Raw genomic sequence first — 115343 nt, 5'->3', positions numbered from 1 at the left:
AGCCCGATCATCGGGGTGATGCCGACACCCGCTGAGATGAGCACCGTGGACCGATCTTTGGACTCAGGCGCGGGTAGGTCCCCGAACGGCATGGTGATGTCGAGCAAGTCACCCACCCTCACGTTGGCCGCGATCCAGTTGGACACCTCGCCGGCGGGCGCATCACCGGCAGCGTCGACCGGCTTGACGGCGAACACGAGTTCGTCGGCGCCCGGCGCGTTGACAAGGCTGTACTGACGCAGCTGGCGGGCTCCGTCGGGCATCGTCACGCCGACTGAAACATATTGTCCGGGAACGTTGTCCGGGATCACCCCGTCGACGGGGTGAACGGAGAGCAGCACGGCGCCAGACGGATCGTCCACTCGGGACACCACCGTGGCGCGACGGTGAACGTCCCCGTCCGCCACGCCGGCGGCGGCGTAGAGGTCACGCTCCAACGCGATCAGCGTGTTGGCCATGATCCAGTACACCCGGTCCCACGCGGCGGCGACATCGGACGTCACCGTGTCGGCGCCCAGCACCTCGACGATCGCCGCGAAGAGGTTGTCGTACACGACTCCGTACTGGTCGGCGGTGATACCCAATGACGCGTGCTTGTGCCCGATCCTGGACAACAGCTCCGACGGATGCGGCAGTTCCGGGTCGACCAGATGGGTCGCGTAGGTGGCGATCGACGCCGCAAGCGCCCGCTGCTGCGCGCCCTGGGCTTGGTTGCCTCTGTTGAACAGATTGCGAAGCAGCGCAGGATGATTGTCGAACAGCATCCGGTAGAACACCGTGGTGATCTCGTCCACGTTCGCTCCGACCAGCGGCAGCGTCGCTCTGATCACCTCGGCGTGGTGGGCCTCGAGTTCATCGTGGACGACTGGCGGGTCGGGCAGGGTGACGGTCATCGGTGGTTCCTCTCCAGGGTTGTGTGCAAAACGATGGGCAGACTTGGGTTTCCGACGAGATCGGCGACGGTGTGCCGATCGAGTTCGCGGTAGAACGCCTCCTTGGCGTCGGCGAGTGCATGACGCAGTAGGCACGCGGCGACCAGCGGGCACGGGTTGTCGCCGCCACACTCGACGACGTCCCGATCGCCCTCGAGTTGGCGGATCAGCCAGCCGATCGACGCGTAGCGACCAACGTCGGTCAACTCCAGTCCTCCGACGCGTCCGCGTCGGGCATTGACCATGCCGAGCTCCACCAGCCGGGACACCGCCTTGGCGATGTGGGCTTCGGACGCACCCGCACTGGTGGCGATCATGCGGGTCGTGATGCGGCGGTCGTCGGACTCTCCCGCGGCCAGCAGCATCATGGCGCGGAGTCCGAGATCGGTGAAGCGCGTCAGCTGCATGCGTCCGACGGTATTAATTCCGCATGCGAGATGCGAATTTTCTAGCTATGGCGTTGAACACCACGCGATGCGCGGATTTTTGACCTGCACCGACACATCAAGCCGGGGGCCCAGAGGTCCGTCCGCGCACCAACTCGGTCTCCAGCACGTCCACCACCGGCAGCCCCGACCTCGGCGGGTTGTGGAGCAGCCAACCCGCGCGGCGGCCCTTCTCGACGCTGGGTTGAATGACGGTGGTGAGTCCCCGCGCGAGCGCCTCCGGCACCCCGTCGAACCCCGTCACCGTCATCTGGCCAGGAACGTAAATGCCGTGTGCACGTAAGTAATCCATCGCGGATATGGCGAGCACGTCCGCGGTGCACATGAGTGCGGTGATCCGCGGGTTGGCCTCCAGCGCCACTTCCGCCCCGTCGCCACCCGAAGTCGGCAGATGTTCGTAGCTCTCCACCACGGTCAGCGAATCCGGTTCGAGCCCTGCGTCCTTCATCGCGTCGAGCACGCCGCGGATGCGTTCCCGCTGCACGTGGGAGTGTGGCGACCTCACCCGGTCCGAGCTGGCGAGCGCGGGGCCCTCGGTGTCATGCGGCCAGTCCCTTCCCAGTCGCATCGTCAGCATGCCGAGGTGCCGATGGCCAAGTCCCACAACGTGATCGGCGATTGCTCTCATGGCCGCCCGATCGTCTATGCAGACACGCGACGTCCCTGGCACTCCCATCGGCTGGTCGACGACGACGACGGGCAGTCCGCGCTGCGCGACGACCGCAAGGTAGGGGTCGTCATCGGCCGCCGAGTACACGACGAACCCGTCGACGCCTGCGGACAACACCGCTGCGGTGCCGTCGCTGACGCTACGGCCGGGGCCGACCGCCACCAGCAGCAGCCCCTGCCCCGCCTCCTCGCACGATTCCGCAAGCCCCGTCACGAACCCCAGCGCCGCCGGGTCGCTGAACGAATAGTCGAGAGGCTCGGTCAGCACCAAGCCGACAGCGCCCGCCTTGCGGGTGCGCAGCGAGCGTGCGACGGGGTCCGGGCCCGGGTAACCAAGCTCCTTGGCGGTGGCGAGCACCCGTTCGCGGAGGTCGGCCGACAACTGATCCGGCCGGTTGTACGCGTTGGAGATCGTGGTGCGGGACACCTTGAGTTCCGCAGCGAGCGATGCCAGAGTCGCGCGCCGCCTCGGCATCGGACCTCTGGACATGCTTCATGACGTTAGTGGATCAGCCCTCGACTACGGGCGCACCGTGCGATGGCGCTGGCGCGCTACGGTCCTTGGCGCCGCGTTGGGCGACCAGCCAGACCACCAGCCAAATCACCGACACGATGGTGGTGATGACGAAACTCGGTGGCACGTTGAACATCGCCGACACCGCGAGGCCGGCCCACACCGAGACCACGGCCAGCCCGGTGGCCACCGCCATCGCGACGCCGGGTCGCGCGGTCAGCAGAATCGCCGTCGCCGCAGGCGTGACCACCAGCGCGAACAACAGCAAGGTGCCGACGGCCTGCACCGCCATCGTCACCGAAAGGCCCAACAGGGCCATGAAGATGACGGAAAGCACGCGCACCGGGACGCCCTTGGCCTCGGCCACCTCGGGATTGACCGAAGCGAACAGCAGCGGCCGATACACGAACGCCACGACGGCCGCGATCACCGCAAGCGCCACCGCGAACGTCACCAACTGCTCATGAGATACGGCCAGCAGGTTTCCGAAGAGCACGTTGGTGACGGTGCTGCTGCTCTTGGTGGCGAGTGAGCTGAAGAACAACCCAAGCCCCGTTGCGAAGGCCAGCACCGTCCCCGTCGCCACTTCGCGCTCATCGGCACGCTTGCCGAGCGCACCGATGACGAGCGCGCCGCCGACGCAGAACACGGCGAGCCCGACCGTCACCGGAAGCCCGACCAGAACCGCCCCGGTGGCGCCGGGAAAACCGATGTGGGCCAACGCATGCGCGGCAAACGCGCTGCTGCGCACGATGATGAAGTATCCGATCAGCCCAGCGGCCAGCGCGACCAGCGTGCCGCCAAGCAGCGCATTGCGCATGAAGGCAGACGTCAGGATTTGCGCCCAATTGCTTTGGTAGCCAAGGGCTATAACTTCTGCACTCATTACACGCTCCGCATGTAGAGGTCGCCCTGCGGGGTGTGCACCACCTGGATCGACGTGCCGTACAGATGGGTCAGGAGGTGCTCGTCGACCACCTCGTCCATGGTGTCGAAGTGCGCGTGCCCGTCCAATAGATAGATGGCACCGTCGAGGATCCCCAAGAGCGGATTGAGGTCATGGGCGACGACCACGATGGTGACGCCGAACTCCTCCCTGATCCTGGCCAGCAGGCCGACGATCCCCCGCTGGTTCCGGACGTCGAGCGCCGTCAGCGGCTCGTCGAGGATGAGCAGCCGGGGGCGCCCGACGAGTGCCTCGGCGATGGCGACGCGTTGGCGCTGTCCACCGGACAGTTGCGACAGCCGCCTGCATGCGAACTCCGTAGCGTCCACGGCGGCGAGAATCTCGTCGACGCGACGACGTTGATCGCCGTCCGCCCGTCCGAAGCCCCACCGGTTGCCGGTGAGGCCGAGCATCACCGCGTCGCGGGCGCGGATCGCGCTGCCTGCCGCCGCGGCGTAGTTCTGCGGCACGTAGCCGATCAGCCCGGTGGCGGCGCCGGGCGGCTTGCCCAGCACCCGGATCTCCCCCGAGGCCGTCGGGATGGTGCCGAGTACGGCGTGCAGCAGCGTCGTCTTGCCCGACCCGCTGGTTCCGATGACGGCGATGATGCCGCCCGAGGGTACGTCGAAGGTGCCTTCCGACCAGATCAGCCGGCCGCCTCGAACCACGCTGACGTCGTCGAAGGACAGCGCCGGGGGCGTATCGGCCTCCTCGGCCGCCTGATCAGGTTGCGACACCGAGCGCCTTGGCGAGGGCAGTGAGTTGGTCCACCTGCCAAGCCTCGAACGATTTCGCTCCGGGCGCCACCGTTTCGGTGACCTCGACCACCGGAACACCCGCTGATTCCGCCGCGCTGCGAAGCTGCTGCGGCACCGAACCCTCGGTCTGGGTGTTGTAGATCAGCACGTCGACGCCCTTGTTCCGCAGCAGTCCGAGGAAGGCATCGAGGTCGGCAGGCGACGGGTCGGACTCGTTGTTTGTCGCGGTCTGATAGCCCGCCGGAGTCTCGTTCTGCAGCCCCAGCGCGGACGCCATGTAGTCGAAGACCCCCTCGGTCGCGGCATACCGCTTGCCCGTCGCGCCCGTCTTGATCACGGCGATCTGGTCGTCGTAGGGCCGCAGCGTGCTGGTGAATTCGCCGCGCCGCGCAGCGAAGTAGTCGGACGCACCTGGCGCCAGCTTGCTCAGCTGCGCAGTGACGGCGTCGGCCACCTGCGTCACCGCCGTTGGGCTGTACCAGGTGTGGGGGTTGGTGCCGTTCTGATCGAGGCCGCTCACCTGGACGGCGTCGACGACGGGCGCCGCGGGTGCGGAGCCCGCGGCGAGCTTCGCCGCCCACTCGTCGTAGTGACCGCCGTTGACCACCACCAGCTGGGCGCCGGAGAACTTGACGGCGTCAGCGGGCGACGGCTCGTAGTCGTGGGGATCGACCGACGAACTGGCCAACAGGGTCGTGACCTTGGCGCACGCCCCGCCGAGCTCGGAGACGATGCCGCCCCACTGATCCACGCTCACGACGACCTCGACCGGCGTCGTGGGGCATGACGGGGCATTCGTCGACGAGGACGCGACGGACTGGCTTTCACCGCCACTCGAGCACGACGCCAGCGCGAAGGGGGCAGCAAGTAGGACCGTGGCGGCGAGGCCGAGGCGGCAAGAATTCGACATGACGATAATGATAACCGTTTCCATTAAGCGTCGTCACGCGGGACCCACTCCCACGGGACGCGACGGATCCGCACACCACTGCGACCACGACCCAGGGAACAGCGCCACCGGCACCCCCGCCGCGGCCAACGCGACGACCACGACCGATGCCGTGACGCCAGACCCGCAATACGCACCGACGCCGTCGCCCCACCGGGCCCGCAGGTCGTCGTCGGCCAGGAACGTGCCATCGGCGGCCAGCAGCGACGTACTCGGCACGTTGACCGCGCCCGGTACGTGCCCGGCGACCGGGTCCACCGGTTCGACGTCCCCACGGAACCGCTCGGGCGCGCGCGCATCGACCAGGCGGTTGCCCAAAGCCGCGGCCTCATCGGCCGACAGGGTCGGCAGCGCGCCTGCGTACAGGTCTTGGTGAGCGACGGAGACATCGCCGGGTTCGACTGTCGCCGTGCCGGTTTCGAGTTCCCCGCCCGACTCCGTCCAGGCGGCCAGCCCGCCGTCGAGGATCCGCACGCCAGGAATGCCCGCCGCCGTGAGCACCCACCACGCCCGCGCCGACGCGGCGCGGTTCCAGTCGTCGTAGACCACTACCAGCACGCCGGTGCGAATCCCCCACCGGCGGGCCGACGATTCGATGGCGGCCCCCGACGGCAACGGATGGCGACCGCGTCCTTGAAGCCCGTGATCGGTGAGGTCGTCGTCGAGTGAGACGTACACCGCGCCCGGCACGTGGCCGGATGCGTAGTCGTCTCGCCCGTCGGGCTTGGCGAGTTGCCACCGTACGTCGAGCACGGTCGGCGGGGCGCCGCCGGCCAAGACCTCGCGGAGTTCGCTCGCACTGATCAGGACTTCGCTACGGCTCGCAGTCATCTCACCAGGCTGCCACTTAAGCTGACCGACGTGACAGCAGCACACGCATTCAGCGAGCCGGAACGAAGGGCTGTCTACCGCGCGATATCGGAACGCCGCGACATGCGCGAGTTCGTTCCGGACACAACCATTCCCGAGCCCGTACTGGCCCGCTTGCTCGCGGCCGCGCACGCCGCACCGAGCGTCGGGCTGATGCAGCCGTGGCGGTTCGTCAGGATCACCGACACCGGCTTACGCACCCGGCTCCATACACTCGTCGACGAAGAACGCAGGCTCACCGCCGATGCGCTCGGCACGCGTGGCGACGAGTTCCTGGCGCTCAAGGTCGAGGGCATCCTGGACTGTGCCGAGCTGCTCGTCGTCGCACTCGGCGAGGACCGCAGCCGACATGTCTTCGGCCGCCGCACGATGCCCCAGATGGACCTGGCGTCGGTGTCGTGTGCCATTCAGAACCTGTGGCTGGCCGCGCGCGTCGAGGGGCTCGGACTCGGGTGGGTGTCGATATTCGACCCGGACCGGCTCGCGCGGCTCCTGAACATGCCTGCCGACGCCGAGCCGGTCGCGATCCTGTGTCTTGGTCCGGTGCCCGCGTTCCCCGACCGACCCGTCCTCGAACTCGAGGCGTGGACTTCTGCACGTCCGCTGGCGGAGTTCGTGTCTGAGAACTGCTGGGCTCCGACTGCCGCGTCGCCGACGTAGGCTGGCCGACGTGTCCGCCGCGACCATCGACCTCAACGCCGATCTCGGCGAGGGCTTCGGGGTATGGCAGCTCGGCGACGACGACGCCATGCTCGACCTGGTGACCAGCGCCAACGTCGCGTGCGGATTCCACGCGGGCGACCCAGCCGGGCTGGCCCGTGTATGTCGCGCCGCCGCTGCACGGGACGTGCGCATCGGCGCCCAGGTGGGCTATCGCGACCTGGCCGGGTTCGGCCGCCGCTTCATCGACGTCACCGCCGAGGATCTGTTCGCCGACGTCGTGTACCAGCTGGGCGCGCTGCAGGCCCTGGCACATACCGCGGGCTCGACCGTCAGCTATGTGAAACCCCATGGCGCGCTGTACAACACCATCGTCACCGACAGCGGACAGGCGGCTGCCGTCGCTGCGGCCGTGCACGCCGTCGACCCCGGGTTGCCGGTACTCGGGCTGGCAGGTTCTGAGTTCTTCACCGCCGCCGAACGACTCGGCCTTCGCACGGTGCCAGAGGCCTTCGCCGACCGGGCCTATCGCGCTGACGGCCAGCTGGTCTCCCGTCGGGAGCCCGATGCGGTTCTTCACGACGTCGACCAGATCGCCGAGCGGGTGGTTTCGATGATCAACACCGGGCGTGTCACCGCAGTAGACGGATCACGCATCCCGATCAGCGTGGAATCCGTTTGCGTGCACGGTGATTCACCTGGCGCGGTGCAGATCGCGCACACCTTGCGACAACGGCTGGAATCCGAGGGCATCCAATTGGCGGCGTTCGCCTGATGCGGCTCAAACTCGGCAGACCGAAGCTCGACGACTACCGGGACTACTTCGACGCGTCCACCGCAGCCGCGGACGCCCCGCTGGCGGTGACGTGGGCAGGAGTCACCACCCTGCTCGTCGACGACGGCGACTCCGCGCTGATGACCGACGGATTCTTCTCCCGCCCGTCGCTGGCCGCGGTGGCAACGCGCAGGCTGTCGCCGTCGGAACCCCGCATCGACGGCTGTCTGGCCCGGTTGGGCGTCACGTCGCTCGATGCCGTGCTGCCGGTGCACTCCCACTTCGACCACGTCATGGATTCCGCTGTCGTCGCCGCACGCACGGGCGCCAAGGTGGTGGGTGGGACCTCGACCGCGCAGGTCGGTCGTGGGTTCGGCCTGGCCGAGGACCGGCTCGTCACCGCTCACCCCGGCGTGCCAATCACGTTGGGCGCCAAGGATAACTGGGTCGTCACACTGATCGAGGGCGACCACTGCCCACCGGACCGCTTCCCTGGCAAGATCACCGCCCCGGTCGTCCCACCGGTGAAGGCGTCGGCGTACCGATGCGGGGAGTCGTGGTCGACGCTTATCCACCACGTACCCACCGACCGGCGGCTGCTGGTCGTCGGCAGCGCCGGGTACGTGACCGGTGCACTGAGCGGTCAGCGCGCCGACGTGGTGTACCTCGGCATCGGTCAACTCGGGCTACAGCCGGAGCGCTACCTCGTCGACTACTGGACGGAGACCGTGCGGTCGGTTGGGGCCCGCCGCGTGGTGTTGATCCATTGGGACGATTTCTTCCGCCCGCTGCACGCGCCGCTACGCGCGTTGCCCTACGCGGGCGACGACCTCGACGTGTCGATGCGGGTGCTTTCCCGCCTGGCGGCCGAAGACGGCATCCCACTGCAGCTCCCCACGTTGTGGCAGCGCGCTGACCCGTGGAGCTGACGCTGGCGCTCGCCGCGCTGGCCGTGGTGCTCGGGTTCGCAATGGTTCGGCCGCGCGGCTGGCCCGAGGCCGTGGTGGCGGTACCGGCGGCGGCGCTGCTGATCGCCACGGGTGTGGTCACTTGGGCGGACGCCGTCGCCGAGGTCAAGGACCTGCTCCCCGTCGTCGGTTTCCTCGCCGCGGTGCTGGTGCTCGCGAAGCTGTGCGACGACGCGGGCCTGTTTCACGCGGCGGGCGTCGCGATGGCACGACGCAGCGGCGGCCGGCCACGCAAACTGCTCGGCTGGGTGTTCCTCATCGCGGCAGGCACCACGGCCGTGCTCAGCCTCGACGCGACCGTGGTGCTGTTGACGCCGGTCGTGCTCGCGACCGCCCGTACGCTGCAGAGTCCGCCGAAGCCGCACGCATACGCCACCGCACACCTGTCGAACACCGCGTCACTGCTGCTCCCGGTGTCCAACTTGACCAACCTGTTGGCGTTCAGCGCAGCCGGGCTCGCCTTCGTCCACTTCACCGCGTTGATGGCGCTGCCGTGGGTGCTCGCCATCGCCGTCGAATATGCGTTGCTGCGCTTCTACTTTCGCCGTGAGCTCGTCGCTCCGCTGGAGCCGTCGGCACCCCCACCTGCCGAGGTTCCGGTATTCGTGCTTGTGGTGCTTGGCGCGACCCTGTTCGGATTCGCGGCCACGTCGGCCCTCGGCATCGCGCCGGCGTGGGCGGCGTTCGCGGGCGCCGTGGCGTTGGCGATTCACGGATTGGCCCGTGGCCGCAGCTCCGTCCGCGGAATCGTGGAGGCCGTCAATATCCCGTTCCTGGCCTTCGTGCTGTGTCTCGGGGTGGTGGTCACCGCGGTCACCCACCACGGACTGGGCACCGCGATGCAAGCCGTGCTTCCCGACGACACGACGCTGGCCGCGCTGCTCGGCATCGCCGTCATCGCCGCCCTGCTGGCCAATGTCGTCAACAATCTGCCTGCGGTACTGGTATTACTCCCCCTGGTGGCCGGACTGGGTCCGGCGGCGGTGCTCGCCGTGCTGATCGGCGTGAACATCGGCCCGAACCTCACCTATCCGGGCTCGCTGTCGAATCTGCTGTGGCGCAATGTCGTTCGACGTGATGGACTCGACGCCGGGTTCGTCGAATTCAGCAGGGTCGGGCTGGTGACCACCCCGCTGACGTTGGTGGTCGCCGTGCTCGGCCTGTGGGCCGGTGTGCAACTGTTCGGCGTGTGAACTAACTGCGGCGCTGCCGCGCGATCTCCGCGAGCACCACGCCCGCGGCCACCGACGCGTTGAGCGACTCCGTCGGCCCCGCCATAGGAATCGACACGATCGCATCGCAGTGCTCACGCACCAGGCGCGAGAGGCCCTTGCCCTCGGAGCCGACTACGACGACGGTCGGCCCAGTGGCATCCAACTCGTCGAGTTCGGTGTCGCCGTTGGCGTCGAGGCCGACGATCTGGAGTCCGGCGTCGGACCAACTCTTCAGCGTGCGATTGAGGTTGGTGGCACGCGCGACGCGAAGGCGGGCCGCAGCACCCGCGCTGGTGCGCCACGCCACCGCCGTCACCGACGCCGAACGGCGTTGCGGGATCAACACGCCGTGTCCACCGAACGCCGACACCGACCGCACGATGGCGCCGAGGTTGCGCGGATCGCTGATGTTGTCCAGCGCGACCATCAACGCGGGAAGGACGTCCGAGGTCGCCGACTTCAGCATGTCGTCGGGGTGGGCGTAGTCGTACGGTGGCACCTGCAGCGCGATGCCTTGATGCAGCCCGTTGGTGCTCATCCGGTCGAGGTCGGTGCGCGGCACTTCGAGGATCGCAATGCCGGCATCTGCTGCCCGCGTTACGGATTCGGTCATCCGCTCGTCGGTCTCGGTGCCAAGCGCGACGTACAGCGCAGTGGCAGGGACGCCCGCGCGCAGACACTCCACGACGGGGTTGCGGCCGAGTACGAGTTCGACGTCGTCGGTCTTGCGGCGAGCCCGTTGCTGCTTCGCGGTCTTGGCGGCCTTGGCTGCGCGCTTGGCGGCCGGATGATGGGTGCGCTCGGAGGCGGGCGGGGTGGCGCCCCTGCCTTCCAGCCCGCGCCTGCGGACCCCGCCGGAACCTACGGTCGGGCCCTTCTTGCTGCCCGTCTTGCGCACGGCACCGCGCCGCTGTGAATTTCCAGCCATTATTTTCCGTCTCCATCGAGCAGGCTCCATTGAGGACCGTCGGCTGTGTCGGTGACCTCGATGCCTGCTGCCTTCAGCCGGTCACGGATCTCGTCCGCTTGGGCCCAGTTCTTGTGTTCACGTGCGTCAGTGCGCTGGACGAGCGCCCATTGCACCAATTCGTCGACCGCCGTCAACGCCGCCCGCGTCTCGTCGCGCGACTCCCAACGCTCATCGAGCGGGTCGCACCCGAGAATGCCCATCATCGCGCGGATCGACGAAGCGTGCGCCATCGCGGCCTCGTGATCACCCGCGTCCAACGCGCGATTGCCCTCGGCCCGAGCAGCGTGCACCTCGGCCAGCGCGATGGGCACGGCGAGGTCGTCGTCGAGCGCCGCAGCGAACTTCGGCGTCCAGGTGCCTGGCACCACCGTGCCGACGCGGCCGCGCACCCGGTGCAGGAATTCCTCGATGCCCGTGTACGCATTGGCAGCGTCGTTCAGCGCCGTCTCGGAGAACTCCAGCATCGAGCGGTAGTGGGCACTGCCGAGGTAATAGCGCAATTCAGCGGCCCGCACCCGCTGCAATACCGCGGGGATCGCCAGCACGTTGCCAAGCGACTTGCTCATCTTCTCGCCGCCCATGGTGACCCAGCCGTTGTGCAGCCAGTACTGGGCGAACCCGTCGCCCACCGCGCAGGCCTGTGCGATCTCGTTCTCGTGGTGCGGGAACACCAGGTCCATGCCGCCCGCGTGGATGTCGAACTCGGGGCCAAGGTACGTCTCGCACATCGCGACGCACTCGGTGTGCCAGCCGGGGCGCCCGCGGCCCCACGGGGTCGGCCACGACGGCTCGCCGGGTTTGACGCCCTTCCACAACGTGAAGTCGCGCTCGTCGCGCTTGCCCTTGGCCACGCCCTCACCCTGATGGACGTCATCGACTCGGTGTCCGGACAGTTGGCCGTACTGCGCGTAGCTGAGCACGTCGAAGTAGACGTCGCCGTCGCTGGCGTATGCGTGGCCTGCCGCTATCAGCCGTTCGATGAGCTCGACCATCTGGGTGATGTGGCCGGTGGCGCGGGGTTCGACCGACGGCGGCAGCACTCCGAGCGCGTCGTACGCCTGGCTGAAGGCGCGCTCGAAGGTAGCCGCCCACTCCCACCACGGCCGGCCTGCGTCGGCGGCCTTGATCAGGATCTTGTCGTCGATGTCGGTGACGTTCCGGATGAAGGCGACGTCGAAGCCCTTTGCGGTGAGCCAACGACGAAGCACGTCGAACGCGACGCCGCTGCGCACATGTCCGATGTGGGGCTGCCCCTGTACGGTCGCGCCACACAGGTAAATCGACGCATGCCCCGCCCGGAGTGGGACGAAGTCGCGCACGGCACCGGTCATGGTGTCGTGGAGGCGCAGGCCCGTGTCGGTCACGACGGGCCAGCTTACCGGCCCAATTCGCCGTTGTTTAACAGTCAGGCTTCAACGGCGACGACGAGCGCGGTGGCGATGGCCGCCAACCCCTCACCTCGGCCTGTGAGTCCGAGCCCGTCGGTGGTGGTCGCCGACACCGATACGGGAGCATCGAGTAGCTCGGAAAGCACTTGCTGAGCCTCGATCCGGCGGGGACCGACCTTGGGTCGATTTCCGATCACCTGGACCGAGGCGTTGCCCACCCGGTAGCCATCGGCAAGCAGCAGCCTGCGCACGTGGCGAAGCATGTCTGCGCCGCCGACGCCGCGCCACTGAGGCTGATCGGTACCGAAAACTGACCCGAGATCGCCAAGCCCGGCCGCGCTGAGCAACGCGTCGCACAGTGCGTGAGCAGCGACGTCACCATCGGAATGCCCGGCGCAGCCGTCAGCGTCATCAAACAGCAGGCCCAGCAGCCAACACGGCCGCCCAACCTCTATGGGGTGTACATCGGTGCCAAGACCGATACGCAACACGAGGTCCCTTAGGACGCGGCGGCGAGTACCTCGTCGAGCATGGTGGCAGCCCGCTCGTCATCGGTGCCCTCAGCGAGCGCCAATTCACCGACGAGGATCTGCCGGGCCTTGGCGAGCATGCGCTTCTCACCCGCAGACAGCCCGCGCTCCTGGTCACGACGCCACAGGTCGCGAACGACCTCAGCGACCTTGTTCACGTCACCGGAGGCCAGCTTCTCGAGGTTCGCCTTGTAGCGACGCGACCAGTTGGTCGGCTCCTCGGTATGCGGGGCACGCAGTACCTGGAAGACCTTGTCGAGGCCCTCCTGCCCGACCACGTCACGAACGCCGACGTACTCGGCATTGTCTGCAGGAACTCGAACCGTGAGATCGCCCTGAGCGACCTTCAAGACGAGATATTCTCTCTGCTCGCCCTTGATGGTCCGGGTTTCGATCGCCTCGATCAATGCAGCACCGTGGTGTGGATAGACAACGGTGTCTCCGACCTTGAAAATCATCAGTTTCGAGCCCCTTTCACATCTCAATGTTAGCACGGGGCTACGTCACACGTTGAACAACTATGCAGGTCAGGGGCACTGATGATGATGGAGGGGGCTTGACACCATGGCGAATACATGCAGTCAGCGGGGCAAACGCCTGGCCCTCGGCAACCCTCGCGTGCGCTGCGCTCGTCGCCTTTCAAGGCCCTGGCTACCCGCGGTACAGACGGGATTGGGGTCCGTGCTTGCCCTCGTCTATCGCGGCCAACCGCCACCTACTACTCTCCTTAGTACTGTCAGGGTTCGATACCTGGGACCCACGTCAAGGCTGACCAGGAGGCTTCCGTGAACCGCATCAGAACGCGCATTCCTGCCATGACCGCGGGCCTGGCGGCTGGTGGGCTGGCCGTCGTGGTGACGCTTGCCGGCTGTAGCGCAGGGCAGGTCGCGCAGACCGCCGGGCAGCAGCCTGCCATCAACGGCACCGGCGCGACGGTCGGCAACATCGACCTGCGCAACATCCACCTGCGCGCGGTGCAGGACTCCGCTTACGTACAACCAGGCGCTGACGTCGAACTGCTGTTCGTGGCAGCCAACGGCTCCGCCGCAAACGGCGACCGGCTGGTGTCGATCACGTCGGACGTCGGGTCCGTGGCTTTGGTCGGTGACACCAGGGTGCTCCCCGGCGGCACGCTGGTTGTCGGTACGCCAGACTTTCAGCCCAGCCCCCTGGGCGTCACCGAAGGCGCGGGCACCGCCGAGGCCGCCGTCGCGCTGACCAAGCCGATAAGCAACGGCCTGACCTACCCGTTCACCTTCACCTTCGAGAATGCGGGCCAGCAGACCGTCGAGGTGCCCATCGCCGCCGGCGAGGGTTCACGTCGCGTCGACAACGCGGAGAACAACGGCGTGAGCGTGCCGGCAGGCCCGCACTAGCGCGTCGAATCCGTTCTGTCAGTCGCGGCGGCTAACGTCGGTTCGTGGCCAAGGCAGGGGCGAAGGTGCGTGCGCAGTACCGCTGTTCGGAGTGCAATCACGTCACCGCCAAATGGGTTGGCCGCTGCGCGGATTGCGGCACGTGGGGCACGGTCAATGAGGTGGCCACGATCAGCATGGTCGGCGGCACGACCGGAGCCCGGTCGGTCGTGCCCAACTCCCCGGCCGTCCCCATCACGTCCATCGATCCCGGCCAAACGCGTCACTTCCACACCGGCGTAAGCGAACTCGACCGGGTGCTCGGCGGCGGCCTTGTCCCCGGTTCGGTGACGCTGTTGGCAGGCGACCCTGGGGTCGGCAAGTCGACGCTGCTACTCGAGGTCGCCCATCGCTGGGCCAGCACGGGGCGGCGCGCGCTGTACCTGTCTGGCGAGGAGTCCGCCGGTCAGATCCGGCTGCGCGCCGAACGCACCGGCTGCACCCACGACGAGGTCTTCCTGGCTGCCGAGTCCGACCTGCAGACCGCGCTCGGACACATCGAGGCGGTTCGGCCGTCTTTGGTCATCGTGGACTCAGTGCAGACCATGTCCACCTCGGACGTCGACGGAGTCACCGGCGGGGTCACTCAGGTCCGCGCGGTCACCACCGCGCTGACGTCATACGCCAAGGGTGCAGCCTCTTCGCGGGTCGCGATGATCCTCGTCGGCCACGTCACGAAGGACGGGGCCATCGCCGGCCCGCGGTCCCTCGAGCACCTCGTCGACGTCGTATTGCACTTCGAGGGTGACCGGGCCTCCGCGCTGCGGATGGTGCGTGGCGTGAAGAACCGCTTCGGCGCCGCCGACGAGGTCGGGTGTTTCCTGTTGCACGACAACGGAATAGAGGGGGTCGCCGACCCATCCGGACTGTTCCGCGACCAGCGCCCGGCCCCGGTTCCTGGCACCGCGGTGACGGTGACGATGGACGGCAAGCGTCCGCTCATCGGCGAGGTGCAGGCACTCGTCGCCGAATCGTCGGCAAGCAACCCGCGGCGCGCCACCAGCGGCATCGACTCGTCGCGCGCCGCGATGATCCTCGCCGTATTGGAGAAGCGGGCCAAGCTACCGCTTGGCAAGTGCGACGTGTACCTCTCCACCGTCGGCGGCATGCGCCTGGCCGATCCGTCAACGGACCTGGCCGTGGCTGCCGCGATCGCGTCGGCGTTCGAGGACGTTCCCATGCCCGCCGACGCCGTGTTCATCGGCGAGGTGGGCCTCGCCGGTGACATCCGCAGGGTAACCGGCACGGACCGCAGGTTGGCCGAGGCCGCCAGGCTCGGTTTCAAGTCCGCTATGGTGCCGCCTGGCGTCAAGGACGTGCCTGCGGGTCTGCGGATCCGCACCATCGAGGACATCGGCATGTTGTTGCACGGGGTGCAGCGCATCGCCGACAATGGCGGCTGATGCCTAGGTGCGGCGGGCAGGAGCGCAGCTACCGGGGAATTAGGAGGCGCGATGGCCGTGAAGTCCAGCAGTAGGACCACCCGCGGCACAGTGGTCCAGCTGGCTCGCCCGACCCTGCGCGAGACGCTGGGCCGGCTGGCGCCGGGGACACCGCTTCGCGACGGCCTTGAACGCATCCTGCGGGGCCAGACGGGCGCGCTCATCGTGCTCGGCTATGACGACAGCGTCGACGCCATCTGCGACGGCGGATTCACGCTGGACGTGCGCTACGCCCCTACGAGGCTGCGCGAGCTGTCGAAGATGGACGGCGCGGTCGTGTTGTCCAGCGACGGCACCCGCATCCTGCGCGCCAACGTGCAGTTGGTGCCAGACCCGTCGATTCCCACCGAGGAATCCGGGACAAGGCACCGGTCGGCCGAACGTACCGCCGTCCAGACCGGCTATCCGGTGGTCTCGGTCAGCCACTCGATGAGCATCGTGACGGTTTATGTGGCTGGGGAACGGCACGTCGTCCCGGACTCCGCGACCATTCTTTCGCGGGCCAACCAAACCATCGCCACACTCGAGCGCTACAAGACGCGCTTGGACGAGGTCAACAGGCAGCTGTCCACGGCCGAGATCGAGGACTTCGTGACGCTGCGCGACGTGATGACGGTCGTGCAGCGGCTTGAGATGGTCCGTCGGATCAGCCTCGAGATCGACGCCGACGTAGTCGAACTCGGCACCGCAGGACGGCAGCTCAAGCTGCAACTCGAGGAACTCGTCGGTGACAACGACACCGCACGCGAGCTCATCGTCCGCGACTATCACGCCAACCCCGACCCGCCCACCACCACGCAGGTGACGTCGACGCTGGATGAACTCGACGGGCTCAACGACAACGAGTTGCTCGACTTCACTGCGCTGGCAAGGGTTTTCGGCTACCCAACGACGTTGGAGGCCCAGGATTCGGCGATGAGCTCACGCGGCTACCGGGCCATGGCGGGCATACCGCGGCTGCAGTTCGCACATGTCGACCTGCTGGTGCACGCGTTTGGCTCGCTACAGGGCGTGCTCGCCGCAAGCGCAAGCGACCTTCAGTCGGTGGACGGCATCGGGTCGATGTGGGCGCGCCACATCCGCGAAGGACTGTCGCAGTTGGCCGAGTCGACCATCGCAGACCAGCTGGCCTGAGTCAGTTCCCCGGAGCGGGGGCACCTTCGGCTGGCGGCGGGGCGTCGCCTGCCGGCGCCGCGGGGGCGGCTTCGGCCAGCGCGAACGGCAACGTTGACGACCGCAGATTTCCGAGCTGGACCACCAGGTTGTATGTGCCTGGCCCGATCGGCTGGCGCGGCAGCGGGCAGTTCGGCGCCGAACCCATGCCGGTCCACGTCACCTCGGTGGTGACCTGCTCGCCCGGGTTGAACGTCTTGACCAGCGTCTCGTTCGAGGGCGCACAGTCGAGGTTGGACCACAGCCGCGTGTTGTCGAGGCCGTAGACGTAGGCCGCCAATACGGAGGCACCGACGTCCCGCTTGCACGCGACGAGTCCGATGTTGGTGACGACCATCGTGAACTTGGGCTGATCCCCGACCGAGTAGTCGGGCTGGCTGGTGATGCCCTTGACCGCCAGCGTGGAGTCCGGGCAGTCCTCACCCTCCTTGAGCACCGGCGGCGGCGTGACGGCCGCGGTGGGCGTTGGAGTCGGGGGCGGAGCCTCCGGTGCCGGCGGCAGCACAGGTGACTTGACCTCGGGATTCTCGCCAGGCAGCGGAGTCGGGGGCGCCGCGCTTACGCTGGGCTTGCCGTCGGTCTTCGTGTCGCCGGTCGCATTGGAGATCACGACGATGACGACCGTGACGACGATGGCGAGGACAAGCGCCGCAACCCCGATGGCGAGCATGCGGCGCCGCTTGTAGATCTCGGGTGGCAGCGGGCCCTGCGGTTCTAGATCTAGCACAAGTTCACGGTAAGGCCAGGTCATCGCTAGTCGTCCGACCTCGCTCGGCGTGTCGCGCCTCAGCCTTTTCCGATGTGACTCAAAGTCGACTGCCGAAGTGGCCACCAGAACCATCGGCCGAGCAACGCCACTAGCGACGGCACTACGTACGTGCGGACGATCAACGTGTCCACCAATAGTCCGGCGCCGACCGTGAAACCGATCTGGGCGACGCTCAGGACACTGCCTCCTACCAGGGCGAACATCGTGATGCCGAAGACCATCCCGGCGGTGGTCACCACGCCGCCGGTGCCTGCGAAGGCCCTGATGATGCCCGTGCGGATACCCGCCCGCGCCTCCTCCCGGATCCGCATCGTCAGCAGCAGGTTGTAATCGGCGCCGACGGCGACCAACGCGATGAACGAGATCGGCGCGACGGCCCAGTGCAGTTCGTGGCCGAGCAGGTGCTGCCACACCAGGACGCTGACGCCGAGCGCCGAGGCGTAGGACACGACGACGGTCCCGACCACCGCGAGGCCCGCCACCGGGCTGCGCAGCATCACCGCCACGATTAGGAAGATCAGCGCCAGGGTTGCCCCGACGAGCAACACGATGTCGCCCCTGACGAACTCCTGAAGGTCGCGGGTCGCTGGCCCGACGCCCGCAAGTTCCACGCCGGTCGGGGTGAGCGTCCCCTCCTTGGTCGCCTCGGTGATCGCGGTGTCGAGCTGTCGTGCGCGCGCAGCGCCGTCGACGCCCCACTCCTGCCCGTCGCCGTACACCAGCAGGTAGGTCGCGCGGCCATCCGCCGACATCAGGTTGCGCAGCGCCCCTTGAAAGCGTGGGTCGGTCAGGGCGCGTTCGGGTAGGTAGAAACCGCCGGCCGCGCTGCCCCTGAACTGGGTGTCGAGCTCATCCAGGTAGTCGGTCAGCGCACGCACCTGCGGCCCAATGGAGTTCACCATGTCGGCCACGTCGCGAGTGGCCGATCTCGCCTGACTCAGACTGGCGGTCATCGAGCGCACCGTGGCGGGCAGCCCTGCGAGCGCTGCGGTCGCGGTGCCCGAGCCGTCTGTCAGTTTGGTTGTGCCATCGGTCAATTCGGCTGAGCTACGCATGGCGTCGTCCACGGGCTGAACCAGGCGCACCACCACCGAGCAGACCGGGTTGGTCGGGCAGCCGGGGGTGGCGTCGACGAACCTGCGTAACGGGTCGAGATACCCCGACACCGACGACATATTGCTTTGCAGCCCTTGCATTCCCGAACGCATGTCGTCGGCGGCCGACGAGACCTCACCTAGTCCGTCGGCGCCGCTCTGGAGGCCCCGCCCGAGTTGGGTCACCGCGGACGCCATCTGCGCCAGGGTGGCGTCGAGGTCGGCAACGCGTCGAAGCCCGTCGGTCATCGCGTCGATCCCGTCGTCGAACTGCTCACCCATCACGCCGACCTGGTGGCTCAGGGTTGCCTCGTCGGGTATCCGGCCCGCGGGCCTGCTGGCGGACTGCACCATCCGCACCCCGGGTATCGCCATGACCTGACGGGTGATTCGCTCGACAGCGATCAACCCGGCCGGGTTTCGCATGTCGTGTCCGGCTTCGATCGTGACCACGTCGGGCAGTAGCCGATTGACCGGGAAGTGCCGGTCCATCGCGGCGTACCCACCGTTGGATTCGGCATGAGGCGGCGTTGCGGCCGGTTCGTTCCAGCCCATCCGAAGGCCGGCCACCGGCAACGCCAGGATGACGACGAGCCCAGCGCTGACCGCGAAGATCGGTCCGGGCCATCGCGCCACGGCCACCCCGATGCGCCGCCAGCGACGCGCGATGACGGAGCGCCGGGGTTCCAGCAGCCCACGCCTCGCGGCCAGCCCGATCAACGCAGGGGCCAGCGTCAAGGACGCCAGCATGGCGACCAGAATACCGATGGCGCAGGGGATTCCAGCGCTGCGGAACACGCTGACCTCGGCGACGCTCAAACAGGCCAGCGCCGCGGCCACGGTGAGCCCCGAACCCGCGATCACCGGTGCCACCCCGCGGTACGCGTCGCTCAGCGCGACGGCCGGGTCGACGCCGCACCGGCGGCGTTCGTGGTAGCGGCCGATCAGGAAGATCGCGTAATCGGTGCCTGCGCCCAGCATCATCGCGGCGATGAGCGCGACCGAGAACAGCGAGACCTCGATCAGGCCGGCTTGTCCGAGCGCCGCGACGATGGGCCGGGCGACGGCCATTGCCAACCCCACCGAGATCAACGGGATCGCGGCGGCGACGACCGACCGATACACCACGAGCAGTAACAACAGGATCAGCGCGACGGTGGCTGCGGTGATGCCGAGCAGTTGCCGGTCGATCTCGGCGAACTCGTCGACGATCGTGCTACCTGGCCCCGTGACGTGGACGTGGAGGCCGTCCGGAGCGGCAAGCCGGGCCACCGTCGCCCTGACCGCGCCGACGGAGTCGCTGGCCTCCGTCGTGCCCAGCATCCCGGCAAGCCGAATCATGACGTTGGCCGCCCGGCCGTCCTCGCTTTGCGCCACCGCTTCGGTGACCGGGTCAGCCCAGAGGTCGGTCACCGACTTGACGTGGACGGTATCGGCGCGCAACGCCGACACCAGCGCGTCGTAGTACGCCCTGTCCTGCGGCTGGAGTGGTTGATCACGTTCCAGCACAACGTAGTTGAGGTTGTTGGTGGCGGCTTCACCGAAGAGCTCGGCCGATCGTCGTACGGCGATCGAGCTTTCCGCCTCGGCGGGCATGAACGAGCGGCTGTGCTCGGCGACGACGGTCTCCAGTTGCGGCACAAGCACATTCCCCACGCCGGCAGCGACCACCCAGCAGCACAGCACCAGCGGGGCGTACCGGTTGATGAGCTGCGCGCCCCGCTGTGACCACGTCATGGATCGACGTTATGTGGGCACTCGCGTCAAGCACGTCGTGCCGAAGTCGACTCCTCCACTCCGCCCGTGGGCGGAGTTCGAACCCGACCGCAGCAGGGTGTCGGCAGGGCGGAAGCCTTCTACGATGGGGCGGTGCTACGGGCCGCAACGACGTACCTGCGAGACCGGATCCGGCAGCGGACCGAGCTCATCCCGCTCGGATACTCGTGGGCCATCGTCATCGTGACCGACTGCGCCATGGCGATGGTCATCGTCGTGGCGACGGTGCAGCGACCCGACACCGACCTGGTGGTGGCGCTCGCTGCCTCCCTCGTCGCGGTATCGCCGTTCGTGCTGTTCTTCGTATCCGGTATCCACTTCAACTCCCCGCTAATCTCGGCTACCGCGCTGACCGCCACGGCGATGTTCCTATTCGGCACCTCGACGCCGATACCGGGTGATTTCGCACCGCTGTCGTTGGTGCTGATGGTCGGCGCGGTCGGGTCGCTGGCGTCGGTGTCGGGCGGGCTGCTGGCCACCGCGTTGGCGACCGCACTGCTGGGGGCCGCCTCGGCGATGCACCGGCTGGACGGAATCGCGATGTACCTCAGCATCATCGCGATGGGCTGGCTGGTGGGATTTCTGCTGCGGACCCAGCGGCAACTGCTGATCAGACAGAACGAGATGCAGGCGGAGCTGGCCGAGCACGCCGCAACCGACGAGCGTCGTCGGATCGCCCGCGAGGTGCATGACGTCATCGCGCATTCGCTCACCGTCACGCTGCTGCACGTGACGGGAGCCCGCCGTGGCCTGCAGCAGGACCGCGACATCGACGACGCGGTCGATGCACTGTGCGACGCCGAACGCCTCGGTCGCCAGGCGATGGCCGACATCCGTCGCACGGTCGGCCTGCTAGACCAGGGCCCGGCCAGGATTGCCCCAGAGCCGGGCATCGGTGACATCCCTGTGCTGATCGATGACTTCCGCCAGGCCGGCCTTGCCCTCACGTTCGACGCCGACGGCCCGCACGACCGGGTGTCGGGAGCAGTTGGGCTGGCGCTCTACCGCATCGCGCAGGAATCGTTGGCGAACATCGCCAAGCACGCGCCTGCATCCAATACCGCTGTGCGGCTGTCGGTTTCACGGGCGGCTGCCCGACTAACCGTCGTCAACGAGATACCCGTCGCGTCAACCGTCCAAGCCGCATCCGACGGGCGTGGGCTGAACGGGATGCGTCAGCGCGTCGAACTGCTTGGCGGCGCGATCGACATCGGCCGCGTCGGCGACGACTGGTCGGTTCGAGCGGAGCTCCCGTTGACCACCGGGCGCGGACAGTGACCGCCGACAGCGCGGACATCTCCGTCCTGCTGGTCGACGACCAGGATCTGGTGCGTTCCGGACTGCGCCGGATCCTGCGCCGCAAGGACGGCTTCGTCATCGTCGCCGAATGCAGCGACGGCGACGAGGTTCCCGACGCCGTGGCTGCACACCGTCCTGACGTGGTGGTGATGGATCTGCGGATGAAGCGGGTCGACGGCATCGAGGCGATTCGGAGGATGACGGATCAGGCCTCGCCGCCGGTGCTCGCGCTCACCACGTTCAACGAGGACGAGCTACTGTCCGGCGCACTGCGGGCCGGTGCGGCGGGCTTCGTCCTCAAGGACTCATCGGCCGAGGAGTTGATCCGCGCGGTGCGAGCGGTGTCCAGGGGCGAGGGCTACCTGGATCCTGGCGTGACCTCTCGGGTTCTGCACACCTACCGACGGGCGGGTGGCGCGCGGCCTGCCGGGTCGTTGACCGAGCTGACGGTGCGCGAGCTCGACGTGCTGACCCTGATCGGCGCGGGCCGTTCCAACAACGAGATCGCCGAGGATCTGTTCATCTCCTCAGTCACCGTGAAGAGCCACATCGGCCGGATCTTTCAGAAACTTGAGCTACGCGACCGCGCCGCCGCGATCGTGTACGCCTACGACCACGGCATCGTCGCGCCCCGCTGACCGCTCCGCCGCTATGCGCCTTCGCCGATGTCGCCCAAGTGGTCACGCAATACCACCCGGCCGTCGGCCAGGTGGTAGGTAAGCCCGACGATCGCAACTCTGCCCTCCTGGATGCGCTGCGCGATCTCCAGGGACCTCACCCGCAACTGGGCGACCGTCTCGTTGACATGCCGCGCCTCGAACTCGTCGACACGCGTGAGCCCGGAAGCACGCCCGAGCAGGATCGACGGGGTCACTCGCTCCACGATGTCACGCACGTAGCCGCCGGGGATCTCGCCGTCGTCGAGCGCCGATAGCGCCGCTCGAACCGCTCCGCAGCTATCGTGGCCGAGCACCACGATCAGCGGCACGTCGAGTATGGAGACCGCGTATTCGATGGAACCGAGCACGGCCAGGTCGGCGACGTGGCCCGCAGTGCGTACGACGAACATGTCGCCGAGGCCCTGATCGAAGATGATCTCGGCGGCCACCCGACTGTCGGCGCAGCCGAAGACCACCGCGGTGGGCTTCTGCCCGTGGGCGAGTCGCGCCCGGTCGGCGATGCTTTGGCTGGGATGGGCCGGCTGGCCGGCGACGAATCGCTCGTTACCCTCCTTCAGTGCCTTCCATGCGGATATCGGATTCGAATTGGGCATGGGCACATTGTGCACGGAGTCGGAGTTGACGTTCGATTCGAGTGAGCTGCTGCGCTGGTACGACGCGGCCCAGCGCGACCTGCCGTGGCGTCGGCCGGGTGTTTCTGCATGGCAGATCCTGGTCAGCGAGTTCATGCTGCAGCAGACCCCGGTGGCCCGGGTCGACCCCATCTGGCGCGACTGGATCGCGCGGTGGCCCACTCCGTCGGCCACCGCCGCAGCGAGCGCCGCCGACGTGCTTCGGGCCTGGGGCAAGCTCGGATATCCGCGCCGCGCGAAGCGGTTGCACGAGTGCGCCACGGTGATCGCGACAGAACACGGCGACGTCGTGCCCGATGACGTCGAGGTGCTGCTGACGCTTCCGGGGGTCGGGGCATACACCGCGCGCGCCGTCGCGTGTTTCGCCTACCGCAAGCGCGTGCCCGTCGTCGACACCAACGTCCGCCGGGTGGTCGCGAGGGCGGTGCACGGGCGGGCCGACTCCCCCGCGAGCGTGCGCGACCTCGCCGACGTCGAGGCCCTACTCCCCAATGATGCTGACGCACCGCGATTCTCGGTTGCCTTGATGGAACTCGGCGCGACGGTGTGCACGGCGCGGTCGCCACGCTGCGGCGAGTGTCCACTGAGTGTGTGCGCATGGCGTGCCGCTGGTTTTCCACCGGCGGACGCTCCGGCCCGTAGGCCGCAACGCTATGCAGGCACCGACAGGCAGGTGCGTGGAAGGCTGCTGGATGTGTTGCGCGACAACACCACCCCCGTCAACCGCGCCGCGCTGGACGTAGCGTGGCTGTCCGACCCCGCGCAGCGTGACCGCGCCCTCGATTCATTGTTGACCGACGGGTTGGTGGAGCAGACGGCCGACGGCAGGTTTGCGCTGTCAGGTGAAGGCGGCGAAGCCTAAGCCGCGCAGGCCCAGGTGAACTAACCTTTGGCCGTGGCTGTAACCGGTTCACGGGCTCCGCGGACTCGCTACGCATCGCGGGGCGATCTGGACATCGCCTACCAGGTACTCGGCGACGGCCCGGTGGACGTGGTCGTCATGCCGGGCCCGTTCATCCCGATCGACTCGATCGACTCCGAACCGTCGATGTACCGCTTCTACCGCAGGCTGTCGTCGTTCTGCCGGGTAATCCGCTTCGACCACCGCGGCATGGGGATGTCCTCGCGCATCGGCGCGGACAAGATCACTCCAGCGTGCTGGGCGGAGGACGCGGTCGCGGTGATGGACGCCGTCGGAATCGAGCAGGCCACGATCATCGGCTCAGGGTTCACGGCGGTGAGTGCGATCTTCCTGGCCAGCGACCGCCCCCAACGGGTGTCCAACCTGGTACTCCTCAACGCAGGCGCGCGGCCGATATGGGCACCCGACTACCCGGTCGGGGCGCAGCGCAGCGGCGCCAGTCCCTTCACGACGGTGGCCATGGAGCCCGATGCGGTCGAGCAGGGCTTCGACGTGCTCGACCTCATCGCACCGTCGGTCTCCCACGACGACGTGTTCCGCACGTGGTGGGACGCCGCGGGCAACCGGGCCGCCTCGCCGAGCATGGCGCGCAGGGCCAACCAGGCGCTCGTCGACGCCGATCTGCGGGACAAACTTCCGTTCATCACGTCGCGCACCCTGATCATGCATCGCGCAGACTCCGAGTTCGTCCCCGTCGGCCACGGCAGGTACCTCGCCGAGCACATCGCGTGCGCCCACTACGTCGAACTGCCCGGAGCGGACACCCTGTATTGGGTCGGCGACAGCGCGCCCATCCTCAGCGAAATCGAAGAGTTCATCACGGGCAAGCGGGGCGGTTCCGACCCCGAACGGGTGCTCACCACGATCGTGTTCACCGACATCGTCGGCTCAACGCGACGTGCCGCTGCCCTGGGTGACGACCATTGGCGCGATCTACTCGACAGTCACGACACCGTGGTCCGCCGAGAGCTCGAGCGGTTCCGCGGACGCGAAGTCAACACGGCCGGTGACGGGTTCGTCGCGACGTTCACCAGCCCCAGTGGTGCCATCGACTGTGCGGAGGCGATCGTCGACGCGGTGCGCGCGCTCGGCATCGAGGTGCGGGCTGGCATTCATGCCGGCGAGGTCGAGGTTCGAGGTGACGACATCGCGGGCATGGCCGTGCACATCGCCGCCAGGGTGGCCGGGTTGGCCGGACCCAGCGAGGTGCTGGTCTCCTCGACCTTGAACGAAATCGTGACGGGCTCTCGCCGACCCTTCGTCGAACGGGGCGACTACGAACTCAAGGGCGTCCCAGGTTGGTGGACTCTTCACTCACTGTCGCGACGTCCCGGTTAACCTACGTCGACGTCGACTGCCCGTCGGACAGCTGACCTTTGTCGCTAAGCCGTTGCCGCACAACCGGAGTCGTTACACGCGAAGCTTCTCCGGTAGTCCGACGGGGTGACACCGATGACCCGGCGGAAGTGGTGACGCAGCAGCGTCGCCGTACCGAAGCCGGATCTGTCGGCGACGCGGTCGATGTCCAGGTCGGTCTCCTCTAGCAGCCTGCGTGCGTAGAGCACCCGCTGGTCGGTGACCCACTGCATGGGCGTGCGGCCCGTCTCGTCGACGAACCTCCGCGCGAACGTACGAGCCGACATGCTCGCACGCTTCGCGAGGGTGGTCACGGTGTGCGGTTTGTCGAGGTTGGTCAGGATCCAATCCAGATGCGGCGCAAAGCTGTCGGAGCAGCGGACCGGGATCGGCTGATCGATGTACTGACGCTGACCACCGTCGCGTTGCGGCGGTACCACCATGCGGCGCGCGATGGTGTTGGTGACCTCGCTACCGAGCTCGCGGCGGACCAGGTGCAGACAGGCGTCGATCCCTGCCGCGGTGCCCGCGCTGGTGATCAGGTTGCCGTCGTCCACGAACAGCACGTTTCGGTCGACGCGCGCGGTCGGGTACCGCATTGCGAGTTCGTCGGCGTGCATCCAGTGCGTCGTACACGGGCGGCCGTCGAGCAGTCCGGCCGCACCAGCGACGAACGCCCCCGAACACACCGTCAGGATGATCGCCCCGCCCTGCGCCGCCGCTCGAATCGCGTCGAGCGCCTCCGGTAGGTACGGACCCGGGATGGCCGGAATCGCGACCAGGTCGGCGCCGACGAGTGCGTCGAGCCCGTGATCGGGGGCGATGGACGCGCCGATCGAGGTCCGCAGCAATTTACCGGGCTCCGGTCCGCAAACCTTGAAGTCGAAGTTGGGCACGCCGTCGGCGGACCGATCGATGCCGAACACCTCGCAGATCACGCCGAACTCAAAGGGCGCGACGCCGTCCAGCACCAGCGCTGAGACACTTCTAATCATGGCAGTATCTTATCGTACAGCGGCACTGCTGCCACTGTTGGCGGAATATGACTGGTCGAATACTTGCTGCCATGAACGTGATACTGACCTTCCTCATCCTGATGGCCCCGTTTGCGGTGGCAGCCCTCGTCAGTTGGGCGAGCCACCGGTCGGATCCGAAACGCGCTTGGCTGGCCGCTGCGGCCGACGACCCCGACTGGTACCGGATTCAGCACGATGCCGATGCCGCCCGCACTCGCTTCGAAACGGTTCCCACCTGGCCGGTCTCAGGCGTGACCGGCGAACGCCGATAGGAACGCCTCGACCGCACCGCGGTATTCCTGTGGTGCGTCGTCGTGCACCAGATGGCCGGCGCCGGGCACGTGCAGATACGTGGCCCGTGCGCCGGCCTCTTGCATTTCGCGCATCTGCCCAGGCGGCGTGACGGAACCGCCCGCCTCGATCAGGAGCGTGGGCGCCCGCACCGCCCGCCACTGGTCCCAGTAGTGCCGAGTGCCCCACTGCGCGGCGATCTCGATCCACCGTGTCGTGTGCCCATGCAGCCGCCATCCCGTCGCCGTCTCGTCGAACGCCTCGAGAAAGTACTGGCCGGCAACGTCCCCGAACTCGTCGAATATCTGCTGCGCCGAACCGAACTCAACCGGCAGCGCGTGCAACCACGGCTCCCACGGGCCGGTCGTCCGGCCGCGGAAGTCGGGGGCCATGTCCTCCACGACCACCGCGCCCACCAACTCGGGACGTTCGGCCGCCAGACACCAGGAGTGCAGTCCGCCCATCGAATGCCCGACGAGCGTCACCGGTCGACCCAACGCCGTCACCGCGTCGGCAAGGTCGGATACGAACCGCTCAGTGCTGACGGGATGGTCGTCGGCGACGTCGCGCCCGCGGTGCCACGGCGCGTCGTACGTGTACACGGCACCGTGCGCGGACAGCCACGGGGTTTGACGGGACCACGTGCTGCCGCGACCCATCAGGCCGTGCACCAAGACGATGGGCTCACCCTCGCCGGCCCGGTGCGTCAGCAAGTCGGTGCGCATGCGGCAATCTTGCCCCGAATGAGGTTCGGAGGGCAGGAGCGAAGCGACCCGGGAAATGCGTGCGGAGGGCAGGAGCGAAGCGACCCGGGAAATGCGTGCGGAGGGCAGGAGCGAAGCGACCCGGGAAATGCGACGGGTAGCCTGAACCAATGCCCGTGGTGAAGATCAACGCGATCGAGGTCCCGGCCGATGCAGGCCCGGAATTGGAGAAACGGTTCGCCAACCGAGCGCACGCCGTCGACAAGCAGCCCGGCTTCCTCGGATTTCAGCTGCTACGCCCCGTCAAGGGCGAGAACCGCTACTTCGTGGTGACGCAGTGGGAGTCCGATGAGGCCTTCCAGGCATGGGCCAGCGGCCCTGCCGTCGAGGCGCACGCAGGCCAGCGCGCCAATCCAGTCGCCACCGGAGCGTCCCTGCTCGAGTTCGAGGTCGTGCTGGACGTTGCGGGTTCCGGCTCCGAGCAGTAGCGCAAGCGGGGTGCGGCACCGCGTCATTGGGATCGCGACGATCCTCGCTTTGGTGGCGGCGGTTGGTTGCGGCTGCGCTCACACGGGCTCACCCCCCGCTGAGGCGGCGGCCTTCGGCGCGCACATCGACACGAATACGCCGCAAGGCGTTCGGGCCAAGCAGACCGTCGACATGATCAACTCGGACTGGCCGATCGGCACCGTCGGGGTGCGGACGCTCGCCGCCCCCAAGCAGGTCGATGACATCACCTCGGCGATGGGCCGGCTCTGGTCGGATCGACCGATCACCGTCACCGGTATCGACATGGGGGCGAGCCAGGCGACGTTGCACCTCCGTACTTCCTACGGGGCCGCCCAAGACGTCGAACTGCGCACCAACGACGTCGGTTTGGTCGATCGCTTCGTGGTGACCGTCCAACCTCCGACGATCAAGAACTGGGCCGACATCGACACCGAACTGACCAAGTCCGGAGCGCGGTATTCGTACCAGGCGTCGAAGGTCTCAGGCGGCGCATGCACGACGTTCGCGGGCACGAACGTCGACGATTCGCTGCCACTGGCCTCGATCTTCAAGCTCTACGTGCTGCTGGGCTTGGCCGAAGCCGTAACCGCGGGCACGGTCCGCTGGGACGAGCTGTTGACCATCACCAAGGAGGTCAAGGACGTCGGATCGGCCGGCTTCGACAAGCTGCCGCCCGGGTCCCATGTCTCAGTGAGAGACGTTGCCCAGCAGATGATCTCGGCAAGCGACAACATGGCCACCGACATGCTGATACACCGCATCGGTCATGGCGCCGTGGAGCGGGCCATGGTCGCGGCAGGCCACCACGACCCTGCCCTGATGACACCCTTCCCCACCACGCATGAGCTGTTCACGATCGGTTGGGGCAAGCCCGATCTGCGCGAGCAGTGGAAGACGGCGTCGCCCCAGCTTCGGGCGCAAATGCTCGAGCAGACGAATTCCCGTGCCTACGAACCAGATCCAGAGCGCATCTACACGCCCGCCTCGCCGTACGGCGCCGAGTGGTATGGCACGGCAAAGGACATCTGCCGCGTTCACGCCGCGTTGCAGGCCGCCGCAGTCGGGCGGGCCGCTCCGGTCAGGGACATCCTCTCGGCCGTCCCAGGGATCGACCTCGACAGGGCCAAGTGGCCCTACATCGGCGCCAAGGCAGGCAACCTGCCAGGCGACTTGACCTTCAGCTGGTACGCCGTCGACCGCAGCGGTCAGCCGTGGGTCGTCAGCTTCCAGCTGACCTGGCCGAAGTACCGCAGCCTGGCCGCTGCCGAGTGGGTGTTGTCGATCGCCAAGCAGGCCTTCGGGATGCTGCCCGTCGGCTGACGGCTCAACCCGTCGAACGCAGCGTCCACGACTGCCCCCGCTTGTGCATGACCGTACGACTCGCGGGACTGACGTCGATGCGCCAGAAGGACTTCGGCGGCGCATCCAACGCAATCAGAATGGCCGCCCGAACCACCGCCGGATGGGTGACGGCGACGATTCGGCCGCGCCTTGCCGCGATGGAGTCCAGCCAGCGTCGCACCCGAATCATCAAGGCAACCAGCGACTCCCCGCCGTGCGGTGCCCCTGCGGGGTCGGTCAACCAGATCGCGAGTTCGGCGGGCTGAACCCCGCCGAGTACGTTGCCGCGCCACGACCCGTGGTCCAGGTCCGCAAGCGCGGTGTCGGTCTCGGCGCGCAACCCGAGCAGCTCGGCGGTCTGACGCGTCCGCTTCTCGGGGCCGCACAGCGCGGCGTCGATCGACCCGAGGTCGACGGTCGCGTCGAGTTGACGGTGCCCCATGGCGTTCAAGGGCTCGTCGATGGGAAATCGTCCGGCTGCCATCGCATCGGTCATGCCGTGCGACACGAGGGTCAGCCGGACGACGTCACTCACGCAGAAATGGGTTCCTTGCGCTTCGACTCCAGGAAACGCGAAACGAGCGCCGCGAAGACCAGTCCGATAGTCGTCCACATGACCACTTGTGTGCCAAGGGAATACAACCTGAACTGATAAAGATCATCGGCCGGGAACCCAGCGAAGATGATGGTCCCCGCTTCGTCGCGCAATGGGCCAGGCGTCTCGTCGATGGTCGGCAGGATCAGCATGACGACCGCGATGGCCACCACATATGCCCCACCCGCAACCAGCGTGGCGTTCCACGCGCCGAGTCTCGACACTAGCCGACGGCCCAGGTACACCGCCGCGACGAACAGGGCGGCGGACAGTACGACCATCAGCAGGTAGAGCAAGGTCCGTTGCCGGATGGTCTCGTCGAGGCTGACCGCGGGCGGGTTGGCCGGGTACTTCAACGCCGGAACGACGTAGAGGCTCAACAACATTCCGCCGGCCACGAACACTGACAGCAGACGGGCCGACACGTTGCCCACCCGGCCGTACGTCACCGCGTACACGACGGCGAAGAGCGCGCCCATCGCGATACTGAACGCCAGCACCCCGAAGCCCATCCCGATGTTGGCCTGAACGCCGCGGGTGAACAACTCGGCCCCGTGTTCGTGGCCGCCGCCGTGCATGGCCTCGTGGGCCTCGCCTACGCCGTCTTCGAACCCGATGGCCCGCTCGATGACCGGCTCAACGAAGATTCGCGCGAAGACGAATGCGAACACTCCAGCAAGGGCGCCGGCCAAAAGGCCGCGCCCGATGATGTTCTTTTCCATATTCAGCTTTCCCTGTCCGTCCGAATATCAGTGGCAGGGGAAGCCGAGCAGATGCCTGGCGTCGTGAATGAACTCGTGCACGTGGGTGTCGCTGCCGAAGATCGACGTCGCACCCTGGTCCATTCCGACGAAGTAGAGCACGATCAGCGCGAGGAATGCGGTGGCCGACAGCCAGACTGCTGCCTTGGTGGCCGACAGGTCGAGCGTGGGAGCGGCCTCGCGGGCCTCGGGAGTTGTCATGTCCAGTCCTTTCGGGATTTCGCGTCCCGTTTGCAGGTGTTGACGAACTTCGGGTCTGACTGTGCAGTGGCGCGACCGTACTGGAATTCCACCAGCTTCCGCCGTTCGTCGATTACAGCAGAATCCTAAACCCTGGGTCTAGGGCGCGCCGCCGTATCCCAGTTGCTGAGCTGTGTACTTGGCGGCATCGGTCACGGGCACGGCTTGCACCGCGGTGCCGTATGCGCAGATCTCCGTCCACACGTCGCCCAGTTCGGTGGTGTCGAAGCGCATCGCGACGATGGCATTGCCGCCCCGCTTGCGCGCCTCCTCCAGAAGTCGGTTCATGGCCTCGTTGCGGCTCTCCGCGAGGTTCTTCGTCATGCCGGCCAACTCGCCACCGAACATCGACTTGAACCCGGCGCCCATCTGCGCGAAGGCATTTCGCGATCGGACGGTAAGCCCGAAGACTTCCCCACATACGCGCTGGATCTCCCAGCCTGGAATGTCGTTCATGGTGACGACGAGCATGGGCAGACCTTCCTGTGAACGGATCGGGCAAGTCGCCCGTGGTGAGGCTATCCGTTCGCGAGGCGCGGCATAGGCACGAATAAGGGCGGCACCCCAGCGTGGGATGCCGCCCTTATTCGCTACTGAGCTACTCCGCGACGGTCGCCGCCCCTGCGGTTCCCGGCGCACCGGCACCGGCCAGGTCGGGTTCGGCGTCGACCACGGGCTTGCTGGCGCCCACGAACGTGAACACCGCATCTTCGATGTTGTTGCTCTCGCCGTCCCAGTTGTCGACGTCGACGCTGACCAGCTGGCCCGGTCCGACCTCGTCGAACAGGATCTTCTCGCTCAACGCGTCCTCGATCTCGCGCTGGATGGTGCGCCGCAACGGGCGAGCCCCCAGCACCGGGTCGAAGCCGCGCTTGGCCAGCAGCGCCTTGGCCTTGTCGGTCAGCTCCATGGCCATGTCCTTGGCCTTGAGTTGCTTCTCGACCCGACCGATCATGAGATCGACCATCTGGATGATCTCGTCCTTGGTCAACTGGTGGAAGACGATGATGTCGTCAATGCGGTTGAGGAACTCCGGGCGGAAGTGTTTCTTCAGCTCGTCGTTGACCTTCTGCTTCATCCGCTCGTAGTTATTCTCGCCGCCACCCTGGGTGAAGCCGAGCCCAACCGCCTTGCTGATGTCGGACGTACCGAGGTTCGAGGTGAAGATCAGCACCGTGTTCTTGAAGTCGACGGTGCGACCCTGACCGTCGGTGAGCCGACCATCCTCGAGCACCTGCAGGAGGCTGTTGTAGATCTCCTGGTGGGCCTTCTCGATCTCGTCGAACAGCACCACGCTGAACGGCTTGCGACGCACCTTCTCGGTGAGCTGGCCGCCCTCTTCGTAGCCGACGTACCCGGGAGGGGCACCGAACAGCCGCGAGGCGGTGAAGCGGTCGTGGAACTCGCCCATGTCGATCTGGATGAGCGCGTCGTCGTCACCGAAGAGGAACTCGGCCAGTGCCTTGGACAGTTCGGTCTTGCCGACACCGGACGGGCCGGCGAAGATGAACGACCCCGACGGGCGCTTCGGATCCTTCAGGCCGGCGCGGGTACGCCGGATGGCCTTGGAGACGGCCTTGACGGCGTCCTCCTGGCCGATGATCCGCTTGTGCAGCTCGTCCTCCATGCGCAGCAGACGCGTGGTCTCGGCTTCGGTCAGCTTGAACACGGGAATGCCGGTCCAGTTGCCGAGCACCTCGGCGATCTGCTCGTCGTCGACCTCAGCAACCACATCGAGATCACCTGAGCGCCACTGCTTCTCGCGCTCGGCACGCTGAGCGACCAACGTCTTCTCGCGGTCACGCAGGCTGGCAGCCTTCTCGAAGTCCTGCGCGTCGATCGCGGACTCCTTCTCCCGGCGCGCGTCGGCGATCTTCTCGTCGAACTCACGCAGGTCTGGCGGCGCCGTCATCCGACGGATGCGCATGCGCGCGCCCGCCTCGTCGATGAGGTCGATGGCCTTGTCCGGAAGGAACCGGTCGTTGATGTAGCGGTCGGCCAGTGTCGCCGCCGCCGCGATGGCACCGTCGGTGATCGACACGCGGTGGTGCGCCTCGTACCGGTCGCGCAACCCCTTGAGGATCAAGATGGTGTGCTCGACCGTCGGCTCGCCGACCTGCACCGGCTGGAAGCGGCGCTCCAGCGCGGCGTCCTTCTCGATGTACTTGCGGTACTCGTCGAGGGTGGTGGCACCGATGGTCTGGAGCTCGCCGCGGGCCAACTTCGGCTTGAGGATGGATGCCGCGTCGATCGCGCCCTCGGCGGCACCCGCGCCGACGAGCGTGTGCAGCTCGTCGATGAACAGGATGATGTCGCCGCGGGTGTTGATCTCCTTGAGCACCTTCTTGAGGCGCTCCTCGAAGTCACCGCGGTAGCGGCTACCCGCCACCAGCGAACCGAGGTCAAGCGTGTAGAGCTGCTTGTCCTTCAGCGTTTCGGGCACGTCGCCGTGGACGATGGCCTGCGCCAGCCCCTCGACGACGGCCGTCTTGCCGACGCCGGGTTCGCCGATCAGCACCGGGTTGTTCTTGGTACGACGGCTCAGCACCTGCATGACCCGCTCGATTTCCTTCTCGCGGCCGATGACGGGGTCGAGCTTGCCTTCCATCGCGGCGGCGGTCAGGTTGCGTCCGAACTGGTCGAGCACCAGCGACGTGGACGGGTTGCCCGCCTCGCCGCCGCGTCCGCCGGTACCGGTTTCGGCCGTTTCCTTGCCTTGGTATCCGCTCAGCAGCTGGATGACTTGCTGGCGCACCCGGGTGAGTTCCGCGCCCAGTTTGACCAGCACCTGGGCGGCGACACCCTCGCCCTCACGAATCAGGCCGAGCAGAATGTGCTCGGTGCCGATGTAGTTGTGGCCGAGCTGAAGCGCCTCGCGCAGTGACAGCTCGAGCACCTTCTTGGCACGCGGCGTGAAGGGGATGTGGCCGGACGGAGCCTGCTGGCCCTGGCCGATGATCTCCTCGACCTGGCTGCGCACGCCCTCGAGCGAAATGCCCAGCGACTCCAGCGACTTGGCGGCCACGCCCTCGCCCTCGTGAATGAGGCCCAACAGGATGTGCTCGGTGCCGATGTAGTTGTGATTGAGCATCCTGGCCTCTTCTTGGGCCAGGACGACGACGCGCCGTGCGCGGTCAGTAAAGCGTTCGAACATCGGTGGTTACCTGCTCTCCATCAAATAGCGCAGCACTTGCGACTAAGCCAGCACGGCTAACCGCGCTCTGCACTTACCGTCCACTGTAGTGGGCGGCGGCCCGGGGCGCCCCGCCTGTCCACGTCTTTTGACGCTTCTGGGAAAGGTCTACCCCGCACCTCTGACGAGCAACGCCCAGCCGAGGGCATTCGTTTCCGCTAGATGGCGCAGCCCGTTGCGCCGTCGGCGAAACCACCGGCAGCAAGTGCCCGGCGTCGCGATTTTGGCTACGCCCCGTTATGTTGCTTCGTGAAAGGCGTCGATGACGTCGGCTGGGATGCGCCCGCGGGTGGACACGTTGTGCCCGTTCCGGCGCGCCCAGTCGCGGATGGCGGCACTCTGCTCACGATCGATGGAGGCCCGGCCCCGTCCCGTACCCGCCGAACGACCTCTACGTCGACCACCGACGCGGCGCCCGGCCTCAACCCACGACTTCAGGTCATTCCGAAGCTTTGCGGCATTCTTTGACGTGAGGTCGATCTCATAGCTCACGCCGTCAAGCGCGAATTCGACAGTCTCGTCGGCAGCACCTTCACCGTCGAAATCATCGACCAACGTGACGGTTACCTTCTTCGCCATTAGCTCACACTGACCCTTCTGTCTGGACACGAGGGCCTAATGCCCACCCCGAGCCCAATGCTTACATGAAAACGTAAATCATTCAAGAAGTATGATACAAGAAGTATGAAACTGAACAGTTCAGTTTGTAGACCTGCGAACGATCGGGAACAAAACGGTCTCCCTAATCGACAACCCCGTCAAGGCCATCAACAACCGGTCGATACCCATTCCGGTGCCGGTGGTAGGAGGCATCGCATACTCCAACGCAGTCAGGAAATCCTCGTCGAGCAGCATCGCCTCGTCGTCGCCGGCGGCCGCCGCCCTGGCCTGGGCCGCGAACCTTTCCCTTTGCACCACGGGATCGATCAATTCGGAGTATCCGGTGGCCAACTCGAACCGCCGAACATACAAATCCCACTTCTCGGTGACGCCGGGAATGCTTCGGTGAGCCCGCGTCAACGGGGTGGTCTCCACGGGAAAGTCCCGTACAAACGTCGGCGCCCACAACGTTTCCCCAACGGTGTGCTCCCACAGTTCCTCGACGAGCTTTCCGTGCCCGTAGCCGCGGTCGCGGGGAATCTCCACACCGAGTTCGGAGGCGATCGCCAGAAGTCTTTCCACGCCGGTTTCAGGCGAAATTTGTTCGCCGAGCGCTTCGGACAAGGACGGATACATTTCGAGCGTCGCCCATTCGCCGTCTAGGTCGTAGGTCGTGCCATCGGCCAGTGGCACGTTTCTGGTGCCAATCGCTTCGTCGGCGACTTCCTGAATAAGCTCACGCGTCACGACCGCAGAGTCGTCATACGTTCCGTATGCCTGATATGTCTCGAGCATCGCAAATTCTGGCGAATGCGTTGAATCTGCGCCTTCGTTTCGAAAGTTTCGATTCAACTCGAAGACCTTCTCGAAACCGCCCACCAAGCAACGCTTTAGGAACAACTCCGGTGCGATGCGCAAGTAGAGCGCTGTGTCTAGTGCATTGGAGTGCGTGACGAATGGGCGTGCGGCCGCCCCACCAGGAATCGTTTGAAGCATAGGTGTTTCCACTTCGAGAAAGCCACGGCGTTCCAATGCCGAACGCACCGCTCGCACCACCGCAATCCGCTGCCTGGCCACGCTGCGCGCCTCCGGGCGGACGATCAGGTCGACGTAGCGCTGCCGTACCCGGGTCTCCTCGTTGAGCTCCTTGTGTGCCACCGGCAGCGGCCGCAAGGCCTTGGAGATTATTTGCCAGGAGTCCGCGAGCACAGACAATTCGCCCCGGCGGGAGCTGATCACCTGGCCGTGTACCAGAACGATGTCGCCAAGATCGACGTCTGACTTCCACGCGTCGAGAGACTCTTGCCCGACACCGTTCAAACTGATCATCGCCTGCAGCTGCGTCCCGTCGCCCTCCTGCAGGGTCGCGAAGCAGAGCTTGCCGGAGTTGCGGGCGAACACCACCCGCCCCGCGACGCCGACCTGCTGACCCGTCTCGGTGTCGGCGGCCAACTCGGGATACGCCCGCCTCAATTCCGCCAGCGTATGGGTGCGTGCGACCTCGACCGGGTACGGATCACGGCCCTCGGCGAGCAGGCGCTCACGCTTGGCCTGCCGAATTCGAAACTGCTCGGGCAGGTCGTCCGGCGCATCAGGTGAGCTCACGACGTGCCAGCTTAAAGGAACTCAGCGGGCTTGCTTGAGCCTGCCGCGCTGGTTGTCGAGGTTGCGTTCGTAGACCAACCGCAGGCCGTCGAGCGTGAGGTACTTGTCGTAGTGCTCGACGCTGCGCAGATCGGGCAGCACCAAAGGCGCCGTGTGTCCGGTGGCCACGACGGCGACGTCGTCACCGGCGAAGCCGTCGACGTCCTCGCGGATCCGGTTCACCAGCCCGTCGACCAGGCCGGCGAACCCGAACACCGCACCGGCCTGCATGCACTCGACGGTGTTCTTGCCGATGATCGAACGCGGCCTGGTCAGTTCGACCCGCCGCAGCGCGGCCGAGCGGGCGGCCGCCGCGTCGGACGACACCTGAACGCCTGGGGCGATGGCGCCACCGAGGAATTCCCCCCTGGCGGACACCACGTCGACACAGATCGACGAACCGAAGTCGACGACGATGGCGGCGGACTTGAACTTGTGAAAGGCGGCCAGGCAGTTCACGATTCGGTCGGCGCCAACTTCTTTCGGATTGTCCACCAGCAGCGGAATGCCGGTGCGCACTCCCGGCTCGATCAGCACATGCGGTACCGACGGCCAGTACTGCTCCAACATGAGCCGAATCTCGTGCAGCACCGAAGGCACCGTCGACAGCCCGGTGGCCCCGGTGAGCCGTTCCGCGTCATCGCCGATCAACCCGTCGATGGTGAGCGCGAGCTCGTCCGCGGTGACCTCAGCCTCGGTACGAATTCGCCAGTTGTGCACCACTTTTGCGTGTTCGCCGGACCCCGACACCAGCCCAACCACGGTGTGAGTGTTGCGAACGTCGATCGCGAGCAGCACGGTTCTAGTTCCTCCAAGGCAATTCGTGATTCGCATCCGAGGAGACCCGGGAATGGCCGTCGATGCCTGCGGACGCACCGATGTCCACCGCGATGTTGTCCAGAAGCCTGGTCCGCCCAAGCCTGGCCGCCACCAGCAGGCGGCCCACCCCTTCGGCCGGCGCCGGCCCGAGCCAGGTGTCGCGTACCTCGAGGTAGTCGACGGCGATGGCAGGCACCTCGTCGAGCACGGCCCTGGCCGCGTCCAACGCCTCCGAGGCACCCCGTGACGCCGCGTACATTCCGGCGAGCAGGGCCGCCGACAGCGCCCCGGCCTGCTCTCGCTCCACCTCGTCGAGGTAGCGATTGCGCGACGACAGCGCTAGCCCGTCGGGTTCCCGCACGATGGGCACGCCGACGATCTGCGTGTCCACGTTCAGGTCGTCCACCATCTGCCGCACCAGTACCAACTGTTGGTAGTCCTTCTCGCCGAAGAACGCGCGGTCGGGCCGGACGATCTGCAAGAGCTTGAGCACGACGGTCAGCATTCCTGCGAAATGGGTTGGGCGAGAACCACCTTCGAGCTCCGCCCCGAGTGGACCGGGCAGCACCGTGGTTCGGGGACCGGCTGGGTACATGTCGGCGGCGGTAGGCGTGAACGCCACCTCGACTCCCTCGGCGCGCAGCACCGCGAGATCGTCGTCGAGCGTGCGCGGATACGCGTCGAGGTCCTCCCCCGCTCCGAACTGCAGCGGGTTGACGAAGATCGACACCACGACCACGGCGCCGGGCACGCGGTTGGCAGCCCGCACCAGCGCAAGGTGACCGTCGTGGAGGGCGCCCATCGTGGGCACCAACATGACGCGCCTGCCGGTGGCCCGAAGTGCGCGCGTCACGTCGGACACGTCACGCGGCGGACCGTAGACGTTGAGTTCGCCTGCCACGAACTTGGGCGGTCTGCGGGCGTTCATGGCTGTCCCCCTCGACTCGACGGCGCTGCCAATACCGCGAACACCTCGGCGGGCGCGTGGGCCCGCTGGGCGGTACGCAGCGAATTCGCGCGATATGCCTGGGCCAGTTCGGGATCCACAGCGCTGAGTGCCTCCAGATGTCGCGCCACCGCTGCCGCGTCGCCGCGCGCAACCGGTCCGGTAAGCGCGCCCTGCCCGCGTTGGAGCACGTTCTCCAACGATGCCCGGGCCAACGGACCGATGACCCGCTCGGCGAGGCCGCCTGGGGCGTCGCCGACCAGCTCCTGCCCGAGTAACTCCTCGCCCCTCAGCGCGGCGCGCAACGCCTCGACCGCATCCAACAGGACCGTGATCACGTGGTTGCCCGCGTGCGCGAGTGCGGCGTGATAGAGCGACCTGGCCTCCTCGCGGACACCGAACGGCTCACCGCCGATCTCAAGCACCAGCGATTGCGCGACGGCGGCTCCGACTTCGTCGGCCGCAGTGACACCGAAGCAGGCATCGGACAGCCGCACGATGTCCTCGTCAGCTCCCGTGAACGTCATCGCGGGGTGGATTGCCAGCGGGATGCAGCCGAGCTCGGTCAGCGGTGCGAGCACCGCGACACCGTTGGCTCCTGAGGTGTGCACGACGATGGTCCCTGGTCGGACGGAGTCGGTGGCTGCCAGGCCTGCCACCAAACCCTCGAGTTCGGAATCGGGAACCGCCAACAACAGCAACTCGGCCATCCCGGCGACGTCCTGCACCGGAAGCACCGGAGTATCGGGCAGCCGCCGCTCGGCGCGCAACCGGGACGCCTGCGAGATCGCGCTGCACGCCACGACGACGTGCTCGGCGCGCTCGAGCGCTACACCGAGTGCCGTACCCACCCGACCTGCAGAGATGATCCCGACACTGAGTCTGGCCGGACGCAGTCCGTTGGGGGTCCCCATATAGACGACCTCGCTGACGTCATGAGTCGAATGTCGTTCCAGGCCCACATCGTGGGTACCGGACAGTCGCCATGAGACTAACTCACTCCTCACGGCGACGGCGACGGCCGCCGCCCGTGGAACCAACCTGCAAACGTGCGAGCAATTCCGACAGGGGCTGCCCACCGGCGTGCTGACCGGCCTCGTCTTGGACCTCGTCTTGGACCTCGTCACTTCCGCGGTGACGAGCGCTCGGCGGCTCGGGAGCCACAGGGGGTACGACGGGCGGCTCGGGGGGCGGGGGCGGCGGAGTGGCCAGCGTGGGCGAGCGCCGTCCGGGGTCCTCGGCGTCCTGCGCCCAGTGTCTGGCCCGCCGCTGGACGTCCTCGGCATTGGGCTCGGAACTACCGTGCCTGCCGCGCCGCGGTTCGGCCGGGGGCGGCGTCATCGCAGGCGGGTGAGGGTGCCCGGCGGCCGGTGGGCCCGCCGCGACGTTGCCGTTCTCGGCCGCCATCGACTCCCAGTTGCTGCCCGGCTCGCCGGCGGGGATGAACTGGCCGTCGGCAGGCGCCGGCTGCCAGCCCGAGGCGGCCGGAGCGGGCCTGCCGGGGTCCTGCCACGACGGCGGTGGTGGCGGGGTGGGCTCCGGTGCGGGTCGCGGAGGAGCGGCGGGTGCCGGCGGCGGGGCGGGTGCCGGCGGAGGGGCAGTTGCCGCCGTTGGGGCGGGTGCCGGCGGCGGGGCGGGAGCGGGCGGGGCCGGTTCAGGCGGCAGCCACGGCAGCCGTGGCTCCGGCGCAGGTTGAGAAACACGCGGCCGCGGCGGCGGCTCCGGCGAGGCCCGCCAGCCCGTGCCGGCAGGTTCACGCTCGGACGCCCTGCGGTGCGCACCGCCCGACAAAGGCGTCGGAGCCCATTCGTGCTCCGGAGGGTGCGGTTCCTCAGGCACGTCGATGATCGGGCTCTCGTCAGTGTTGGCCTCGACGTCCTCGCGATCCTCGGCATCGATTCGGCTGCTGATCACTCGGCCGAAGGTGTGGACGGCCGTGCGCTCGGTCTCGAGCGCGGGCCGATGCTGCAGATCGGTGTCGAAGATGATCTCGAGGCTGGCCCGCAGCGCGGCCAACTCGGCCCGCAGGCTAGCGACCTCGTCCGCGCTCTGGGCCCGCAGCTCGGACGAGAGCTCACGCCGAAGCTGAGCTTCGACCGAAAGCTCGTACTCGCGCCTCGCGGAGATCTCTCGATCCAGCTGAAGGTCGTAGACCATTTTCAGGTCCCGCGCCTTGGCTTGATCGACGTCGGACTGGCGGCGGTAGATGAACGAGATGAAGGCCGCCACCACCGCTGCCCACAATGCGATGACGACGGCGAGCTTGAGCAACTCGACCCTGTTGGTGAACACCAGGGCGGAGCTTGCGACGATGGCGAGCACCAGCAACGCCGTGAGCAAAACCCAACCTGGCCTGCGGTTGACGCGCCGCTGGCGCGCTCCACGGGTAGGTTCGATCATGGGCTGACTGTACCTGTCACAGGTCACCAAGCGTGTCGACCCGTACGGCGATTCGGCAGGTCAGGTGAGTCATCGGCTACTCCGGCACGCCATCGGCTTGTTCCGGCGGTTCCGGCGGAGACTTGCAGCAATGCTGTAGCCAGAGCGCCGCGAGCACCAACGCCGCCGCGCTTGCGGCCGCCACCACCGCACCCGGGGTATCCGCCTCGGCCACGCGCAACGCTTCTCGGCGAGGGATGAGGAAGGCCAGCACTCCCACCCACCAGCCAGTCGCGACAGCGCCGACCCAGGCCGATGCCTTGGCCACCATCACCGACCGGGCCACCGACAAGGGATGCAACCAGCCGCGTGCGTCGCCGATCTCGCCGTCGTTGATCTTCGATCGAACATAGAAGGCCCAGCCGAACTCGGCCGCCGCCACCGCCAGAAGCGACGAGCCAGTCCAGATCGTGATCGGAGGGAACCAGCGGTACGCCCCGTGCACCACGATGAAGGCGACGACGGCGACCACGACGATCGCTCCGAGCAGATCACGCTTGCGGGTGGGTCCCATCAGCGCCCCAGCACCAGTTCGGTGAGCCGCACGTCGGAGCGGTCACCGGGATCGAGGTCGGCGAGCAGTCCTGCGACTGAGCGCTGTTCACCGCCCACGGTCAAAGTGGCCGCGGGGTCGATCGCGAGCCACGGAATCAGGACGAACGCGCGCTGATGGGCGTACGGGTGCGGCAACGTCAGCTCTTCGTCGTGGCTCAATACTTCGGCTGTTCCGTCGTGACAGGAGATCAGGTCGACGTCGAGTGTCCTTGGGCCCCAATGCTGTTCACGTACTCGGTCAGCGTCCCGTTCCAGTTCCTGGCCACGGCGCAACCAGTCGCGGCTGTTCAACTCACTATCGTCGGCCAGCAGTATCGCGTTCAGGAACCCGTCCTGGTCGACGCCGCCCCACGGCTCCGTCTCGTACACCGGAGACACCGCGCGCACTGCTGCGCCGAGGCCGTCGACCACCGATTGCAGATGTGCGAGCCGGTCACCGATGTTGGACCCGACGGACAGCACGACCCGCGTCAAGGGGTCCGTCCCCCGCGTCGCGAGCGCCGGGCCACCACCGCAACGTCGGAGAACGTCAAGGGAATCGGTGCATCGGGCTTGTGTAGCACCACCTCGACCGCGTGCACTCGCTCGTCGGCCATGACGTCGTCGGCGAGCTCGGCCGCGACCGTTTCGATGAGGTTGCGGGCTGGGCCGCCGATGATCTCCGCCGCCCGCTGCGCCAACGCGCCGTAGTCGACCGTGTCGGCGAGGTCGTCGCTCTCGGCAGCCGCCGCGAGGTCGATCCACACCGTGATGTCGACGACGAAGTCCTGACCGTCTCTGCGCTCATGATCGAACACCCCATGATTGCCGCGAATGGTCAAGCCACGCAACTCGATTCGATCAGCCAAGGGACCAGGCCTCCACCACTTTCAACGCGTCCACCGACGCTGTCACGTCGTGCACCCGCACCCCCCAAACTCCGTGTTGCGCGGCGAGTGCCGAGATCACCGCCGTCGCGGTCTCCCTGCCGCCTGGTGGTCGCAGCGCTCCTTCGGAGTCCGCGAGCAGGGCGCCGAGAAAACGCTTGCGGGAAGCGCCGACCAGCACGGGTATCCCGGTGGCGACCAATTCGGGTAACGCGTTCAACAGCGCCCAGTTGTGCGCGGCCGACTTCGCAAAGCCGAGCCCTGGATCGATGACGAGCTTGGCCGGATCGACCCCCGCTGCCACGGCCGCGTCGACACTTGCCAGCAACTCGGCACGCACGTCGGCGACCACGTCGGCGTAGGCGGGGATTTCGTGCGGGCGGTCGGCCGCGACCGACCGCCAGTGCATCAACACCCACGGCACCCCGGCGTCGGCAACCAACGGCCCCATGTCCGGATCGGCCCGGCCGCCGGACACGTCGTTGACGATGCGGGCGCCGGACTCCAGTGCCGCACGGGCCACCTGTGCGTGCATGGTATCGACGCTCACCGTAATACCTTGCTCGGCAAGGGCTTTGATGACAGGAAGAATTCGAGCCGTCTCGACGTCCGCGTCGATCCGCGCAGCGCCGGGGCGGGTCGACTCACCGCCAACGTCGATGATCGCCGCGCCATCGGCGGCCAGCGCAAGTCCCTGCGCGACGGCTCGAGATGGTTCGAGGAACCGTCCCCCGTCAGAAAAGGAGTCGTCGGTGACGTTTACGACGCCCATCACCCGTGGGGCGAGCGAAGCGACGGGCTTTGGGGTGATGCTCGGTGGGCTCACTTCCGCAGAATCAGATCCAGCGCCTCGGACCGGGATGCCTTGTCCGTCTTGAACTGACCGCGTACGGCCGACGTCGTGGTGGTGGCGCCCGGCTTCCGAATGCCCCGCATGGCCATGCACAAGTGCTCGGCCTCGACGATCACGATGGCTCCGCGCGGGTCGAGCTTGCGCACCAGCGCGTCCGCGATCTGCGCGGTGAGCCGCTCCTGGACCTGAGGACGCTTGGCGTAGAGATCGACGAGCCGAGCCAGCTTGGACAGGCCCGTGACGCGGCCGTCCACGCCGGGGATGTAACCCACGTGCGCGACGCCGTGGAATGCCACCAGGTGGTGCTCGCAGGTCGAATACATCGGAATGTCCTTGACCAGCACCAGTTCATCGTGTTGCTCGTCGAACGTGGTGTTGAGCACTTCGTCGGGATTCTCGTACAGCCCGGCGAACATCTCCCGGTACGCCCTCGCCACGCGGGCCGGTGTGTCCAACAGACCGTGTCGCTCCGGATCCTCGCCGACGGCGATCAACAACTCGCGCACCGCTGCTTCCGCGCGGGGCTGGTCGAAATCCGAAGGGGTGAACGTGACCGAGTCGAGTTGCCGCGTCATCTATGGAATTTCCGTTTCTCGTCAGCCAGGTGGCGCCGGATTGGGCCGGTCGTCATGGCCCTGTTCGTCGTGCGGGGCCGGCGCGGGAGCGCCACCCTGCGGGACGGGCTGCCCGGACTGCGGGTACGTCTGATACGGCGGCGGGTACTGGCCTGGCGGCGGCGCCCACCCGTACGGAGGGGCCTGCGGATAGCCGTGGCCTTGCGGGTAGTGCTGACCCTGCGGGTACTGGCCGGGTTGTGGCGGGTACTGACCGCCCTGCTGCGGGGGCCAGCCAGGCGCGTGCCAACCCGCGGGCGCGCCGTAGTCGGGTTGCGTGGCGCCGTTGGCGGGGTTGGCGGGCACCCCGTTCGCGGGCGCGCCGTTGGGTGCGCCGTTGGCGCCGACCCCATTCGAGCCGTTCGTGCCGTTCTTCTGCGCCTCCGCCTGGGCGGCCTTGCTGGCCTCGGCGATCGCGACCTTGAACGCAGGCTCCGGGGCAGGCTGGGGCCACGGTTCGCCACGTTCGATTGCGAGCTCGCCGGGGGTCTTGATCGGCGGTTTGTCGGACGGCACGCGGCCACCGAAGTCGTCGAACATGGTCAGCCGCGGGCGCTTCTTGACGTCGCCGAAGATGGCCGCGAGCTCGGCCCGGTGCAGCGTTTCCTTCTCGAGCAGTTCGCCGGCGAGGATGTCCAATACGTCGCGGTACTCGGTGAGGATGTCCCACGCTTCGGTGTGCGCGGCCTCGATGAGCTTGCGCACCTCGTCGTCGATGATCTGCGCGACTTCGTGCGAATAGTCGGCCTGCGTTCCCATCGTGCGACCGAGGAACGGATCGCCGTGTTCGGTTCCGTACTTGACGGCGCCCAGCTTGGAGCTCATGCCGTACTCGGTCACCATGGCCCTGGCGATCTTGGTGGCCTGGTCGATGTCGGAGACGGCGCCGGTCGTCGGCTCGCGGAAGACGAGTTCCTCGGCGGCCCGTCCACCCATGGCGAACACCAGTCGAGCGATCATCTCCGAACGGGTCATCAGCCCCTTGTCGTCCTCGGGGACGGCGACGGCGTGGCCACCCGTGCGCCCGCGCGCCAGGATGGTCACTTTGTAGATGGGCTCGATGTCAGGCATGGCCCACGCGGCCAGCGTGTGGCCGCCTTCGTGGTACGCGGTGATCTTCTTCTCGTGCTCGCTGATGATGCGGCCCTTGCGGCGCGGCCCGCCGACCACCCTGTCCACAGCCTCTTCGAGTGCGGCGGCAGCGATGACGGTGCCGTTCTCGCGCGCGGTGAGCAGAGCGGCCTCGTTGATGACGTTGGCCAGATCCGCGCCGGACATGCCGACGGTGCGCTTGGCCAGTCCATCGAGATCGGCGTCGGGCGCGATGGGCTTGCCCTGTGAATGCACCCGCAACACTGCACGGCGGCCCGCGATGTCGGGGTTGGATACCGGGATCTGGCGATCGAAGCGGCCCGGACGCAGCAGCGCGGGGTCGAGGATGTCCGGGCGGTTGGTCGCCGCGATGAGGATGACGCCCTGGCGTTCGCCGAAGCCGTCCATCTCGACGAGCAGCTGGTTCAGCGTCTGTTCGCGTTCGTCGTGCCCGCCGCCGAGGCCGGCACCGCGCTGGCGACCGACGGCGTCGATCTCGTCGACGAAGATGATGCAAGGGCTGTTCTGCTTGGCCTGCTCGAACATGTCCCGGACACGCGAAGCGCCGACGCCGACGAACATCTCGACGAAGTCCGAGCCGGAGATGGTGAAGAACGGAACCCCTGCCTCGCCCGCGACCGCGCGGGCCAGCAGCGTCTTGCCGGTGCCCGGCGGCCCGTAGAGCAGTACGCCCTTGGGGATCTTGGCGCCAAGCGCCTGATACCTGGTGGGGTTCTGCAGGAAGTCCTTGATTTCGTAGAGCTCTTCGACGGCCTCATCGACGCCCGCGACGTCGGCGAACGTCGTCTTCGGCAGGTCCTTGTTGAGCTGCTTGGCCTTCGACTTGCCGAAGCCGAAGCCCATCCCCCTGCCACCGCCCTGCATGCGGGAGAACATCACGAACAACCCGACGAGCAGCAGCAGCGGCAACATGTAGATGAGCAGCGAGCCGAGCACGCTGCCCTCGTTGACGACGGTGTTGGTCTTGACGTTCTTGGCCGTCAACGCGTCGAACAGCTGCACCCCGTAGCCGGTGGGGTACTTGGTGATGATCTTGTCGCTGTTCTCGGTGTCGCCGTTGCCGTTCTTGAGGTCGAGGCGCACCTGCTGTTCGCGGTCGTCGATCTGACCGCTGTTGACGTTCCCGGCGCCGATCTGCGCCATCGCCACCGACGTGTCGACGGGTTTGTACCCGCGGGTGTCGTCGCTGAAGTAGAAGAAGGACCAACCAAGGAGCAGCACGACCGCGATGGCGGTGACGGTGCGGACGACGTTCTTTCGATTCATCGAGCATCGGCCTTCTACGGCCAGGTCCTTCCGATACGCATGCTTTAGTTCCGTTCAGGTTACCGCTAGACCAACGTGTGAAGGTTCCCGCGGTTCACCGGAGGTGATGCGCTGTGCTTGGCTGAAGCCGTGAGTGCACCGACGGAACGGTTCGTCGACACCAACGGCGTGCGGTTGCGTGTGGTCGAGGCCGGTGCACGCGGAGCACCCGTCGTCGTGCTGCTGCACGGATTCCCCGAGCTTGCGTTCACTTGGCGCCACCAGATCTGCGCACTCGCAGACGCCGGGTACCACGTGTTGGCACCCGACCAACGCGGCTACGGGGCGTCGACCAAACCGGATGCCGTCGACGCGTACACCGTGGTCGAGATGTCGGCCGACGTGATCGGACTGCTCGACTCGGAGGTCGGCGGAGGCGCCGACCAGGCGGTGTTGGTAGGCCACGACTTCGGCGGCGTCGTCGCGTGGGGAGCGCCGCTGCTGCATCCCGACCGCATCGCAGGCGTCGTCGGCATCAGCTTTCCGCCGGTGCCGCGCTCGCGCGTCCCGACCACCGTGGCCTTCCGTCGGATCTTCGGCGACAACTTCTTCTACATCCTGTACTTCCAGGAGCACGGTCCCGCGGATGCCGAACTGTCCCGCGATCCCGCCACGACGATGCGGAAGATCATGGCGGCCGATCTCACCGCACCCGGCTCCAACCCGGACCCACGGGGCTTTCTCGACCGGATCGCCGAGCCGGGGCACATCCCGGCCTGGCTGACGGATGACGAATTCGACCACTACGTCGCGGAATTCACCCAGCACGGCTTCACCGGCCCGCTGAATTGGTATCGCTGCTTCGACCGCAACTGGGAACTGACGGCCGACCCTGTCGCCCCCACGATCACCGCGCCCGCGCTGTTCATCGGCGGCTCCGCCGACCCGACGCTGGCCTACACGCCGCGCGACCGCGTGCGCGAGCTCGTCACCGGCGACTACCGCGAGGTGATGATCGACGGCGGGCACTGGTTGCCTGAGGAGCGACCGGTCGAGGTCACCGACGCCCTGCTGGAGTTCATCGGCGGACTCAGACTTCCCGATCGCAGCACGCCGGATCTGTAGGGTGCCTGTATGCCGATCAGCGCGTGGGCAAGGTTGCCAACTCGATTCCTCGTCGTCGCCGCCGCGGGGCTGACCGTGGCCGGACTGGCGGCCTGCGACGCCAAGTCGGGGCCCGTCCAGGCGGCCGATGGAAAGGTGCGTCAGGTCACCGTCGTCGGCGAGGGCAAGGTGCAGGGCACGCCCGACACCGTCACCGTCGCGGCGGCCATCGAATCGATCGCCCCCGATGCCAGCGCCGCGTTGAATCAGACCAACCAGCGCATGTCGGCGGTGACGGACGCCGTCGCCAGCCAGGGCATCGACCGCAAGGACATCAGCACCACCGGCGTCACCCTCCAACCTCAGTACGGCGACAACTCCGTCATCAACGGCTACCAGGCGAGCAACTCGATCGAAGTGAAGATCCGAAAGCTCGACGCTGCTTCGCCGACGATCCTTGCGATTCAGAACGCCGGCGGAAACGCCACCCGAATCAACTCGGTGAATTTGTCGATCGAGGACGATTCACAGTTGGTGAAGGACGCCCGCGCCGGTGCGTTCAACGACGCGAAGAACCGCGCTCAGCAATATGCACAGTTGTCCGGACTCGACCTCGGCAAGGTCATCTCGATCTCCGAGGCGGGCGCCAACGTCACACCGCCAACGCCGATGCCGCGCTTCGACGCCACGGCCGCGGCAGGCGTGCCGATCTCGCCGGGCCAGCAGACCGTCGGATTCTCGGTGACGGTGGTGTGGGAACTCGGCTGAGCCGCACCGCGTTTGGCGGCTAGGCCGGGGCGATCTGCACCGGGATGCCGTTCAGCACCGCCGTGCCTGACAGCGGGTCGAGTGTCGTTCCGTCGTTCAATTGGTTGACGTTGACGCCGGGGGCCCCGGCCGCGACCGACATCTTGGTGCCGCTGAGGTCATGCCCCCAGCCGTGTGGCAGGGAGACGACGCCGCGTCTGATGGCGTCGGTCAGTTCGACGGGCGCCTCGAGTTCACCGCCCGGCCCCTTGACCCGCGCCGCGTCCGTGACGCCTAGTTCGGCGGCGTCGGCGGGATGCATCCGCAGCGTGCAGCGGTTCGTGCCCCCGTTCAGCGCGGGCAAGTTGTGCATCCAACTGTTGTTGGACCGCAGGTGACGGCGCCCGATGAGCACGAACCCGTCGGTCCCGCGGTCGATGGACGCGTGCAACCGCGCAACGTCCTCGACGAGCGCAACCGGGGCGAGTTCGAGCTTGCCGGAGGCCGTCCGCAGCACCTCGGATATCCGTGGGCGCAGCGGCCCGAGATCGATGCCGTGTGGGGCAGCGATGAGCCGCTCCAGGTTCAGCCCGTCGGGCTTCGTACCGAACGCGTCGCCGTACGGTCCCAACCGAAGCATCATGTCGAGCCTGCGTTCGTAGCCCCGGCCCTCGGGCAGCATCGCCGTCAGTTCCGCGGGGTCCCGCCCCGCCACCGGCGAATCGGGATCGGCGGTCTCCTTGGCAAGTGTCATGGCGATCACCTGCTCGTCGACCAGTGCGGGGTCGGCGAATGGGCCCATTCCGGCCAAGACGAGCGCGAGCCTGGACAGGATTTCCGGCTCGTCGGGCTGGCCAAGCGAAAGCGGTAGCGCCGGAGGCGAATACCTCGCGTTGTTGCGCACCGAAGCGCCGGCAAGAGCCACGTCGAAGTGGGCGCTCCGCGACGGCGGAGGCGGCGGGAGGATCACGTCGGCGTGCCGCGTCGTCTCGTTGAGGTAGGGGTCGATGCTCAACATGAACCCCACCCCGTCCAGCGCCCGGCTCAGCCGGTCACCGTCGGGCGCCGACAGCACCGGATTTCCCGCGATGGTGATGACGGCTCTCACCTGACCGTCACCCGGCGTCTCCAGTTCCTCGGCGAGCGCGGTCACCGGCAGCTCGGACAAGACCTCTGGGTGACCGGACACCCTGCTGTGCCAGCGCCCCGTGCGGAACCCGCGACCGGGCTTCGGCGGCCGCGCCGCTTGGCTCACCGGCGATTGCGGGAACATCGCACCGCCGCGCCGATCCAGATTGCCCGTGAGCACGTTGACGACGTCGACCAGCCAGCTCCCGAGCGTCCCGAATTCGACTGTGGACGTGCCAATTCGGCCGTACACCACAGCCGTTGGCGCAGCGGCGAGTTCCCTGGCCACGATCCGGATGTCTTCGGCAGGCACCCCGCAATGCTCGGCGACGACTTCCGGTGCGAAACCCTCGGCCAGCGCCTGCACCTGCTCGATCCCGACGACGTGCTCGGCCAGCCCGCCGAGCTCGTGGGCCACCAGCTCCTCGTCGAACAGCGTGTGGACGACGGCGAACAACAGTGCCGCGTCTGTGCCTGGCCGTGGGGCAATGTGCAGGTCGGCCAGCTCCGCGGTGCGCGTGCGGGCAGGGTCGATCACGACGAGCCGACCGCCTCGCTTCTGCAACTCCTTCAGCTTCCCGCCGAAATCGGCGGCGGTGGCGAGACTTCCGTTGGACACCAACGGATTCGCGCCGATGACGACGAGATGATCGGTGTGGTCGAGGTCCGGAACCGTGAACGCGATGGCGTTGCCGAACATCAACCCCAGCGCCACGTGCTTGGGCATTTGGTCCAGGGTGCTCGCGGAGTAGATCTGCTGCGTGCCAAGGCCCTTGATGATCAGCGGGACGTACAGTCCGCCCGCAATGGTGTGAGCGTTCGGGTTGCCGACGTAGACCGCGACCGACCGCCCGCCGTGCTCGCGCACCACGGTGCCAAGGCCGTCCGCGGCCGCCTGGAAGGCCTCGTCCCACGTCACTTCGACCAATTCGCCGTCCCGCCGAACCAGCGGTGCGCTCAGTCGGTCCGGGTCCCCGTCGAGTGCGCCGAAACTGGCTCCCTTGGGGCAGATGAACCCCTGGCTGAAGACGTCCTCGCGATCGCCGCGGGCCTTGGTGACGCGCCCCTGCTCGATGGTGAGCGTCAGCCCGCAGGTGGCCTCGCAGAACGGACAGATCCGCAGGGCGGTCTGCGTTTCGTCGATGATGTCCAGTTGGGCCACGTCGCACCTTCCTTTGGGCTAGGCAGGCTCCTCGTAGACCTTCGGGTCGAGGGTGCCGATGTAGGGCAGATCGCGGTAGCGCTCGGCGTAGTCCAGGCCGTAGCCGACGACGAACTCGTTGGGGATGTCGAAGCCGATGAAGTCGATGTCGAGGTCGACGCGGACGGCGTCGGGCTTGCGCAGCAGCGTGCACACCTTCAGCGACCGGGGATGGCGGGTGGCCAGGTTGCGGAGCAACCACTTCAGCGTCAACCCCGAGTCGACGATGTCCTCGACGATCAGCACGTCGCGCTCGTTGATGTCGCGATCGAGATCCTTGAGGATGCGGACCACGCCGGACGACGACGTCGACGACCCGTACGAACTGACCGCCATGAACTCGAGTTGCGTGGGTAGCGGGATGGCCCGCGCGAGGTCGGTGACGAACATGACCGCGCCCTTGAGCACCGTGACCAGAAGAAGGTCCTGACCGTCGGCGACGGAAGCTCGGTAATGCTCGCCGACCAGCGCGCCCAACTCGGCGACGCGCGCCTGGATCTCGTCCTCGGAAAGCAGCACCGACTTGATGTCGCCGGGGTACAGCTCGGCGGCAGATTGCGCAGGCACGGCATCAGCGTGCCACGTCGGCGGCCCCGCGACCAATACAGGTTCCGCTAGACCGGTTCGCGGGTCAGCAAAAGCCGACCGTCGCGACGACCCGCGAACATCCGCTGGCCCGGAAACGCCGAGCCGACCGCCACCCCGCCCTGCCCCCGCCACGCCGTGACCAGCGTGTCGACGCCCCGAATGTGCTTGTCCGTCAACCCCGTGGCGCCCCCGGCCATCAGCCAGCGGCGGATGACCCGCCGTCGGAGGGCGTCGGGCAGCGTGGCAAGCCCGGCGACGTCTAGCCCGGTATCGGACTCGAGCCCGGGCAGCGCGGCCGCCGCCTGGTCGTCCAGCGCGTCGGTGTCCTCCCGCAGGGCGGCCGCAGTGCGGGCCAGCGCTTCGGCAACCCCTCCTTCGAGCACGTCCTCCAGAAGCGGCAGCACCTCGCCGCGCAACCGCACCCGGGTGAAGCGCGGGTCGGTGTTGTGCGGGTCCTGCCACGGCGTCAGACCCAGCTCCGCGCAGACCGCGTGGGTAAGCGCCCTCCGCACACCCAGTAGGGGTCGACACCACGGCGGGTCGTATGGCCGCATACCTGCGATCGACCGGGGACCCGACCCACGTCCGAGGCCGAGCAGAACCGTCTCGGCCTGGTCGTCCAGGGTGTGTGCGAGTAGCACGGGCGCTCCGGCCCTTGCCCCATCCAGCGCCGCGTACCGCGCGGTGCGGGCGGCGGCCTCCGGTCCGCCGTCGCTTCCCACGTCGACGCGGAGCACGACGGCGTCGACGCAACCCAGCTGCATGGCCTGATCACGGGCGCGGGTGGCGACGCGTCCGGAGTCGGCTTGTAGCCCGTGGTCGACGATCAGCGCGGTCGTATCGTGCTGCGCGGCGGCGACGGCCACCAGCGCAAGGGAGTCCGGGCCGCCGGACAAGGCCACGCACCACCGTCGTTCGCCGGGCAGGTGAACGCGGGCGAAGTCGGCGACCGGCTTTGCCAGCGTCGCTACAGAACCCGTTCGATCCATCGTTGGGGCTCGTCGACTTCCGTTGGCAGCGGAAGGGTTTCGGCGTTGGTCCAGATGGTGTTGAACTTCTCCATGCCCACCTCGGCCACCACATGGTCGACGAAGGCCTTGCCGCGCGTGTACTGCTTCATCTTGGCGTCGACCCCAAGGAGCGCCCGCAGGATGCGCTGCACCGGAGACTGTTTGCGCTGGCGTCGCTCGTTGAACCTGCGCCTGATCGTCGCCACCGACGGCACCACCGCGGGCCCGACGGCGTCCATGACGTGGTCGGCGTGTCCCTCCAGCAGCGTGCCCAGCACCAGTAGCTGATCGAGCGCCTTGCGCTGTGGCTCGGACTGGATGGCTCGCATGAAGCCCAGCACGCCTTCGGAATTCGGTTCCGACGCGACACCGTCTCGCCGATTGCGTACGAACTCGCTCAATCGGCCGACCACCTGGGTGATGTCCTGCTCGCTCTCGTCGGTGATGACCGACAGCGCGCGCGACATGTGTTCGGCCAGCCATGGATTGGCCCGGAACTGAACGCGGTGAGTGACCTCGTGTAGGCAGACCCACAACCTGAAATCTGCTGGGGACACGCGCAACTGACGCTCAACCGCGATGATGTTCGGATGGACCAGGAGTAGCTCACCACCGCCGGCGAACGGGTCGTACTGACCCAGGATGCCCGAAGAGATGAACGCCAGCACCGCACCCGTCTGCGCGCCCGTGACCCGGCCGGTGAGCAAGCCACTCGACTTGTGCGCGTCGCCACCCATCATGAGCCGCATGGATTCGGTTGCGGCCGTGACCCATTCGGCTCTATCGATGATGCGCGCCTCCGTCACGGCGGCACCTTCGTTGAGCAACGTCACTTCGCGAACGGGGAGTTCGGCGCTCCGGGCGGACTCCGAAAGCTGCTCGATGGCCTGCTGGCGGGTGTAGTCGGTGGTCGGCGGCCCCGGCCGGACGAGCTTGCTACCGACGGTGGCCGCGAAGCCCCAGTCGACGGTGCCCCCTACGGACGACGGGCTCACGATCCGCACCCGCACGATTGCAGGGTGGCAGCCAGGGCGTCGATCGAGGTGCGCCCCGTCGGACCGGCGTTGTTCGAGATCAGCGAGAAGGTCAGCACCCGCCCCGCGGCGTCGGTGACGATGCCCGCCAAGGCATTGGTTCCGGTCAACGAACCCGTCTTGGCCCGGAGCAGACCGGCCGCGGCCAGGCCCGCAGGCGTGTCGATGAACCGGTTGGACAACGTTCCGCTACCCCCTGCGATCGGCAACAGGTCGAGGAGTGGCCGGAGCTCCGGGTGCTCGTCACCCGCTGCGGCGTTGACGACCTCGTCGAGCGTCAGCGCCGTCAACCGGTCGTTGACCGACAGCCCACTGGAGTCGACGAGCGTCGCAGCGGCGGTGTCGATGCCGCCCTTGCGGAGTTGACCCAGCACCGCCTGCACGCCGCCGTCGAAGCTCTGCGGGCGGTCGACGGCCGCAGCCACCTCGCGCCCGACCGACTCGGCCATCACGTTGTCGGACTCGCTCATCATCTGTCGCAGCCGTTCGATCAGCGGCGGCGACTGCACCTCGGCGATCTTCTTCGCCGTGGCAGGAGTGGTCGGCAGCGCGGTGACGGCGGCAGGGTTTGCGCCGAAGGCCACGGCCAGCGCACGGCCCGCGTCGAGCGCGGGGGTCGGGGACCGTTGCGACTCGACGCTGACCGGCTGGGTGCGCCCGCCGTCGAGCATCACCGATTCGATGGGGGCGATGTCGCCGCCCTCGATGTCGGTCGCGTCCCATCCGGGCGCCATCGTCGGCCCGCTGAATGCGCTGGTGTCCACCTGGACGGCCGTCACGGCGACCCCGGCGTCGCGCACCTGCGTGACGAGGTCGCTGATCCGCGCCGCGCCCTTGTACCAAGTGGGCTGACCGGGTGCAGCCGCCGACAACGTGGGGTCGCCACCGCCCTTGAGGATCAGCAGCCCAGGGGTATCCGGGTCGGTGAGCACCGTGGTGGACAGCGTCGCGTTGCGGTCGAGCGTGAGCAGCGCAGCAGCGGTGGTCAGCACCTTGTTGGTCGAGGCGGGCTGCATCGGCACGCCCGCCCCCTGCGCCCACAGCTGCGCACCGGTGATGGCGTCGGTGACCCGTCCGGTGAGCGTGCCGAGGTTGGGGTCGGCGACGAAGGGCGCCAACGTCGCGGCCAGCCGGTTCGGTGCCGGCGTTGGCGCGGACTCGGCGACCGCCGTGATGCCGGGTTGCGCGGTGGCGAGTGCCGGTTGCGGTTTGGCCGCCTGCGCCGTGCTGGTCGATTGGCCACCGGAGGTGACGAGCGCAGCCACCACGACGACCGCGGCGACGATCGCGAGCACCGCCAGACCGATCACCACATGGGTGGATCGGCGCCACGTGGTGGGCCGCATGACTCTCCAGGATTCCGGGGTTGCTGAGCGGGCCCGGTTGGACCTCTAAATAACCACAGTATCGCTCGACTATGGTTGAGCCTCGTCGTCACCCGACGACCCCACACGCTTTGTAGACACAAAGGAGACGCGGCGGTGCAGTTCGACGTCGTCATCGAGATCCCGAAGGGGTCGCGCAACAAGTACGAGGTGGACCACGAGACCGGCCGGGTCAAGCTCGACCGCTACCTCTACACGGCGTTCGGCTACCCGGCCGACTACGGATTCTTCGAGGACACTCTCGGCGAGGACGGCGATCCGCTGGACGCACTGGTGCTGCTGCCCGAGTCCGTCTTCCCTGGCTGCATCGTCGAGGCCAGGCCGGTGGCGATGTTCCAGATGACCGACGAGGCAGGCGGCGACGACAAGCTGCTGTGCGTGCCCGCTGGGGATCCTCGGTGGGACCACATCCAGGACCTCGCCGACGTGCCGTCGTTCGAACTCGAGGCGATCAAGCACTTCTTCGTCCACTACAAGGACCTCGAACCAGGCAAGTTCGTGAAGGCTGCTGACTGGGTGGGACGTGCGGAGGCCGAGGCGGAGCTCAACCGGTCGGTCGAACGGTTCAAGGCCAACGGGCACTGATCTATTACTGCCGGAACGATTTATTGCTGCCGTAACACTGAGTAACCTGCGCGTGCCATAGGCCTTCGATCATGGCTATGTGCTGTTGCATCAAGGGATCGGCCTCGAGGCGTTCAACGGGATGCCCGAACGCAAGGCGGTGCACGCCCTTTACGAGTGCTGCAACAGCGTCACATTGGCCCGCGACCTTGCCGGCGGACGTGCCTACGACGATCACGACGCCCTGTTCCGTCGGGCTGATGCGCTGTTGTTCGCACTCTCCGAGCGGGCCGTCGACCAGATTCTCGAGGCCTGCCCGCACCTCGGCCGTCGGCCACGCAGCGCCAAGTCCCACGCTGAGCAGTGCTCGGTCTGGGACGACGACCCCGCGGTCATGGCCGAGCTGAGCGAGTCCGCTCACCGGTACGCCGAGAAGTACGGTTTCTCCTTCGTGATGTGCGTCGGCGGCCTCGGCGCGCCCGACGTATCGGCCGCGATCGCGGACCGCATGCACCACGACACCGAGACAGAGCGCAAGGTGATGCGCAACGAACTCGCCAGGATCAACCGGACCAGGCTCGAACGGATGCTTGGCCCCGAGGGCGGCTACCACAACTGGTGAAAGTGCGTCGCTCGCCTACGCTTAGCGCAGTGACCACCCCATCCGAACGAAACCGGGCGCAATCGCACTTCCTCTCGCTGCCCGATCTGGCTGCGCGGCCCGCCGGCGGTGCCGTGCTGTGGGCCAACGACGACCTGTTCGCCGAGAAGGAAAACCTGATCAAGCCGGCGCCTGCCGAGTTCCGGCCTGCCACGTTCGGCCACAAGGGGCAGATCTACGACGGCTGGGAAACACGGCGGCGGCGCGACGTCGGGCCCGACGTGTGCGACTCGGTGATCGTCCGCCTTGGTGTTCCAGGGTTGGTGCGCGGCGTTGTCGTCGACACCGCTTGGTTTACCGGCAACTACCCGCCGCAGATCTCGGTCGAGGCCGCCTACGTCGCGGGCCATCCGTCGGTCGAGGAGCTCGTCGACAAGACCCAGTGGACGACCATCGTCGAACGCACCGGCGTGAACGGCGACACCCGCAACCCGTTCAAGGTCGAGTCGTCGCGGCGCTGGTCGCACGTGCGGCTGTCGATCTACCCCGATGGCGGGGTGGCCCGGTTCCGGGTGCACGGCGAGGGGCTGCTGAACCCGGACTTCGCCGATGGCGTGCCACTCGATCTGGCAGCGCTGGAGAACGGCGGCCGAATCACGGCCTGCTCCAACATGTTCTACAGTTCGCCGAACAATCTGCTGCTGCCTGGCACCGCCAGGACCATGGGCGACGGGTGGGAGACCTCGCGTCGGCGCGACACCGGAAACGACTGGGTACAGCTTCATTTGGCGAGCCGCGGCGTGCTGAACACCGCTGAGCTCGACACCTCGTACTTCGTCGGCAACGCGCCAGGGGTGGCCCGGCTCTCGGGGCGCGACGGCGACGGGGACTGGTTCGAACTGCTGCCGCCGACGGACCTGCAACCGGACACCAGGCATCGTTTCCTCATTCGCGATGACCGTCCGATCACCGACGCCCGACTCGACATTCATCCCGACGGCGGGATGGCGCGGGTGCGCCTGTTCGGCAGCCTCACTCCTGATGGGCTCGAGCAGATTCGGGACGCCTGGAACGCCAGCGCCTGACGCTTACGTGCCTGCACCACGGTCGCGATTCGAGCCGAACCGGCGACCCTGGTGCACATCTCGACGCATGATGGTCCGATGGACAACGTGGTTCACGGACACTGGGACAGTCGCTTCGACAAAGTAGCCGCCGCCTTGGGTGACGCGATCTCCAGCGGCGAGGAGGTCGGCGCGGCGATCGCAATCGATATCGACGGCGAGACCGTCGTCGACATGTGGGGTGGCCATGCCGACGTCGCGAAGACGACGCCGTGGACGGCGGGCACCATCGTCAACGTCTGGTCGTCGACCAAGACGGTGACCGCGCTCGCCGGCCTGATGCTGATCGACCGCGGCCTGATCGAACCGGAAACCCCAGTCGCCAGCGTCTGGCCGGAGTTCGGCGCGAACGGCAAAGAGGGGGTTGAGTTTCGCCACTTCCTCAGCCATTCGTCCGGCGTATCGGGATGGGATCAGCCCGTCGTCACCGAGGACATCTTCGACTGGGCGAAGTCCACGTCGATGCTGGCCGCTCAGGCGCCGTGGTGGGAGCCAGGCACCGCCTCGGGTTACCACGCGCTGAACCACGGTCACCTCATCGGCGAAGTGGTGCGCCGGACTACCGGCCGCACGCTCAAGCAGTTCGTCGCCGAGGAGATCGCCGGCCCACTGGGAGCGGACTTCCAAATCGGTGCAGTACCCGAAGACTCCGCGCGCATCGCCGACGTCATCCTGCCCGAGGACCCGTTCGAGGGCCTCCCGCCCTTCGCCGAATGGCCCGACCAGATGCTGAAGACGTTCACCGGACCGGCGCCGGATCCAGCGGTGGCCAACACGGCCGACTGGCGCGCCGCCGACATCGGCGCCGCCAACGGCCATACGAACGCGCGGGCGCTCGCCAGGATCCTGTCGGCGATCTCATTGGGCGGCGCGGTCGATGGCGTGCAACTGCTCCGTCCGGACACCATCGAGCGGATCTTCGAGGTGCAATGCGATGGTCCGGATCTCGTGCTCGCCGGAGAACGCATCCGGTGGGGACTCGGCTTCGGCCTACCGACGCCCGAAACCATCCCGTACATCCCCGACGAGAAGATCTGCTTCTGGGGCGGCTGGGGCGGGTCATGGGAGTCGATGAATCCGGAGCGCCGGACCACCATTGCCTACACGATGAACAAGATGGGCCCTGGTATCCAGGGAAGCGAGCGCACCGCCAGGTACTTCACCCTCGCCTACGACGCGCTGCCCTGACTAGTCACTAGATCGGCGATCCGTCGGCCGATCGGTAGCGCTGCCGTCGCCGCCGGTGACGGCGAGTTCAGCACGTGCACCATCCGCGGGGTCTGCTCGATGACGAAGTCGTGCACCAGCGTGCCGTCCCTGCGTACCGCCTGCGCACGGATGCCCGCCTCTCGCGGCAACAGATCGTCCGCCGTCAATGCCGGCGCGTACTTGCGACATTCGCGTAGATAGCTCTTCTTGGACACCGAGTTTCGAATCTCGCGCAGGCCGGTGCGCACGTTCGCCCCCGCGACGCGCCACAGTCCGGGGAAAGCCGCCAACTGGATGGCATCGCGCAGGTTGAAGGAACCCTTGCGATAACCCTCGCGAGCCAGGCCGAGCACCGCGCTTGGCCCGACGGTGATGTCGCCGTCGATGGTCGGGCTCAAATGCACACCCAGGAAGGGGAGCTCGGGATCGGGCACCGGGTAGATGAGTCGACGCACGAAATTCGCTCGCCCGGAGGGCAATTGGAAGTACTCGCCCCGAAACGGGACGATCTGGACGTCGGTCTTCACGCCGGCCAACGCTGCGAGCCGGTCCGATTGCAGCCCGGCACACACCACCAGCCGGTCGCACAGCAGCAACCCGGTCACGGTCGAGACCGCCACACCGGACGCGCCCTCGACGATGTCCGTCACCCTGGCGCCGGTGTGTACCGCGCCACCCGCGACTTCGACCAATTCGGCGAGCTTGCGCGCGACCAATCGGTAGTCGACGATGCCCGTGGCGGGAAGGTGCAACGCGCGCAGCCCGGTCACGTTCGGCTCGAGCTCGCCGAGCTCATCGTGATCCACCGGCCGACAGGTGATTCCGTTGATCGCGGCGCGCTCCTGCAGTCCGGCCAGCCGGTCGGCTTCGACGCTGTCCGTGGCGACGATGAGCTTCCCGCACTCCTCGTACGCAATGCCATGTTGGGTGCAGAACTGCTTGGTCTCCCGCTCGCCCGCCTTGCACAGCGTGGCCTTGAGGCTGCCGGGTTCGTAGTAGATGCCGGAGTGGATGACGCCGCTGTTGTGCCCCGTTTGATGGGTCGCGACGTCGTCGGCTCCGTCGAGTACGACGACCGACGCGTCGGGTTGCCCCGTGAGCAGGTGATGTGCCGTCGAGAGCCCCACGATCCCGGCGCCGATCACGCAGTAGCGATACCGATCCATTGCACCGCACTGTACAAGTCAGAACTAGCGCGCCACCACGTTGCGCAGTGGCTCGCCGCGCGCCAACCGTCCGATGTTGGCCGTGATGTCATCGCACCGGCCGATGAAGGTGTCGGCGGTGATTCCCGAGGAGTGTGGTGTCATCAGCACGTTGGGCAACGTCGCGAAGGGCAACTCGCTAGGCGCGACCAGTTCACCGCGGGCAGCGGGATAGCGGTACCAGACGTCGATCGCGGCGGCGCGGATGACGCCGTCGCGCAAGGCTTCGTAGCACGCGGCCTCGTCGACGACGGGTCCGCGGCCGACGTTCACCAGCACTCCGTCCGGGCCAAGGGCCCGCAGCGCGGCGGCGTCGATCATGCCCTCGGTGTCGGGTGTCAGCGGGGCGGACACCACCACGACGTCGGACTCGCGCATCAAGGTCTCCAGCCGGGTGGTGTCGCCCGCCCACGTCAGCCCGTGGATCGCGGCGTCGATGAGGCCCGAACCGGTCACGGCCGCCCCGGCGCATCCGAGCGCTTGAAAAAGATCCCAGGCGAACTGGCCGATGTGACCGAACCCCACGAATCCGATGCGGGTGTCCCGCATCGTCCGCGGTTGGGGGGTCGCGTCGTCGTACACCGAGGTCGCCCACACGCCGGTACGCAGCGCACCGTCCTGCGCGAGGAACCCCCTGGTGAGCATGATCGCGGCGGCCAGTACGTACTCGGCAATCGAACGCTCGTGATGAAAGGTGTTGGCCACCAAGATGTCTTCGGAGAATGCCGCGAAGTCGACGCGATCAATGCCCGCACCCACGACGTGGATCAGCCGCAGCTTCTCTGCGACGCTGGCCATGTCTGCAGTGAACCGGCCACCGACGTAGACCTCGGCTGCCCGTAGGTCGTCAAGCACGGTGTGCGCGTCAGTGCCGACTCGCCAGTACACGTCCGCGTCGGCCGGCAGGGCCGCCTCGAACCGCTCGCGGTGCGGTATCAGATTGCTGTCGGTGACGATGATCCGCATGGCGCTAGTTCCGTTGCAGCGCTGGACGTTTGCCGTCGAACGTCCAGCCGGGGATCAGGTACTGCATGGCGGCGGCGTCATCACGCGCGCCGAGCCCTTCGGCCAGGTAGAGCTCGTGGGCGGCGGCGACGGCCGCTTCGTCGAGTTCGACGCCGAGGCCAGGCGCGACCGGAACGTCGAGGTACCCGTCGACGATCTGGAACGGTCGCTTGGTGATGCGTTGGCCGTCCTGCCAGATCCAGTGGGTGTCGATCGCGGTGACCTCACCGGGGGCGGCCGCCGCGACGTGGGTGAACATGGCCAGCGAGACGTCGAAGTGGTTGTTGGAGTGCGACCCCCACGTGAGCCCCCACGCGTCGCACAGCTGCGCCACGCGCACCGAACCGCTCATGGTCCAGAAGTGTGGGTCGGCCAACGGAATGTCGACGGCTCCGGCGCGGATGGCGTGGCCCAACTCCCGCCAGTCAGTGGCGATCATGTTGGTGGCCGTCGGCAGGCCGGTGGCGCGCTTGAACTCGGCCATCACCTCGCGGCCCGAGAAGCCTGCCTCTGGCCCGACGGGATCCTCCGCATAGGCCAGCACGTCGGTGAGTTCACGGCACGTGGCGATCGCATCGGCGAGCAGCCAGCCGCCGTTGGGGTCCAACGTGATTCGTGCGTCCGGAAAGCGATCGGCCAACGCTATGACGGCCTTGGACTCGTCGGCTGCAGGAAGCACGCCGCCCTTGAGCTTGAAGTCGCGGAACCCGTAGCGCTCGCGTGCGGCCTCGGCAAGCCGGACGACGGCCTCGGGCGTCAGCGCTTCGTCGTGCCGGATCCGGAACCACTCGTCGGCGGACCCGTCCTCGTCGGCGCCGGACAAGTAGGGCAGGTCGGTCTTGGTGCGATCCCCGATGAAGAAGAGGTAGCCGAGCGCCTGTACGCGATCGCGCTGCTTCCCCTCGCCGAGCAGTGCCGCGACCGGCACCTCGAGATGTTGCCCGAGCAGATCGAGCAGTGCCGATTCGACAGCAGTCACCGCATGCACCGTGACGCGCAGGTCGAACGTCTGAGCGCCGCGACCTGCTCCGTCGCGGTCTGCGAATGCGCGCCTGATGTCGGCGAGCACGGCGTGGTACGCGCCGATGGGCCTGCCCTCGATGATCGGGCGGGCGTCTTCGAGCGTGCGCAGGATTGCTCCACCCCCTGGCACCTCGCCGACGCCAGTTCGGCCGTCGGAGTCCTTGAGGATGACCAGGTTTCGGGTGAAGAAGGGACCGTGGGCACCGCTGAGATTGAGCAGCATGCTGTCGTGGCCCGCGACGGGGACGACCCGCATTTCGGTGACGACCGGAGTGCGACGCTGCTGGGTCATGCGCTTAGCGTACAAACGCTTGTTGATGCACGTCCAACACCGTTGTGGCATGGATTGATGCTGTACACGCATCGATTCGTCGTCACTGCGCGAACCACTTGTCGCCATTCGCGACGGGTCGCAGCACGCGGGTCACCTTGTCCCCCACCGTGCACAGCGCCTCGACGAGCCCCCGTTCGCGCTCCGGCGTCAGCCGTGCGATCGGAACGGACACGCTGATCGCGTCCTGGGCGGGCCGCGTGTAGTGCAATGGCACGGCGTAACAACGCAATCCGGGAGTGTTCTCCTCGTCGTCGGTGGCATAGCCGCGAATTCGGGCGGTCTCGAGCGCCTCCTCGAGCTCGGACCTGTCCACGATGGTCTGCGGCGTGATCGATTGCAGCTGGTCGGGAATGTGGCGGTCCCGTTCGGCGCCGAATCGGTCGGCCAGCAGCGCCTTGCCCAATGCGGTGGCGTGTGCCGGCAGCCGGCGCCCGACTCGGTTGGCCGCACGCTGATACTGACGAGACTCGCGGGTGGCGAGATAGACCACGTCCGGCCCGTCCAGGCGGCCCACGTGAAATGTCTCGTCGAACTCGCGGCGCAGGTCGTCGAGGAACGGCGTGATCAGCGGCAGGTAGGGGTCGCTGTCGAGGTAACTCGTGCCGACGAGCAGTGCGCGGATACCGATTCCGTACCGCGTTCCGGAGTCGTCGGAGCGCACCCAACCTTGGGCCATCAGCGTGCGTAGCAGCGCGTGCGCGCTACTGCGCGGCATGCCGAGCGCCGCACTGAGCTCGCGGATGCTCGCGGGCCGATCCTGGCGGGCGGCCAGATACTCCAGCAACTCGACGGTCCGCACGGCCGACTTGACCTTGCGCACAGCGACTTCCGACTCACCATCGGGCGGCATCGTCACAACACACCTACCTCACGTGCGATCAACGCGGCGGCGCCTGCGAACGACATCACGATCGCCGTCCAGCGCTGCCGCGCGGGGTTCAACCAGCCATTGACATACCGGGACAACGCGTAGCCGCCGAGGACCGCGGGAAGCAGCAGTGCGCACATCCGGAAGGTTTCGACGTGCACTGCACCGGCCACCGCGAGTACGACAATCGACATCACCGACCCGACGAGGAAGAACGTGCTCATGGTGCCACGCAGTCGCGGCCCGGTGTTCCGTTGCCAGACGAGCGCCATCGGCGGGCCGCCGATCGAGGTCGCGGTACCCAGCACACCCGACGTCGCGCCCGCCAACACAAGGTTGCGCCTGCGCGGCAGCGGCACCCATCCGAAGCTGGTCAGGACGATCCCAAACAGCACCACACACGCGATCAAGAGCACCAACGCGCGCTCGGGGATGAACGTCAGAATTAGGCCGCCCGCAATGGTTCCCGGCACTCTGCCCGCCAGCGCCCACCCGGTTCCAGAGAAGTCCACGGCCGCGCGCTCGCGCACGGTGACCGCCAACGTGACGACCGTGGCCAGCATGATCAGCGTGCCGGGAATCAGGCTCGGATCGACCAGGGCCACCACCGGAGCGGCGAGCATCCCCATGCCGAATCCGATCGACGCCTGAAGACACGAAGCGATCAGCACCGCGGCGGCGATCACGGCATAGCCGGTCACGCGCTGCGGGTAAGCGCCGACTCATCCGCGAGTGGGTGATGGCATTCGGCGGAGTGGCCGGCCACCCGAAGGTCGAGCGCCACCGGCGGGCGCTCCTGCGCGCAGACGTCGGTCGCCTTCCAGCAGCGAGTCCGGAAGCGGCAACCCGAGGGCGGGTTCAGCGGCGACGGAACCTCGCCCTTGAGCAAGATGCGCTCGCCGCGCTGTGCGGCGTCCAACTTCGGAGCGGCCGACACCAGCGCTGCGGAGTACGGGTGTTGCGGAGTGTCGAAAACCGCTTCGGTTGGCCCGGTTTCGATGATGCGGCCGAGGTACATGACGGCGACCCGGTCGGCGACGTGCCGCACTACCGACAGGTCGTGCGAGATGAAGACGTACGAGATCTTGAGCTCCCGCTGCAACTCGTTGAGCAGGTTGAGCACCTGCGCCTGAACCGAAAGGTCCAGGGCGGATACCGGCTCGTCGCAGATGATGACGTCGGGGTCGAGCGCCAGCGCCCGTGCGATGCCGATGCGCTGACGTTGACCGCCGGAGAATTCCTGCGGGTACTTGTCGGCGGCCTTCGCGCCGAGTCCGACGAGGTCGAGCAGGCCGCGCACGCGCATGTCGCGGTCGCGCTTCGACTTGTGGAGTCCCTTGTGGGTGCGCCACGGCTCGGCGATGATGTCGCCGGCCGACATCCGCGCGTTCAACGACGCGTAGGGGTCCTGGAACACCATCTGAACGCGCCGCCGGAACTTCAGCAAGTCCTTGCCGCGCAAGCCGAACGGGTCGATCCCGTCGAACGTGACGTTTCCTGCGTCGGGACGTTCCAACATCATCAACGTGCGTGCGAGCGTCGACTTGCCGCAACCGGATTCGCCGACGAGGCCAAGGGTTTCGCCACGGGCGAGGTCGAGGTCGATCCCGTCGAGCGCGCCCAGCTTGTTCTTGCTGCCGGGTACCCGGAACGCCTTGGACAGACCGCGCACGGTGAGCAACTGATCATCCGCCGCTGTGGGGTTAGACATTGACGACCTCCTCGGGGAAGTGACATGCGGACTTCCGTCGGGCGCCGACGGCCTCGAGCGTGGGCCGCTGGGTGCGACAGAGCTCGCTGGCCAGCGGGCAGCGCGCCTGGTAGACGCAGCCCTCCGGAATGGAGTGCAGATCCGGCGGCGCGCCACCGATGGACTTCAGTTCTGCGCCGCGCTCGGCGTCCACCGGGACTGAGTTCAGCAGACCCTTGGTGTAGGGATGCTTCGGGTTGGCGAACACCTCTGCGACCAAACCTGTTTCGACAATGTTGCCCGCGTACATCACCGCGACCCGGTCGGCCTCCTCGGCCACAAGCGCCAGGTCGTGCGTGATCAGCACGACGGCCATGTCGTACTCGGAACGCAGACTCTTGAGCAGGGCCATGATCTGAGCCTGCACCGTCACGTCCAGCGCGGTGGTCGGCTCGTCGGCGATCAGCACCCGCGGATTCAGCGCGACCGCCATCGCGATCAGCAGGCGCTGGCGCATGCCGCCCGAGAACTGGTGCGGGTAGGAGTTCAACCGCTCCTGGGGCTGCGGAATCCCCACGCGTGCCATGAGTTCGGCTGCCTTGCGCTTGGCCGCCTTGGCCTTCATCCCATGGTGGATGCGGAAGGGCTCGGCGAGTTGAGTGCCCACCGTGTAGAGCGGATTGAGTGCGGTGAGCGCGTCCTGGAAGACGATCGCAAGCTCGGTGCCCGCCAGCTGGCGGCGCTTCTTGCGATCGACGGCGAACAGGTCGACGTCGGCTAGCCGTGCGGAGCCCGCGGTCACGTCGGCGACGGGCTCGAGCAATCCGACCAGCGCCGTCGCGGTCATCGACTTGCCGCAGCCGGATTCACCGAGCAGGGCAAGGGTTTCACCGCGGTGAGCGGCAAACGACACGTGGTCGACGGCGCGCACGGTGCCCGTGATGGTGCGGATGTCGACCGTGAGGTCCTCGACCCGAAGGGCGGGATCGGCGTCCACGCGTTCGGCGGACGGATGTTCTGCCACTGCGGTCATGAGAGGGCCTTTCCGGTCTTGGTGAAGCGCGACAAGCGTTTCTGCGGAACGGTGAGCCGCCACCGCTGACCGGGATCGGTCGCGATCCTGGCCCACGCGGCGAGGATGGTGGCCGACACGGTCGTGATGACGATGGCCACTCCGGGGAAGAACGAGAGCCACCACGCGGTGTGCAGGTAGGTGCGGCCCTGGGCCACCATGAGCCCCCAGCTGACGTCGGGGGGCTGGATGCCTATGCCCAGGAAGCTCAACGAACTCTCCGCCAGCATGACGTAACAGAAGTCGAGCGTCGCGACGGTGAGCAACGTCGGCAGCACGATCGGCAGCACGTGGCGGGTGATGATCGAACGTCCACTGGCGCCGAACGTGCGGGCCGCGTCGACGAACACGCGGCTGGAAAGCTCGGACGACTCGGCGCGTGCGGTCCGCAGGTACACCGGGATGCGGGTGATAGCCAGTACCAGCACGATGTTCGCCGCGCTTGGCGAGAACACGTACAGCACGACGACGGCGAGCAACAGCGACGGGAAGCTCATGATGACGTCGGCCACCCGCATGGCGACGGTCTCGCGCCAGCCTCGGTAGAAGCCGGCCCACATGCCGACCAGCGACCCGACGACGGCGGAAATGAGAACCGCCGGAACGGCCACCGACAGCGTTGTCCTGCAGGCCACGATGAGTCGGGCCAGCATGCTGCGCCCGAGCGGGTCGGTGCCGAGCACGTTCGCCCACCCGTGGGCCAGGGTGAACGGCGCCTGGTTGGAGTTGTCGAGGTCGATGTGGGTGGCCAAGTTGCCCATCAGCGTCGGGCCGATCAGCGCGGTGAGGAAGACGAGGCCGAGGATCACGGCGGCGACGGTCGCCACGCGGTCGTTGACGAGTAGCCGGAACCACTTGGATCCGGTACTCCTGCTCGAGCTTTCGCCCACAATGGCAGTGGTCGGCTTGACTGGGACGAGATCAATCTGAGTGCTCATTTGCCTTGTCTCCCTTAGACCTTCGCCGGTTCCCGGACGCGGGCGTCGAGCAGCGCGTAGCAGGCGTCGATGAGGATGTTCAGCACGAAGATGCTGACGGCGGTGAGCAGCACCGCCGCTTGGAGCACCGCGAAGTCGCGTTGCAGGATGGCGTCGATCATGAGCTTGCCGATACCGGGCCATCCGAAGATGGCCTCGACGACGACCGCACCGTTGATGAGGCCGACGGCCAGGTCGCCTGCGACGGTGAGCGCCGGTGCGGCGGCATTGCGCAATGCATGATGGGTGACGACGCGCAGATCGCTGGCGCCCTTGCTGCGGGCGAGCCGAACGTACGGCGCGGACAACGCGGAAACCATTGCGCCGCGGACGACTTGGGTCAGCACACCGAGCGGCCTGATCATCAGCGTGGCGATAGGCAGGATCCAGGACAGCCCGCTGTCGACGCCGGATGTCGGTAGCACCCCGAGTAGCACGGCGAACAGCCAGACGCCGGTGATGGCGAACCAGAAATCCGGGATGCTGGCGGCGGTCATCGACAGCAGGCTCGAGCACCGATCCGCAAGCGAGTTGGGCCGGTACGCGGCCCAGCAGCCGATGATGACCGCCAGCACCGTCGCGAGAAGCATGGTGGTCAGTGCCAATTGGAGCGTCGCCGGGAAGGCCCGCAGCGCCATCGTCGACGCCGGCTCGCCGGTGCGTAGCGACGTACCGAAGTCCAGGTGGATGACGCCCTTGAAGTAGTCGATCAGCTGAGTCAGCAGCGGTTGATCGAATCCGTTCTTCGCGGCGAACGCGGCCCGCTGGTCGGCCGTGGCCGATTCGGGCAGGTAGAGGTTGGTGGGGTCACCGGTGAGCCTGGCGAGCAGGAACACGCCGAGCAGCACGATGATCAACGGCAGTGCGCTGGTATACATCCGGCGCCGAACGAAGGGGAACATGGGCTGTCTACTCCTGGCGGACTAGGACTTGTCGGTACGGTCGGCAGTCGGCGTCATCTCGGCCAGTCGCATCTCGTCACCGGTGGCGGAGTTGGGCGTGTAGTCCACGCGTGGCGACTTGCCGAGGATGCCCTTCATGTGGGCGATGTAGGCCATCTGCATGATCTCTTGCGGCTCCTCCGCGAACAGCTTCGCGAAGGCGTCTTGGCGGGCCTGGCCGGTGAGGGCTTCCGCGGCTCGGATCTTCTCGTCGAATTCGCTTGTGCCGTAAGCGGCTTGCGGACCGTCGCTGAGCATGTACTGGTCCATGGTGAAGGCGGCGTCACCGGCCTGGTTGCCGTGCATGATCATCAGCAGGTACGGGCCGGAGTTCTGCGGGAACGGCCGCAGCTGATAGAGCAGCTGGTTGGCCGTGTCCATCATCTCAATCTTGACGTTGAGCCCGATCTCGGCGAACTCACTCTGCAAGACCTCGATGGTCTCGCTGATGTTCGGGAACTGGGCAGTGCGGCCGATCAGCCGGATCTGCTTGTCGACGGGGACGCCGTCGGCCTTCGCGTCGGCGATGAGTTGCTTGGCCTTGTCGGCGTCGTGCGGCCAGATCTTCAGCTGGTCGTTGTATCCGACGACGCCGGAGGGAATCAGTTGTGACGCAGGATCTCCGAGCCCGCGGAACAGCGCCTTGACGATGCCGGCGCGGTTGACGGCGTAGTTGATGGCTTGGCGCACTCGCATGTCGTTGAGCGGGGCCTCGGTGGCCTGCATGCGCAGCGCCGTCGTCTCGTTGTTCTGGAACGGGACGCCGAGGTCGCCCGCGCCGTCCTCCGGTCCGAGCGAAGTGGCGATGTCGGTCTCGTCGTTGGTGATCATCGCCGCGCGCACGCTGCCTTCGCTGCGCCACTGGTATTCGGCACGGGCGAAGGCCGGCTTGTGGCCCCAGTAGGTGTCGTTGCGCCTGAGCAGGAGCTTCTGGCCGTACTCCCAGTCCTCGACCGCGTAGGGCCCGGTGCCGATCGGCTCGCGGACCTTCTCGGTGGTGCTGGTGGTCGTCGGGACGATCTCCACGAACGAGATGCGCAGCGGCAGAATCGGATCCGGCTGCTCGGTGCCGACAACCAGGGTGTTGTCATCAGGGGTGGACAGTTTGAGCTTCTCGTCGCCGAACACGTAGCCATCGACGTTGCACTGCAGGTTGGAGTTGACCGCGCGGTCGATGGAGAAAGCCGCGTCCTTGGAGGTGAAGGGGGCGCCGTTGGAGAAGGTCACGCCGTCGCGCACCGTGAACGACCACTGGTTGGGCGAGGTCTGGCGCCACTCGGTGGCGAGCAGCGGCTGAAGGTCGCCCGAGTTCGGGTCGCGTTCGATGAGCGGCTCGGTGATGTTCGAGCGGACGACGATACCGGTAGAGGTCAGCGAGGACTCGCACGGTTCGAGCGTGGGCGGTTCCTGCGAGAGCACGATGCGCAGCGTGTTGGGGTCGTATCCGCCGTGGCTCGAGTTCGCGACGGTACAACCGGTCGCGGCGACCGTGACTGCCGCTGCGGCGACGGCCAAGGCTGCGCGTGAGCGCGGCTGGCGTGAGGCGGAGCTCATGTGTCCTCCAGGGCTGCTGGTGTGACGTCCACGTATGTGGATGAAACGTGTGATCGCAGACACACGGTAAGGACGGTGTTTCCACAGCGTCAACCCCACCTGAACGGCTCAATAGGGGGCTGCGTTAGGGCGTCCTGACCTCGCTGGACTCGCCGAAAACAGCCGTTGAACTGGGCATTCGATGACGGGGCGCGGGCGCCGATACCTTGCCGACGCAGGGAATCCGCAAGTCATGCAGGTTCAGCATGAGTCCATGCTAATTCGGGGTTGGACGGGTATCTGCAGGTCGTCGTACCGTGGTCAGCATCATGAGCACCGCACACCGCACGTCAAAGAACCCGTCCGTGCTGCAGGTCGGACCGCTGAAACCATCGTTGGCCCAGACCCTGGCCGACGATTACGCGGCCCGCGTGCTACCCGACGGGTCCGCCGATCGCGCGGAGTTTCTGTCGTCGCACGGCGCCGACATCACCGCCGTCGTGACGTCGGGCCGTACCGGCGTGGATGCCGAACTCATGGCGGCGCTGCCCAATCTGGGCGCGGTGGTGAACTTCGGCGTGGGTTACGACACCACCGACGTCGAGGCCGCCGCCGCACGCGGGATTGCGGTGAGCAATACCCCGGACGTGCTGACCGACTGCGTGGCGGACACCGCAGTGGGCTTGATGATCGACACGTTGCGCCAGTTCTCCGCGGCAGATCGCTACGTGCGCGCAGGCCAATGGCCGGTAGCCGGGAACTACCCGTTGACGCGGCAGGTCAGCAATACCCGGGTGGGCATCATCGGGCTGGGCCGCATCGGTGGCGCAATCGCGAAGCGGCTCACCGCTTTCGGTTGCACGATTTCGTATCACAATCGGCGCCCGGTCGAGGGTTCGCCGTACGAGTACGTAGCGTCGCCGGTGGAGTTGGCCGGCGGTGTCGATGTGCTGATCGTCGCGGCGGCAGGCGGTTCGGGCACCAAGGAGTTGGTCGACCGCGAGGTGCTCGACGCGCTCGGCGCGAACGGATATCTGATCAACATCGCCCGCGGCAGCGTCGTCGACGAGCAGGCCTTGGTGGCAGCGTTGACTGAAGGTCGGCTGGCCGGGGCAGGCCTCGACGTCTTCGCCGACGAGCCGAATGTGCCAGAGCCATTGCTGTCGATGGACAACGTGGTGGTGCTGCCCCACCTTGGCAGCGGGACGGTGCAGACCCGCGCGGCGATGGAGCAGCTGACGCTGCGCAACCTGGACGGGTTCCTCGAGTCAGGTCATCTCGTCACGCCGGTGCCGATGCCTGCGACGGCGTCGAGTTAGCCCACGACGTCCTCGACCAGCCCGTCGGTCGTCCATTCGCGTTGCGGCAGCACATCTCTCAGCAGCCGCAGCAACGCCGGGTTGGTACTGTCGCCGCGCCACACCGCGTCGAGCTCGACCGGCCGCTCGCGGAACGCCCCGATCGAGCGGAACACCACGCCTTCCGGGTGCAGCGTCGCCGCCGACGCGGGTACTAAGGCGATCCCGATCTGCGAGCGCACCAGCACCAGCATGGTGTGCACCTGGGTCACGTACTGCACGTAGCGCGGCGTCACGCCGGCGATGGTGAAGGTGCTGATGAGCAGTTCGTTGAAGTACCTAGCCTGCACCGGCGAGTACATGATGACCTCTTCGCCGTCGAGGTCGCCAAGCGTCAGCTGGCGGCCCAGGTCCGCCAGCGGATGCCCCACCGGCAGCGCGGCGATCAGCTGTTCGTGCAGCAACGGCCGCGACACCAGGCCAGGGCGCTTCACCGGTGGACGCGCCATGCCGAGGTCCAGTTCGCCGTTCATCAAGCCCTCAAGCTGAACTGACGTCACCAGCTCGCGCAGGTCGAGCTTTACGTCGGGCAGCTTTTCCCGCGCGGCTTCGAGCAGCAGTGGCAACACGACGTGTGCCGACGCCGCGGTGAAGCCGACGACGACGGTGCCGAGGTCGCCTGCGGGTACGCGCTTGACCGTCATCGCCGCGCCCTCGGCCAGTTGCAGGATGCGACGCGCATCCGGCAGGAATGCCACTCCGGCGGGGGTCAGCGTCACGGATCGGGTGGTTCGGTCGATCAATTGGACGCCGAGTTCGCCCTCCAGCTGCTGGATCTGCCTGCTCAGCGGCGGCTGAGTCATGTGAAGCCGCTCGGCTGCGCGCCCGAAGTGCAGTTCCTCGGCTACCGCGATGAAGCACGACAACCGCGCGAACGAGAACACCGATGCACTCCCAGTATCATTCGGCTCCCACGACGGGCCGATGGTGCATGAGTGTAACTACCAGCGCGGGCTGGAGGCCTCGAATTCGGGGTGGATGCTCTGCATGTAGCCGGTGTCGTCGCGGTCGCGGATCCCGCAGCGCACGTACTGCTCGTGCAGCGCAGCGAGTGCGTCGTCGTCGAGTTCGATGCCGAGGCCGGGCGTGGTCGGCACCGCGACCGCCCCGTCGCGGATCTCTAGCACCCCTGGCTTGACGACCTCTTCGGTCTTCCACGGCCAGTGGGTGTCACACGCATAGCTGAGGTTCGGCGTGGCGCCGGCCAGGTGCACCATCGCCGCCAAGCTGATGCCCAGATGCGAGTTGGAATGCATGGACAGGCCGAGCCCGAAGGTTTCGCAGATGCTCGCCAGCAGCCGGGAACGCTGCAGGCCGCCCCAGTAGTGGTGATCCGAAAGCACCACGCCCACCGACTGTTTGGCGATTGCCGGGGCAAGCTGGTCGAACGCAACGACGCACATGTTCGTGGCCAGCGGCATCGGTGACTGTTGGGCCACCTCGGACATACCGTCGAGCCCGGGCGTCGGATCCTCGAGGTATTCGAGGATGCCCGCCAGGCCGGCGGCCACCTTGACCGACGTCTGCGTCGTCCACGCCGCATTCGGGTCGAGCCGCAGCGGATGGTTGGGGAACGCGTCGTGAAGCGCCTCGATGGCGTTCATCTCCTCGTCGGGAGGAAACACGCCGCCCTTGAGTTTGATTGCCGTGAAACCATATTCGTCGATCATGCGTGTCGCCTGGGCGACGATGCCCGCGGGGTCCAACGCCTCCCCCCAGGAATCCGGCTCGCCAGCTGGGTGGGCGGCCCACTTGTAGAACAGGTAGGCGCTGAACGGCACCGCGGCGCGGACGGCACCGCCGAGTAGGTCGGACACCGGCCGATTCGTGGCGTGGCCCTGCACGTCGAGGCAGGCCACCTCGAACGGGGACAGAACCTGGTCCACGGCACTGGCTGACGTGATCATGCCCGCGGTGCCAACCGCGGCGTCGTCACCACGAAGCCGTTCGGAGATGGCCGCGCGAATCACGTTGAGCGCAAACACGTCCAGCCCGGTGATGGCCTCGGCGGCGGCTTCGAGCCGGGCCAAGTGCCTGGTGTCGGCGTAGGTCTCGCCGAGTCCGACCAGGCCCGCGTCGGTGTCCAGTTGAATGATCGCGCGCAACGCGAACGGCTGGTGCACGCCGACGGTGTTGAGCAGTGGAGGGTCGACGAATGCGACCGGCGTGATGCGGGCGCCCGTGATGCGGATCCGGGAGGTCACCTCACGCCCGCAAGTTCGTCGGCGATCACCGCGCGACCCGCCGCTATGATCTGGGCGAGTTCGGCAAGGGCCTGCGGCGACGGCATGATCAGCGGCGCCCGGACCGATCCCGCGTCGATGCCCTCCATCGTCACCCCGGCCTTGATCAGCGAGACCGCGTAGCCGGGCACGGTGTCGCGCAACCGGACCAGCGGATGGAAGAACTCGCGCAGGAGTGCGGCGGCTGCGTCGTCGTCGTTGCGCTCGAGCGCCTCGTAGAACGCCAGCGCCAACTCGGGGGCGAAGGCGAACGTCGCCGACGAGTACAGCGTGACTCCGATGGCGCGATAGGCCTGCTGCGCCACCTCGGCCGTTGGCAGCCCATTGAAGAACTGGAACGGCTTGCCCGATGGCGCAAGGGCATCGGTGACCGCGCGCACGATCCGGGCGACCAGATCGACGTCGCCGGTACCGTCCTTGAACCCGACGACGTTGGGGAGTTGCGCCACCTCCACGGCCGACGCCTCGGTGTAGCGGGCGTTCGCACGGTTGTAGACGATCAACGGGAGTTCGGTGGCGCCCGCGACCTCGCGGGTGTAGGCGACGAGCCCCTCCTGCGGCATCGTGACGAGGTACGGCGGGAGCAGCAGCAGCCCGTCGGCGCCGGCCTCCGCGGCCGCACGTGCGAAGACCTTGGCTTGCGCGACGGATCCGCCTGTGCCGGCGTACACCGGGACCCGGCCAGCGCTCGCTTCCACGGCGGTGCGCACGATGTCGGCGAACTCACCGGGCTCGAGCGCGTGGAATTCGCCTGTGCCACAAGCGATGAACACTCCGCCCGGGCCCGCGTCGACGCCCTTGGCGACGTGCTCGGCGAGCTTGGTCAGGTCGACCTCGCCCGACTCATCGAAAGGGGTGACAGGGAAGAAAAGTACGCCGTCAAGCATGTGGAACTCCTCGCTGGATGGGGTGGGTTTCAGTCTTTGGTGAGCTGGCCGTCGATGCGGCGCCAGAGCCCGTCGGGATTGCCATCGGCAATTGCGCTGGGCAGCAATGCCTTCGGCACGTCCTGATAGGCGACGGGTCGCAGGAAGCGTTCGATCGCGCGGGCCCCGACGGAGGTCGTACGCGAGTCGGACGTGGCGGGCGATGGGCCGCCGTGGACCATCGCGTAGCCAACCTCGACGCCAGTTGGCCAGCCATCGAACAGAATTCGCCCTACCTTGGTCTCCAACGTCGGCAACAGCCTGCCCGCATCGTCGTAGTCCGACTCGTCGGCATGAATGGTCGCAGTCAGTTGGCCTTCCAAACTTGCTGCGACGTCGTTCATCTCGTCGACATCGGCACATCGCACGACGAGGCTCGACGAGCCGAACACCTCGGCCTGCAGCAACTCGGAGCCCTGGAAGGAGGCGGCGTCCGTGCTGAAGAGCGCGGCCCGGCAGGCGGTGGGATTGTCGGCCGACTCGCCGCGGGCGACGAGGTCGGCGGAGCCGGTGAGCGCGGCGACACCATCGGCGTAGTTCTCGGCAATCGCGGGGGTCAGCATCGGCGTGGCGGGCGACTGCGCAAGCGCATCGCGGGCCGCGGAGAGGAACGCGTCAAGCCCAGGCCCGTCGACGGCGATGACCAGCCCGGGGTTAGTGCAGAACTGGCCGGAGCCCATCGTGAGCGAGCCGACGAACGCACGCCCGAGGTCGGCCCCCCGCGTCGACAGCGCGCCGCCGAGCAGGAACACCGGGTTGATCGAGCTCATTTCGGCGTAGACCGGGATGGGCTCTGGCCTGGCCGCGGCGGCTGCGACGAGAGCCGTTCCGCCAGAGCGGGATCCGGTGAATCCGACGGCCTTGATCCGGGGGTCGGTGACGAGTGCGGTACCGAGCCCGGGGCCGGAGCCGAACAGTAGCGAGAACGTCCCTGCGGGTAGGCCGGAGGAGGCCACGGCGTCGGCGATGGCGCGGGCCACCAGTTCGGACGTGCCGGGATGCGCATCGTGCGCCTTGACTACGACGGGGCAGCCGGCGGCGAGCGCCGACGCGGTGTCGCCGCCTGCGACCGAGAACGCCAGCGGGAAGTTGCTGGCCCCGAACACGGCGACCGGGCCAAGCGGGACGGCCCGCTGGCGAATGTCGGGCCGCGGCAACGGGGTTCGCTCGGGCTGCGCGGGGTCGATGCGGGCCTCGGTCCAACTGCCCTCGCGCAACACGGCGGCGAAGAGTCGGAGTTGTCCGGTGGTCCGGCCCACCTCGCCGGTGATCCGGCCCTGGGGCAGCCCGCTCTCGGTCACCGCCCTGCCGACGAGCGCCGTCGCGCGGGCTTCGAGGTTGTCGGCAATGGCCTCGAGGAAGAGTGCGCGTTGTTCGGAGGTGGTAGCGCGGTATGCGGGAAAGGCCTCGGCGGCGGCGGTGCAGGCGGCCTCGACGTCGGACACGTCACCGTGGCGGTAAGCCGGTTCTACGGGGGCGCCGGCAGCGGGGTCGAAGCCGCGGACCTCTGGCCCGGTGCCGGTGACGGGAACGCCGGCGATGATCATCTGTCCGGTCAAGTGGATGGAGTCGGAGATCGTTGCTGTCACGAACCCAACGCTAGGACTCCGACCGATACATGTCCAAGACCAATATTGGGACCATTAATAGCAGAACTGCATGAGTCACGGTCGACGTGGACCGAGCCTGCCTAGGAGGCGTTAAGCCGACGCGCGACCGCGCAGGGCAAGCCGCTCGAGCACGTCACGGCCTACGCCGTCGAGCTCGGTCCGCGAGCCCTCGGGCACCAAGGTGACACCGTCCGCCACCCCGGCCAACTCGATGTCGGCGATGAGCCCGGTCAGCCCGTCGACCGTCCCGGCGTACTGCACCGTCGACGTCGCTTCGGATGCGAGCCATGCCCTTGCCGAGCGAAAGTCACCCGTCACCGTCACCCGGACGTCCAGGATCACGTCGACATCCGGCCGGTCCGCACGGATTCGGGCCCCGTCTCGCTTGGCGAGTTGGAGGTCGGGCGCCGCGAACCGGACGACCGGACGACCGCCCGTCGTCAGCTCGGTCCAATCGTCATCCAACTCACCGGCGAAGAAAAGCCTCACCAGCCGCACCGTACGGGTCTGGCCTCACTGCTGCCACCGTTGCAATCAGCGCGAATCCATCGGAATGTCCGTGCGGCGTGGCCGGGCCGACGCTTCGGCTTAGTAGTTTGTAGTCGTGACAGCGGACATCCCACCCCAATATCTGTTGTCCGCGCAGGCGCCCGAGCCACGCACGCTGATCGACGTGCTGTACGCCACCGCCGAGCGCCATCCCGACTCCCCAGCGCTCGACGACGGTGCTGTTCAACTCACCTACGCCGAGCTCGTCGCCGACATCGAGGAGAGCGTCGGGTGGCTGGCCGCGCGGGGCATCGGCCGCGGCGACCGCATCGGCATACGGATGCCATCCGGCACCTACGCGCTCTACGTCGCGATCCTTTCGGCCCTGGCCGTCGGGGCGGCCTACGTGCCCGTCGACGCCGACGATCCCGACGAACGCGCCGAATTGGTGTTCGGCGAGGCGGGCGTCGTCGGGGTGATCACCGAGGCCGGCCTGGTGCGCGGAGTCGGTTCGTCCCGAGGCTGGCGCGCCGGCGAGCCGCTGGGGCGCGACGACGCCTGGATCATCTTCACCTCTGGGTCGACCGGAACGCCCAAGGGTGTCGCGGTGACGCATCGCAATGCCGCGGCGTTCGTCGACGCCGAGGCCCAGATCTTCCTGAAGGACAGCCCACTGGGCCCCGGCGACCGGGTGCTCGCCGGGCTGTCGGTGGCGTTCGACGCGTCATGTGAAGAGATGTGGCTGGCCTGGCGCCACGGCGCATGTCTGGTCCCGGCCCCCCGCTCGCTGGTCCGCAGCGGCATGGATCTTGGCCCGTGGCTGGTCTCCAGGGACATCACGGTCGTCTCGACGGTGCCGACGCTCGCTGCGCTCTGGCCAGCCGAGGCGCTGGAGGCCGTCCGGCTGCTGATCTTCGGTGGGGAGGCCTGCCCGCCGGAGCTCGCGGAGCGGCTCGCCGTCGAAGGCCGCGAAGTGTGGAACACCTACGGGCCCACCGAGGCCACCGTGGTCGCGTGCCTGGCCAGGCTCGAAGGGAAGGCGCCCGTCAGCATCGGGCTGCCGCTGCCAGGGTGGGACCTCGCCGTCGTGGACAAGGACGGCCGGCCGGTTGCCCTCGGCGAGGTCGGCGAGCTCGTCATCGGCGGTGTCGGTCTTGCGCGCTACCTCGATCCGGAGAAAGACGCCGAGAAGTACGCACCGATGCCGACCCTGCAGTGGGCCCGCGCCTATCGCAGTGGTGACCTGGTTCGTCTCGAAGCCGATGGCCTTTACTTCCAGGGCCGCGCCGACGACCAGGTCAAGGTGGGCGGCCGCCGCATCGAGCTCGGCGAGGTCGACTCGGCGCTAGTGAACCTGCCAGGAGTCAGCGGTGGCGCGGCCGCGGTACGCCGCACCATGAGCGGCACTCCCCTGCTGGTCGGCTACATCGCCAGCGCCGACCCCGAGTTCGACCTGGCCGCGGCTCGGGCCGCGCTGGCCGATTCCTTGCCCCCCGCGCTGGTGCCCAGGCTGGTGCTGGTCGACGAGCTGCCGACCCGGACGTCCGGGAAGGTGGATCGCAATGCGCTGCCGTGGCCGATCGAGGGCGACAGCGGCGCCGACGGACCCGAACTCTCGGGAACGACGGGCTGGCTGGCCGGGCTGTGGCGAGACGTACTGGCGGCTCCGGTCGACGGACCCGAGGCCGACTTCTTCGCGCTCGGCGGGGGTTCGTTGTCCGCGGCGCAACTGGTGGCGGCCTTGCGCGCGCGTTACCCAGAGGTGACCGTCGCCGACCTCTACGACCATCCGCGACTCGGCTCGCTCGCCGGCTACCTCGACGAGCTCGACCCGCCCCCGAAGGTCGAAACCCGTTTGGTGACGCCGGTATCCAGGTGGACCGAACTCGCCCAGGTGGTCGCATCGGTGCCGCTGGCCACGCTCACGGGGATGCAGTGGGTGGTGTGGCTGGCCCTGCTCAACAACGTCGCAGCGGCGCTGCACGTGGCGCCGTGGACACTGTCGGTGAGCTGGTGGTGGGTACTTGCCGGCTTCCTGGTCTTCGTAACTCCGTTGGGGCGCATGGGTATTGCCGTACTCTGTGCCCGCATCCTTGTCGGCGGACTCGAGCCTGGCACCTACCGACGGGGCGGGTCGGTCCACCTGCGGATATGGCTGGCCGAACGACTCGGCGAGGCCAGCGGCGCGGAGAACCAGGCCGGCGCACCGTGGTTGGTGTACTACGCGCGCGCACTGGGCAACAAGGTCGGCAAGGGTGTCGACCTGCACTCCGCACCGCCGGTGACCGGGATGCTGACCCTGGGCCACCGGTGCTCGATCGAACCCGAGGTCGACCTCACCGGACATTGGATCGACGGCGACCTCTTCCACGTGGGTCCGATCACCGTTGGCAACGACGCCACGATCGGTGCGCGAACGACGCTGCTGCCCAACGCAACAATCGGCAAGAACGCGGACGTCGCTCCGGGCTCCGGCGTCATCGGCAAGGTCAAGGCCGGCCAGTACTGGAAGGGCTCACCGGCGATGAAGTCGGGCAAGGCCCGCCACCCGTGGCCGGACGAACGGCCCCGTCGCGCCCCGTTCTGGGTCGCGGTCTACGGCGTCACCTCCGTGCTGCTCGGCGGGGTCCCGTTGGTGTCGTTGGGCGCAGGACTTGCCTTGTTGGGCTGGGCCATTCGCGACACCCAGTCACTTCGGGCCGCGCTTGTCCCCGTCTTGACCTGGACACCCGTGGCCACGATCGTGGCGGTGGCCGTCTACGCGGCGCTGACGGTCATCGGGGTGCGGACGTTGGCCCTGGGCCTGCGCGAGGGTTACCACCCTGTGCGCAGTCGCGTGGGTTGGCAGTTGTGGGCCACCGAGCGGCTGATGGATGCGGCCCGCAACTACCTGTTCCCGGTCTACGCGAGCTTGCTCACGCCGTGGTGGCTGCGGCTGCTCGGCGCGAAAGTCGGTAAGGGCACCGAGATCTCGACTGCCTTGCTCACGCCGAAGTTCACCGTGGTGGAGGACGGCGCCTTCCTGGCCGACGACACCATGGTGGCGTCCTACGAGCTGGGTGGCGGATGGATCCACGTCGCGAAGGCCACCATCGGCAAACGGGCCTTCCTTGGCAACTCCGGCATCACCCAACCGGGTCGGCGGGTGCCCGACGACGGGCTGGTGGCCGTGCTCAGTGCAACGCCGCGCAAGGCCAAGGCGGGTTCGTCATGGCTGGGCAGCCCTCCGATCCGGCTGCGTCGCCAGCCGACGGCCGCCGACGCGCTGCGTACCTTTCACCCCTCGCTGCGGCTCAAGCTCATGCGCGCCACGGTCGAGACGTTCCGGGTCATTCCACTGATCGTGACGTTCGCCATCGGGGTGGCGGTACTCGGCGGATTGCAATGGCTGGCAAGCGAATTCGGCTGGTGGTGGGCGGTGGCTGCCAGCGGAGTCGTGCTGCTGGTGGCGGGTGCGGTGGCAGGCGCCATCGCGGTCATCGCGAAGTGGTTGGTGATCGGACGCATCAAGGCCATCGAACATCCGCTGTGGTCGTCGTTCGTGTGGCGCAACGAGGTCTCCGACACGTTCGTCGAGACCGTGGCGGGGCCATGGTTCGCCAGGGCGGCCAGCGGTACCCCGGTGATGAATCTGTGGCTGCGGGCACTCGGGGCCTCGATCGGGCGCGGGGTGTGGTGCGAAACCTATTGGCTGCCCGAGGCCGACCTGGTCACGCTCGGACGGGGAGCTACGGTGAACCGTGGCTGCGTGGTGCAGACCCATCTGTTCCACGACCGCATCATGCGCTTGGACACCGTCGTACTGGAGGACGGCGCAACGCTCGGCCCGCATTGCGTGGCGTTGCCCGCCGCCAAGATCGGCGCGGGCGCAACGGTCGGACCGGCCTCCCTGGTCATGCGTGGCGACGAAGTACCGGCGTCGACGCGATGGCAGGGCAACCCCATCGCGCCCTGGAATGCCTTCCGTAAGAAGCGCCGCAGCGCGCCCGACAAGACCCCCAAGGAACCCGCCGCGTGACACGCTCCGCCAAGAAAGCCGCACGCAAGGTCGCCCCTGGAACCAACCCTCCCGTCATCGACCCGTATCTGCCTTCCAACGGCAACTTCGGCTACCGCGTGTCGCGCTACGAGCTGGACCTCGAGTACAAGGTCAACATCAACCGGCTTTCGGGGGCGGCCACCATCACCGCCGCAACGCTAGCCTCGTTGAAGTCATTCACACTCGATCTTGCCGACACCATGACGGTGTCCAAGGTGTCCGTCAACGGCCATCGGCCCGCGCAGTTTCGGCACGCATCGGGCAAGTTGCTCGTCACGCTGTCGTCCGCGCTGCCCGCGGGTGCCGCCATGACCATCAGCGTGCGTTATGCAGGCAACCCGCGCCCCATCCAATCACTGTGGGGCGAAGTCGGATTCGAAGAGCTCTCCGCCGGCGCATTGGTGGCGGGCCAACCGAACGGCGCCGCGACCTGGTTCCCGTGCGACGATCATCCGAGTTCCAAGGCCAGCTACCGCGTCCAGATCAGCACCGAGAATCCGTACCGCGCGGTGGCCAACGGCCAGTTGAAGTCGCGCCGCACCCGCGCGGCGATGACGACCTGGACCTACGAACAAGCCGAGCCGACGTCGACGTATCTGATGACCCTGCAGATCGGTGAGTACGACGCGCACCGCCTTGCCAAGACGCCCGTCGAGATGAACGCCGCACTGCCGCAACGTCTTCGGCGCAACTTCGACCACGACTTCGGCCGCCAGCCCGACATGATGAAGCTCTTCGTCAAGCTGTTCGGCCCGTATCCGCTCGCGACGGGGTACACCGTGGTGGTGACCGACGACGACCTCGAGATACCGCTTGAGGCGCAGGGTATTTCGATCTTCGGCGCCAACCACTGCGACGGCCGTCGCACTTCTGAGCGGCTCATCGCGCACGAACTCGCCCACCAGTGGTTCGGCAACTCGGTGACCGCGCGGCGCTGGCGCGACATCTGGCTGCACGAAGGGTTCGCGTGCTACGCGGAGTGGTTGTGGTCGGAGGAGTCCGGCGGCCGCAGCGCCGACGAGTGGGCCCACCACTACCACCGGCGGCTCAAGTCGTCGCCTGCCGATCTGCTGCTGGCCGACCCCGGGCCCGCCGACATGTTCGACGACCGCGTCTACAAGCGCGGAGCCATCACGCTGCACGTGTTACGGCGCACGATCGGCGACGAGAACTTCTTCAACCTGCTGAGGGACTGGACGGCGCGCTACTGGCACGCCACCGCGGTCACCGACGACTTCACCGGGCTCGCAGCCAATTACGCCGATCAGACGCTGCGGCCGCTGTGGCAGGCCTGGCTGTACTCGACGGGTGTCCCCGACCTGTGACCGACGGCGCGTCGGTACCCGCTCAGGGACCAGTGACCAGGGGCAGTGTCGCCCGGGTCGGTGTCGCGACGGTCATCAGCGCGCTGTGCGGGTACGCGGTGCTCTACCTCGCCGCGCGCGACCTCGAACCCGCCGGCTTCTCGGTGTTCGCGGTGTTCTGGGGCGCCTTCGGGCTACTGGCGGGGGCAGCCAACGGCCTGTTGCAGGAGTCCACCCGCGAGGTGCGCCAAGCGCAGCACGACGTACAACCGAAGGGTCCACGGATACACCCCATTCGGGTGGCCCTGGTGGTTGGCCTGGTCGCTGCGGTGGTCGTGGCGGGCACGTCACCGCTGTGGTCGAGCCACGTCTTCGTCGAATCACGTTGGCTCAGTGTCGGATTGCTCAGCGTGGGCATCTTTGGGTTCTGCCTGCACGCGACACTGCTCGGCGTGCTGGCCGGGGTCAACCGCTGGAGCGAATACGGGACGCTTATCGTCGGCGACGCCACGGGCCGGGTCGTCGTCGCGACCGCCACCTTCCTGGTCGGCTGGGGTCTGGTCGGCTACCTGTGGGCCACCGTCGCTGGGTCGATCGCGTGGCTGGTGCTGCTGCTGGCGTCACCCGCGACACGCGCGGCGGCGCGCCTGCTGACCCCTGGCACCACCATGACGTTCCTGCGCGGCGCGTCCCATTCGATCGCGGCTGCCGGCGCCAGCGCCATCCTCATCATGGGCTTTCCGGTGCTGCTGAAGGCCACCTCAGCCGAACTCGGCGCGACCGGCGGCGTGGTGATCCTCGCCGTGACGTTGACGCGGGCGCCGCTGCTGGTGCCGTTGAACGCCATGCAGGGAAATCTCATCGCGCACTTCGTCGACGAGCGGTCCGCGCGACTGCGCGCGTTGATCATGCCCGCGTTGGTCGTGGTGGGCCTCGGCGCACTCGCCGTGCTCGTCGCCGGGCTCGCCGGACCGTGGCTCTTGCAGGTCGCATTCGGGCCCGACTATCGCGCGGGCGGTGCCCTGCTGGCCTGGTTCACGGCGGCGGCCATCGCCATCGCGCTGCTGACGCTCACCGGCGCCGCGACCGTCGCGGCCGCGCTGCACCGGGCCTATGCGGCCGGATGGGTGGGCGCGACGCTGGCGTCGACGTTGCTGTTGCTGCTGCCGACGCCATTGGAGACGCGCACCGTGGTCGCCCTGCTGTGCGGGCCGCTGGTCGGGATCGCCGTGCACCTGGTCGCGTTGGTCAGGATGCCCCAGGTCTGAAGCGTGTAGTTTGTTCGGCATCGACACCCGTTACGACGACGTCTGGATCGTCGTCCCCGCGTTCAACGAAGCGAGCGTGATCGCCGAGGTCATCGCCGACGTTCGCTCCGTCTTCCGTCATGTGGTGTGCGTCGACGACGGCGGCAGCGACGACACGGGTGACCGGGCCCTTGCGGCGGGGGCGTACGTGGTGCGCCATCCGGTCAATCTCGGGCAGGGCGCCGCCATCCAGACCGGCGTCGAGTACGCCCGCAGCAGGCCGGGCGCCGCAGTGTTCGCGACGTTCGACGCCGACGGCCAGCACCGCGTCAAGGACGTGGTGCGCATGATCGACCGGCTGACCTCAGAGGACCTCGACATCATCGTCGGAACCCGCTTCGGCGACCGCGTCCCCGAGGGCATGCCGAAGCTGCGCCGACTGCTGTTCCCGATCATCGCCAAGCTCAGCCCCGCGAGCCGCAAACTCGGCCTCACCGACGCGCACAACGGGCTACGGGTGTTCAACAAGACGGTGGCCGACGGCCTCAACCTCACGATGAGCGGCATGAGCCACGCCAGCGAGTTCGTGGCGCTGATCGTCGAGAACGGTTGGCGGGTGGCCGAGGAGCCGGTCGAGATCCTGTACACCGACTACTCGAAATCCAAGGGTCAGCCACTGGTCAACGGGGTCAACATCATCGTGGACGGGCTACTGCGCGGAAGGATGCGTCGATGAACTGGACCAAGGTCCTGCTGATCGCTTCGGTCGTCGTGCTCCTGATGTATCTGCTGGCGTCCCGCCGCAAGGCGCAGTCCAGGGCGTGGGTCAAGGTTGGCTACGTCTTGTTCTTCGTCGCCGCGATCTACGCGATCCTGCGGCCCGACGACACAACGGTGGTCGCGCATTGGCTTGGCATCGGGCGCGGCACCGACCTGCTGGAGTATGCGTTCATCATCGCGTTCCTCTTCGCGACGATCAGCGCGTACATGCGTTTCAAGGACCTCGAGTTGCGCTACGCCCGATTAGCACGCGCCGTTGCTCTGGAAGGCGCCCGCGAGCCGGCGGACGGCTAACTCGGCGAGAGTCCTTCGAGCAGCGTGGCCAAAGCCTGGATGCGCTGGGCCTCGAGGTCAGGTTGCGGCAGCACCGCCCGGACGATCGCAGCGCCGTCGAACGTGTTCGTCAGGATCGCGACGAGCGCCCCAAAGGTGTCTTTCGGGAACTGCTCGGCCCCTGGTAACGATCGCGCGATGTCGTAGATGCTCGCGGCGTACTCGGCGAGCACGTGCTGCAAAGTGGCCCTGAGCTTTTCGTCGGTGCGGGCGGCGATGAGCAACTCGTACATCACGGCGTTGGTGGCATTGCCGGTGACGTCCCGCAAGATGGTCAGCGCGGCCTGCAGCGCCGGTTGATCTGCCGGAATCTGCGCCACCTGTTTGGTGAACAACTCCAGCTGACGGCGCATCACTTCGTGAGCAGTGGCCGCCATGAAGTCACCCATCGTGGGGAAATGCCGGAACAACGCGCCGCCGGAGACCTCGGCGCGCTTAGCAATCACAGCGGCCGATGCGCGCGCATAGCCGACTTCGACGATGGTGTCGATGCTGGCGTCGATCAGTCGACCGACGGTTTCCTCGCGCCGCTGCTGCTGGGTTCTTGCCATGTCAGGCAAGGGCTTTCGCGGGTGCTGCGGCCACGGAGTCTGCTCGCAGGAAGCGGCCGGCCTTGACGGTGGTGCCGTACCCGTCGCAGAACTGGCCGCTGCGGTAGACCACCACGCCGTTGACTCCGGTGGCCACGACGGCGTCGTCATTGCGGTTGACCATTCGGGACAGCCCGCCGTAGAAAGGCACCACCTCTTCGTGATAGCCGTCCACCGACTCGTCGAGTCCGTCCGGGTCGATGACGACGAAGTCGGCGCGCTCCCCTTCGCGGAGGGTGCCGGCGTCGAGCCCGAACCATTGGGCCACTTCGGCCGTGAGGCGGTGGACCGCGTGCTCGACCGTCATGAACGGTCGCCCAACGCTTTCGGCGTCGCGGACGCGCTTCAGCAGACGCAGCGAGAAGTTGTAGAACGCCATGTTGCGCAGGTGCGCACCGGCATCCGAGAACCCCATGTGGACGGACGGTTCCGTGGCCAACGCATTGAGGTGCTTCGGCCGGTGATTGGCGACGATGGTCGTCCAGCGCACGTTGCGCTCACCGTGCTCGACGAGGATGTCGAGGAACGTGTCGAGTGGGTGCAGCCCGCGCTCGTCGGCGAGCTGCCCAAAGCTCTTGCCAACCAGCGTCTTGTCGGGGCACTCCACGATGGTGGCGTCGTGAAAGTCACGGTGCCACAACGTCGGACCGAGCTTCTTGCGATCGAACGCCTTGCGGAATCGGCGCCGGTAATCGACGTCCGCGAGCAGCTCGTTGCGCTCGAGCTGGTCGCGTAGGTGCAGCGCCGCAGTGCCCGCACCGAACTCCTCGAAGACCGGGAGGTCGATACCGTCGGAGTACAGCTCGAACGGCACGGGCAGGTGCTGGAATCGTATCGAGGAGCCGAACACCTTGTTGAGCAGCCGTGTGCCTGGGCCGAATACGTACACGGCACCTTGCGCGGACTTGGCATCGGCCGACACCAGCAGGCTCATCCGCACCCCCTTGCCACGGCCGAACAGCCGGCTGCTGGTGAGGAAGAACATGAGCGCCGAGATCGCGTTCTTGGTGTTGGGCGCACTCTGCAGAATCCGTCCACGCTTGCGCAGCACGGAGATCAGCTTGCGGCGTTCCCGCCAAGTCGCAAAGGTCGACGGCAACGCGCGGGAGCGGTAGCGGTCGCCGTCGAGCTTGTCGATGGGCGCGTCCATTCCGGACATGCCGAGCAGGCCGGCGTCGAGCGCCTCGTCCAACAGCTTCGCCATGCGGGTGAGTTCGGCGTTCGTCGGTTCGACGCCATCGGTGGTGGCGCGGTCGAGGCCCAGCACCGAGGTCCTCAGATCCGAGTGGCCGAGCATCGAGCTCACATTCGGTCCGAGCGGCAGTCCGTCCAGCGCGGCCACGTATTGGGCCGGCGACGACCAGGTCTTCTTCGCCTCGAGTGCGCCGAGGACGTACTTGCGGGGCACCGCCTCCACCCTGCTGAACAGATCTGCGGCATCTTCGTTGTCGGCGTACACCGTCGACAGCGAGCAGTTGCCAAGCAGCACGGTGGTGACGCCGTGCCGGACCGACTCGCGCAGCCCAGGGTCGAGCAATACCTCGGCGTCGTAATGCGTGTGCACGTCGATGAAGCCCGGGACGATCCACTTCCCGGTCGCGTCGATGACGTCGGGGCAGCCCGTCTCGTCGATCGGCCCGGTGGCCACGGTGGCGACGACGCCGTTCCGAATGCCGAGCGTGCGCAGTTGTGGGCGAGCGCCGGTGCCGTCGAACCACAGGCCGTTGCGGATGATCACGTCGTAGGGCATGCCGCGACGCTACCTTAGATAGCGAGTGCTCGCAATCTTTCTTGAGACGGTGTGCTCCGTCAGGCCCCCGCGAGCGTGAATCTCACGACGGTTCGCCCGGGTGACACGTCGTGATTTTCCTACTCGGCAGCTAGCTTGCGGCCTCGCGGAAGAACTCGACGGTGCGGGCCACCCCGTCGACCAGCGGCACCTTCGGCTCCCAGCCCAGCACGCGCTTCGCGCGGCTGATGTCCAGGCACGACTTCCGAAGGTCGCCCAGCCGCGGCGGATGGAACTCGGGCTCGTCGGGTGCGCCCACTGCCGCGGCGATCGCCGAGTGAAGTTGACGCGTGGAGGTCTCGACGCCGGTGCCCGCGTTGAAGCGCTGGCCGCTGCCCGCGTCGCCTCCGGCGCGGACGAACGCGTCGACGAGGTCGTCGACGAAGACGTAGTCGCGGGTGTCGGACCCGTCGCCGAAGATCTTGGTCGGCTTCCCGGACAGCAGCGCCTTGGAGAAGATCGCGACGACGCCGGCCTCGCCGTGCGGGTCCTGACGTGGCCCGTAGACATTGGCGGGTGCGATGTGTGAGCAGTCCAGGTTGTACAGGTTGCGGAACATGTTGAGGTAGACCTCGCCGCACACCTTGCTGGCCGCATACGGCGACGACGGGTTGACGGGCACGTCCTCGTTGGTCGGGTACACCGGCGGCGTGCCGTAGATGGAGCCGCCCGAGCTGGTGTGGACGATCTTGCGCACCCCGGCCTTGCGCGCCGCCTCTGCGAGCCGCACCGTGCCGACGACGTTGACGCTGGAGTCGAATTGCGCGTCGGTGACCGAGCGGCTGACCGAGATCTGCGCGGCCAGGTGGAAGATCACCTCGGGCCTGGTGTCGGAGATCAAACTCAACAGGTCGGCGTCGACGATGTCGGCCTTCGCGAACTCGTAGGTTTCGTGTCGCTCGGCCGGGACGATGTTGAGGCTGTTGCCCGTACTCAGGTCGTCGACGCCGACGACGGTGTGACCGTCTGCCAGTAGTCGGTCTACCAGCGTTGATCCGATGAAGCCTGCTGCCCCGGTGACGAGTGTCCGCACCGGGTCACCATACCGACGTAGTTTGGACGTCCGTACCGTAGGCGAGCGTGAAGGTCCGGCGGGCAGGAGCGAAGCGACCGGGGAATTGGTGGGTCGCCCGCACCGCGGTAGCGCTGATCGCGCTGCAGTTGGCGCTTCGGGCGGTACTCGCCTTCGGCGGCTACTTCTACTGGGACGACCTCATCCTGATCGCCCGCGCGGGTACCCACAGCCTGCTGTCGCCGTCCTTCTTGTTCGACGACCACGACGGCCACGTCATGCCTGCCGCATTCCTGATTTCCGGCGGCATCATCAAACTCGCGCCGTTCAGCTGGATCGGTCCTGCCATCAGCCTGGTCGTGCTGCAACTCGTCGCATCGTTGGCGTTGCTCCGGGCTCTGTACGTCATCCTCGGTTGGCGGCCCGTGCTTTTAGTCCCCTTGACGTTCGCGTTGTTCAGCACCATGGGGCTGCCTGCCTTCGCGTGGTGGGCGGCCGCGCTGAACGCCTTGCCGATGATCGCGGCGTTGGCGTGGGTGTGCGGGGATGCGATCTTGCTGGTGCGCACCGGAAATCAGCGGTATGCCGCGTCCACTCTTGCGGTCTACTTCATCGGGCTGCTGTTCTTCGAGAAGGCCGCCGTCATTCCGTTCGTTGCGTTCGCCGTCGCTGCGCTGCTGGCACACGTCACCGGCGTCCCGAATCCGCTGAAGACGGTGTGGCGCTGCGGCATTCGGCTGTGGTCGGTAGCCCTGGTGCTGACGGTGGCCTGGGTCGCGGTGTACCTCGTGGTGGTGGATCAGCGGCGCTGGACCTTGGACCCGTCGATGACGTTGGACCTGCTGGTCCGATCGGTCACGCATGGGATCGTCCCAACCCTCGTCGGCGGCCCGTGGGACTGGGAACGCTGGGCGCCGTCGTCGCCGTGGGCGCTTCCGCAGTGGCCCGTGATGGTGCTCGGCTGGCTGGCGCTGGCGGCGATCATCGCGGTGTCGCGGCTTCGCAAGGAGCGCATCGGCCCGATCTGGTGGGCGGCAGCGGGTTACGTCGCGGCCTGCCAGGTGCCGATCTACCTGATGAGGTCGTCGCGGTTCACGGCGATCGAACTCGCTCAGACGTTGCGCTACCTGCCCGACCTCGTCGTCGTACTCGCACTGCTGACCGCGGTCGCCTTCTGCGCGCCGAACCGAAGCACTTCGCGCTGGATGGACGCCTCGCGCGTCCGCACCGGCGTAATTGTCTTGTGCGCAGCACTTTTCGTAGGAAGCAGTCTGTATTCGAGTGCGACGTTCCTGACGAGTTGGCGGGACAACCCGACGCGGTCCTACCTGAACAACGCGCGGACCGGACTCGCCGCGGCGGCGGCCACTTCGACCGCCCCGCTACTCGACCAGGAAGTCGATCCCCACATCCTGCAACGCTTTTCGTGGCCGGATAACTTGGCGAGTCACATCTTCGCGTTGGTGCCAGACCGCCCCGAGTTCAGCACGAGTACGACGGATCTGCGCGTACTCGACAAGGCCGGGAACCTCGTCCCCGCGACGGCGACGTGGGTGCGGGCGATGGCCCCGGGACCCAAGCCACAGTGCGGCTACCTCGTACAGCCGGATCTTCCGGTCCGAATCCCCTTGAGCGGGCCGATGCTTCCGACGGAGTGGACGGCCGAGGTCAACTACCTGGCCAACAGCGAAGGGTCGATCACGATGGCGTTGTCCGACGGCGACGACACCAAGGTCCCCGTGCACCCCGGCCTCAACCGGGTGTTCGTGCGCCTGTCCGGAGCGGGGAATGCCATCGACGTGCGCGCGAACACCGCAGCGCTTTCGGTGTGCCTGGCCGCCGGACCGGTCGGATACGTGGCTCCGCCGTAGCTATGCAGGGGTGATAATTAGCTGTCGGCGTTGAGTGTTGGGTGTTCGGGAGGTGCATGGGGTGGGAGTTCTCGACGGCTTCTTTTCGACGTGGTCGAACGCGAGGGCGACGTTCGGTGAGGGCACCCCGCAGGGCGGCGCGCAGTTCGATGGCAGCGGAACCCTCAACCAGCTGAAATCCAACCTGGACTCCGCGGCGCCCGGTACACGATGGACCGGTACGGCCGCGACCGCATATGGAGCGGCCAACACCGAGCACCAGCGCGTCATCGGCGAACTGGGCGGATTGGACAAGCGGCTCGCCGCGCACGTCGACGAGTCGGCCCGCATCGTCAGCACAGGACGCAGCCAACTCGATGCCGTACGCAGTTGGGTGGTCGACGCCGCCGGAAGCGTGCCCAACACCGCCGAAGGCCAGCGGATGCTGATTCCGATCGCCAACAAGGGCATTGGCCAGGTCGCGGACATCGTCCAGAAGACGAACGGCGAGCTCAACACGGTGGCGGGCAAGATCCGAGGCGTCGGCAACGAATACACCGCCCTTGGCGATCAGAAGTTCGCGCCGAAGGACGGACCGCAGTTCATCACCGGCGACGACAAGGACAAGAAGGACGGCGACAAGAAGGATCCAGACGCAGAGAAGCGACTCGCCGCCGACAGGGTCCGGGAGGCGCTGAACGGTGATCAAGCGGCTGCCGCTCAAGTCGACGAGGTCGTCACCTCGATCTCAGACGAACAGTTATCGGGCAAGAAGCCGTTGTCGACGGAGCAGCAGCAAGTCCTCAGCCAGATGGGTTATCAAACTAAGGACCTCAGCCTGGACCAGCTGTCCCAAATTCACGACAAACTAGGTGACCACAAGGGCGTCCTCGCCAACTCGTGGCAGGTTTTGAGCGATCCCGACGTGAAAGTCCCTGCGACCACGACTTTCTCCGAACTCCATCCAGAACTCGGTAGCCCCCCTGTTCCAGGCAGCTTGGACAACCTCCCGACGAGCATGCAGAGCCCTCTGAACGATCCGGCTGCAACCCTGTCAGATACACCAGGCCGCGGCCCTCGGCCGTGGGAGTTTCACAACGAGGAACAGCTCAAGACCATCGCGGGCTTCGTCGAGGATGGCGACAAGCGGTTCCAGAACGGCTCTCAGCTAGACCGTTCGTTGATGGACCGCGGCACAGAGGTGCTGCACGCGACGACCGGCTTGCAAGCCAATTCGGACCACGACGGGGTAATGCAGGACATCTTCAACTCCGCTGGCCGTGATCAGATCGTGGACCACGACACCATTACCGGCGACAACGGAAAGAACTTCCTGCACGACATCGCAGTTCACAACTGGTCTGACGACGGCTCCGCGGCAAAGAACTTGACGGACTGGGTCGACGACTCAGCACATTCCTCGAATGTTGAAGAGGCGACGCGGGCCGGCGAGACCGCCAACGCGGTCGCGACATTCGTCGGCGAGAAAAAGGACGATTTGATGAATGTGGCGCTGTTCGGCGACACCACAGTCGGAGAACGGAATCCACACCTCATCCAGGGGTGGGCCGAGGCGCTTGCGCCGTATCAGGAAGCGATGGTCGGTGACGATAGTACGGTCAAGGGATTCGGGGTCCTCGGCGATCCGGCCAACGGCAACTACGACCTCGCCCGCAATGTGTTTGCGGTCATGGACTCAGATCCGACTGCCGCGCAGAACTTCAACAAGCATGCGTACCAATCGATTCTGCAGTACCAACAGGACACCTCGGATTGGATCAATCACGGGACCGGTCAGGACTCACCGTTGGCGCCGGCCGGGTTGGCTGGTGCGCTCACCGGACTCGTGAACTCTGGTGCCGACCTCTCACACAGTGACCCGGATTACGGATACCGGCGACAGGCCCTGGAGGCAGCTCTAGGGCCGCTCACGGGACAGTTGCCCATCGTCGGGGACCTCGGAAGGCAAGTGATCTTGGATGCTCTACTCGCTCCCGAACCCCGAGTGGATACACATCATTTTGGCGAGGTCTACAACCTGGAGCGGTATACCGTTGCCAACGCATTGTTCGCCACGAACGCAGAACCCATTCCTGCCTACCTGCAGCCCTACGTCCATGATGGCCATCTAGTGTCGCCGGAATCGATCTCCGCAAACGACCGAGTCAGGTACTACGACGCACTCGAGTCCTATGCCAATGAGGGAAGCGGCGCGCGAGATGGGGGCGACGTTCTCAACAAGTTCTACACGGAGTATCAGACGGCGGGCGGGACCAATAAGTGACAGGCCTTATTGCCGAGTTCCTCAGGCGCGGGTGCGTCAGCTTCGTAGCGATCGGAGCGCTGGCGACTGGGTGCTCGAGCTCACCTCCGCCAATGCCTCCGAGCTCCGAACCCCAAGTGGTGCATCAGTTCTTGATGGACTCGGGTAGCCGCGAGAAGCTCCTCGCCATCAGCACTTACGCGTGGGACGACAGCGGCTCGCATGCGGCTGAATACTTTCAATGGATCTCTCATGACGCTGCCAGCCCCGACGAACCCACAGCAACTGCGGCGGGCGAATCCGCCCATGAGATGGCTTCCTTCCTGGCAGATGATCAAGGTGCACTCGCGTCCATCGGATACGGGTTCTTAGGGCTCCGCCACTCGTCAGTGGGTGCGTTGAATCCCCAGCTGGTCGGCGCGTATGGGCAGGCACTGACGCGGTTTCAAGGTGCGATGGTCGGGGCGGGCGAGAAAGTCCCTGGTTTCGCCCCCTTAAAGGGGGTTGACGTCGACGACTACTCGTCGGTCGTCAACGTATTCGCGGTGATCGCCAGTGATCCAGACGCAGGCAAGCAGTTCATTGCGAGCGGTTATGGCCGGGTCGACGACACGGTCCGAAGCATTGCTACGACCGGGTGCGTGGATCCAGCGGCAGCCAGGGCAAGCGAGCCCGCTCTTGTTCGAGTGGGCGCCTTGGCTGGCAGCATCGCTGCCGCAGTCGAAAGACCCGGTGCTGCAAAACTTCCCGTCAAGGGTCTCGATGAGGCCAACAACAAATCGACATTCATAATTGCCGATGAATGCCTCGCGCGTGCACCGGCGTCGGCGCCGCAGTACCTCCGGCCGTATATGGACGGGGCATCGCTTCTGCGTCCAGAACAGGTCAGTGAGCAGATGGGTGCAGCGGCTCTGGTCAAGTACTACTCCGCGCTCGAGTCCTACATCAGAGAGCGCGAGTTCGAGCTCACGGCCTTTAGCAAGGGCTTCCACGAATCGGCGCAGTGATCAATCGTCAACGCGTCACCGCCGAGCCCAGGGTGGCCGGAGAAGAAGGACTGAGCGCACGCCGTGAGCCACTCGTGCCAAACTAGTAAGCATGACTAACTTACGCGAGGACGGCCTGCGGGTCTTCAAGGAATTGCTTCCTGGAGTAACGGCTCCCGACGGCGACGCCGACGGCTTCGCACCAGAACTGATGGACATCGGCCTCGAGAACGTCTTCGGCAAGCTGTGGACGCGGGAAGGGCTGAGCCGCCGCGACCGCAGCCTCGTCACGCTCGGCATCCTCATCGCGCTGCGCTCCGACCAGGAACTCAAGTTCCATTTCAAGATCGCGCGCACGAACGGGTTGACCGACGATGAACTCGCCGAGGTCATCTATCACGCCACCGGCTACGCAGGCTTCCCGGCCGCAGCGACGGCCAAGAGCGTGGCCGAGCAGGCCTTCGCGGAAGACTGACCGGGCGAATGTGAGCCGCCTCCGGGAATCGAACCCGGGACCTTCTCATTACGAGTGAGACGCTCTACCGACTGAGCTAAGGCGGCGGTTGCCCTTCGTTTCAGGGCGCGACGAGTGTACGACAGCGGCCCTGCGGTCCCAAAGTTGATTCCCCAGTCGCTCCGCGGACCTCAGTTAACGCAGCGCCTGTCCGACGGTCGCCACCATCGCGTCGACGGCGAACTTCGGCTTGACGTTGACGGCGAGCGCCTCGCGGCATTCGAGCACCGCCTCGATGCACCGCAGCACCCGGTCGGGGGGTGCGTGGGCGGCCATCGCGGCGATCTTGTCGGCCATGTCCGGATGATTGGGCGGAACCGCCGTCGCACCCGAGGACACCAGCAGCGCGTCGCGAAAGTACGTCGCCAAGTCGATGAGCGCGCGGTCCAGTGCATCGCGGGACGCGCGGGTCGTGCGCGACTTCTGCCGTTTCTCAAGCTCTTTCAATGCTCCAGCGGAACCGCGCAGCGCAGTGGCCGTGCCCTTGCCGCTGCCACCCGCTCCGAGTGCCGTCCTGAGCTCTTCGGTCTCGGCTTCGTTGCGGCCCTCGGTGAGCGACTTCGCCTCCGTCTCCGCAGCTGCCACCAACTCCTCTGCCGCGGCGAAGGCCCGCGCTGGGGTGGCCGCGTCGCGGGCGAGGCCTAGCGCACGCTCCCGACGGCCGCGCGCCTGCTCATCGGTGGCCAAACGGCGCGCACGGCCCACATGCCCGCCGCTGACCGACGCCGCCCAGAGCGCGTCGGCTTCGGGCAGGCCGTCGGTTTCGACGAGCACCCGGGCGATGGCGTCGAGCCGCGGCGTGACCAATGCCACGTGCCGGCACCGCGAGCGCAGCGTGATGGAGATGTCCTCGGGATCCACCGATGGTGCGCACAGCAGGAAGACCGTAGACGGCGGCGGTTCCTCGACTGCCTTCAACAGCGCGTTGCCTGCGCGCTCGCCCAATCGGTCGGCGTCTTCGATGATCACGACCTGCCATCTGCCGGTGCCAGGCTTGCGCGACGCGATCTGCACGATGTCGCGCATATCGTCGACGCCGATCGACAACCCCTCGGGGATGATCCGGCGCACGTCGGCATGGGTGCTGGCCATCGTGGTGGTGCAGGCCCGGCACTCTCCACACCCCGGGACGCCGTCTGACGTGCACTGCAGCGCCGCTGCGAAGCACAGCGCCGCGATGGACCGACCCGACCCCGGCGGGCCCGTGATCAGCCACGCATGTGTCATGGTCCCAGTCGCGACCGTGTTGTGTGCCGAGTCACCGCGCGCGGCCGTAGCCGCGGCCACCAGCTCGGCTTCGACGACGTCCTGGCCCACAAGACGCGAGAAAACACCGCTCATCGAGGGCAAGCCTAGTGCTGGGGGCAGACACGACCTGCACGCAGCAGCGCTAAGCGTCCCTGCGGCCCGATACGGTAAAGGCGTGACCACCAGGCCGCTATCGATCGGGCGAATCTCCGCGTTCGTCCGCTGGGTCGCGCGCACGCCATGGCCGGTGTTCTCCCTGGGCATGCTGCAGGCTGACATCATCGGCGCTCTGTTCGTGCTGGGCTTTCTCCGTTTCGGGCTGCCTCCCGAGGACCGCATCCAGTTGCAGGACCTGCCTGCCTTCAACTTGGCGATCTTCCTCGGCTATCTGTTCATCTCCTTCACTGCGGGCGTGTGGCTCAGCCTGCGCCTGCTGATCCCCGTGATCCGATGGCAGCGCACCGACACCCTGCTGGGTGGTGGCGACCCCGCGATGACCGAGTTGGCGCGGGTGCGGGCGCTGCGGATGCCCTACTACCGCTCGGTGATCAGCGTTTCGAACTGGTGCCTGGGCTCCGTCGTCTTCATCGCAGCCAGCTGGCCCGTCGCAAGCCACTCGGCGCCCGTCGTTGCGGTGGCCACGGCGCTCGGTGCGACAGCCACGGCGATCATCGGATACCTCCAGTCCGAGCGGGTGCTTCGCCCGGTCGCGGTCGCGGCGCTACGCGGCGGAGTGCCGGAGACGTTCCGCGCGCCCGGTGTGATCCAGCGACAGGTGCTGGCGTGGGTGCTGTCCACCGGCGTGCCGATCCTCGCGATCGTGTTGGCCGTGGTGGCCAGCAAGTTCGAGATCCTGACCGCGCCCGCCGAGAAGCTCAACACGCCGATCCTGTTGCTCGCCATCTTCGCACTCGTCATCGGATTGGCCGGCACGGTACTGGTCGCCATGTCGATCGCCGACCCGCTGCGCCAATTACGTTGGGCGCTGGGCGAAGTGCAGCGCGGCAACTACAACGCACACATGCAGATCTACGACGCCAGCGAGCTCGGCCTGCTCCAAGCGGGCTTCAACGACATGGTGCGCGATCTGGCCGAACGGCAACGGCTTCGCGACCTGTTCGGCCGTTACGTCGGTGAAGACGTGGCCCGTCGCGCGCTGGAGCGGGGCACGGAACTCGGTGGCCAGGAACGCGAAGTCGCGGTGTTGTTCGTCGACCTCGTCGGCTCCACGCAACTAGCGTCCACCAAACCGGCCTCCGAGGTCGTCAGCCTGCTCAACGAGTTCTTCCGCGTCATCGTCGACACCGTGCACCGGCACGGCGGATTCGTGAACAAGTTCCAGGGCGACGCGGCGTTGGCCATCTTCGGCGCACCGATCGAGCACCCCGATGCTTCGGGTGCCGCGCTCGCCGCGTCCCGTGAACTGCACGACGATCTGATAGACGTGTTGGGCCAGACCGACTTTGGCATCGGAGTGTCGGCGGGCCGCGCCATCGCGGGCCACATCGGCGCTCAGGCCCGTTTCGAGTACACGGTGATCGGCGACCCCGTCAACGAGGCCGCCAGGCTTACCGAATTGGCCAAGCTCGAAAGCGGCCACGTGCTCGCGTCGGCCATTGCCGTCAGTGGTGCGCTCGATGCGGAAGCTTTGTGTTGGGACGTCGGGGAGATCGTCGAATTGCGTGGGCGCTTGGCACCCACTCAGCTGGCCCGGCCGGTGCAACTCGCTGCCCCGGTGGAGCTTCCGAGCGAAGCCACCAGCCAGTAGCTATTCGCGCGCCCACTTCTGCGTGAGGGTCGTGAATTCGCGAAAGTCATTACCCGTGAGCAGATTTCGAGGAGATTTCACCGACTTCTACACAGTGGTCGCGGGGCTGGTTACGTGGTTACTTGGTTCCCGCTACCTGGCACGCGTTCGAGACGAAACTTACGAGACGAAGGCCCATCGTGGCGAACCATCCGTCTGGTTGGGTGTAATTCATTCCGACCACCACGATGGCACGCAGGTAGACAGCCGCTACGACTGCGAAATCCTCCAGGATGGGATTGCCGCTTTCCCGGCCCGCCTTCTCTGTGGCGTCAGCAAACCCAGAGATGATAGGAAACGTCGCCTGGTTGACTGCCCGTTCTTCGGGCGTCCACTGTGAGCCAGGCGTGGCGGAAGGGATTCGCGCCCAATCGGCGGTGTCGGCCGCGTACTTGTCCTGACGGTCGATCCAACCCCGACATAACGCGTCCGCTGAGGTAATGAATCGCTCTGGGCTCGCCGGACTACCCGGGGATCGTGGCGCGGTCGGCGCTGAGACAGGATCGAGGCCAGTAACGAGTGGCGCCGACCCATAGGTGATCGCGTTGCACAATGCCGTGATGGCAAAAGATCCATTGATCGTTGCCTCAGCGAGATAGTCATCTGTGGGCGTATATGTGGGTACGGCCGCCACATACGCACGCATGTAGGCGATCAGTTGTTCGTAGAGTTCCCGCACCACGCGGTGGGGCGTTTGTTTGGCTAGCGGCACCATTTGATCGGCAGCCCTGCGCATGGCGTCACTGGCCTCTTCGACGTGGATGCGCTGCTCCGCAGTCCATTGAGATACGAGACCGAGAGAGGCGCGGTCGTTGCCCCACCCCTTCTCCTCAGCGTCGGCCACCATATTGTTGATCGCGTAGTAGGCGGTGCAGGTCGGCTCGACCGTAATAATCGAAACCGCCCCATTGTCGTTCGCACTGGCAATATCGCTTGGTGCACTTGATGATCCAGCCGTGGTAGGCGTGTTGCCGCCCCCACGGTTGCCCTTCAGCAGCAGCGTGGTCGTTACCGCCAGACCGATGACCAACAGCAAGACAAGGCCGCCCAGCGCCCACTTCACGCCGTTGCCCTTGCGCGGCGGTACTGGTGGCGGGTAGCCCGGCTGCGGGGGCCACGGACCAGGGCGACCGGGGTACGGCTGCTGAGGATGCGGAGCATGATAACCGGGACCGGGTTGGCCTGAATCGGGCCGAGGTGCCTGTGGCCAGCCGCCATTGGGTGGCACACTCATCGTGGCTTCCTCCTGGTCATCTCAGGCGTCAATGACCGAGCTCACGAACCGTCCGGCCACAACCGTCACACTGCCACCTCAGCGCTGAGGGCGTCTGACATCAGCACGCCGAGGTGTTGCCAGTAGACCCAGTCGGCGATCGCCGCCCGTTGGGTGGGCCCGTCCAGGGCAGTGTGTGCACGGTAGAGCGCGAGGTCCTGCGCGTGCTCGGAGTAGGTGACGAAGGCTTCGAGGTGGGCGATGCCACGGTCGGGCATCGTGCTCATCAACGGCTTGCACAGGTCGAACCACAGCATCGCCGAGTCGTCGGCCGGTGGCTGCGGGTCCGCCGGTGCCGGCGGCAGCAGTTCCATCAGACCGGCGTCGCTGACCGAGGCCAACCGCGACGCCGCGGCGGGTGCTATGACCTCGAGTCGGCTGCGGCCCTCCATCTTTCCGGTCTCGGGAATGTCATCGGGCTGCAGCACCACCTTGGCGGTGCCCGGGTCGAAGTTAGCGAACTGCGCTTCGGTCGCGACGATCGCACGCAACTTCTCACCGTGCGCCTGGGCCCAACCCTGAACCGCCAGAATCGGATACGTCGCCCACTTGGCCCGCTCACTCGGCGGAATCGACTCATCAGCGGTCACCAGCTGAACCTGGGCGGGCAGGTTCACGTTCTCGGGGATGTAGCCCAGGCCGTAGCTGTTGGCCACCACGATGGTCCCGTCGGCGCACAGCCCCGTCACCCAGAAGAACCCGAAGTCCGTCGCGCCGACGTTGAGCGCGGCACCTATCCGCCGAGCCAATGTCAGCGCGTCGTTTCCGCCGTTCTTCTGACGACGCGCCGCACCGGCGGCCGCCGACGCAGCCATCGCATCGCGCTCCATGCGGGCCGCCGATACCGGAATCGGGGCCGGCGCAGCGATACCCGCCGCCGACGTGTTGGCCGTCGACGCAGCGTGCACGCCCGGACCGGTCGGCGTCGAACCCGGAGTACCGCTGACGGTGCCACCACTGCCGCTTCCGCTGCCGACCGGTGCGGCCGGTGTCGGAGTGGCCGGGGGACCCAATGGCATCGGCGTCGGCGCAGGACCCGACATCCCGCCGACCGGCGCCGCACTCGAACCGCCACCGCCGCCACCTGAGAAGCCTCCGCCGCCAGGCACGCCGCCGCCCGATGCACCGGGCGCCGCGGCGGCCGGAGGAGCCGGCGCATCCACCGGGACCTGAGGATTGACGGGTAGTTGGGCAGCGTTGGCGGGCGAGACCATGGGGTTGGCCTGCACGGCCTGAGTGCCTTGATCGATGCCCTTAGCCACGTCGCTGAGCATCGCCTGCTGCTGCTGAGCAGGAGTCAGCGGAGTCTGGCCGGTACCGGCCGTCGCCTTGGCGCTCCCATCCTGCGAGTGCTCACCCATCTGGCTGGGCTGCGAGGTGTCGCCGTTCGGGCCACCACTAGATGACGAGCTGGGCGTGCCCGGGCCGGATCCGCCCCCTCCCGACGGCGCCGGACCACTCGTTGGCGACGGCGCCGTTCCGCCACCAGGGCTACTCGGAGCCTGCTCGATCGGGGCAGCAGGACCCGACGCGACAGGCGGAGGCTTCAGGGCTGCTGGCGAGGGGTTATTGCCAAAGAACTGCGGCCCGGAGTTACCTGGACCACGTACGTTCGCCACCTCGGGAGCTTTGATGGCGCCCTCTCTTACCGGGTTAGCCGGGGCGGGCGGCGGTATGCCGGGTGTCGCCGGCGTACCGGGTGTCCCCGGCGTGCCAGGTGTCGCCGGGGTGCCAGGGGGTGCCGCCGTCCCAGGTTCCGATCCCACTCCTTGGCTGATCAGATTCTGCGTCTTGCCGCGACCGTGGTCTGTGCCTGCCGCTGGCTCAGATTGGCCAGGGGAGGGCGTGGTTTGGTTGACCAAATTCTGTGTATGACCGCGGCCGCGGCCTGTTAGTCCTGCCGGCACAACGGACCCCGTGCCGCGCCCCTCGGGCGCTTCAGAGAGCGGCGGACCGATGTGATTGGGCACGGGTGGCGGCTTGTAGTCCTTCAGTGCCGCTATCGCCTCAGCAGCGGACGCAACCGCTGCCGTGTTGAGATCGTGCGCGGCATCCACAATCTCGCGAATTGCGGATTGTCGATCAGAGTCGTCTTTGAAGTCCTGATCAGCAAGCCCATCGATCTCCTGTTGCGCTTGATCGCAGATGGCGATGATGTGCTGCTTTGCGCTGAGGACGCTTTTGCTCGCGTTGTGGAAGAAGGTGATCGCCTTAGACAAATCGTCATCGATGGACTGCATCGCCTTGATGCGCGCGTCGACTGCGGCGGATGCGCCGTTGGATGCGGAACCAAACCACGTACTGCCATCGAAGATCTGCGTGCGAGTGAGCCGCCACTTGTCGAGGGGGATTCGAAGCTGAGTCTGTGTTGATCCAAGGTCGGTCGCATGACTCTGTAGCGCATCCTCGTCCGATTCTGGCCAAGCGTCGGGCGGAGTTGTCATCTGCCCCTTGTAACCATCGACCGGCCGTGGAAGCGACATCGTTCAGTTACTCCTCGCGGCTTCGCAGGCAGACGAGACCACGTTGCCGAACCGGGACCCCGTCGTATTAAGCCAGCCGTCTGCTGGTACGAAATTGGTACCCGCGTTGACCCACGCACGCATATAGAGTGCCGCGGCGACGGCGAAATCCTCCAGAACGGGGTTGCCGCTGGACCGCCCGGCTTTCTCGATGACGTCCGTATAAGCCGCCGTAACTGGAAATGCCGCCTCATTGGCAGCCCGCTGTTCGGGAGACCAGTTAGCTGCGGGGATCCCCGAGTCGTACTTGCTCCAGGCATCGGTATCCGCGACGAACTTGTCTTCCCGCGGGATCCATGCCTCACAGGTAGCATCCGACTCGGTCACGAACCGCTGCGGGTTGGCGGGATCACCCACCGGCACAGACGACGTCGGTGGATCTGGCGGATCCACCGTGGCACGAACGGCCGCTCCGTACGTGATCGAGTTGCAAAGCGACAGGACCGCGACTTGAGCGTTCACGAAAGTGTTCGCGAGAAAGTTGTCGCGGACTTCGTAGGTCGGAATGCTGTCCACGTACGCACGCGCGTACGCGACGATCTGCTCATAAAGTTCGCGGACCACCCGGTGAGGTGTCTGTTTGACCAGCGGCACAAGCTGATCAGCATTGGTTCGTAAAGCGGTCGCCACCGCCTCGATACGCGTGCGCTGATCTGACGTCCACTGCGCCGCTGGGCCGAGACTGTCTCGTTCGTCTCCCCAACCGTTGCTTTGGACTGCGGCCACCGCATTGTTGATCGAATAGTAGGCAGTGCAGGTGGGCTCAACGGTGATGATCGCGACCGGCCCGGTGTCGTTCGCACTGGCGACATCGCTTGATGCAGTGGATGTTCCAGGTGTTGCAGGCGTCTTATCACGCGTCAGCAACAGCGTGGTCGTCACCGCAAGTCCAATGACGAGCAACACAGCAAGACCACCGAGCAACCACTTGAGGCCGTTGCCCTTCGACGGCGGCGCCGGCGGCGGGTAACCCTGCCGCGGAGGCCATGGACCCGGAGGGCCGGGATACGGCTGCTGCGGATGCGGACCGGGATATCCGGGCCCAGGTTGCCCTGAGTCAGGGCGAGGCGCCTGCGGCCAACCACCGGACGGTGGCACGCTCATCGGCACTCCCTCCCGATCCGCCTCGTCATTTCGACACCCCTGCAGATTCCTTCGTCCACAGCATGAACACTACTGATGCAATTGGGACCAGCGTAATGGATGATTTGCAGCCGTATTGGCGGCAATTCCGCAACAACAACGCCGCCCGCAAATTCGCTCACAGACCGGCCACGCATCAAACTCGGAGCAGCTAAGCCTTCTTCGCGGGAGCCTTCTTGGCGGCCTTCTTCGCGGGAGCCTTCTTGGCAGGCGCCTTCTTCGCGGCGGCCTTCTTCTTCACCGGGCCACGCGCGCGCCGGTCGGCAAGCAACTCAGACGCCCGCTCGTCGGTAATCGACAGCACGTCGTCGCCCTTGCGCAGGCTCGCATTGGTCTCACCGTCGGTGACATACGGACCGAACCGGCCGTCCTTGATCACCATCGGACTACCCGAGACGGCATCGTTGCCCAGTTCGCGCAGCGGCGGGGTGGCCGCACCCTGCCGACCGCGGCGCTTGGGCTCGGAGTAGATCTTCAGCGCCTCGTCGAGCGTGATGGTGAACATCTGATCTTCGGTCGCCAGTGAGCGAGAATCGGTGCCGCGCTTCAGGTATGGCCCATAGCGGCCGTTCTGCGCGGTGATCTCCTCGTTGTTCGCGGGGTCAACGCCGACCACGCGCGGCAACGACAGCAGCATCAACGCATCCTCGAGCGTGACCGTCTCCAGGTCCATGGTGCGCAGCAACGATCCAGTGCGCGGCTTGGGTCCGGTCGGCTTCTTGCCCTTCTTCGCGGGAGCGCCATCCTCTGGCTCTTCCGGCGGCGCGGGCAGCACCTCGGTGACGTACGGCCCGTAGCGCCCATCCTTGGCGACAACCTCATGTCCGCTGACCGGGTCGACGCCAAGCGAGCGACCCTCCTGCGGTGTGGCGAAAGCCTTTTCGGCAAGTTCCAGGGTCAGCTCGTCTGGAGTCAGATCGTCGCTGAGATTGGCTCGCTGCGGCGTCGGTTCCCCGTCGTCGCCGACGATCATGCGCTCGAGGTACGGGCCGTTGCGGCCGACGCGGACGTTGACCGCCCGCCCCTCAGAGTCGTCGAACAGCTTGATCGAGTTGACCAGCCGCGCGTCGATCTCTTCGAGATTGCCGCCGACGAGCTTCTTCAGTCCGCCGGCGCGCGCGATCGAGCCCTCGACGCCGTGGTCGCCGCCGAAGTAGAAGTTGTTGAGCCAGTTGGTCCTTCGCTCGTTGCCCGAGGCGATCTCGTCGAGTTCGTCCTCCATGGCAGCCGTGAAGTCGTAGTCGACCAAACGCCCGAAGTGCTGCTCGAGCAACCCGATGACGGCGAACGCGACCCACGACGGGACCAGCGCACTGCCCTTCTTGTGCACGTAGCCGCGGTCCTGAATCGTCTTGATGATCGACGAATACGTCGACGGGCGACCGATGCCCAGCTCTTCCAGCGCCTTGATCAACGACGCCTCGGTGTAGCGGGCGGGCGGGCTGGTGGTGTGGCCGTCGGCAGTCAGGTCGGCCGCGTCGACGCGTTGCCCCTGAGTGAGGTTGGGCAGTCTGCTCTCGGCGTCGTCGGCCTCGCCGCCGGCCTGCTCGTCGAGGCTCTCGACGTAGGCCTTCAGGAAGCCTGCGAAGGTGATGGTGCGACCGCTAGCGTTGAACACGACCTCCTCGCCGGACCTCGCAGCACCCGAAATGCGAAGGGAGAGCGTCGTTCCGCGGGCGTCGGCCATCTGCGAGGCCACCGTCCGCTGCCAGATGAGCTCGTAGAGCCGGAACTCGTCGGTGTCGAGCGCGGAGTGCAGCTGACCAGGGGTCTGGAACACGTCGCCCGCCGGGCGAATTGCCTCATGCGCCTCCTGCGCATTCTTCACCTTGCGCGTGTACTGGCGCGGCGACGGATGCACGTACTCCTGGCCGTACAGCTGCCCGGCCTGGTTGCGCGCCGCGGTGATCGCCGACTCCGACAACGTCGTCGAGTCGGTACGCATGTAGGTGATGTAGCCGTTCTCGTAGAGCCGCTGCGCGATGCTCATGGTGCGCTCCGAGGAGAAGCGCAGCTTGCGGCCGGCCTCCTGCTGAAGCGTCGACGTCATGAACGGCGGGTAGGGCTTGCGCGAGTACGGCTTCTGCTCCACCGACGACACCGTGAGCTGCGCGCCGCGCAAGCCACTGGCAAGACCGGTGGCCGCCGCTTCGTCGAGGACCAGCACTTCGTCGGGCTTCTTGACCGCACCCACCGAGTCGAAGTCGCGTCCGCTGGCGACACGACGCCCGTCGACCAGGTTCAGCTTCGCGGTGAACTTCGGCGGCGAGGCTTCCGTGTCGGACACGCTGGCATCGAGTTCGGCGGTGACGTCCCAGTAGCCCGCGCTGCGGAACGCCATGCGCTCGCGTTCGCGCGACACGATGATCCGGGTCGCCACCGACTGCACGCGGCCCGCGGACAGCTTGGGCGCCACCTTCTTCCACAGCACCGGACTGACCTCGTAGCCGTACAGCCGGTCGAGGATGCGACGGGTCTCCTGCGCGTCGACCAGGTCGATGTCCAGGTCGCGGGGGTTCTCGGCCGCCGCCAGGATCGCGGGCTCGGTGATTTCGTGAAAGACCATCCGCTTGACGGGGACGGTCGGCTTGAGCGTCTCGAGCAGGTGCCAGGCGATCGCCTCGCCCTCACGGTCACCGTCCGTCGCGAGATATAGCTCGTCGACGTCCTTGAGCAGGGCCTTGAGCTCGGCGACCGTGGATTTCTTGTCCGGGCTGACGATGTAGAGCGGCTCGAACTCGTCGTCGACGTTGACACCCAGCCGGGCCCACGACTCCGACTTGTACTTGGCAGGCACGTCGGCGGCGGACCTGGGCAGGTCGCGAATGTGCCCGCGGGACGACTCGACGACGTAGTTGGCGCCCAGGTACCCGGCGATTTTGCGCGCTTTCGTGGGCGACTCGACTATGACGAGTCGCCGCACCCGACCGTTGCCGCTGCCATCGTGGTCAGCCAACTCTGTCTACGCTCCTACTTCTTTGCCGCCATTTGGCACCCGACCACGCGTCCGAGGTCAGCTGAGCCCGATGGCAAGGGACAATTTCGCACTCTGCGCGACCGTACGCAAACCGGATCGCCGCACCGAGGGCGTCAAGTACGAGGCCACTGCTGGAACGCCTCGGTGTCTCCAGGGGGTTCCCCGACGTTCTCTACCAGCCGCGATAGCCTTCTTCGGCCACTGATTCTCAGGGCCGGGTGCGTCCCGCGGGTGCCTATCAAGGTCGGCGCTATTCCCACCCGCATCATCGCCGATGCGAGGGCCGAGTGCGTGTCCGGCGCGTGGGGATCGAGCCCAAGTAGGTAGCGGTCGGCCTCTGGGGTGCCTGCGGCCAACGTCCACGCCCGCAACTCCCTGGGGCCAGGTAACCACTGCGGAGGCACCGTCTTGACCGCACCGCGGGTCCACTGAGCGGCAATCTCGGTCAAACGCTCGTCGACGGCCGTCCGAACCAGTGGGGTGTTCTCGTCGGTGCGCGCGAGCTCGGGCTGCAGGCCGGCCTCTGCGATCATCTCGGCGAGCGCCTCGGCGCGCCACAGCCGATCGACCACGACCGACAGCCGTGCCCCCTGCCCCTTTCCCGCCCCCACCAGCACCACCTGACCGGACGCGGCCAGCATGCCGGTCAAGTCGGCGACCGCAGGCGGCACCGACTCAGCCGAGAAGAAGGACAGCTGACTCACGATGGTGACACTAGGGCAGCGACCGACTTCGATGGAGCCGCCTTGCCGACCCGCGCGGGGCGGCATGTACTTCTATCCTCTACTACTTCGGGTGCGGGGCCCTCCGCGCGCCGGGCCGACCTAGCACTCCATCGGGAACCGCGACCGCAACGTCGTTGCCGCTGCGACCACGTCATAGTCGAGGTTGCGACCACCGAATAGTTCAGAACGAACCGACCCGCTGAGAGGAGGTCGACCGTGGCGCATGCAGGCTCGGACTTCGGTCGCGAGCTGCTCGCGTGCGCGGTCGACGGGACCGCCGCCGAAGAGCACCCGTTGCGGCACGTCTCAGACCTCGCTCCGCGACAGGCAAGTGCGCGGGCGTGGCCACGATGGGTCGACCAGGACGTGGTGCGCGCATTCGTCGAACGCGGCGTCTCCGAACCGTGGTCGCATCAGGTGGCCGCCGCCGAACTCGCGCATTCGGGCCGCCACGTCGTGCTCAGCACCGGCACCGCGTCGGGAAAGTCGCTGGCCTACCAGCTGCCCATCCTTTGCGCGATGACCGCCGATCCCCGAGCGCGCGCGCTGTACCTGGCGCCGACGAAGGCGCTCGGCCACGATCAGCTCCGCGCCGCCCAAGCCCTGACCACCGCGATCGACGGGCTGGCCGACGTAGCGCCCAGTCCGTACGACGGAGATTGCAGCATCGAGGCCCGACGCTTCGCGCGGGAGCGGTCGCGATGGATCTTCTCCAACCCCGACATGATTCACCTATCGCTGCTACGAAACCATGCCCGCTGGGCGGTGTTCCTGCGCAACCTGCGATACATCGTCGTCGACGAATGCCATTACTACCGCGGTATTTTCGGCTCCAACGTAGCGCTGGTGCTGCGCCGCTTGATGCGACTGTGCGCACGCTATTCGGCAGGCGATGCTCCTGGGCCGACAGTAATCCTGGCCAGCGCGACGGCCTCCTCCGCCGCTGCCACCGCCTCCGAACTGCTCGGGCAAGCGGTCACCGAGGTCACCGAGGACGGCTCCCCGCAGGGCGGACGCACGGTGGCCCTGTGGGAGCCGGCACTGCGTACCGATCTGCTCGGCGAAAACGGCGCCCCGGTCCGTCGTTCGGCAGGGGCCGAGGCCGCCCGCGTGATGGCCGACCTCATGGTCGAGGGCGCCAGGACGCTGACCTTCGTCCGATCGCGACGCGGCGCGGAACTCACCGCACTCGGCGCACGCGCCCGCCTCGAGGAGATCGGACCCGAGCTCGTCGACCTGGTGGATTCGTATCGGGCCGGATACCTGGCCGAAGACCGCCGGGAACTGGAAAGTGCGCTGGCCGACGGGCGGCTTCGGGGGCTGGCGACGACCAACGCCCTCGAACTGGGCGTCGACATCGCGGGCCTCGACGCGGTGGTGCTGGCCGGCTTCCCAGGAACGGTCGCCTCCTTCTGGCAGCAGGCTGGGCGCGCCGGACGGCGGGGCCAGAGTGCGCTGATCGTCATGATCGCGCGCGACGATCCGCTGGACACATACCTCGTCAATCATCCGGCCGCGCTGCTCGGCAAGCCGCTCGAGCGCGTTGTCATCGATCCCAGCAACCCGTTCGTCCTTGGCCCGCAACTACTTTGCGCCGCCGCCGAACTCCCGCTCACCGACGCCGAGGTTCGGACCTGGAATGCCGAGTCCGTCGCCGAGTCCCTCGTCGACGACGGGCTGCTGCGGCGCAGGCCCACCGGCTACTTCCCCACCCCCGGCGTCGATCCCCATCCCGCGGTCGACATCCGCGGGTCGGGCGGCGGCCAGGTCGCGATCGTCGAGGCCGAGACGGGCCGACTGTTGGGCACCACCGGGGCCGGCCAAGCGCCCGCCTCGGTACACCCGGGCGCGGTCTACCTGCACCGTGGCGAGAGTTATGTCGTTGACTCACTCGACTTCGAGGCCGGCATCGCATTCGTCCATGCCGAAGATCCCGGCTACGCGACGTCGGCCAGGGAGCTCACCGACGTTTCGGTGTCGGGGTCCGGCGAACGGCGCACCACCGGCCACGTGACGACCGGACTGGTACCAGTGTCGGTGAGCCACACCGTGATTGGCTACCTGCGTCGGCGGCTCAACGGCGAAGTCATCGACTTCGTCGAACTGGACATGCCCACGCAGACCCTGGACACGGTGGCCGTGATGTGCACGATTACGCCGGAAGCACTGCAGGACAACGGTATTGATCCGCTGCGCTTCCCAGGAGCGCTGCACGCCGCCGAACACGCGGCCATCGGATTGCTGCCTCTTGTCGCCAGCTGCGACCGCGGCGACATCGGCGGCGTGTCGATGGCCATCGGTCCCGATGGGCTACCGACCATATTCGTCTACGACGGCCATCCCGGAGGTGCTGGGTTCGCGGAGCGCGGGTTTCGGGAGCTCGCCGTCTGGTGGGACGCGACGGCCGCAGCAATCGAAGCGTGCGAATGCCAACACGGTTGCCCGTCATGCGTCCAGTCGCCGAAGTGCGGCAACGGCAACGAACCCCTGGACAAGGCCGGCGCGATCCGCGTGCTTCGTCTGGTGCTCGGCGAACTCGAGGAACGCGGAACGTGAATACGTCCGCGACGGCGACCGACCCCTCGACAGTCGTCTCGACGAATTGGCGCGGGGTACCAAACACAGGCACGCCGAGCACTCAGACGATCGCGAAGAACGGTCGGACAACGCGATCCGTTCTCAGTCCCGAAAGCTCGGGCGCACCAGCAAAATACCTCGTCGCCGCCGCCGAGCGCAACTTTGCGACGAGGGTCGTTGGGACCGACCGCCCGGGTGAACGCGCTGCTAGCGGCGCATTCCTGCGGAACTCGTCGTCCTTGGTGGCGCTGAAGGGCTATCGCCAGAACGGTAGGATGCAGCCATGACCCACGACTGGCTCCTCGTGGAGACGCTAGGCGCCGAGCCAGCCGTAGTCGCGCAGGGCAGTTCCACCAAGAATCTCGTTCCAATCAGCGCCTTTCTCCGGCGCAACCCGAACCTGATGGCGATTCAGACGGCCATCGGAGAGACGGTTCGGGCAGGCCACGCGCTGAGCAGCATCACGCCGAAGCACGACCGCGTGATTCGCACCGAAGTCGTCCAGATGATCGACGGCCGAATTCACGGCGTCCACGTCTGGGTCGGCCCGCCCGACGAAGAACCGCCAGAGCGCCTGATCCCCGGCCCACTCAAATGGGACCTGACCCACGGGGTCGCCACGGACACCCGCGAGTCGTTGACGAACAGCGGTCGCGATCCGTCCACGGAGGCAACCCATGGTCGGGCCTTTGCCGAGGACCTCCCGACCCGGGATCTGAACCCCAGTGAGGCGCACGTACTTTCGGTCGCCATCAAGCCCGAACCAGGTCGCTCCTTCTGCAGTACGTGGGACATCACCGATCACGAAGGCACGCCGATCACGGTGGGCTTCGTCGCACGGGTGATGCTGGAGAGCGACGACGGCGGTCCCGAGATCTTGATGTGCCGGGCCATGAACTGGCGCAGCGAGCGGGAGGAATCGGCCACCACGCCAATCGATCTCGCGCAACGGATCCTGAATGGACTGGCCCAGCCCGGCGTGCACCGCGCCCTGGTCGACCTGCGCACCTGGACACTGCTCAAGTGGCTCGACGACCCGTGCCCCTTCTACGACTGGCGAGCCAGAGAAGAGGGCGAATCCGTCGTACACCCGGATGATGCGGCGATAATGGCTTCCATGACAACGGAATTCGACGGTGGCGCGGCGTCCCGGGTACTGCGGTTGAGGGCCAACGGCGGCGGGTGGACACCCATCCACGTCACCGCGCACCGCGTCGAACTCGAAGCAGGAACCTTCGCCGGCATGCTGTCCATGCGCTTGCCGACCGATGACGAACTGAAGAACCGCGACGGCACCGCCTCGCCCGAGCAGGCCAAGCCACGCAAGGTGCGCGCGCGAAAGGCCAAGGACAAGGCCGCGCAAAGCTAACGACCCGTGTCCGCAGGGCCCGCCCGGGCCAGCGCGCGGGCCGAGCCAACTCCCCACCGACCAAGCTGCACAGGGACGTCCACGCCGACGACCACGTCAAGCTGCTCGACGCGGCATGAGGTGACCGTGGACCGCATCGCGCCAGCCACCGACGATGCCGCCGCGCATGCCGCGACACGCCCCGATGCGAGTCGTCCGGCGGCCGCCAGCGCGGCCAGATCCGCGGCCGACTGGGCTCGGTGACGGGCCACCACTGCCGTCCCGAACACGATGACGCCCAACGCAATCGACATCAGCAGTGCCAGCATCGCCACCGCGACCACGGTCGCAGAGCCACCGTCATGCGCCCGGTTCGCGAGCGGCGACCGCCTCCGCCGCGATGCGGACGCGTAGCCACGGCGCAGGGCTTGCGGTGACACGTGCGACCACGAAGTCGCCGTCGCGCCGGAGTTCCAATTGCGCTCCCGCAGGCCCGACTCTGCGCGCCGCCTCCACCGCGGCGCGCTCGTCGCCGCGGGAAGCCAGTCGCGCGGCCTCCCTTGCCGAATCGACGCACCGCAGCTGGACCGCCATCGCCGACGCGCCGGCCAAGCCTGCGACCAGCACCACCGCCAGCGACGCGATGGCGAAGGCTGCCTCGACCGTGGCACCACCAGCGGTTCCGCTCAGACGTCGGTGTTGAGCGCCCTGGTGATGATGTTCGTCAGTGCCGTGACGATGGAGTCGCCGGTGACCACGCTGTACAAGATCGCGCCGAAGGCGGCGGCAGCGATGGTGCCGATCGCGTATTCGACCGTGGACATTCCGGATTCGTCCACCCACAGCAGTGCGAGCCGTCCGCGCAGTCGGCGAAATGTGTTGCCCATCATCGTCGTTCCTCCCCATGATTCCTCCTGTGACCCGCGGACGGTCCGCGGGTCTACTGTCTTGCGGTCACATCACGCCCATGTCCAATACGTCACGGGCCAGTCCCATCACGACCGGGACGACGCCGAGACAGAGGAATGCGGGCAGGTAACACAATCCGAGTGGACCCGCGATCAGGACCGACGCCCGCTCTCCGGCCGCTGTGGCCGCATCGCCCGCGTCCCGACGGGATTGGTCGGCAAGCTCGGAGACACCTTGGGCAAGAGCGGCTCCCGAGGCAGCCGAGCGGCGCGCCAACCGGGTCAGCGCCTCGACGTGCCGATCGGACGTCGGGCCGACACTGGCCCACGCCGTCGCCGCGTCGGCGCCAAGGGCCAGCAACTCCGCTGCCCGTCCGAGCGCCGCTGCGAGCGGCCGCGGCGCCGACGGTGCCGTCGCGGCCGCGGCACTTGCCACGGCCATGCCCGACGACAGGCACGCCGCAAACACGTCCAGTGCCGACGCCACCGCGAGCGGATCGACCGGGGCGGTAGCGCGCACCGGTGGGTCGATCTCCGCACGGTGAGCAACCCGCGGCCGTGTTCCGGAGCTCAACACTGCCGCGGCGAGAAGTACTGCAGCCCAAGTCATGTCAACGTCCGGTTGGTGATGCGATCCGACCACAGCAGCCCCGCGCATGCCAGCGCCGATCCGATCACGAGCAACCCGCCACCAAGGCCACCGGACAACAGACATCGCACCGGGTCGGCCCCGATCAACTGACCGAGCGCCATGCCGAGCACGGGCAGCCCAGCGAGCACCATCGCAGTGGCGCGGGCCCCTGCCATGCCTGCGGCGACTCGCGATTCGAAACGCTGACGCTCGACGACGTCTCGGTGCGCGGTACGCATCAGCGTGGCGATCGCCAAACCGTGGCGGTTGGCCAACTCCCAACACACCGCGAGCCTGGACCAGTACGCCGGTACCGTCGATCGAGCCGCCGCGGCATTCAGCCCGACGGCCACGTCGACACCCAGCCGTGCTCTCGCGGCGACGACCCGAAGTGCGGACGCCACGTCGTCGGAAACCTCCGCGGCCGCCGTCTCGAACGCCACCACCGGGTGAGCGCCCGCGCGTAGTTCGCCCGCAAGCACGTCGAGGGCAGCCTGCAACGCCGCCGATTCCGACGCGCGACGGGCCCGCCGCACCGTCCCTCGCCTGCGCCACGCGACCGTGCCCGACACGAGCGCCATCGCGACCGCTGCGCTCGACGGAACGAGGCAAGCGATTACCAGCGCACCCGTCGTGAGCCCGAGCGCCAGCCCCGACCTTCGCAGAACGGGGGGCAGCCGCCTAGTGGTCGCGACCCCTGGCCTGCGCACGGGTGCCACGACGACCGCCACGGCCAGTGCCAAGATCGCGACGGTCACGGGCAGCCCCGATCGGTGAGCAACGCCCTCAAACCATCCATGCCACTGTCGATCCCGCGTTCGGCGTGCCATGCCGTACGCGCACTCACCAGCCCGTCGCCACCTCGTTGCAGGACCGCGATCTCGTCGAGCCTGCGACGCCCACCGCGATCCCGACCGACGTGCAACACGACGTGCACGGCTGCCGACAACTGGCTGTGCAGCGCGGCACGATCCAGGCCACCGAGCGCGGCGAGCGCCTCAAGCCGCGCAGGAACCTCGGCGGGTTTGTTCGCGTGAACCGTGCCCGCGCCCCCCTCGTGGCCGGTGTTGAACGCAGCGAGCAGGTCGACGACCTCACCGCCACGCACCTCCCCGACGACAATCCGGTCGGGGCGCATGCGTAGGGCTTGCCGCACCAGGTCGCGCACGGTGACCTCGCCGACGCCCTCGACGTTGGCGCAGCGCGCGACGAGCTTCACCAAGTGCGGATGGCGTGGGGCGAGTTCGGCCGCGTCCTCGATGCACACGATGCGCTCGTGAGCGGCCACGGCTCCGAGCGCCGCGGACAGCAGCGTGGTCTTGCCCGCTCCCGTGCCGCCCGAGACGAGGAAGGCCAACCGGGCTCCGATGATCTCGCGCACCACGCCAACGATCTCGGTGGGTATCGCGCCGCAGCCGACGAGGGCATCGAAGTCCTGGGTGGCGGGGCGCAACACCCGCAACGACAGACACGTACCGCCCGTGGCGATGGGCGACAGGATCGCGTGCAGTCGCACCGCGAACTCCCCGCCCGCGAGGCCCGGTAGCTGACCGTCGACCCACGGCTGCGCTTCGTCGAGCCGCCTGCCCGCCGAAAGGGCCAACCGCTGAGCCAGCCGTCGCACAGCGGCGTCGTCTGCGAATTCGATTGGAGCACGGCGTAATCCGAGTCCGTCGTCGATCCAGACCGAATCAGGTGCGGTGACGAGCACGTCGGTGGTGCCCTCGGCACGCAGCAGCGGCTCGAGGATTCCCGCTCCAGACAGTTCGGTTTGCAGAACACGGAGGTTGTCGAGTACCTCGGTATCGCCGAGCACGCCGCCGGATTCGGCTCGGATGGCGGCAGCCACGACTTGGGGCCGCAACGGCATCGACTCCGAGGCCAGCCGTTCTCGGACGCGTTCGATCAGCGACGCACTCACGCGACGCTCCGCTCTCCGGGCAACTGATGCAGCACGTCGAGCACCCGGCGTGCGGCACGCGCGAGCGGCGAGCGCCGGCGTGGCCTCAACCCGTCGTGTTCGAGCGCACTGGCCACGCCGGGCTGAGCTCGCATGGAGGCGAGGTGCGGAAGTCCGATTGCGCGCGCGACCTCGGTTGCCGTCAATCCGCCGGGCGCCGGACCTCGGACGACGAGTCCGACGTTCGCATTCGCCGCGACCAGCCACTGACCGATGGCCGTGGCTGCGGCGCAGGATCGCACGTCGGCCGGGGTCACGACGGCGACGAGGTCGGCGGACGCGAGCGCGGTCTCCACTGCGGGGGTTGCGCGCCGAGGCAGGTCGCAGATGACTGTCGCGCCCCCGCGGGAACCTGCGTCGATCACTGCGTCGAGGGCGGCCGCATCGACGTGACCTCCTGCCCGGCAGCCTGACAGCACGGCAATTCCTCGATGCGCCGGGAGCGCCGCCTGCAGCGCGGGCCATCCGACGCGTCCGCCCTGCAGGGAGAGGTCTGACCAGCGCAAACCCGGTTCGCCTTCGCTGCCGACGACCAGCTCGATACCGCCGCCCCAGGGATCGAGGTCGACCAGCAGCGGATGGGTGGCAGCGTGCGCGAGTGCCGTCGCGAACACGGACGCGCCCGCCCCGCCGCGGGCTCCGATGACGGCCAGGACGGCGCCGCGTCGCTGCGGCTCTCGACGCGACTCAGTTGCGTCGGAGAGTGCCGACACGAGCTCGGCTTCGTCCTCGGGCATGGCCAGAATCCGTTGCGCCCCAACAGCGATCACGAATGGCCAGTCCCCCGGGCCCGGCTCCGCCCGACTGACGACGAAGATCCGTCCGCGCCGGGGCAGCGCCGCCCGAGCGCAGCGCGCGGCACCGTCGAAGTCGAGCAGCACCGCCGACGCCGCTGCCCACACCTTTGGACTGGACGGCTCCTTCACGTGGACGACGCGCGCACCGATCGCTGCGGCCACGCGGTCTACGTCAGTGCGCAGTACCTCGTCGACGACCAGCGCCAAGATGCCATTGCTCGTGCTCACGACTCCACAATGCGGAGGTCGACCGACGTCGCGCTACGGCCGAAGGCCTATTTGTGGATGAAGGCGGCTCTGTGGACGAACGGCAACGCGGCGGCGGGGATACTTCACTCCGCAACTTTTCGCGATGGTCCTGACCATATCGTCAGACGAATTCTCGGCAACTTGTCCGGAAAAAGGGACGACCCCCGCCAGGGGGGGAGGAGGCGGAGGTCGTCGTGTATCAGCCCCGGGGGGTCGGGCTGATCCACACCCGGCATAAGCCGAGTAATCCTCACTATACACGCGGCAACGCCGTGCGGCGCAAGCCCCGCTTTTCTGCCAAATGAGGCGATGACCTGGAAAATTGCAGACTCGGCCAGGTGTCGGAGACTGCCACTTTGCGCGATCGGCCGCCCGGCGCCGGCCGGCGAACGCTTATGCTGTGCAGCGTGACCGCTCCTGAATCGGCGCCGGACGATTCGCTCGCGCCGCGGCCCGAAGCTGGAACAGGGCGACCGGTGCGCACCGCCGCATTCTTCGATCTCGACAAAACAGTCATCGCAAAGTCGAGCACGTTGGCTTTCAGCAAACCCTTCTTCGAGCAAGGGCTAATCAGTAGGCAGACCGTTCTCAAGTCCGCATACGCACAATTCCTGTTCCTGATGTCGGGTGCCGACCATGAACAAATGGACCGAATGCGTTCCTACATCACCAACATGTGCACCGGGTGGAACGTCGATCAGGTCAAGTCCATCGTCAGCGAGACACTGCACGAAATCGTCGACCCGCTGGTCTTCGCAGAAGCAGCGAATCTCATCGCCGACCATAAGTTGTGCGGTCGCGACGTGGTCGTCGTGTCCGCCTCCGGCGAGGAGATCGTCGCGCCCATCGCGCGCGCGCTCGGAGCCACTCACGCGATGGCCACCCGCATGGTCGTCGAGGACGGCAAGTACACCGGCGAGGTTGCCTTCTACTGCTACGGCGAAGGCAAGGTCGAAGCTATCCGCGAGTTGGCCGCCCGCGAAGACTACGCATTGGCTCACTGCTACGCGTATTCGGACTCGATCACCGACCTCCCGATGCTCGAGGCCGTCGGGCACCCAACGGTCGTCAACCCCGACCGGGGTTTGCGCAAGGAGTCCGTCGCGCGGGGCTGGCCGGTGCTCGAGTTCTCCAGGCCGATCCCGTTGCGCGACCGGATCCCGGCACCGTCGGGCGCCGCCGTCGCGACGTCGGTGGCCGTCGGCGTCAGCGCGCTGGCCGCGGGCGCCCTGGCCTACTCGGTGGTGCGGCGCTTCATCTTCTGACCTCACGCGGCGCGGATAGCTGATGCGCCCTTCGGTCACGATCGGAAATCGCCGCCGCTTGCCCCTTGATGTGACCGCCGTCACGGAGTACAAAGGAGTCACGGACGTTCGGTGAGGCTAAGTTCGAGTCGGAAGAGAAGACTCGCTCTCCCAAGTCGAGCGACCTAGCACGGATCGCGGTACCCACGCGGAGCACAAGCCGCGTTATGGCAAAAGTGTTGCGGGCCTGCGTAACTGCGAACAGCGGTCAACCACGACGATCCCTTGGGTGGGATTGCAGTTGAAGCGCATCGTAAGGACGCCGAGGCCACCCACGTAACCCACCGAGCACGCTTGGTAGCCACGAATCCGTGCTAGCGGGCGGCGAGCCGAATTCAATTCGGGGCGCCGCCCGCTTCACTTTGCTGGAAGCTATCCCGACGACGCCTCGGCTATCGCGAGCGCCTCCCTGGCTCCGTCCTCCAACGCGAGACAGCTGGTGATCACCCACACCGCCAGACCGTCCGGGGTGCCTGAGGCAAACCCGCGCGCCGCGGCACGGTAGTCGCTCGACTCACGCATCCAATAGACCTCCGGGACCGCGAGGCCGTGGGGATCCAGCCCGCTGGTGATGCTGATCAACCGGGCTACCGCCCGCGCCACCACCCCATCGGCGACCCCGAAGGGCGCGAGGGTCAGCAGTTCACCGTGTGCCACGGCAGCCAAAACTGGGGCGGGCACTCGGGTTCCACTGGTCACGATGTCGCCGAGAAGCTCGAGCCGACGCCCCACACCGGATCGGGGCTGGCCCAGGGTCGCTGAGTCCGTCAGGTCGGCGGCGGCCAGCGCATGGAGTCGCGCGATCGCCTGAAGCGGGGCATGTTGCCAGACGCCGACCAGCGCGGTGGCACCGCCTTCTAACGCCTCGGCAACCCGCAGTGCGCCTGCAAGCACTGCGTCGGGTTGGCCGTCGGCTGACATCGAAAGCGAGCCGCCGTCCAAGACCGACGACGCCCGCGCGGCGCGCACCGCGGCCTCGGCTGCGGACTCTGGCCAGCCACGGAGATTCACACGGTGCCGGTGGGCCCGCGCGACGGCCGCGCGCGCGGTCTCACTCGCTTCGGCCACCCCGGGTAGGTCCATCAAGGGGGCGAGCGGGTCGGCTTGGCTTTTGGAGCTCATCGACGCGCAACGCTATCCCAACCTCGATGCAACCTTCGGGTGACTACGCTCACAGATATGTCCGATACGTCTACCGCGACACAATCCACTTATCCCCCGTCGGCCGTGTTCACGGCGTCGGCGAACGCGTCGGCGGAACTATATGCCGAGGCCGAAGCCGACCGGTTGGCGTTCTGGGCCGAGCAAGCCAACCGCCTGTCGTGGGCCACGCCGTTTACCGAGGTGCTCGATTGGTCGGAAGCGCCCGTGGCGAAGTGGTTTGTGGGCGGCAAGCTCAACGTGGCCTACAACTGCGTGGATCGTCATGTCGAGGCAGGCAACGGCGATCGAGTCGCGATTCACTGGGTTGGTGAACCCTCGGACGACGAGCGCACCCTTACCTACGCCGAACTCCTCGCCGAGGTGTCCAAGGCCGCCAACGCGCTGACCGATCTCGGCCTGGTCGCCGGTGATCGGGTGGCCATCTACATGCCGATGGTGCCCGAGGCGATCGTGGCAATGCTGGCGTGTGCCCGCCTCGGCGCGATGCACAGCGTCGTCTTCGCTGGGTTCTCCGCGACGGCACTGAAAGCCCGCATCAACGACGCCGACGCCAAGCTGGTCATCACCACCGATGGGCAGTACCGGCGCGGCAAGCCCGCGTCACTCAAGGACGCCGTCGACGAGGCGGTCGAGGGAGAAGCGTCCGTCGAGCATGTCCTCGTCGTGGCCCGCACCGGCATCGACATCCCGTGGACCGAGGGCCGCGACCTGTGGTGGAGTGATGTCGTCGATTCCGCGTCGCCGGAACACACGCCCGAGGCCTTCGACTCCGAGCAGCCGCTGTTCCTGCTCTACACCTCGGGCACCACCGGCAAGCCCAAAGGCATCGTGCACACCACCGGCGGCTATCTGACTCAGACGTCCTACACGCACCACAACGTCTTCGACGTCAAACCCGACACCGACGTGTTCTGGTGCACCGCCGACATCGGCTGGGTAACCGGCCACAGCTACATCGTCTACGGGCCGCTCTCCAACGGCGTGACCCAAGTCGTGTACGAAGGCACCCCGGCCTCGCCGGACGAGCACCGCCACTTCCAGATCATCGAGAAGTACGGCGTCACCATCTATTACACCGCGCCCACCCTTATCCGCACCTTCATGAAGTGGGGTCGCCAGATCCCCGCCGACCACGACCTGTCCAGCCTGCGGCTGCTCGGCTCGGTCGGCGAGCCCATCAACCCGGAGGCCTGGCGGTGGTACCGCACCGTGTTCGGCGCCGATGCCACGCCGGTCGTCGACACCTGGTGGCAGACCGAGACCGGGTCGATCATGATCTCGCCGCTGCCCGGAGTCACCGCTGCCAAGCCGGGCTCGGCGATGACCCCGCTGCCCGGGATCTCGGCCAAGATCGTCGACGATGACGGCAACCAACTCGAGCCGGGCACCGACCACGGTGAACAGGCCAGCGGCTACCTCGTGCTCGACAAACCATGGCCCTCGATGCTGCGCGGGATCTGGGGCGACCCCGAACGCTTCAAGGAAACCTATTGGTCGCGCTTCGCCGAGCAGGGTTGGTACTTCGCCGGGGACGGCGCGCGC

General features: G+C 67.1%; 106 protein-coding genes and 1 tRNA gene (1 of these 107 running past the window's edge). 36 read left to right on the top strand and 71 right to left on the bottom strand.

Annotation, left to right across the window (positions count from 1 at the left end):
• The 7 genes from SLQ30_RS23915 to SLQ30_RS23885 form a co-directional block, all read right to left on the bottom strand.
• Positions 1-893 carry the 5' portion of a protoglobin domain-containing protein gene (locus SLQ30_RS23915; protein ID WP_319449267.1) on the bottom strand. Its footprint begins 349 nt before the window's first position, so the window shows 893 of its 1242 coding nt (coding positions 1-893); its start codon is at positions 891-893; its stop codon lies off the left edge, out of view.
• The gene (locus tag SLQ30_RS23910) at positions 890-1339 is read right to left on the bottom strand and encodes an Rrf2 family transcriptional regulator (protein ID WP_319449266.1); all 450 of its coding nucleotides are present in this window, start codon (positions 1337-1339) and stop codon (positions 890-892) included. Before SLQ30_RS23910 ends, SLQ30_RS23915 begins: the two co-directional genes overlap by 4 nt.
• Positions 1340-1436: 97 nt before the next feature.
• Positions 1437-2537 carry a LacI family DNA-binding transcriptional regulator gene (locus SLQ30_RS23905; protein ID WP_319449265.1) on the bottom strand — a complete coding sequence of 367 codons (1101 nt, stop codon included), beginning with the start codon at positions 2535-2537 and terminating at the stop codon, positions 1437-1439.
• Between the two features lie 19 nt (positions 2538-2556).
• The gene (locus tag SLQ30_RS23900; protein ID WP_319449264.1) at positions 2557-3447 is read right to left on the bottom strand and encodes a metal ABC transporter permease; all 891 of its coding nucleotides are present in this window, start codon (positions 3445-3447) and stop codon (positions 2557-2559) included.
• Complete coding sequence (locus tag SLQ30_RS23895; RefSeq protein ID WP_319449263.1) at positions 3447-4244, bottom strand: metal ABC transporter ATP-binding protein; 798 nt, start codon at positions 4242-4244, stop codon at positions 3447-3449. The genes SLQ30_RS23900 and SLQ30_RS23895 overlap by 1 nt, the downstream gene beginning before the upstream one ends.
• On the bottom strand, positions 4231-5175 hold the full coding sequence (locus SLQ30_RS23890) for a metal ABC transporter solute-binding protein, Zn/Mn family (protein ID WP_319449262.1): 945 nt from the start codon (positions 5173-5175) through the stop codon (positions 4231-4233). The genes SLQ30_RS23895 and SLQ30_RS23890 overlap by 14 nt, the downstream gene beginning before the upstream one ends.
• A gap of 33 nt (positions 5176-5208) precedes the next feature.
• A complete protein-coding gene (locus tag SLQ30_RS23885) occupies positions 5209-6045 on the bottom strand; it encodes a sulfurtransferase (RefSeq protein WP_319449261.1) in 837 nt (278 codons plus the stop codon).
• 102 nt (positions 6046-6147) lie between these two features.
• Between SLQ30_RS23885 and bluB the strand changes: the two genes are divergently transcribed.
• The 4 genes from bluB to SLQ30_RS23865 are packed head-to-tail and all read left to right on the top strand — an operon-like array spanning position 6148 to position 9680.
• Positions 6148-6744 carry a 5,6-dimethylbenzimidazole synthase gene (gene bluB / locus SLQ30_RS23880; RefSeq protein WP_413468171.1) on the top strand — a complete coding sequence of 199 codons (597 nt, stop codon included), beginning with the start codon at positions 6148-6150 and terminating at the stop codon, positions 6742-6744.
• A gap of 10 nt (positions 6745-6754) precedes the next feature.
• Positions 6755-7519, top strand: coding sequence for a 5-oxoprolinase subunit PxpA (locus tag SLQ30_RS23875; RefSeq protein WP_319449260.1), 765 nt, complete (start codon positions 6755-6757; stop codon positions 7517-7519).
• Positions 7519-8448 (top strand): MBL fold metallo-hydrolase, encoded by a 930-nt coding sequence (locus SLQ30_RS23870; protein WP_319449259.1) that lies wholly within the window; start codon positions 7519-7521, stop codon positions 8446-8448. The genes SLQ30_RS23875 and SLQ30_RS23870 overlap by 1 nt, the downstream gene beginning before the upstream one ends.
• Positions 8445-9680 (top strand): SLC13 family permease, encoded by a 1236-nt coding sequence (locus SLQ30_RS23865; protein WP_319449333.1) that lies wholly within the window; start codon positions 8445-8447, stop codon positions 9678-9680. The genes SLQ30_RS23870 and SLQ30_RS23865 overlap by 4 nt, the downstream gene beginning before the upstream one ends.
• Position 9681: 1 nt before the next feature.
• Here SLQ30_RS23865 and rlmB read toward each other — a convergent pair whose 3' ends face one another.
• Genes rlmB through carD form a run of 4 tightly spaced genes read right to left on the bottom strand, consistent with a single transcriptional unit; the run spans position 9682 to position 13047 of the window.
• A complete protein-coding gene (gene rlmB / locus SLQ30_RS23860; protein ID WP_319449258.1) occupies positions 9682-10629 on the bottom strand; it encodes a 23S rRNA (guanosine(2251)-2'-O)-methyltransferase RlmB in 948 nt (315 codons plus the stop codon).
• The gene (gene cysS / locus SLQ30_RS23855; protein WP_319449257.1) at positions 10629-12035 is read right to left on the bottom strand and encodes a cysteine--tRNA ligase; all 1407 of its coding nucleotides are present in this window, start codon (positions 12033-12035) and stop codon (positions 10629-10631) included. The genes rlmB and cysS overlap by 1 nt, the downstream gene beginning before the upstream one ends.
• Before the next feature lie 41 nt (positions 12036-12076).
• Complete coding sequence (gene ispF / locus SLQ30_RS23850) at positions 12077-12550, bottom strand: 2-C-methyl-D-erythritol 2,4-cyclodiphosphate synthase (protein WP_319449256.1); 474 nt, start codon at positions 12548-12550, stop codon at positions 12077-12079.
• Positions 12551-12558: 8 nt separating this feature from the next.
• Positions 12559-13047 (bottom strand): RNA polymerase-binding transcription factor CarD, encoded by a 489-nt coding sequence (gene carD, locus SLQ30_RS23845; RefSeq protein ID WP_319449255.1) that lies wholly within the window; start codon positions 13045-13047, stop codon positions 12559-12561.
• 327 nt (positions 13048-13374) lie between these two features.
• Here carD and SLQ30_RS23840 point away from each other — a divergent pair, with 327 nt between their 5' ends.
• Genes SLQ30_RS23840 through disA form a run of 3 tightly spaced genes read left to right on the top strand, consistent with a single transcriptional unit; the run spans position 13375 to position 16580 of the window.
• The gene (locus tag SLQ30_RS23840; protein ID WP_319449254.1) at positions 13375-13965 is read left to right on the top strand and encodes a hypothetical protein; all 591 of its coding nucleotides are present in this window, start codon (positions 13375-13377) and stop codon (positions 13963-13965) included.
• A gap of 44 nt (positions 13966-14009) precedes the next feature.
• The gene (gene radA / locus SLQ30_RS23835; RefSeq protein ID WP_319449253.1) at positions 14010-15407 is read left to right on the top strand and encodes a DNA repair protein RadA; all 1398 of its coding nucleotides are present in this window, start codon (positions 14010-14012) and stop codon (positions 15405-15407) included.
• Between the two features lie 51 nt (positions 15408-15458).
• Positions 15459-16580 carry a DNA integrity scanning diadenylate cyclase DisA gene (gene disA, locus SLQ30_RS23830; protein WP_413468163.1) on the top strand — a complete coding sequence of 374 codons (1122 nt, stop codon included), beginning with the start codon at positions 15459-15461 and terminating at the stop codon, positions 16578-16580.
• Position 16581: 1 nt separating this feature from the next.
• Here the strand turns inward: disA and SLQ30_RS23825 are convergent, their stop codons facing one another.
• Together SLQ30_RS23825 and SLQ30_RS23820 are read right to left on the bottom strand one after the other, a co-directional pair.
• Complete coding sequence (locus SLQ30_RS23825) at positions 16582-17346, bottom strand: hypothetical protein (protein WP_319449252.1); 765 nt, start codon at positions 17344-17346, stop codon at positions 16582-16584.
• A gap of 59 nt (positions 17347-17405) precedes the next feature.
• Positions 17406-20219, bottom strand: coding sequence for an RND family transporter (locus SLQ30_RS23820; protein WP_319449251.1), 2814 nt, complete (start codon positions 20217-20219; stop codon positions 17406-17408).
• A gap of 132 nt (positions 20220-20351) precedes the next feature.
• On the opposite strand from SLQ30_RS23820, the gene SLQ30_RS23815 reads away from it, so the two are divergent.
• A complete protein-coding gene (locus tag SLQ30_RS23815) occupies positions 20352-21536 on the top strand; it encodes a sensor histidine kinase (protein WP_319449331.1) in 1185 nt (394 codons plus the stop codon).
• The gene (locus tag SLQ30_RS23810; RefSeq protein ID WP_319449250.1) at positions 21533-22195 is read left to right on the top strand and encodes a response regulator transcription factor; all 663 of its coding nucleotides are present in this window, start codon (positions 21533-21535) and stop codon (positions 22193-22195) included. The genes SLQ30_RS23815 and SLQ30_RS23810 overlap by 4 nt, the downstream gene beginning before the upstream one ends.
• An 11-nt stretch (positions 22196-22206) precedes the next feature.
• On the opposite strand, the gene SLQ30_RS23805 is transcribed toward SLQ30_RS23810, so the two are convergent.
• Positions 22207-22830 (bottom strand): carbonic anhydrase, encoded by a 624-nt coding sequence (locus SLQ30_RS23805; protein ID WP_319449249.1) that lies wholly within the window; start codon positions 22828-22830, stop codon positions 22207-22209.
• Positions 22831-22855: 25 nt separating this feature from the next.
• Between SLQ30_RS23805 and SLQ30_RS23800 the strand changes: the two genes are divergently transcribed.
• Together SLQ30_RS23800 and SLQ30_RS23795 are read left to right on the top strand one after the other, a co-directional pair.
• Entirely contained in the window at positions 22856-23731 is an 876-nt protein-coding gene (locus SLQ30_RS23800; RefSeq protein WP_319449248.1) for an A/G-specific adenine glycosylase, read from the top strand.
• A 33-nt stretch (positions 23732-23764) separates the two neighbouring features.
• Entirely contained in the window at positions 23765-25129 is a 1365-nt protein-coding gene (locus SLQ30_RS23795) for an adenylate/guanylate cyclase domain-containing protein (RefSeq protein WP_319449247.1), read from the top strand.
• Between the two features lie 44 nt (positions 25130-25173).
• On the opposite strand, the gene SLQ30_RS23790 is transcribed toward SLQ30_RS23795, so the two are convergent.
• Entirely contained in the window at positions 25174-26142 is a 969-nt protein-coding gene (locus SLQ30_RS23790; protein WP_319449246.1) for a GlxA family transcriptional regulator, read from the bottom strand.
• A 71-nt stretch (positions 26143-26213) separates the two neighbouring features.
• Between SLQ30_RS23790 and SLQ30_RS23785 the strand changes: the two genes are divergently transcribed.
• Positions 26214-26435, top strand: a complete 222-nt coding sequence (locus SLQ30_RS23785) for a hypothetical protein (RefSeq protein ID WP_319449245.1) — start codon at positions 26214-26216, stop codon at positions 26433-26435.
• Here the strand turns inward: SLQ30_RS23785 and SLQ30_RS23780 are convergent.
• On the bottom strand, positions 26409-27179 hold the full coding sequence (locus SLQ30_RS23780) for an alpha/beta hydrolase (protein ID WP_319449244.1): 771 nt from the start codon (positions 27177-27179) through the stop codon (positions 26409-26411). The genes SLQ30_RS23785 and SLQ30_RS23780 overlap by 27 nt on opposite strands.
• 149 nt (positions 27180-27328) lie before the next feature.
• Between SLQ30_RS23780 and mhuD the strand changes: the two genes are divergently transcribed.
• Both mhuD and SLQ30_RS23770 read left to right on the top strand, forming a co-directional pair.
• Complete coding sequence (gene mhuD / locus SLQ30_RS23775; RefSeq protein WP_319449243.1) at positions 27329-27646, top strand: mycobilin-forming heme oxygenase MhuD; 318 nt, start codon at positions 27329-27331, stop codon at positions 27644-27646.
• Entirely contained in the window at positions 27621-28988 is a 1368-nt protein-coding gene (locus SLQ30_RS23770) for a serine hydrolase (RefSeq protein ID WP_413468159.1), read from the top strand. The genes mhuD and SLQ30_RS23770 overlap by 26 nt, the downstream gene beginning before the upstream one ends.
• Positions 28989-28992: 4 nt before the next feature.
• Here the strand turns inward: SLQ30_RS23770 and SLQ30_RS23765 are convergent, their stop codons facing one another.
• From SLQ30_RS23765 to ftsH, 17 genes are all read right to left on the bottom strand, one after another.
• Positions 28993-29544: a histidine phosphatase family protein gene (locus SLQ30_RS23765; RefSeq protein ID WP_319449241.1), complete on the bottom strand. Its 552-nt coding sequence runs from the start codon at positions 29542-29544 to the stop codon at positions 28993-28995.
• Complete coding sequence (locus SLQ30_RS23760; protein ID WP_319449240.1) at positions 29541-30326, bottom strand: CbtA family protein; 786 nt, start codon at positions 30324-30326, stop codon at positions 29541-29543. Before SLQ30_RS23760 ends, SLQ30_RS23765 begins: the two co-directional genes overlap by 4 nt.
• 27 nt (positions 30327-30353) lie before the next feature.
• Positions 30354-30566, bottom strand: a complete 213-nt coding sequence (locus tag SLQ30_RS23755; RefSeq protein WP_319449239.1) for a CbtB domain-containing protein — start codon at positions 30564-30566, stop codon at positions 30354-30356.
• A gap of 138 nt (positions 30567-30704) precedes the next feature.
• Positions 30705-31076, bottom strand: a complete 372-nt coding sequence (locus SLQ30_RS23750) for a YbjQ family protein (protein ID WP_319449238.1) — start codon at positions 31074-31076, stop codon at positions 30705-30707.
• Between the two features lie 127 nt (positions 31077-31203).
• Positions 31204-33759 (bottom strand): ATP-dependent protease ATP-binding subunit ClpC, encoded by a 2556-nt coding sequence (clpC1, locus tag SLQ30_RS23745; RefSeq protein WP_319449237.1) that lies wholly within the window; start codon positions 33757-33759, stop codon positions 31204-31206.
• A gap of 276 nt (positions 33760-34035) precedes the next feature.
• Positions 34036-34377: a histone-like nucleoid-structuring protein Lsr2 gene (gene lsr2 / locus SLQ30_RS23740; RefSeq protein WP_319449236.1), complete on the bottom strand. Its 342-nt coding sequence runs from the start codon at positions 34375-34377 to the stop codon at positions 34036-34038.
• A 120-nt stretch (positions 34378-34497) separates the two neighbouring features.
• Entirely contained in the window at positions 34498-36003 is a 1506-nt protein-coding gene (gene lysS, locus SLQ30_RS23735) for a lysine--tRNA ligase (protein ID WP_319449235.1), read from the bottom strand.
• Between the two features lie 21 nt (positions 36004-36024).
• Positions 36025-36840 carry a type III pantothenate kinase gene (locus tag SLQ30_RS23730; protein ID WP_319449234.1) on the bottom strand — a complete coding sequence of 272 codons (816 nt, stop codon included), beginning with the start codon at positions 36838-36840 and terminating at the stop codon, positions 36025-36027.
• 4 nt (positions 36841-36844) lie between these two features.
• The gene (gene panC, locus SLQ30_RS23725) at positions 36845-37789 is read right to left on the bottom strand and encodes a pantoate--beta-alanine ligase (protein ID WP_319449233.1); all 945 of its coding nucleotides are present in this window, start codon (positions 37787-37789) and stop codon (positions 36845-36847) included.
• A complete protein-coding gene (locus tag SLQ30_RS23720; RefSeq protein ID WP_319449232.1) occupies positions 37786-38721 on the bottom strand; it encodes a Rossmann-like and DUF2520 domain-containing protein in 936 nt (311 codons plus the stop codon). The genes panC and SLQ30_RS23720 overlap by 4 nt, the downstream gene beginning before the upstream one ends.
• A gap of 82 nt (positions 38722-38803) precedes the next feature.
• Positions 38804-40207 carry a DUF6779 domain-containing protein gene (locus SLQ30_RS23715; RefSeq protein ID WP_319449231.1) on the bottom strand — a complete coding sequence of 468 codons (1404 nt, stop codon included), beginning with the start codon at positions 40205-40207 and terminating at the stop codon, positions 38804-38806.
• A 76-nt stretch (positions 40208-40283) separates the two neighbouring features.
• The gene (locus SLQ30_RS23710) at positions 40284-40760 is read right to left on the bottom strand and encodes a DUF3180 domain-containing protein (protein ID WP_319449230.1); all 477 of its coding nucleotides are present in this window, start codon (positions 40758-40760) and stop codon (positions 40284-40286) included.
• The gene (gene folK, locus SLQ30_RS23705) at positions 40760-41275 is read right to left on the bottom strand and encodes a 2-amino-4-hydroxy-6-hydroxymethyldihydropteridine diphosphokinase (RefSeq protein WP_319449229.1); all 516 of its coding nucleotides are present in this window, start codon (positions 41273-41275) and stop codon (positions 40760-40762) included. The genes SLQ30_RS23710 and folK overlap by 1 nt, the downstream gene beginning before the upstream one ends.
• Positions 41272-41649: a dihydroneopterin aldolase gene (gene folB, locus SLQ30_RS23700; RefSeq protein ID WP_319449228.1), complete on the bottom strand. Its 378-nt coding sequence runs from the start codon at positions 41647-41649 to the stop codon at positions 41272-41274. Before folB ends, folK begins: the two co-directional genes overlap by 4 nt.
• The gene (gene folP, locus SLQ30_RS23695) at positions 41642-42439 is read right to left on the bottom strand and encodes a dihydropteroate synthase (protein ID WP_319449330.1); all 798 of its coding nucleotides are present in this window, start codon (positions 42437-42439) and stop codon (positions 41642-41644) included. The genes folB and folP overlap by 8 nt, the downstream gene beginning before the upstream one ends.
• Before the next feature lie 50 nt (positions 42440-42489).
• Positions 42490-43095: a GTP cyclohydrolase I FolE gene (gene folE / locus SLQ30_RS23690; protein WP_319449227.1), complete on the bottom strand. Its 606-nt coding sequence runs from the start codon at positions 43093-43095 to the stop codon at positions 42490-42492.
• Between the two features lie 21 nt (positions 43096-43116).
• Positions 43117-45513 (bottom strand): ATP-dependent zinc metalloprotease FtsH, encoded by a 2397-nt coding sequence (gene ftsH, locus SLQ30_RS23685; protein WP_319449226.1) that lies wholly within the window; start codon positions 45511-45513, stop codon positions 43117-43119.
• Between the two features lie 129 nt (positions 45514-45642).
• Here ftsH and SLQ30_RS23680 point away from each other — a divergent pair, with 129 nt between their 5' ends.
• Both SLQ30_RS23680 and SLQ30_RS23675 read left to right on the top strand, forming a co-directional pair.
• A complete protein-coding gene (locus SLQ30_RS23680; protein ID WP_319449225.1) occupies positions 45643-46617 on the top strand; it encodes an alpha/beta hydrolase in 975 nt (324 codons plus the stop codon).
• Between the two features lie 9 nt (positions 46618-46626).
• The gene (locus SLQ30_RS23675) at positions 46627-47364 is read left to right on the top strand and encodes an SIMPL domain-containing protein (RefSeq protein WP_319449224.1); all 738 of its coding nucleotides are present in this window, start codon (positions 46627-46629) and stop codon (positions 47362-47364) included.
• 19 nt (positions 47365-47383) lie between these two features.
• Here the strand turns inward: SLQ30_RS23675 and SLQ30_RS23670 are convergent, their stop codons facing one another.
• From SLQ30_RS23670 to dacB, 5 genes are read right to left on the bottom strand one after another with little or no spacing between them, the layout of a single operon-like run.
• Positions 47384-49633: a molybdopterin oxidoreductase family protein gene (locus SLQ30_RS23670; RefSeq protein WP_319449223.1), complete on the bottom strand. Its 2250-nt coding sequence runs from the start codon at positions 49631-49633 to the stop codon at positions 47384-47386.
• Positions 49634-49651: 18 nt separating this feature from the next.
• Positions 49652-50275, bottom strand: a complete 624-nt coding sequence (hpt, locus tag SLQ30_RS23665) for a hypoxanthine phosphoribosyltransferase (protein ID WP_319449222.1) — start codon at positions 50273-50275, stop codon at positions 49652-49654.
• A gap of 11 nt (positions 50276-50286) precedes the next feature.
• Positions 50287-51249 carry a tRNA lysidine(34) synthetase TilS gene (gene tilS / locus SLQ30_RS23660; RefSeq protein WP_319449221.1) on the bottom strand — a complete coding sequence of 321 codons (963 nt, stop codon included), beginning with the start codon at positions 51247-51249 and terminating at the stop codon, positions 50287-50289.
• A complete protein-coding gene (locus tag SLQ30_RS23655) occupies positions 51228-52265 on the bottom strand; it encodes a zinc-dependent metalloprotease (protein ID WP_319449220.1) in 1038 nt (345 codons plus the stop codon). The genes tilS and SLQ30_RS23655 overlap by 22 nt, the downstream gene beginning before the upstream one ends.
• Entirely contained in the window at positions 52262-53650 is a 1389-nt protein-coding gene (gene dacB / locus SLQ30_RS23650; protein ID WP_319449219.1) for a D-alanyl-D-alanine carboxypeptidase/D-alanyl-D-alanine-endopeptidase, read from the bottom strand. Before dacB ends, SLQ30_RS23655 begins: the two co-directional genes overlap by 4 nt.
• A 135-nt stretch (positions 53651-53785) precedes the next feature.
• Between dacB and SLQ30_RS23645 the strand changes: the two genes are divergently transcribed.
• From SLQ30_RS23645 to SLQ30_RS23630, 4 genes are all read left to right on the top strand, one after another.
• Entirely contained in the window at positions 53786-54274 is a 489-nt protein-coding gene (locus SLQ30_RS23645) for an inorganic diphosphatase (protein WP_319449218.1), read from the top strand.
• 79 nt (positions 54275-54353) lie between these two features.
• Positions 54354-54875 (top strand): 2-oxo-4-hydroxy-4-carboxy-5-ureidoimidazoline decarboxylase, encoded by a 522-nt coding sequence (locus SLQ30_RS23640; protein ID WP_319449217.1) that lies wholly within the window; start codon positions 54354-54356, stop codon positions 54873-54875.
• Positions 54876-54904: 29 nt separating this feature from the next.
• Complete coding sequence (alc, locus tag SLQ30_RS23635; protein WP_413468154.1) at positions 54905-55939, top strand: allantoicase; 1035 nt, start codon at positions 54905-54907, stop codon at positions 55937-55939.
• Between the two features lie 78 nt (positions 55940-56017).
• Positions 56018-57166, top strand: a complete 1149-nt coding sequence (locus SLQ30_RS23630) for a serine hydrolase domain-containing protein (RefSeq protein ID WP_319449216.1) — start codon at positions 56018-56020, stop codon at positions 57164-57166.
• On the opposite strand, the gene lhgO is transcribed toward SLQ30_RS23630, so the two are convergent.
• From lhgO to SLQ30_RS23580, 10 genes are all read right to left on the bottom strand, one after another.
• The gene (lhgO, locus tag SLQ30_RS23625) at positions 57148-58353 is read right to left on the bottom strand and encodes an L-2-hydroxyglutarate oxidase (protein WP_319449215.1); all 1206 of its coding nucleotides are present in this window, start codon (positions 58351-58353) and stop codon (positions 57148-57150) included. The genes SLQ30_RS23630 and lhgO overlap by 19 nt on opposite strands.
• 24 nt (positions 58354-58377) lie before the next feature.
• Positions 58378-59358, bottom strand: coding sequence for a 2-hydroxyacid dehydrogenase (locus SLQ30_RS23620; protein ID WP_319449214.1), 981 nt, complete (start codon positions 59356-59358; stop codon positions 58378-58380).
• 4 nt (positions 59359-59362) lie between these two features.
• Positions 59363-60712: an enolase C-terminal domain-like protein gene (locus SLQ30_RS23615; protein ID WP_319449213.1), complete on the bottom strand. Its 1350-nt coding sequence runs from the start codon at positions 60710-60712 to the stop codon at positions 59363-59365.
• Positions 60713-60794: 82 nt separating this feature from the next.
• The gene (locus SLQ30_RS23610) at positions 60795-61604 is read right to left on the bottom strand and encodes an IclR family transcriptional regulator (protein ID WP_319449212.1); all 810 of its coding nucleotides are present in this window, start codon (positions 61602-61604) and stop codon (positions 60795-60797) included.
• Between the two features lie 2 nt (positions 61605-61606).
• Positions 61607-62323: a sulfite exporter TauE/SafE family protein gene (locus SLQ30_RS23605; RefSeq protein ID WP_319449211.1), complete on the bottom strand. Its 717-nt coding sequence runs from the start codon at positions 62321-62323 to the stop codon at positions 61607-61609.
• Positions 62320-63333, bottom strand: coding sequence for an oligopeptide/dipeptide ABC transporter ATP-binding protein (locus SLQ30_RS23600; protein WP_319449210.1), 1014 nt, complete (start codon positions 63331-63333; stop codon positions 62320-62322). The genes SLQ30_RS23605 and SLQ30_RS23600 overlap by 4 nt, the downstream gene beginning before the upstream one ends.
• Positions 63326-64345 carry an ABC transporter ATP-binding protein gene (locus SLQ30_RS23595; RefSeq protein ID WP_319449209.1) on the bottom strand — a complete coding sequence of 340 codons (1020 nt, stop codon included), beginning with the start codon at positions 64343-64345 and terminating at the stop codon, positions 63326-63328. The genes SLQ30_RS23600 and SLQ30_RS23595 overlap by 8 nt, the downstream gene beginning before the upstream one ends.
• On the bottom strand, positions 64342-65322 hold the full coding sequence (locus tag SLQ30_RS23590) for an ABC transporter permease (RefSeq protein WP_319449208.1): 981 nt from the start codon (positions 65320-65322) through the stop codon (positions 64342-64344). Before SLQ30_RS23590 ends, SLQ30_RS23595 begins: the two co-directional genes overlap by 4 nt.
• Before the next feature lie 14 nt (positions 65323-65336).
• Positions 65337-66263, bottom strand: a complete 927-nt coding sequence (locus SLQ30_RS23585; RefSeq protein WP_319449207.1) for an ABC transporter permease — start codon at positions 66261-66263, stop codon at positions 65337-65339.
• A gap of 21 nt (positions 66264-66284) precedes the next feature.
• Positions 66285-67856 (bottom strand): ABC transporter substrate-binding protein, encoded by a 1572-nt coding sequence (locus SLQ30_RS23580; protein WP_319449206.1) that lies wholly within the window; start codon positions 67854-67856, stop codon positions 66285-66287.
• Between the two features lie 308 nt (positions 67857-68164).
• Here SLQ30_RS23580 and SLQ30_RS23575 point away from each other — a divergent pair, with 308 nt between their 5' ends.
• Positions 68165-69154 carry a 2-hydroxyacid dehydrogenase gene (locus tag SLQ30_RS23575; RefSeq protein WP_319449205.1) on the top strand — a complete coding sequence of 330 codons (990 nt, stop codon included), beginning with the start codon at positions 68165-68167 and terminating at the stop codon, positions 69152-69154.
• Here SLQ30_RS23575 and SLQ30_RS23570 read toward each other — a convergent pair.
• The 5 genes from SLQ30_RS23570 to SLQ30_RS23550 form a co-directional block, all read right to left on the bottom strand.
• The gene (locus tag SLQ30_RS23570; protein ID WP_319449204.1) at positions 69151-70077 is read right to left on the bottom strand and encodes a LysR substrate-binding domain-containing protein; all 927 of its coding nucleotides are present in this window, start codon (positions 70075-70077) and stop codon (positions 69151-69153) included. The genes SLQ30_RS23575 and SLQ30_RS23570 overlap by 4 nt on opposite strands.
• A 57-nt stretch (positions 70078-70134) precedes the next feature.
• Complete coding sequence (locus tag SLQ30_RS23565; protein ID WP_319449203.1) at positions 70135-71397, bottom strand: glucarate dehydratase family protein; 1263 nt, start codon at positions 71395-71397, stop codon at positions 70135-70137.
• Positions 71394-72323, bottom strand: coding sequence for a 5-dehydro-4-deoxyglucarate dehydratase (locus SLQ30_RS23560; RefSeq protein ID WP_319449202.1), 930 nt, complete (start codon positions 72321-72323; stop codon positions 71394-71396). The genes SLQ30_RS23565 and SLQ30_RS23560 overlap by 4 nt, the downstream gene beginning before the upstream one ends.
• A gap of 29 nt (positions 72324-72352) precedes the next feature.
• On the bottom strand, positions 72353-73909 hold the full coding sequence (locus SLQ30_RS23555) for an aldehyde dehydrogenase (NADP(+)) (RefSeq protein ID WP_413468170.1): 1557 nt from the start codon (positions 73907-73909) through the stop codon (positions 72353-72355).
• 153 nt (positions 73910-74062) lie between these two features.
• Positions 74063-74461 (bottom strand): hypothetical protein, encoded by a 399-nt coding sequence (locus SLQ30_RS23550; protein ID WP_319449200.1) that lies wholly within the window; start codon positions 74459-74461, stop codon positions 74063-74065.
• 115 nt (positions 74462-74576) lie between these two features.
• Here SLQ30_RS23550 and SLQ30_RS23545 point away from each other — a divergent pair, with 115 nt between their 5' ends.
• Genes SLQ30_RS23545 through SLQ30_RS23525 form a run of 5 tightly spaced genes read left to right on the top strand, consistent with a single transcriptional unit; the run spans position 74577 to position 82125 of the window.
• On the top strand, positions 74577-78479 hold the full coding sequence (locus tag SLQ30_RS23545) for a Pls/PosA family non-ribosomal peptide synthetase (protein WP_319449199.1): 3903 nt from the start codon (positions 74577-74579) through the stop codon (positions 78477-78479).
• The gene (locus SLQ30_RS23540) at positions 78476-79825 is read left to right on the top strand and encodes a M1 family metallopeptidase (protein WP_319449198.1); all 1350 of its coding nucleotides are present in this window, start codon (positions 78476-78478) and stop codon (positions 79823-79825) included. Before SLQ30_RS23545 ends, SLQ30_RS23540 begins: the two co-directional genes overlap by 4 nt.
• Positions 79822-81072 carry a hypothetical protein gene (locus SLQ30_RS23535; RefSeq protein WP_413468151.1) on the top strand — a complete coding sequence of 417 codons (1251 nt, stop codon included), beginning with the start codon at positions 79822-79824 and terminating at the stop codon, positions 81070-81072. Before SLQ30_RS23540 ends, SLQ30_RS23535 begins: the two co-directional genes overlap by 4 nt.
• Positions 81073-81082: 10 nt before the next feature.
• Positions 81083-81787 carry a glycosyltransferase family 2 protein gene (locus SLQ30_RS23530; protein WP_319449197.1) on the top strand — a complete coding sequence of 235 codons (705 nt, stop codon included), beginning with the start codon at positions 81083-81085 and terminating at the stop codon, positions 81785-81787.
• Positions 81784-82125, top strand: a complete 342-nt coding sequence (locus SLQ30_RS23525) for a DUF2304 domain-containing protein (RefSeq protein WP_319449196.1) — start codon at positions 81784-81786, stop codon at positions 82123-82125. Before SLQ30_RS23530 ends, SLQ30_RS23525 begins: the two co-directional genes overlap by 4 nt.
• Here the strand turns inward: SLQ30_RS23525 and SLQ30_RS23520 are convergent.
• The 3 genes from SLQ30_RS23520 to SLQ30_RS23510 all read right to left on the bottom strand — a co-directional run bounded on the left by SLQ30_RS23520 (position 82122) and on the right by SLQ30_RS23510 (position 85576).
• Positions 82122-82715: a TetR/AcrR family transcriptional regulator gene (locus tag SLQ30_RS23520; protein ID WP_319449195.1), complete on the bottom strand. Its 594-nt coding sequence runs from the start codon at positions 82713-82715 to the stop codon at positions 82122-82124. The genes SLQ30_RS23525 and SLQ30_RS23520 overlap by 4 nt on opposite strands.
• Position 82716: 1 nt before the next feature.
• The gene (locus SLQ30_RS23515; protein WP_319449194.1) at positions 82717-84504 is read right to left on the bottom strand and encodes an amidohydrolase family protein; all 1788 of its coding nucleotides are present in this window, start codon (positions 84502-84504) and stop codon (positions 82717-82719) included.
• Between the two features lie 130 nt (positions 84505-84634).
• A complete protein-coding gene (locus SLQ30_RS23510) occupies positions 84635-85576 on the bottom strand; it encodes an NAD-dependent epimerase/dehydratase family protein (protein ID WP_319449193.1) in 942 nt (313 codons plus the stop codon).
• 47 nt (positions 85577-85623) lie between these two features.
• Here SLQ30_RS23510 and SLQ30_RS23505 point away from each other — a divergent pair, with 47 nt between their 5' ends.
• The 4 genes from SLQ30_RS23505 (at position 85624) to SLQ30_RS23490 (ending at position 91129) form a co-directional block, all read left to right on the top strand.
• Positions 85624-87426 (top strand): hypothetical protein, encoded by a 1803-nt coding sequence (locus tag SLQ30_RS23505; protein WP_319449192.1) that lies wholly within the window; start codon positions 85624-85626, stop codon positions 87424-87426.
• 61 nt (positions 87427-87487) lie between these two features.
• Complete coding sequence (locus SLQ30_RS23500; protein ID WP_319449191.1) at positions 87488-89689, top strand: EspA/EspE family type VII secretion system effector; 2202 nt, start codon at positions 87488-87490, stop codon at positions 89687-89689.
• 134 nt (positions 89690-89823) lie between these two features.
• Positions 89824-90675: a hypothetical protein gene (locus SLQ30_RS23495; RefSeq protein WP_319458339.1), complete on the top strand. Its 852-nt coding sequence runs from the start codon at positions 89824-89826 to the stop codon at positions 90673-90675.
• Between the two features lie 91 nt (positions 90676-90766).
• The gene (locus SLQ30_RS23490; protein WP_319449189.1) at positions 90767-91129 is read left to right on the top strand and encodes a carboxymuconolactone decarboxylase family protein; all 363 of its coding nucleotides are present in this window, start codon (positions 90767-90769) and stop codon (positions 91127-91129) included.
• A gap of 13 nt (positions 91130-91142) precedes the next feature.
• Here the strand turns inward: SLQ30_RS23490 and SLQ30_RS23485 are convergent.
• Positions 91143-91215 (bottom strand) — tRNA-Thr (locus SLQ30_RS23485).
• An 88-nt stretch (positions 91216-91303) separates the two neighbouring features.
• Positions 91304-92509: a DNA polymerase III subunit delta' gene (locus SLQ30_RS23480; RefSeq protein WP_319449188.1), complete on the bottom strand. Its 1206-nt coding sequence runs from the start codon at positions 92507-92509 to the stop codon at positions 91304-91306.
• A gap of 82 nt (positions 92510-92591) precedes the next feature.
• On the opposite strand from SLQ30_RS23480, the gene SLQ30_RS23475 reads away from it, so the two are divergent.
• Positions 92592-94184 carry an adenylate/guanylate cyclase domain-containing protein gene (locus SLQ30_RS23475; RefSeq protein ID WP_319449187.1) on the top strand — a complete coding sequence of 531 codons (1593 nt, stop codon included), beginning with the start codon at positions 92592-92594 and terminating at the stop codon, positions 94182-94184.
• Positions 94185-94302: 118 nt separating this feature from the next.
• Here the strand turns inward: SLQ30_RS23475 and SLQ30_RS23470 are convergent, their stop codons facing one another.
• Together SLQ30_RS23470 and SLQ30_RS23465 are read right to left on the bottom strand one after the other, a co-directional pair.
• Entirely contained in the window at positions 94303-95286 is a 984-nt protein-coding gene (locus SLQ30_RS23470; RefSeq protein WP_319449186.1) for a hypothetical protein, read from the bottom strand.
• Positions 95287-95522: 236 nt separating this feature from the next.
• Positions 95523-96857 carry a secretion protein EccK gene (locus SLQ30_RS23465; protein WP_319449185.1) on the bottom strand — a complete coding sequence of 445 codons (1335 nt, stop codon included), beginning with the start codon at positions 96855-96857 and terminating at the stop codon, positions 95523-95525.
• Positions 96858-97538: 681 nt separating this feature from the next.
• Between SLQ30_RS23465 and SLQ30_RS23460 the strand changes: the two genes are divergently transcribed.
• Positions 97539-97868 (top strand): hypothetical protein, encoded by a 330-nt coding sequence (locus tag SLQ30_RS23460; RefSeq protein ID WP_319449184.1) that lies wholly within the window; start codon positions 97539-97541, stop codon positions 97866-97868.
• A 114-nt stretch (positions 97869-97982) separates the two neighbouring features.
• Here SLQ30_RS23460 and SLQ30_RS23455 read toward each other — a convergent pair whose 3' ends face one another.
• The 3 genes from SLQ30_RS23455 to SLQ30_RS23445 all read right to left on the bottom strand — a co-directional run bounded on the left by SLQ30_RS23455 (position 97983) and on the right by SLQ30_RS23445 (position 102842).
• Complete coding sequence (locus SLQ30_RS23455) at positions 97983-98900, bottom strand: hypothetical protein (protein ID WP_319449183.1); 918 nt, start codon at positions 98898-98900, stop codon at positions 97983-97985.
• Positions 98901-99312: 412 nt separating this feature from the next.
• Positions 99313-102117 carry a type I DNA topoisomerase gene (gene topA / locus SLQ30_RS23450; protein ID WP_319449182.1) on the bottom strand — a complete coding sequence of 935 codons (2805 nt, stop codon included), beginning with the start codon at positions 102115-102117 and terminating at the stop codon, positions 99313-99315.
• Between the two features lie 134 nt (positions 102118-102251).
• A complete protein-coding gene (locus SLQ30_RS23445; RefSeq protein ID WP_319449181.1) occupies positions 102252-102842 on the bottom strand; it encodes a hypothetical protein in 591 nt (196 codons plus the stop codon).
• 237 nt (positions 102843-103079) lie between these two features.
• Between SLQ30_RS23445 and SLQ30_RS23440 the strand changes: the two genes are divergently transcribed.
• Positions 103080-105419, top strand: a complete 2340-nt coding sequence (locus SLQ30_RS23440; RefSeq protein WP_319449180.1) for a DEAD/DEAH box helicase — start codon at positions 103080-103082, stop codon at positions 105417-105419.
• A gap of 304 nt (positions 105420-105723) precedes the next feature.
• Positions 105724-106809, top strand: coding sequence for a PAS domain-containing protein (locus tag SLQ30_RS23435; protein ID WP_319449179.1), 1086 nt, complete (start codon positions 105724-105726; stop codon positions 106807-106809).
• On the opposite strand, the gene SLQ30_RS23430 is transcribed toward SLQ30_RS23435, so the two are convergent.
• The 7 genes from SLQ30_RS23430 to ssd form a co-directional block, all read right to left on the bottom strand.
• Complete coding sequence (locus tag SLQ30_RS23430; RefSeq protein ID WP_413468169.1) at positions 106806-107213, bottom strand: Rv3654c family TadE-like protein; 408 nt, start codon at positions 107211-107213, stop codon at positions 106806-106808. The genes SLQ30_RS23435 and SLQ30_RS23430 overlap by 4 nt on opposite strands.
• On the bottom strand, positions 107149-107418 hold the full coding sequence (locus SLQ30_RS23425) for a TadE family type IV pilus minor pilin (RefSeq protein WP_413468147.1): 270 nt from the start codon (positions 107416-107418) through the stop codon (positions 107149-107151). The genes SLQ30_RS23430 and SLQ30_RS23425 overlap by 65 nt, the downstream gene beginning before the upstream one ends.
• A 56-nt stretch (positions 107419-107474) precedes the next feature.
• On the bottom strand, positions 107475-107678 hold the full coding sequence (locus SLQ30_RS23420; RefSeq protein ID WP_319449178.1) for a DUF4244 domain-containing protein: 204 nt from the start codon (positions 107676-107678) through the stop codon (positions 107475-107477).
• Between the two features lie 64 nt (positions 107679-107742).
• The gene (locus SLQ30_RS23415; RefSeq protein WP_319449177.1) at positions 107743-108306 is read right to left on the bottom strand and encodes a type II secretion system F family protein; all 564 of its coding nucleotides are present in this window, start codon (positions 108304-108306) and stop codon (positions 107743-107745) included.
• The gene (locus SLQ30_RS23410; RefSeq protein ID WP_319449176.1) at positions 108303-109085 is read right to left on the bottom strand and encodes a type II secretion system F family protein; all 783 of its coding nucleotides are present in this window, start codon (positions 109083-109085) and stop codon (positions 108303-108305) included. The genes SLQ30_RS23415 and SLQ30_RS23410 overlap by 4 nt, the downstream gene beginning before the upstream one ends.
• Entirely contained in the window at positions 109082-110248 is a 1167-nt protein-coding gene (locus tag SLQ30_RS23405) for a TadA family conjugal transfer-associated ATPase (RefSeq protein ID WP_319449175.1), read from the bottom strand. Before SLQ30_RS23405 ends, SLQ30_RS23410 begins: the two co-directional genes overlap by 4 nt.
• A complete protein-coding gene (gene ssd / locus SLQ30_RS23400; RefSeq protein ID WP_319449174.1) occupies positions 110245-111312 on the bottom strand; it encodes a septum site-determining protein Ssd in 1068 nt (355 codons plus the stop codon). The genes SLQ30_RS23405 and ssd overlap by 4 nt, the downstream gene beginning before the upstream one ends.
• A gap of 416 nt (positions 111313-111728) precedes the next feature.
• On the opposite strand from ssd, the gene SLQ30_RS23395 reads away from it, so the two are divergent.
• The gene (locus SLQ30_RS23395; protein WP_319449326.1) at positions 111729-112598 is read left to right on the top strand and encodes an HAD-IB family hydrolase; all 870 of its coding nucleotides are present in this window, start codon (positions 111729-111731) and stop codon (positions 112596-112598) included.
• A 411-nt stretch (positions 112599-113009) separates the two neighbouring features.
• Here the strand turns inward: SLQ30_RS23395 and SLQ30_RS23390 are convergent, their stop codons facing one another.
• Positions 113010-113759, bottom strand: coding sequence for an oxidoreductase (locus SLQ30_RS23390; RefSeq protein WP_319449173.1), 750 nt, complete (start codon positions 113757-113759; stop codon positions 113010-113012).
• Between the two features lie 57 nt (positions 113760-113816).
• On the opposite strand from SLQ30_RS23390, the gene acs reads away from it, so the two are divergent.
• The coding region (gene acs / locus SLQ30_RS23385; protein WP_319449172.1) for an acetate--CoA ligase at positions 113817-115343 on the top strand (1527 nt) is incomplete at its 3' end.

This window comes from Mycobacterium sp. RTGN4, assembly GCF_033804635.1.
GTDB lineage: Bacteria > Actinomycetota > Actinomycetes > Mycobacteriales > Mycobacteriaceae > Mycobacterium.
This window is presented reverse-complemented; position numbering and strand designations above follow the sequence as displayed.

Excerpts from the sequence above, each read along its gene's own strand:
- SLQ30_RS23885 (WP_319449261.1), bottom strand. The coding sequence starts at position 6,045 with ATGACTGCGAGCCGTAGCGAAGTCCTGATCAGTGCGAGCGAACTCCGC.
- SLQ30_RS23580 (WP_319449206.1), bottom strand. The coding sequence starts at position 67,856 with ATGAGCTCCGCCTCACGCCAGCCGCGCTCACGCGCAGCCTTGGCCGTC.
- SLQ30_RS23480 (WP_319449188.1), bottom strand. The coding sequence starts at position 92,509 with ATGAGCGGTGTTTTCTCGCGTCTTGTGGGCCAGGACGTCGTCGAAGCC.
- SLQ30_RS23750 (WP_319449238.1), bottom strand. The coding sequence starts at position 31,076 with ATGCTCGTCGTCACCATGAACGACATTCCAGGCTGGGAGATCCAGCGC.
- panC (WP_319449233.1), bottom strand. The coding sequence starts at position 37,789 with ATGAACGCCCGCAGACCGCCCAAGTTCGTGGCAGGCGAACTCAACGTC.
- SLQ30_RS23790 (WP_319449246.1), bottom strand. The coding sequence starts at position 26,142 with ATGATTAGAAGTGTCTCAGCGCTGGTGCTGGACGGCGTCGCGCCCTTT.
- ftsH (WP_319449226.1), bottom strand. The coding sequence starts at position 45,513 with ATGAATCGAAAGAACGTCGTCCGCACCGTCACCGCCATCGCGGTCGTG.
- SLQ30_RS23720 (WP_319449232.1), bottom strand. The coding sequence starts at position 38,721 with ATGGGGACCCCCAACGGACTGCGTCCGGCCAGACTCAGTGTCGGGATC.
- SLQ30_RS23600 (WP_319449210.1), bottom strand. The coding sequence starts at position 63,333 with ATGTCTAACCCCACAGCGGCGGATGATCAGTTGCTCACCGTGCGCGGT.
- clpC1 (WP_319449237.1), bottom strand. The coding sequence starts at position 33,759 with ATGTTCGAACGCTTTACTGACCGCGCACGGCGCGTCGTCGTCCTGGCC.
- mhuD (WP_319449243.1), top strand. The coding sequence starts at position 27,329 with ATGCCCGTGGTGAAGATCAACGCGATCGAGGTCCCGGCCGATGCAGGC.
- SLQ30_RS23585 (WP_319449207.1), bottom strand. The coding sequence starts at position 66,263 with ATGTTCCCCTTCGTTCGGCGCCGGATGTATACCAGCGCACTGCCGTTG.
- folP (WP_319449330.1), bottom strand. The coding sequence starts at position 42,439 with ATGGGCGTCGTAAACGTCACCGACGACTCCTTTTCTGACGGGGGACGG.
- SLQ30_RS23495 (WP_319458339.1), top strand. The coding sequence starts at position 89,824 with ATGGACTCGGGTAGCCGCGAGAAGCTCCTCGCCATCAGCACTTACGCG.
- SLQ30_RS23465 (WP_319449185.1), bottom strand. The coding sequence starts at position 96,857 with ATGGGTGAGCACTCGCAGGATGGGAGCGCCAAGGCGACGGCCGGTACC.
- SLQ30_RS23910 (WP_319449266.1), bottom strand. The coding sequence starts at position 1,339 with ATGCAGCTGACGCGCTTCACCGATCTCGGACTCCGCGCCATGATGCTG.
- SLQ30_RS23415 (WP_319449177.1), bottom strand. The coding sequence starts at position 108,306 with ATGACTTGGGCTGCAGTACTTCTCGCCGCGGCAGTGTTGAGCTCCGGA.
- SLQ30_RS23890 (WP_319449262.1), bottom strand. The coding sequence starts at position 5,175 with ATGTCGAATTCTTGCCGCCTCGGCCTCGCCGCCACGGTCCTACTTGCT.
- SLQ30_RS23435 (WP_319449179.1), top strand. The coding sequence starts at position 105,724 with ATGACCCACGACTGGCTCCTCGTGGAGACGCTAGGCGCCGAGCCAGCC.
- SLQ30_RS23520 (WP_319449195.1), bottom strand. The coding sequence starts at position 82,715 with ATGGCAAGAACCCAGCAGCAGCGGCGCGAGGAAACCGTCGGTCGACTG.
- SLQ30_RS23675 (WP_319449224.1), top strand. The coding sequence starts at position 46,627 with ATGCCGATCAGCGCGTGGGCAAGGTTGCCAACTCGATTCCTCGTCGTC.
- SLQ30_RS23610 (WP_319449212.1), bottom strand. The coding sequence starts at position 61,604 with ATGCCGCCCGATGGTGAGTCGGAAGTCGCTGTGCGCAAGGTCAAGTCG.
- SLQ30_RS23615 (WP_319449213.1), bottom strand. The coding sequence starts at position 60,712 with ATGACCCAGCAGCGTCGCACTCCGGTCGTCACCGAAATGCGGGTCGTC.
- lhgO (WP_319449215.1), bottom strand. The coding sequence starts at position 58,353 with ATGGATCGGTATCGCTACTGCGTGATCGGCGCCGGGATCGTGGGGCTC.
- SLQ30_RS23560 (WP_319449202.1), bottom strand. The coding sequence starts at position 72,323 with ATGCTTGACGGCGTACTTTTCTTCCCTGTCACCCCTTTCGATGAGTCG.
- SLQ30_RS23390 (WP_319449173.1), bottom strand. The coding sequence starts at position 113,759 with ATGAGCTCCAAAAGCCAAGCCGACCCGCTCGCCCCCTTGATGGACCTA.
- SLQ30_RS23525 (WP_319449196.1), top strand. The coding sequence starts at position 81,784 with ATGAACTGGACCAAGGTCCTGCTGATCGCTTCGGTCGTCGTGCTCCTG.
- SLQ30_RS23620 (WP_319449214.1), bottom strand. The coding sequence starts at position 59,358 with ATGCGGATCATCGTCACCGACAGCAATCTGATACCGCACCGCGAGCGG.
- SLQ30_RS23780 (WP_319449244.1), bottom strand. The coding sequence starts at position 27,179 with ATGCGCACCGACTTGCTGACGCACCGGGCCGGCGAGGGTGAGCCCATC.
- SLQ30_RS23900 (WP_319449264.1), bottom strand. The coding sequence starts at position 3,447 with ATGAGTGCAGAAGTTATAGCCCTTGGCTACCAAAGCAATTGGGCGCAA.
- SLQ30_RS23555 (WP_413468170.1), bottom strand. The coding sequence starts at position 73,909 with ATGATCATCGCCGGCGTTCCCGTCACCGGCACCGGGCCAGAGGTCCGC.
- SLQ30_RS23755 (WP_319449239.1), bottom strand. The coding sequence starts at position 30,566 with ATGACAACTCCCGAGGCCCGCGAGGCCGCTCCCACGCTCGACCTGTCG.
- SLQ30_RS23710 (WP_319449230.1), bottom strand. The coding sequence starts at position 40,760 with ATGGGACCCACCCGCAAGCGTGATCTGCTCGGAGCGATCGTCGTGGTC.
- lsr2 (WP_319449236.1), bottom strand. The coding sequence starts at position 34,377 with ATGGCGAAGAAGGTAACCGTCACGTTGGTCGATGATTTCGACGGTGAA.
- tilS (WP_319449221.1), bottom strand. The coding sequence starts at position 51,249 with ATGGATCGAACGGGTTCTGTAGCGACGCTGGCAAAGCCGGTCGCCGAC.
- SLQ30_RS23805 (WP_319449249.1), bottom strand. The coding sequence starts at position 22,830 with ATGCCCAATTCGAATCCGATATCCGCATGGAAGGCACTGAAGGAGGGT.
- SLQ30_RS23870 (WP_319449259.1), top strand. The coding sequence starts at position 7,519 with ATGCGGCTCAAACTCGGCAGACCGAAGCTCGACGACTACCGGGACTAC.
- SLQ30_RS23630 (WP_319449216.1), top strand. The coding sequence starts at position 56,018 with ATGGACAACGTGGTTCACGGACACTGGGACAGTCGCTTCGACAAAGTA.
- SLQ30_RS23715 (WP_319449231.1), bottom strand. The coding sequence starts at position 40,207 with ATGATCGAACCTACCCGTGGAGCGCGCCAGCGGCGCGTCAACCGCAGG.
- SLQ30_RS23575 (WP_319449205.1), top strand. The coding sequence starts at position 68,165 with ATGAGCACCGCACACCGCACGTCAAAGAACCCGTCCGTGCTGCAGGTC.
- SLQ30_RS23590 (WP_319449208.1), bottom strand. The coding sequence starts at position 65,322 with ATGAGCACTCAGATTGATCTCGTCCCAGTCAAGCCGACCACTGCCATT.
- bluB (WP_413468171.1), top strand. The coding sequence starts at position 6,148 with ATGCGCGAGTTCGTTCCGGACACAACCATTCCCGAGCCCGTACTGGCC.
- disA (WP_413468163.1), top strand. The coding sequence starts at position 15,459 with ATGGCCGTGAAGTCCAGCAGTAGGACCACCCGCGGCACAGTGGTCCAG.
- SLQ30_RS23760 (WP_319449240.1), bottom strand. The coding sequence starts at position 30,326 with ATGGAAAAGAACATCATCGGGCGCGGCCTTTTGGCCGGCGCCCTTGCT.
- SLQ30_RS23395 (WP_319449326.1), top strand. The coding sequence starts at position 111,729 with ATGCTGTGCAGCGTGACCGCTCCTGAATCGGCGCCGGACGATTCGCTC.
- SLQ30_RS23595 (WP_319449209.1), bottom strand. The coding sequence starts at position 64,345 with ATGACCGCAGTGGCAGAACATCCGTCCGCCGAACGCGTGGACGCCGAT.
- rlmB (WP_319449258.1), bottom strand. The coding sequence starts at position 10,629 with ATGGCTGGAAATTCACAGCGGCGCGGTGCCGTGCGCAAGACGGGCAGC.
- carD (WP_319449255.1), bottom strand. The coding sequence starts at position 13,047 with ATGATTTTCAAGGTCGGAGACACCGTTGTCTATCCACACCACGGTGCT.
- SLQ30_RS23905 (WP_319449265.1), bottom strand. The coding sequence starts at position 2,537 with ATGTCCAGAGGTCCGATGCCGAGGCGGCGCGCGACTCTGGCATCGCTC.
- SLQ30_RS23785 (WP_319449245.1), top strand. The coding sequence starts at position 26,214 with ATGAACGTGATACTGACCTTCCTCATCCTGATGGCCCCGTTTGCGGTG.
- SLQ30_RS23515 (WP_319449194.1), bottom strand. The coding sequence starts at position 84,504 with ATGCCCTACGACGTGATCATCCGCAACGGCCTGTGGTTCGACGGCACC.
- SLQ30_RS23490 (WP_319449189.1), top strand. The coding sequence starts at position 90,767 with ATGACTAACTTACGCGAGGACGGCCTGCGGGTCTTCAAGGAATTGCTT.
- folE (WP_319449227.1), bottom strand. The coding sequence starts at position 43,095 with ATGACGCGGCAACTCGACTCGGTCACGTTCACCCCTTCGGATTTCGAC.
- dacB (WP_319449219.1), bottom strand. The coding sequence starts at position 53,650 with ATGCGGCCCACCACGTGGCGCCGATCCACCCATGTGGTGATCGGTCTG.
- SLQ30_RS23820 (WP_319449251.1), bottom strand. The coding sequence starts at position 20,219 with ATGACGTGGTCACAGCGGGGCGCGCAGCTCATCAACCGGTACGCCCCG.
- SLQ30_RS23420 (WP_319449178.1), bottom strand. The coding sequence starts at position 107,678 with ATGATGGGCAACACATTTCGCCGACTGCGCGGACGGCTCGCACTGCTG.